This window comes from Paenibacillus sp. W4I10 (assembly GCF_030816325.1).
In the GTDB taxonomy this organism is placed as follows: Bacteria; Bacillota; Bacilli; order Paenibacillales; family Paenibacillaceae; genus Paenibacillus; species Paenibacillus amylolyticus_B.
The window spans coordinates 2,422,204-2,537,546 of the sequence record NZ_JAUSXX010000001.1 but is presented as its reverse complement, the minus strand read 5'-3'; the positions used below and the strand labels follow the sequence as shown (position 1 = coordinate 2,537,546).

At 46.5% G+C, this 115,343-nt stretch carries 100 protein-coding genes and 2 pseudogenes (1 of these 102 running past the window's edge); 77 read left to right on the top strand and 25 right to left on the bottom strand.

From position 1 onward, the window contains the following. The first annotated feature begins 244 nt into the window (after nucleotides 1-244). The 5 genes from QF049_RS11075 to QF049_RS11055 all read left to right on the top strand — a co-directional run bounded on the left by QF049_RS11075 (nucleotide 245) and on the right by QF049_RS11055 (nucleotide 3,581). A complete protein-coding gene (locus QF049_RS11075; protein WP_091017009.1) occupies nucleotides 245-598 on the top strand; it encodes a DUF3243 domain-containing protein in 354 nt (117 codons plus the stop codon). A 293-nt stretch (nucleotides 599-891) separates the two neighbouring features. Continuing rightward, nucleotides 892-1,458 (top strand): hypothetical protein, encoded by a 567-nt coding sequence (locus QF049_RS11070; protein WP_036609022.1) that lies wholly within the window; start codon nucleotides 892-894, stop codon nucleotides 1,456-1,458. Between the two features lie 157 nt (nucleotides 1,459-1,615). Next, nucleotides 1,616-2,473, top strand: coding sequence for a heme o synthase (gene cyoE, locus QF049_RS11065; protein WP_307537378.1), 858 nt, complete (start codon nucleotides 1,616-1,618; stop codon nucleotides 2,471-2,473). A 388-nt stretch (nucleotides 2,474-2,861) separates the two neighbouring features. Continuing rightward, nucleotides 2,862-3,344 (top strand): tetratricopeptide repeat protein, encoded by a 483-nt coding sequence (locus tag QF049_RS11060; RefSeq protein WP_307537376.1) that lies wholly within the window; start codon nucleotides 2,862-2,864, stop codon nucleotides 3,342-3,344. Nucleotides 3,345-3,374: 30 nt separating this feature from the next. Further along, the gene (locus QF049_RS11055; protein ID WP_307537374.1) at nucleotides 3,375-3,581 is read left to right on the top strand and encodes a hypothetical protein; all 207 of its coding nucleotides are present in this window, start codon (nucleotides 3,375-3,377) and stop codon (nucleotides 3,579-3,581) included. A 40-nt stretch (nucleotides 3,582-3,621) separates the two neighbouring features. Here QF049_RS11055 and QF049_RS11050 read toward each other — a convergent pair whose 3' ends face one another. Then, nucleotides 3,622-4,497: a LysR family transcriptional regulator gene (locus QF049_RS11050; protein WP_307543201.1), complete on the bottom strand. Its 876-nt coding sequence runs from the start codon at nucleotides 4,495-4,497 to the stop codon at nucleotides 3,622-3,624. A gap of 165 nt (nucleotides 4,498-4,662) precedes the next feature. Here QF049_RS11050 and QF049_RS11045 point away from each other — a divergent pair, with 165 nt between their 5' ends. The 10 genes from QF049_RS11045 (at nucleotide 4,663) to QF049_RS11000 (ending at nucleotide 16,778) form a co-directional block, all read left to right on the top strand. Beyond that, nucleotides 4,663-5,610, top strand: a complete 948-nt coding sequence (locus tag QF049_RS11045) for a DMT family transporter (RefSeq protein WP_307537371.1) — start codon at nucleotides 4,663-4,665, stop codon at nucleotides 5,608-5,610. Nucleotides 5,611-5,799: 189 nt separating this feature from the next. Next, a complete protein-coding gene (locus tag QF049_RS11040) occupies nucleotides 5,800-6,831 on the top strand; it encodes a LacI family DNA-binding transcriptional regulator (protein WP_307537369.1) in 1,032 nt (343 codons plus the stop codon). A 247-nt stretch (nucleotides 6,832-7,078) separates the two neighbouring features. Further along, complete coding sequence (locus QF049_RS11035; protein WP_307537367.1) at nucleotides 7,079-9,628, top strand: beta-mannosidase; 2,550 nt, start codon at nucleotides 7,079-7,081, stop codon at nucleotides 9,626-9,628. Between the two features lie 164 nt (nucleotides 9,629-9,792). Continuing rightward, the gene (locus QF049_RS11030) at nucleotides 9,793-10,308 is read left to right on the top strand and encodes a hypothetical protein (RefSeq protein WP_307537364.1); all 516 of its coding nucleotides are present in this window, start codon (nucleotides 9,793-9,795) and stop codon (nucleotides 10,306-10,308) included. Nucleotides 10,309-10,385: 77 nt separating this feature from the next. Next, on the top strand, nucleotides 10,386-11,090 hold the full coding sequence (locus tag QF049_RS11025; RefSeq protein WP_017688950.1) for a response regulator transcription factor: 705 nt from the start codon (nucleotides 10,386-10,388) through the stop codon (nucleotides 11,088-11,090). Next, a complete protein-coding gene (locus QF049_RS11020) occupies nucleotides 11,087-12,127 on the top strand; it encodes a sensor histidine kinase (protein WP_307537361.1) in 1,041 nt (346 codons plus the stop codon). Before QF049_RS11025 ends, QF049_RS11020 begins: the two co-directional genes overlap by 4 nt. A 34-nt stretch (nucleotides 12,128-12,161) precedes the next feature. Next, complete coding sequence (locus QF049_RS11015) at nucleotides 12,162-12,878, top strand: cytochrome c biogenesis CcdA family protein (RefSeq protein ID WP_373428341.1); 717 nt, start codon at nucleotides 12,162-12,164, stop codon at nucleotides 12,876-12,878. Between the two features lie 18 nt (nucleotides 12,879-12,896). Further along, entirely contained in the window at nucleotides 12,897-13,478 is a 582-nt protein-coding gene (locus QF049_RS11010) for a redoxin family protein (RefSeq protein WP_307537356.1), read from the top strand. 16 nt (nucleotides 13,479-13,494) lie between these two features. Continuing rightward, nucleotides 13,495-14,583: a peptide-methionine (R)-S-oxide reductase MsrB gene (gene msrB / locus QF049_RS11005; RefSeq protein ID WP_307537354.1), complete on the top strand. Its 1,089-nt coding sequence runs from the start codon at nucleotides 13,495-13,497 to the stop codon at nucleotides 14,581-14,583. Nucleotides 14,584-14,867: 284 nt separating this feature from the next. After that, entirely contained in the window at nucleotides 14,868-16,778 is a 1,911-nt protein-coding gene (locus tag QF049_RS11000; protein ID WP_307537352.1) for an AraC family transcriptional regulator, read from the top strand. A 134-nt stretch (nucleotides 16,779-16,912) separates the two neighbouring features. On the opposite strand, the gene QF049_RS10995 is transcribed toward QF049_RS11000, so the two are convergent. Together QF049_RS10995 and QF049_RS10990 are read right to left on the bottom strand one after the other, a co-directional pair. Next, nucleotides 16,913-17,584 carry a hypothetical protein gene (locus QF049_RS10995; protein WP_307537350.1) on the bottom strand — a complete coding sequence of 224 codons (672 nt, stop codon included), beginning with the start codon at nucleotides 17,582-17,584 and terminating at the stop codon, nucleotides 16,913-16,915. A gap of 44 nt (nucleotides 17,585-17,628) precedes the next feature. Then, complete coding sequence (locus QF049_RS10990) at nucleotides 17,629-18,150, bottom strand: zinc metalloprotease (RefSeq protein WP_105598328.1); 522 nt, start codon at nucleotides 18,148-18,150, stop codon at nucleotides 17,629-17,631. 227 nt (nucleotides 18,151-18,377) lie between these two features. Here QF049_RS10990 and QF049_RS10985 point away from each other — a divergent pair, with 227 nt between their 5' ends. From QF049_RS10985 to QF049_RS10965, 5 genes are all read left to right on the top strand, one after another. Next, nucleotides 18,378-19,055: an SOS response-associated peptidase gene (locus tag QF049_RS10985; RefSeq protein WP_091016984.1), complete on the top strand. Its 678-nt coding sequence runs from the start codon at nucleotides 18,378-18,380 to the stop codon at nucleotides 19,053-19,055. Between the two features lie 205 nt (nucleotides 19,056-19,260). Continuing rightward, entirely contained in the window at nucleotides 19,261-20,391 is a 1,131-nt protein-coding gene (locus tag QF049_RS10980) for an NADH-dependent flavin oxidoreductase (protein ID WP_307537348.1), read from the top strand. Between the two features lie 137 nt (nucleotides 20,392-20,528). Further along, complete coding sequence (locus QF049_RS10975) at nucleotides 20,529-21,296, top strand: DeoR/GlpR family DNA-binding transcription regulator (RefSeq protein ID WP_105598331.1); 768 nt, start codon at nucleotides 20,529-20,531, stop codon at nucleotides 21,294-21,296. A 20-nt stretch (nucleotides 21,297-21,316) separates the two neighbouring features. After that, a complete protein-coding gene (locus tag QF049_RS10970) occupies nucleotides 21,317-21,775 on the top strand; it encodes an OsmC family protein (RefSeq protein ID WP_150367565.1) in 459 nt (152 codons plus the stop codon). A gap of 58 nt (nucleotides 21,776-21,833) precedes the next feature. Next, on the top strand, nucleotides 21,834-22,424 hold the full coding sequence (locus QF049_RS10965; protein ID WP_036670565.1) for a DUF2062 domain-containing protein: 591 nt from the start codon (nucleotides 21,834-21,836) through the stop codon (nucleotides 22,422-22,424). On the opposite strand, the gene QF049_RS10960 is transcribed toward QF049_RS10965, so the two are convergent. Next, a complete protein-coding gene (locus tag QF049_RS10960) occupies nucleotides 22,402-23,331 on the bottom strand; it encodes an AEC family transporter (protein ID WP_047842630.1) in 930 nt (309 codons plus the stop codon). The genes QF049_RS10965 and QF049_RS10960 overlap by 23 nt on opposite strands. Before the next feature lie 214 nt (nucleotides 23,332-23,545). Between QF049_RS10960 and QF049_RS10955 the strand changes: the two genes are divergently transcribed. The 13 genes from QF049_RS10955 (at nucleotide 23,546) to QF049_RS10895 (ending at nucleotide 39,557) form a co-directional block, all read left to right on the top strand. Further along, nucleotides 23,546-24,628 (top strand): lactonase family protein, encoded by a 1,083-nt coding sequence (locus QF049_RS10955; RefSeq protein WP_307537343.1) that lies wholly within the window; start codon nucleotides 23,546-23,548, stop codon nucleotides 24,626-24,628. Between the two features lie 382 nt (nucleotides 24,629-25,010). Then, nucleotides 25,011-25,643 carry a 3-hexulose-6-phosphate synthase gene (hxlA, locus tag QF049_RS10950; RefSeq protein ID WP_307543198.1) on the top strand — a complete coding sequence of 211 codons (633 nt, stop codon included), beginning with the start codon at nucleotides 25,011-25,013 and terminating at the stop codon, nucleotides 25,641-25,643. Nucleotides 25,644-25,647: 4 nt separating this feature from the next. Next, nucleotides 25,648-26,211 (top strand): 6-phospho-3-hexuloisomerase, encoded by a 564-nt coding sequence (gene hxlB / locus QF049_RS10945; protein WP_091016976.1) that lies wholly within the window; start codon nucleotides 25,648-25,650, stop codon nucleotides 26,209-26,211. Nucleotides 26,212-26,478: 267 nt separating this feature from the next. After that, nucleotides 26,479-26,838 (top strand): winged helix-turn-helix transcriptional regulator, encoded by a 360-nt coding sequence (locus tag QF049_RS10940; RefSeq protein ID WP_062833989.1) that lies wholly within the window; start codon nucleotides 26,479-26,481, stop codon nucleotides 26,836-26,838. Nucleotides 26,839-27,339: 501 nt separating this feature from the next. Next, complete coding sequence (gene pepF, locus QF049_RS10935; RefSeq protein ID WP_307537340.1) at nucleotides 27,340-29,142, top strand: oligoendopeptidase F; 1,803 nt, start codon at nucleotides 27,340-27,342, stop codon at nucleotides 29,140-29,142. A gap of 111 nt (nucleotides 29,143-29,253) precedes the next feature. Further along, the gene (locus tag QF049_RS10930) at nucleotides 29,254-29,769 is read left to right on the top strand and encodes a DUF2500 domain-containing protein (protein WP_307537338.1); all 516 of its coding nucleotides are present in this window, start codon (nucleotides 29,254-29,256) and stop codon (nucleotides 29,767-29,769) included. Between the two features lie 235 nt (nucleotides 29,770-30,004). Beyond that, nucleotides 30,005-31,498 (top strand): rhamnulokinase, encoded by a 1,494-nt coding sequence (locus QF049_RS10925; RefSeq protein WP_307537336.1) that lies wholly within the window; start codon nucleotides 30,005-30,007, stop codon nucleotides 31,496-31,498. A gap of 1 nt (nucleotide 31,499) precedes the next feature. Then, the gene (locus QF049_RS10920) at nucleotides 31,500-32,261 is read left to right on the top strand and encodes a DeoR/GlpR family DNA-binding transcription regulator (protein ID WP_307537334.1); all 762 of its coding nucleotides are present in this window, start codon (nucleotides 31,500-31,502) and stop codon (nucleotides 32,259-32,261) included. Between the two features lie 93 nt (nucleotides 32,262-32,354). Continuing rightward, a complete protein-coding gene (locus tag QF049_RS10915; protein WP_017688927.1) occupies nucleotides 32,355-33,083 on the top strand; it encodes a (Fe-S)-binding protein in 729 nt (242 codons plus the stop codon). Then, on the top strand, nucleotides 33,080-34,600 hold the full coding sequence (locus QF049_RS10910; protein ID WP_307537332.1) for a LutB/LldF family L-lactate oxidation iron-sulfur protein: 1,521 nt from the start codon (nucleotides 33,080-33,082) through the stop codon (nucleotides 34,598-34,600). The genes QF049_RS10915 and QF049_RS10910 overlap by 4 nt, the downstream gene beginning before the upstream one ends. Then, the gene (locus tag QF049_RS10905; protein WP_307537330.1) at nucleotides 34,590-35,315 is read left to right on the top strand and encodes a LutC/YkgG family protein; all 726 of its coding nucleotides are present in this window, start codon (nucleotides 34,590-34,592) and stop codon (nucleotides 35,313-35,315) included. The genes QF049_RS10910 and QF049_RS10905 overlap by 11 nt, the downstream gene beginning before the upstream one ends. A 216-nt stretch (nucleotides 35,316-35,531) precedes the next feature. After that, on the top strand, nucleotides 35,532-36,086 hold the full coding sequence (locus QF049_RS10900; protein ID WP_307537329.1) for a glutathione peroxidase: 555 nt from the start codon (nucleotides 35,532-35,534) through the stop codon (nucleotides 36,084-36,086). 297 nt (nucleotides 36,087-36,383) lie between these two features. Further along, on the top strand, nucleotides 36,384-39,557 hold the full coding sequence (locus tag QF049_RS10895; protein ID WP_091016963.1) for a bifunctional cytochrome P450/NADPH--P450 reductase: 3,174 nt from the start codon (nucleotides 36,384-36,386) through the stop codon (nucleotides 39,555-39,557). Nucleotides 39,558-39,756: 199 nt separating this feature from the next. Here QF049_RS10895 and QF049_RS10890 read toward each other — a convergent pair whose 3' ends face one another. Beyond that, a complete protein-coding gene (locus QF049_RS10890) occupies nucleotides 39,757-40,179 on the bottom strand; it encodes a hypothetical protein (RefSeq protein ID WP_307537327.1) in 423 nt (140 codons plus the stop codon). Between the two features lie 124 nt (nucleotides 40,180-40,303). Between QF049_RS10890 and QF049_RS10885 the strand changes: the two genes are divergently transcribed. Beyond that, on the top strand, nucleotides 40,304-40,648 hold the full coding sequence (locus tag QF049_RS10885) for a hypothetical protein (RefSeq protein ID WP_307537325.1): 345 nt from the start codon (nucleotides 40,304-40,306) through the stop codon (nucleotides 40,646-40,648). Between the two features lie 173 nt (nucleotides 40,649-40,821). Here the strand turns inward: QF049_RS10885 and QF049_RS10880 are convergent, their stop codons facing one another. From QF049_RS10880 to QF049_RS10850, 7 genes are all read right to left on the bottom strand, one after another. Then, nucleotides 40,822-42,477, bottom strand: coding sequence for an MGH1-like glycoside hydrolase domain-containing protein (locus QF049_RS10880; RefSeq protein ID WP_307537323.1), 1,656 nt, complete (start codon nucleotides 42,475-42,477; stop codon nucleotides 40,822-40,824). 29 nt (nucleotides 42,478-42,506) lie between these two features. After that, entirely contained in the window at nucleotides 42,507-43,835 is a 1,329-nt protein-coding gene (locus QF049_RS10875) for an ABC transporter substrate-binding protein (RefSeq protein ID WP_307537321.1), read from the bottom strand. Nucleotides 43,836-43,873: 38 nt separating this feature from the next. Then, complete coding sequence (locus tag QF049_RS10870; protein ID WP_307543195.1) at nucleotides 43,874-44,713, bottom strand: carbohydrate ABC transporter permease; 840 nt, start codon at nucleotides 44,711-44,713, stop codon at nucleotides 43,874-43,876. A 5-nt stretch (nucleotides 44,714-44,718) separates the two neighbouring features. After that, a complete protein-coding gene (locus QF049_RS10865) occupies nucleotides 44,719-45,633 on the bottom strand; it encodes a carbohydrate ABC transporter permease (protein ID WP_307543193.1) in 915 nt (304 codons plus the stop codon). Between the two features lie 116 nt (nucleotides 45,634-45,749). After that, entirely contained in the window at nucleotides 45,750-47,306 is a 1,557-nt protein-coding gene (locus tag QF049_RS10860) for a response regulator (RefSeq protein WP_307537319.1), read from the bottom strand. Beyond that, nucleotides 47,281-49,098, bottom strand: a complete 1,818-nt coding sequence (locus QF049_RS10855) for a cache domain-containing sensor histidine kinase (RefSeq protein WP_307537317.1) — start codon at nucleotides 49,096-49,098, stop codon at nucleotides 47,281-47,283. The genes QF049_RS10860 and QF049_RS10855 overlap by 26 nt, the downstream gene beginning before the upstream one ends. A 118-nt stretch (nucleotides 49,099-49,216) precedes the next feature. Further along, on the bottom strand, nucleotides 49,217-50,506 hold the full coding sequence (locus QF049_RS10850; protein WP_307537314.1) for a Gfo/Idh/MocA family oxidoreductase: 1,290 nt from the start codon (nucleotides 50,504-50,506) through the stop codon (nucleotides 49,217-49,219). A 127-nt stretch (nucleotides 50,507-50,633) separates the two neighbouring features. Here QF049_RS10850 and QF049_RS10845 point away from each other — a divergent pair, with 127 nt between their 5' ends. The 18 genes and pseudogenes from QF049_RS10845 (at nucleotide 50,634) to infC (ending at nucleotide 69,569) form a co-directional block, all read left to right on the top strand. Next, on the top strand, nucleotides 50,634-51,536 hold the full coding sequence (locus QF049_RS10845) for an AraC family transcriptional regulator (protein ID WP_307537312.1): 903 nt from the start codon (nucleotides 50,634-50,636) through the stop codon (nucleotides 51,534-51,536). Beyond that, complete coding sequence (locus QF049_RS10840) at nucleotides 51,533-51,979, top strand: RidA family protein (RefSeq protein ID WP_017688917.1); 447 nt, start codon at nucleotides 51,533-51,535, stop codon at nucleotides 51,977-51,979. The genes QF049_RS10845 and QF049_RS10840 overlap by 4 nt, the downstream gene beginning before the upstream one ends. Nucleotides 51,980-51,987: 8 nt before the next feature. Further along, on the top strand, nucleotides 51,988-52,578 hold the full coding sequence (locus QF049_RS10835; protein WP_307537310.1) for a GNAT family N-acetyltransferase: 591 nt from the start codon (nucleotides 51,988-51,990) through the stop codon (nucleotides 52,576-52,578). Between the two features lie 13 nt (nucleotides 52,579-52,591). Beyond that, nucleotides 52,592-53,425, top strand: a complete 834-nt coding sequence (locus tag QF049_RS10830) for an aminoglycoside phosphotransferase family protein (protein WP_307537308.1) — start codon at nucleotides 52,592-52,594, stop codon at nucleotides 53,423-53,425. Nucleotides 53,426-53,455: 30 nt separating this feature from the next. Beyond that, complete coding sequence (locus QF049_RS10825) at nucleotides 53,456-55,678, top strand: class I SAM-dependent methyltransferase (protein WP_307537306.1); 2,223 nt, start codon at nucleotides 53,456-53,458, stop codon at nucleotides 55,676-55,678. Then, nucleotides 55,675-56,253 carry a histidine phosphatase family protein gene (locus QF049_RS10820; RefSeq protein WP_307537303.1) on the top strand — a complete coding sequence of 193 codons (579 nt, stop codon included), beginning with the start codon at nucleotides 55,675-55,677 and terminating at the stop codon, nucleotides 56,251-56,253. Before QF049_RS10825 ends, QF049_RS10820 begins: the two co-directional genes overlap by 4 nt. Before the next feature lie 60 nt (nucleotides 56,254-56,313). Further along, nucleotides 56,314-56,976 carry a 3'-5' exonuclease gene (locus QF049_RS10815; protein ID WP_307537301.1) on the top strand — a complete coding sequence of 221 codons (663 nt, stop codon included), beginning with the start codon at nucleotides 56,314-56,316 and terminating at the stop codon, nucleotides 56,974-56,976. A 22-nt stretch (nucleotides 56,977-56,998) separates the two neighbouring features. Further along, nucleotides 56,999-57,373, top strand: coding sequence for a hypothetical protein (locus QF049_RS10810; RefSeq protein WP_091016937.1), 375 nt, complete (start codon nucleotides 56,999-57,001; stop codon nucleotides 57,371-57,373). Nucleotides 57,374-57,552: 179 nt separating this feature from the next. Then, nucleotides 57,553-58,557, top strand: coding sequence for an ABC transporter substrate-binding protein (locus QF049_RS10805; protein ID WP_307537299.1), 1,005 nt, complete (start codon nucleotides 57,553-57,555; stop codon nucleotides 58,555-58,557). Between the two features lie 294 nt (nucleotides 58,558-58,851). Further along, the gene (locus tag QF049_RS10800) at nucleotides 58,852-60,330 is read left to right on the top strand and encodes an AraC family transcriptional regulator (RefSeq protein ID WP_307537296.1); all 1,479 of its coding nucleotides are present in this window, start codon (nucleotides 58,852-58,854) and stop codon (nucleotides 60,328-60,330) included. Between the two features lie 70 nt (nucleotides 60,331-60,400). Further along, on the top strand, nucleotides 60,401-60,718 hold the full coding sequence (locus QF049_RS10795) for a hypothetical protein (RefSeq protein ID WP_307537294.1): 318 nt from the start codon (nucleotides 60,401-60,403) through the stop codon (nucleotides 60,716-60,718). A gap of 89 nt (nucleotides 60,719-60,807) precedes the next feature. Continuing rightward, a pseudogene (locus QF049_RS10790) lies at nucleotides 60,808-60,987 on the top strand (Kelch repeat-containing protein); the annotation flags it as partial. A gap of 262 nt (nucleotides 60,988-61,249) precedes the next feature. Beyond that, nucleotides 61,250-63,622 carry a putative PEP-binding protein gene (locus QF049_RS10785; RefSeq protein ID WP_307537292.1) on the top strand — a complete coding sequence of 791 codons (2,373 nt, stop codon included), beginning with the start codon at nucleotides 61,250-61,252 and terminating at the stop codon, nucleotides 63,620-63,622. Nucleotides 63,623-63,737: 115 nt separating this feature from the next. Next, nucleotides 63,738-65,675, top strand: a complete 1,938-nt coding sequence (locus QF049_RS10780; protein WP_307537289.1) for an LTA synthase family protein — start codon at nucleotides 63,738-63,740, stop codon at nucleotides 65,673-65,675. A 234-nt stretch (nucleotides 65,676-65,909) separates the two neighbouring features. After that, nucleotides 65,910-66,917 (top strand): LLM class flavin-dependent oxidoreductase, encoded by a 1,008-nt coding sequence (locus QF049_RS10775; protein ID WP_307537286.1) that lies wholly within the window; start codon nucleotides 65,910-65,912, stop codon nucleotides 66,915-66,917. A 99-nt stretch (nucleotides 66,918-67,016) separates the two neighbouring features. Then, nucleotides 67,017-67,769 (top strand): metallophosphoesterase family protein, encoded by a 753-nt coding sequence (locus tag QF049_RS10770; protein WP_307537284.1) that lies wholly within the window; start codon nucleotides 67,017-67,019, stop codon nucleotides 67,767-67,769. 255 nt (nucleotides 67,770-68,024) lie between these two features. Continuing rightward, nucleotides 68,025-68,957 (top strand): manganese-dependent inorganic pyrophosphatase, encoded by a 933-nt coding sequence (locus QF049_RS10765; protein ID WP_076330830.1) that lies wholly within the window; start codon nucleotides 68,025-68,027, stop codon nucleotides 68,955-68,957. 120 nt (nucleotides 68,958-69,077) lie between these two features. Further along, entirely contained in the window at nucleotides 69,078-69,569 is a 492-nt protein-coding gene (gene infC, locus QF049_RS10760; protein WP_091031425.1) for a translation initiation factor IF-3, read from the top strand. Between the two features lie 183 nt (nucleotides 69,570-69,752). Here the strand turns inward: infC and QF049_RS10755 are convergent, their stop codons facing one another. Next, the gene (locus QF049_RS10755) at nucleotides 69,753-70,577 is read right to left on the bottom strand and encodes a protein-glutamine gamma-glutamyltransferase (RefSeq protein ID WP_307537280.1); all 825 of its coding nucleotides are present in this window, start codon (nucleotides 70,575-70,577) and stop codon (nucleotides 69,753-69,755) included. 272 nt (nucleotides 70,578-70,849) lie between these two features. Here QF049_RS10755 and QF049_RS10750 point away from each other — a divergent pair, with 272 nt between their 5' ends. Further along, nucleotides 70,850-73,597, top strand: a complete 2,748-nt coding sequence (locus QF049_RS10750) for a PAS domain-containing hybrid sensor histidine kinase/response regulator (RefSeq protein WP_307537278.1) — start codon at nucleotides 70,850-70,852, stop codon at nucleotides 73,595-73,597. A gap of 50 nt (nucleotides 73,598-73,647) precedes the next feature. On the opposite strand, the gene QF049_RS10745 is transcribed toward QF049_RS10750, so the two are convergent. Both QF049_RS10745 and QF049_RS10740 read right to left on the bottom strand, forming a co-directional pair. After that, entirely contained in the window at nucleotides 73,648-73,860 is a 213-nt protein-coding gene (locus tag QF049_RS10745; protein ID WP_017688899.1) for a cation:proton antiporter regulatory subunit, read from the bottom strand. A gap of 118 nt (nucleotides 73,861-73,978) precedes the next feature. Then, nucleotides 73,979-74,734 carry a hypothetical protein gene (locus tag QF049_RS10740; RefSeq protein ID WP_307537277.1) on the bottom strand — a complete coding sequence of 252 codons (756 nt, stop codon included), beginning with the start codon at nucleotides 74,732-74,734 and terminating at the stop codon, nucleotides 73,979-73,981. Between the two features lie 605 nt (nucleotides 74,735-75,339). Here QF049_RS10740 and QF049_RS10735 point away from each other — a divergent pair. The 15 genes and pseudogenes from QF049_RS10735 to QF049_RS10665 all read left to right on the top strand — a co-directional run bounded on the left by QF049_RS10735 (nucleotide 75,340) and on the right by QF049_RS10665 (nucleotide 95,970). Beyond that, a complete protein-coding gene (locus QF049_RS10735; RefSeq protein WP_076217123.1) occupies nucleotides 75,340-77,034 on the top strand; it encodes a M3 family oligoendopeptidase in 1,695 nt (564 codons plus the stop codon). A gap of 246 nt (nucleotides 77,035-77,280) precedes the next feature. Beyond that, nucleotides 77,281-78,432, top strand: coding sequence for an iron-containing alcohol dehydrogenase (locus QF049_RS10730; RefSeq protein ID WP_307537275.1), 1,152 nt, complete (start codon nucleotides 77,281-77,283; stop codon nucleotides 78,430-78,432). Nucleotides 78,433-78,998: 566 nt separating this feature from the next. Further along, nucleotides 78,999-80,168 carry a glucose-1-phosphate adenylyltransferase gene (locus QF049_RS10725; RefSeq protein ID WP_274599260.1) on the top strand — a complete coding sequence of 390 codons (1,170 nt, stop codon included), beginning with the start codon at nucleotides 78,999-79,001 and terminating at the stop codon, nucleotides 80,166-80,168. A gap of 26 nt (nucleotides 80,169-80,194) precedes the next feature. Next, complete coding sequence (glgD, locus tag QF049_RS10720) at nucleotides 80,195-81,298, top strand: glucose-1-phosphate adenylyltransferase subunit GlgD (protein ID WP_307537273.1); 1,104 nt, start codon at nucleotides 80,195-80,197, stop codon at nucleotides 81,296-81,298. A 333-nt stretch (nucleotides 81,299-81,631) separates the two neighbouring features. Further along, complete coding sequence (locus QF049_RS10715) at nucleotides 81,632-84,064, top strand: glycogen/starch/alpha-glucan phosphorylase (protein ID WP_307537271.1); 2,433 nt, start codon at nucleotides 81,632-81,634, stop codon at nucleotides 84,062-84,064. Nucleotides 84,065-84,328: 264 nt separating this feature from the next. Then, on the top strand, nucleotides 84,329-85,198 hold the full coding sequence (locus tag QF049_RS10710; RefSeq protein WP_307537269.1) for an effector binding domain-containing protein: 870 nt from the start codon (nucleotides 84,329-84,331) through the stop codon (nucleotides 85,196-85,198). A 42-nt stretch (nucleotides 85,199-85,240) separates the two neighbouring features. After that, entirely contained in the window at nucleotides 85,241-85,720 is a 480-nt protein-coding gene (locus tag QF049_RS10705; RefSeq protein ID WP_307537267.1) for a VanZ family protein, read from the top strand. Between the two features lie 287 nt (nucleotides 85,721-86,007). Further along, the gene (locus tag QF049_RS10700) at nucleotides 86,008-87,720 is read left to right on the top strand and encodes a glycoside hydrolase family 13 protein (protein WP_373428227.1); all 1,713 of its coding nucleotides are present in this window, start codon (nucleotides 86,008-86,010) and stop codon (nucleotides 87,718-87,720) included. A 97-nt stretch (nucleotides 87,721-87,817) separates the two neighbouring features. Beyond that, nucleotides 87,818-88,510 (top strand): metal-dependent hydrolase, encoded by a 693-nt coding sequence (locus QF049_RS10695; RefSeq protein WP_124114258.1) that lies wholly within the window; start codon nucleotides 87,818-87,820, stop codon nucleotides 88,508-88,510. A gap of 238 nt (nucleotides 88,511-88,748) precedes the next feature. After that, complete coding sequence (gene dctA, locus QF049_RS10690; protein WP_307537263.1) at nucleotides 88,749-90,104, top strand: C4-dicarboxylate transporter DctA; 1,356 nt, start codon at nucleotides 88,749-88,751, stop codon at nucleotides 90,102-90,104. Between the two features lie 374 nt (nucleotides 90,105-90,478). Further along, nucleotides 90,479-92,201 (top strand): annotated as a pseudogene (gene treC / locus QF049_RS10685) (alpha,alpha-phosphotrehalase). A gap of 28 nt (nucleotides 92,202-92,229) precedes the next feature. Further along, entirely contained in the window at nucleotides 92,230-94,248 is a 2,019-nt protein-coding gene (gene treP / locus QF049_RS10680; RefSeq protein WP_307537261.1) for a PTS system trehalose-specific EIIBC component, read from the top strand. Between the two features lie 226 nt (nucleotides 94,249-94,474). Next, on the top strand, nucleotides 94,475-95,323 hold the full coding sequence (locus QF049_RS10675; protein WP_091016899.1) for a chemotaxis protein: 849 nt from the start codon (nucleotides 94,475-94,477) through the stop codon (nucleotides 95,321-95,323). A gap of 103 nt (nucleotides 95,324-95,426) precedes the next feature. Continuing rightward, the gene (locus QF049_RS10670; protein ID WP_307537258.1) at nucleotides 95,427-95,693 is read left to right on the top strand and encodes a YkgJ family cysteine cluster protein; all 267 of its coding nucleotides are present in this window, start codon (nucleotides 95,427-95,429) and stop codon (nucleotides 95,691-95,693) included. A 73-nt stretch (nucleotides 95,694-95,766) separates the two neighbouring features. After that, nucleotides 95,767-95,970 (top strand): hypothetical protein, encoded by a 204-nt coding sequence (locus QF049_RS10665; protein ID WP_307537256.1) that lies wholly within the window; start codon nucleotides 95,767-95,769, stop codon nucleotides 95,968-95,970. Here the strand turns inward: QF049_RS10665 and QF049_RS31370 are convergent. From QF049_RS31370 to QF049_RS10655, 3 genes are all read right to left on the bottom strand, one after another. Next, nucleotides 95,965-96,357, bottom strand: a complete 393-nt coding sequence (locus QF049_RS31370) for an AbrB family transcriptional regulator (protein WP_373428340.1) — start codon at nucleotides 96,355-96,357, stop codon at nucleotides 95,965-95,967. The genes QF049_RS10665 and QF049_RS31370 overlap by 6 nt on opposite strands. A 61-nt stretch (nucleotides 96,358-96,418) precedes the next feature. Further along, nucleotides 96,419-97,729: an MFS transporter gene (locus tag QF049_RS10660; RefSeq protein ID WP_307537254.1), complete on the bottom strand. Its 1,311-nt coding sequence runs from the start codon at nucleotides 97,727-97,729 to the stop codon at nucleotides 96,419-96,421. Nucleotides 97,730-97,806: 77 nt separating this feature from the next. Then, the gene (locus QF049_RS10655) at nucleotides 97,807-98,511 is read right to left on the bottom strand and encodes an O-methyltransferase (protein ID WP_307537253.1); all 705 of its coding nucleotides are present in this window, start codon (nucleotides 98,509-98,511) and stop codon (nucleotides 97,807-97,809) included. Nucleotides 98,512-98,649: 138 nt separating this feature from the next. On the opposite strand from QF049_RS10655, the gene QF049_RS10650 reads away from it, so the two are divergent. Further along, nucleotides 98,650-99,546 (top strand): LysR family transcriptional regulator, encoded by an 897-nt coding sequence (locus tag QF049_RS10650; RefSeq protein ID WP_307537250.1) that lies wholly within the window; start codon nucleotides 98,650-98,652, stop codon nucleotides 99,544-99,546. Between the two features lie 112 nt (nucleotides 99,547-99,658). Here the strand turns inward: QF049_RS10650 and QF049_RS10645 are convergent, their stop codons facing one another. Together QF049_RS10645 and QF049_RS10640 are read right to left on the bottom strand one after the other, a co-directional pair. Next, entirely contained in the window at nucleotides 99,659-100,375 is a 717-nt protein-coding gene (locus QF049_RS10645) for a YoaK family protein (RefSeq protein ID WP_307537248.1), read from the bottom strand. An 85-nt stretch (nucleotides 100,376-100,460) separates the two neighbouring features. Further along, nucleotides 100,461-101,339: an alpha/beta hydrolase family protein gene (locus QF049_RS10640; RefSeq protein WP_307537246.1), complete on the bottom strand. Its 879-nt coding sequence runs from the start codon at nucleotides 101,337-101,339 to the stop codon at nucleotides 100,461-100,463. A gap of 244 nt (nucleotides 101,340-101,583) precedes the next feature. Here QF049_RS10640 and QF049_RS10635 point away from each other — a divergent pair, with 244 nt between their 5' ends. Beyond that, nucleotides 101,584-102,327, top strand: a complete 744-nt coding sequence (locus QF049_RS10635; protein WP_124114270.1) for a GTP pyrophosphokinase — start codon at nucleotides 101,584-101,586, stop codon at nucleotides 102,325-102,327. A 6-nt stretch (nucleotides 102,328-102,333) separates the two neighbouring features. After that, a complete protein-coding gene (locus tag QF049_RS10630; RefSeq protein WP_307537243.1) occupies nucleotides 102,334-103,569 on the top strand; it encodes a multidrug effflux MFS transporter in 1,236 nt (411 codons plus the stop codon). A gap of 137 nt (nucleotides 103,570-103,706) precedes the next feature. Here QF049_RS10630 and QF049_RS10625 read toward each other — a convergent pair whose 3' ends face one another. Further along, a complete protein-coding gene (locus QF049_RS10625) occupies nucleotides 103,707-104,351 on the bottom strand; it encodes a hypothetical protein (protein ID WP_307537241.1) in 645 nt (214 codons plus the stop codon). Between the two features lie 451 nt (nucleotides 104,352-104,802). Here QF049_RS10625 and QF049_RS10620 point away from each other — a divergent pair, with 451 nt between their 5' ends. The 6 genes from QF049_RS10620 to QF049_RS10595 all read left to right on the top strand — a co-directional run bounded on the left by QF049_RS10620 (nucleotide 104,803) and on the right by QF049_RS10595 (nucleotide 112,756). Further along, on the top strand, nucleotides 104,803-105,795 hold the full coding sequence (locus QF049_RS10620) for an iron-hydroxamate ABC transporter substrate-binding protein (protein ID WP_307537239.1): 993 nt from the start codon (nucleotides 104,803-104,805) through the stop codon (nucleotides 105,793-105,795). 165 nt (nucleotides 105,796-105,960) lie between these two features. Continuing rightward, nucleotides 105,961-106,581 carry a flavin reductase family protein gene (locus QF049_RS10615; protein ID WP_307537237.1) on the top strand — a complete coding sequence of 207 codons (621 nt, stop codon included), beginning with the start codon at nucleotides 105,961-105,963 and terminating at the stop codon, nucleotides 106,579-106,581. Between the two features lie 241 nt (nucleotides 106,582-106,822). Next, a complete protein-coding gene (locus tag QF049_RS10610) occupies nucleotides 106,823-107,941 on the top strand; it encodes a type III polyketide synthase (RefSeq protein ID WP_307537235.1) in 1,119 nt (372 codons plus the stop codon). A gap of 149 nt (nucleotides 107,942-108,090) precedes the next feature. Continuing rightward, on the top strand, nucleotides 108,091-110,322 hold the full coding sequence (locus tag QF049_RS10605; RefSeq protein WP_307537232.1) for an MMPL family transporter: 2,232 nt from the start codon (nucleotides 108,091-108,093) through the stop codon (nucleotides 110,320-110,322). A gap of 191 nt (nucleotides 110,323-110,513) precedes the next feature. Continuing rightward, nucleotides 110,514-111,533 (top strand): dienelactone hydrolase family protein, encoded by a 1,020-nt coding sequence (locus QF049_RS10600; protein ID WP_307537231.1) that lies wholly within the window; start codon nucleotides 110,514-110,516, stop codon nucleotides 111,531-111,533. A 107-nt stretch (nucleotides 111,534-111,640) separates the two neighbouring features. Beyond that, nucleotides 111,641-112,756, top strand: a complete 1,116-nt coding sequence (locus QF049_RS10595; RefSeq protein WP_307543187.1) for a rhamnogalacturonan acetylesterase — start codon at nucleotides 111,641-111,643, stop codon at nucleotides 112,754-112,756. A 128-nt stretch (nucleotides 112,757-112,884) separates the two neighbouring features. Here the strand turns inward: QF049_RS10595 and mnhG are convergent, their stop codons facing one another. The 4 genes in view from mnhG to QF049_RS10575 are tightly spaced (at most 6 nt apart) and all read right to left on the bottom strand, a layout consistent with a single transcriptional unit that may run on beyond the window. Next, nucleotides 112,885-113,277 carry a monovalent cation/H(+) antiporter subunit G gene (gene mnhG / locus QF049_RS10590; RefSeq protein ID WP_076249568.1) on the bottom strand — a complete coding sequence of 131 codons (393 nt, stop codon included), beginning with the start codon at nucleotides 113,275-113,277 and terminating at the stop codon, nucleotides 112,885-112,887. Next, entirely contained in the window at nucleotides 113,261-113,545 is a 285-nt protein-coding gene (locus QF049_RS10585) for a Na(+)/H(+) antiporter subunit F1 (RefSeq protein ID WP_017688855.1), read from the bottom strand. Before QF049_RS10585 ends, mnhG begins: the two co-directional genes overlap by 17 nt. Beyond that, the gene (locus tag QF049_RS10580; RefSeq protein WP_105598383.1) at nucleotides 113,545-114,021 is read right to left on the bottom strand and encodes a Na+/H+ antiporter subunit E; all 477 of its coding nucleotides are present in this window, start codon (nucleotides 114,019-114,021) and stop codon (nucleotides 113,545-113,547) included. Before QF049_RS10580 ends, QF049_RS10585 begins: the two co-directional genes overlap by 1 nt. A gap of 6 nt (nucleotides 114,022-114,027) precedes the next feature. Further along, nucleotides 114,028-115,343, bottom strand: partial view of a Na+/H+ antiporter subunit D gene (locus QF049_RS10575; protein ID WP_307537225.1) — the 3' portion only. Its footprint extends 163 nt past the window's final position; the window shows 1,316 of its 1,479 coding nt (coding positions 164-1,479); its start codon lies off the right edge, out of view — the gene reads right to left on this strand; its stop codon occupies nucleotides 114,028-114,030.

Genomic DNA, 115,343 nt, shown 5'->3' with positions numbered 1-115,343 from the left:
TATCCCTCCTGGTTCAATATTGTATAAGGTGTTCATTAACATATCCAAACACCGTTACGTATATGTAAACGATTAACCGCTGTAGTTCTTTTGAAACGCGTATTTGCTCATATCATAGAAGATATATACAGAAGTGAACGTGCTGATTAAACTTCTGCAATACGTTTATATTATAGATAACCAATGAGTATTAAGTTTAAAGCTTAATATCAATAAACAAACTATTATACAGGAGGTTATTCAAATGAATGAAGAAAATCATGTAATCCATAAAGATGGCCAAGTTTCAACGGACAAGGTGGACAATGCAATTGAGAAGATTGCGCCGGAAGAAAGAGAACAGATTTTACAGAACTTTGATGCATTCAAAGAATACCTAGGTAAACGAATTGCGATGGGCGAGTCTATCGGATTAAGTGAAGAACAGATGGCTAAAATTGCCCAGAAAGTAGCTGACCATCTGGCTGCGAACGAAGAGCCTCGTAACCGTGAAGAAAAGTTGCTTCAGGAGCTGTGGAATGTCGGCAAGGAAGATGAACGCCACATGCTGGCTCATATGCTCGTTCGTTTGGCACAAGACTCCACAACCAATCATTAAAATTAACATGTATGCATAAGCATAATATTCATGAACAAACATAAGAATCTTATGCTAGTCAATAACCTCTGAATGGCGATGCCTTCAGGGGTTATTGCCGTTTACGGAGACTACAGACACGAGTGATGACGCACATTGTAACTATTTTTAATCTGGCTGATACTTTTATAATCCCTGTTCCAAGTATGATAGGAAAAGAAAGAACGTTGGAATCGATAGTTCACATGAGCGTTTGAGAAGGAAGACTTCCGGTTAAGGAATAGTAACGTTCATATTAAGGAGAGATGTTACCTATGAAGAACGCGACAAAACAATGGAAACTAGGAATGATCGGTGCAGTTGTTGCTTTACTTGGCATGATTGTGCTGACTACATATTTACTTACCCCTGCGAATGCTCAAGGTAGTACGGACGCTCAACAACCTTCTGCGAAAGAAGCTCAGGTTGCAAACTCCGAGATGTTTACAGCCTATGTTGAAGGTATGCATATAGAAGACGGCAAATTGTTTATGACAGTGGACAAGATTGGCTGGTATCAGGGTGAAGAAGCCGATGCGATTTTTGCACAGCGCAATCCGGAAGCAGGTATAGACGGTGCTCCAGATGGTTACTATATTGTCAATGACAGCAAAGAGCAGGAGCAGGTTGAGGTTAGTGCCAATGCTGAAGTATTGATGCAGTTGTATGATCGGGATGGTACGATGCAGGGCGCAGACATTCAGTGGAATGAACCCGTGACATTATCCAAGTTCGAATCGTTGTATGAGAATACCCGTATTCTTGATCTGTCCGTATTCCCGTATCATCTGACGGTGCAGGACGGAAAAGTTACTAAAATTGTACAACAATACATCCCATAAAATAAGATGAAATTCATCATTCAAGCATTCCTCCTGTTCATTGGAACGGTGAGGGATGCTTTTTGGTTATGACAAATTCATGAAAGCGATTGTAATTAATGGTAGGTACATGTATCATTATTGGAATGGCGTTTTTACATAGTTCAGGAGGAGCCTCATGCTTAAAGACATGATTGCATTAACTAAGCCCGGACTTCTAAGGTTAAATGTGTTTGCGGTGGCGGTAGGATTCTGGGTAGCTTCAAAATGGGATATTGCATGGTTATCTCTGCTCATGGTCGTGATTGGATCAACCTTGGTTATTGCTTCAGCTTGTGTAATCAACAATTATTGGGATCGTGAATTGGACCAAAAGATGGAGCGCACCAAAAAAAGGATGGATTACATTAACCATCTGAAGCCAGGGTTTGTACTTGGCTATGGCATTATCCTTGGTGTTGTGGGACTAGCAGTACTATATCTCCTGGTGAATCCGTTATCAGGCTGGATGGCACTGCTTGGGTGGTTCGCTTACATCGTGATTTACACGATGTGGTTGAAACGCAGTTCAACGTGGAGCACGTCGCTGGGTGGAATTGCGGGAGCGATGCCTCCTGTCATCGGTTATACTTCTGTAACCAATGAGATTGATGCAGGTGCCTGGTTGCTGTTCGCGCTTTTGTTCTTGTGGCAACCACCACACTTCTGGTCATTGGGTATTCGCCGGGTAGAGGAGTATCGTGCTGCGGGCTTCCCGTTATTGCCAGTGGTTAAAGGGGTGAAACGCACCAAGTTTCAGATGATTCCTTATGTTTTTCTGCTGCTTCCTGCTGTATTTCTGTTGTATTATTACGACTACGTAGGTCTGGTATTTCTGATTGTATCTCTGGTCGGTGGATTGATCTGGTTCGTGCATACACTTAGCGGACTGAAGACACAGGATGATGAGAAGTGGGCAAAAGTGAACTTTCTGATCTCGGTTAATTATCTCATGCTCGTATTTATTGTCATGGTAGCGAATACGGTATGGTCTTAATTAGACGATGAACAGATCATTTTTCAGAGAGATTTCAGCTTAAGCTATATAAATTGAACTAAACATTTACACAAAACGGAGAGGACAGAAAGAACCTGAAGAAGCGAAAGCGTTCGCCTTTATCCCCGGCTTTTCACCTTTGTTAAAATGATTCGAAAAATCCGGGGATAACAGCGATCGGAAGGTTGTTCTGTCATCGAAGTGTCCAGTGGAAATATGCTTTAGTCCATTTTTTATAACAGGCTGCATCGAATGAAAAAGCACACTATGGAATAGCGTTTGGACAACCTTGAGTTGTTACAACATATTCTCTGGGGTGCTTTTTTGGTATAATAAAACAATTGAATCATATATGTGGAAATTATAATGCAAGATGGGAAGTGACAGCATGAGTAATTTGGAACAGGCCGTAAGATGGAGACAAGAAGGTAAGGTGCAGGAAGCGATTGAACTACTGCAAGAGATTACAGTCCAGGAACCCGAGAATGCGAATGTCTGGTATCAGCTCGCTTGGGCGCATGATTCGCTTGGGTTAGAGCGAGAAGCTGTTCCGCATTATGAGAAGGCACTGAGTCTTGGACTTTCTGGCGAGGACAGGGTAGGTGCAATACTCGGACTAGGCAGTACATATCGAACGCTTGGACAGTATGAGCAGGCAAAGGTTTGGTTTGAAAAAGGCATGAAAGAATTCCCGGCGTACCGGGAATTTGAGGTTTTCTATGCCATGGTGCTCTATAATCTGGGTGAACATGCAGAAGCGATGCAACGATTGCTCGTGCAACTTGCGGACACATCAAGTGACAAGAGAATCAATGACTATAACCGAGCCATCCGTTACTACGCAGATCAGCTGGATCGGGTGTGGGAATAGATCGAATACGCAGAAAAGGGAGATGGATGAATGAGCTCCAATCAAGATCTGAAACAGGTGAATGAAAGGTTGGATCAAATTGAGAAAAAGCTGGATAACCTGGGAGGTAGCCAGCAGAACAAACACTCACCTGGCGTGCGCTTCCTAATTGGTTTTGGCATCACGATTGCGGTTATATTTATACTGCTGCTGACTCTTGGTGTTATACAATTTGTGAGTAACGTGAGTAACGGATAGAAAAAGTCGATCATGACGACAGGTAGTGAGTTCTCCAAAGTTACATAGCCGGGCCGAGCCACTGTTGCACCTCTTCAATAAACCGCCGCGTAGCGGGCGATAGATTAACCAAAGACGGGCAGGCCATGCCAATCGTACGATAAGGATCTCCAGTTAGTGGCACGAGCGCGAGCGAATCAGTATGATTTTGAAGAACCATTTCCGGAAGCAAACTGATACCGAGGCCATTACGGACCATCGCCATGATGGCTTGATCTTCTGCGACTTCATAGACGACATTAAGCTTGGCTGCATGCTGCCGGATCAGTCGTTCAATCTCGTTATCTCCGCCCCATTTGGGCAGAATAAAGGGTTGCTCCAACAGAATATCAAATGAAACAGACTCCTCTGAGGCGAGAGGATGATCCAGAGGCAGGATGCACATCATCCTGTCTTTTTGCAATGGGATCGTCTCAAAAGGTGATGAATCGCCGAGGGACAGAAATCCGAGATCGATGGCGCCTCCAGCCAGCCAGCCCTCAATCTCAGCATAATCGCCTTCCCACAGCTTGATCTCAATTCCCGGGTGACGCAGGCGAAATTGTTTCAGGATGCCCGGCAACCATTGTGTGGAGACACTGGCGAAAGTACCAATACGCACGGTACCAATCTCTGCACCGCGAATGAGGGAGATTTCCTGGTTCATCAGTTCCGTCCAGCGCAGAATCTCACGGGTGTATCCCAGAATGCGTTCGCCTTCAGCGGTAACACGCACACCGGAGCGGCCGCGATGGAGCAGTGAAAAACCACATTCTGTCTCCAGACTGGCAATGGCATGGCTGACTGCGGATTGGGTGATATTCAGCGCTTCAGCTGCTTTGGTGAGACTGCCATATTCCACAACGGTATTCAATATTTCGTATTTGATCAGCGACATAAATGGTCCCGTTCCTTCCCATTTTCGATGCATGAGTTTATTTCATATAATCTATTATAAATATTCATTTTTATAATGCAAAGAGATCGTTTATACTTGCCAAGGCGAGTTAGTTCGACGCACGATCACACAGATCAGAATACATAGAATGAAGGTTGAAGCAAGATGAATGGTGTACAGGTTAATCAAGGTCAGGCAACGAGAAGAGCGGACATCCAGATGCTGCTCGCAACGGTCATCTGGGGATCATCCTATCTGTTTATGAAGTCGGGCCTAGAGTCCATGCAAGAACTGAATCTGGTCGCATTTCGTTTTGGAATTGCCTTTATTGCGGCAGGACTTATTTTTCATCGGCGGTTGTTTCAGATGGATCGCAGAACACTTGTGGCCGGAGCGATTATGGGGACAGCTTTATTTGCTGCCTTTGTATTTATCACCTATGGTGTGCAACGAACAACGACATCCCAAGCGGGATTCTTGATAAGTTTGGCCGTTATTTTTGTACCGATCCTGACGACCATCCAGCATCGTCGTATGCCGGACAAACGATTGACGCTCAGTATCCTGGTTGCAGTTACCGGGCTTGGCTTGTTGACGCTTCAACATGAGCTTAGTCTGCACACGGGAGATATTCTGTGCATACTAGCAGCACTTGTGTATGCCATCTATATAATGATTGCTGGCAAGTTCACACCGAAGCATGATCCACTAACATTGGGAACAGTTCAATTAGGTGTTGCAGCGATGTGGGGAATTGCAGCTACATTCATGCTGGAAACGCCACGTATGCCCGATACGGCTGAATCCTGGGCAGCCATTCTCGGGTTAGGTGTTTTGTGTAGTGGCTTGGGGTATATTCTGCAGACACTCGCGCAGCGTCATGCTTCTCCTACAAGAACAAGTCTGATTTTTTCACTCGAACCACTGTTTGCAGCAGCATTTGCATTTACCTTTCAAGGGGAATCGCTAACGTTGCAAGGGTATGCGGGAGCAGCTTTGATGTTGGTTGGTGTTCTCATCACAGAGATCAAACTTCCACAGCCTATCTTCTGGCGTAGAAAACGCCCGGTTTTACAGTCGGAACTCAGCGATCAGGGAGCACCAGGCGTATAATTGGGGGACAAAGGGTCCTTTCGTCATCTTCTATGGAAGGTGAGGAAAGGGTCTTTTTTTGGTTATGTCGCTCACCTTGTGTAACAGCTAATCAACTACCTAACAAAAACAAAATAACATAACTTGTTTTGTTGATTTTTGTTTTTTATGCTACACTGAATGGAAAATTAGGAAAAACGGGTGAGTAGGATGGCCAAAAGAGTAACGATGCAGCAAATTGCGGATGCTGCGGGAGTGTCCAAATTCGCAGTCTCCCGTGCGCTGACAGGCAAGCCTGGTGTGAGTGAGCATACACGCGAGATGATTGTCAGAACGGCGGGGCAGCTTGGGTATTTCAGAACCGAACCGAAGCGTTATCCGGGTGAGACACAGATATCAGCGGAGATGAAGCCAGAAGCGGAGCGACAAGGCACGATATTGATTTTATTTCCCAACATTCGTTCTCAGAATCGGTCCTCCTTATACTGGGGTCCTGTGTTTGACGGAATTTCTGAGAGGTTGAATGAGAAGGGAATGGATATTTTAACGTTAACAGAACCCTCTTCAGATCGGATGTTTTCGGTCCTTAATCCCGAAGCAATCAGCGGAGTCATTACCGTGGGCACCATCTCGACATCGGTATTGCTGGAGATTTACAGGCTGCGTATTCCGCTTGTTATGGTGGATCATGAAGACCCTGCCATATACGCAGACTCAGTTTTTACGGACAATATAAAGTGTATGAAAGAACTGGTTAACATGCTCGTTGGAAAAGGATACAGAAGGTTCCAGTTTGCCGGGCAACTGCCCGATGCTGCAAGTTTCAGAGAACGCTGGCTTGGATATCGTACTGTGCTGGAAGAGAAGCAGTTGGAGGGGGAACAGCAAGAAGGCTTACTGGGACCAGAGTATGATCAGATCCGGAGATCCATTGCTGAAATGGAGCTGGAGGATATCCCTGAAGTTATCGTGTGTGCGAATGATCATACAGCTGTCATTGTCATTCAGGCACTCCAAAGTCGAGGCATTCAGGTGCCTGAACGCTGTGCTGTAACCGGATTTGACAATACGCAGACGGATGAACCCATTCTGGCTTCGGTACATATTAACAAAGAGAATCTGGGCACGAGAGCAGTAGACCAGCTGTTGTGGCGGATCAAACATCTAGATGAACCTTATGAACGCAAGCTGATCTATTCGGAATTAATTATTCGTGATGAATATAACGCCAGTATACAGTAATGGGATATGAACTTACGGGCTCATTTTAACAATGATCATACGGGTAAATGAAATGAGGTGAAAGACATGGAGAGGTTAGAGCTTCATGTCTTTTTGTTATGCAGAAACTATTTAACAAATTAAATTACAAAACAGATTGACTATAAGAAGCATATCGTGTTAATTTTGTTTTGTAAGTTATTTGTTTTTATACTAACAAAACCTAACAAAATATTGGTTAACAACTCTAACAACAATGGAGGCTGTCATGAGCACAATACAATCACAGGTTTTTCAGAATTGGACGTTCAAGGCTTGCGAAGATCAAGAGTGGATGCCGGCTCAGGTGCCCGGCTGTGTGCATACAGATTTGCTGAAGCTGGGCAAGATTCCAGATCCTTTTTATGGAACAAACGAGAAGGAAGTACAGTGGATTGATAAGATAGATTGGGAATATCAGACGGAATTTGACGTTGCCGAAGCGTTGTTCTCCCAGGAACATCTGGAACTGGTGTTTGATGGTCTTGATACATATGCGGATGTGTATGTGAATGATGTGCATGTGTTATCAGCAGATAATATGTTCCGAGTATGGAAGGCAGATGTAAAGGCTGTATTGAAGGGAAACGGTAACATTCTCCGAATACGTTTTCGGTCACCGATTCAGGAAGATCTGCCTAAGCTGGAGAAGCTCGGATATGCTTTACCGGCATCCAATGATCAGTCCGATGTTGGCGGACTTGGCGACAAGAGAGTAAGTATTTTTGCACGTAAAGCCCCGTATCACTATGGTTGGGACTGGGGTCCGCGTTTTGTAACCAGTGGGATCTGGCGTGAAGCACGTCTTGAAGGTTGGACACAGGTACGAATCAATGATGTGTATATCCAGCAAAATGAAGTAAGCGCTACCTCAGCTTCATTAACTGCTGTTGTGGAAGTCGAGACATCACAAGCGGTAGATACGATTATTCGTATCGGCGCAGATGGACAGAGATGGGAAAGATCCGTATCGCTACAACCCGGAACTCAGACTGTGGAGATTCCAATCTCCATTGATAAACCGAAATTGTGGTGGAGCCGTGGGCTTGGTGATCCGCATATGTACACCTTCCTTACCGAAGTGCTTCAAGGTGAGCGAGCTGTGGCTGAATCTACAGTGAAGACTGGGCTTCGTTCCATTCGGCTGGTACGTGACAAAGATGAAGCAGGAGCATCCTTTTATTTTGAAATAAATGGTGTTGCGGTCTTTGCCAAAGGGGCCAACCACATTCCGAATGATAGCTTCATCACTGAAATTACTCATGAACGTTATCGTCATGAGATCGTATCCGCAGCCGAGTCCAATATGAATATGCTGCGCGTGTGGGGTGGCGGAATCTATGAGCAGGATGTGTTCTACGAACTGTGTGATGAATACGGAATCCTGGTATGGCAAGACTTCATGTTTGCATGCAGCATGTATCCAGGAGATGAAGCGTTTCTGAACAGTGTAAGACATGAAGCCATTGATAATGTGAAACGTCTGCGCAACCATCCAAGTATTGCACTCTGGTGTGGGAACAACGAGATTGATTCGGCTTGGGCTCACTATGTTGAGAATGGTGGCTGGGGTTGGAAAAAGGAATTTACTACCGAGCAGCGTGAGAGCATCTGGGCCGATTACGAAGCCATCTTCCATGATCTGCTGCCAGAAGTCGTTGAAGCGTATGCTCCAGGTGTGGATTACTGGCCTTCTTCACCACTTGTATCCCTGACAGAGGATGAGAAGCAACATGCGCACCCGTCCACAGCCGAAGGGGATATCCATTACTGGGGCGTGTGGCACAATGTAGAACCGTTCGAAAACTATAATGTGCATGTGGGTCGTTTCATGAGTGAATACGGATTCCAGTCTTTCCCGGAGTACAAGTCAGTACGCACTTACGCGGAAGAAGAAGATCTTGCTCTGGAATCGGAAGTCATGCTTGCACATCAAAAGAATGGGGCAGGCAATCGTCTGATCAAACAGTACATGGATATGTACATGCATGAATCGAAGGACTTCCCATCGTTCCTGTATATGAGCCAGGTGCTTCAAGCGGAAGCGATGAAGACAGCCATTGAAGCGCACCGTCGCCGCAAACCATTCTGCATGGGCACACTTTACTGGCAAATGAATGATTGCTGGCCGGTGGCTTCATGGGCAGGTATGGACTACCTTGGTCGTTGGAAAGCATTGCAATATTATGCGAAACGCAGCTTCAGCGATGTGTTGGTATCCGTAGATGGAACAAAAGAAGATACAACAGATATATATATCATCTCGGATCAATTACAACCTGTAAAAGGGCAGTTACAGATTCGTTTACTCGGGTTCGATGGAACGGTGCATCGTGATGAAACACATGACGTGATCTTGGCACCTAATACAGGTGATCGAGTGCTGTCATTACGTAACACGGAATGGCTTGAAGGTCATGATACAGCTAACACGCTGCTGCGCCTGGATCTGAAACAGGAAGGTGCGGCGAATATCGTACAGGAACACTATTTTGTACCGTCCAAAGACCTTGCTCTGCAGCCTGCAAACATCAATGTAAGCGGAGGAGCGGATGAGAACGGCGTTCATCTGGTACTGGAAAGTGATGTGCTTGCTAAACAGGTATGGCTATCTTCGGATGTGGAGGGTGTCTTCTCGGATAACTTCTTCGACTTGATTCCTGGCATTCCGGTGAAGGTGCAGTTCACTTCCAGAGAGGGTTTGCAGTCTAATGATGTGATATCAAATCCGGGACCGATCGAGGTTCGATCCATGATTGATTTTATTCGTTTGACCTAGAAGAAACGGTTGGAGTCTCTCGTAAGAGAGATTTCAACCTTTTTTATTGAAACCTGACTCCATTTATATATCGTAATGGTTTCGTAATACTTCGCTTAGAGAATCGTAAGCTGTCTTGCTTATTGTAATCCATGTAAGTAATAAACGAATGGAGAGTGATAAGAATGATGAAAACGAATAAGAGCAAAAAAGTGATGGTAGCAGCGGTATTGATGATGTCTATGGCCTTTTCTGGATTGGCAAGTGCTGCAGATATGAAAACGATTAAAAAGGATGGCATGGAGCTTGTTCAATTGAGACAGGCGGCGAAAATGTATGATTACAGCATTATGTGGGACAGCAAGGACAGATCTGTAACTTTGATGTATATGGGCAAAATGGACGGCAAGATGATGAAAGACGACAACATGATGGAAGACGAAAAGATGATGAAAGACGACATGATGATGAAAGACGAAAAGATGATGAAAGACGACATGATGATGAAAGACGACATGATGATGGAAGAAACGATGATGCCTGCGGGAAAAACGATTAAATTGTGGATTGGATCGAAAAAAATCATGGTAGACGGTATGCAAGTTAACTTGAAATCGATGCCTGTCATCCATGAAGGGAATTCGTATGCGGCTGAGTCTGTAATTAAACAGTACATGATGCCAGTCATGGGAATGAAGTAATTTAAGGGCTAAGCAGCGCCATCACCATATGATATGATTGGCTCAAATGTATTTTCTGGAATATGGGGTGGGTTTGTTTGAATGAATGTGTACTGGTTGCTGATGATGATACGAATATTACCGACGTTTGTCGCAGGTATTTGGAACGGGAAGGTTATCTTGTTGTGACGGCCAAGGACGGTTTGGAGGCTATTGAGCTGTGGCACAGCCAAACGCCAAGCTTGATTGTGCTCGACCTGATGATGCCACATAAGAATGGTTGGGAAGTATGCAACGAGATTCGGCAAACTGAGGATGTGCCCATTGTAATGCTGACGGCCCGGGGTGAGGAACAGGACCGTCTGATGGGACTGACGATGGGGGCGGATGATTATCTGACCAAACCTTTTAGTCCGAGAGAACTTGTTTTACGTGTGAAGGCAATCCTGCGGAGAATGCGAATTGCGCAGGCATCACCTGTTACAACATCTGAATATACGATCAATTATGAAGGGCTTACCATTGATTTTACCAAGCGTGAAGTGCATATCAGCGGGCAGGCCATTGAATTGACCGTTACAGAGTTTGAGATGTTGTATTTGCTGGCAAGTCACCCGGGCCAGGTGTTCTCCCGTAACCAGATGTTAAGCAAGATTTGGGATTTTAGCTATGAGGGAGATACAACAACGGTGACTGTACATGTTCGGAGATTACGAGAGAAGATCGAACAGAATCCTTCTGATCCAAAATATATTAAAACAGTTTGGGGTATAGGCTACAAGTTTGCGGGTGGCAGTTCATGAAACTTCGCACATACTTGGTGTTGTCCAGTCTCACAGGCATTGGCGTATTATTAATTTGTTTGTTCATCAGTTATTCCAAAATGCTGCTTACGATCGAACAATTGTATTGGTTATCGGCTATAACGGCAGGGGTAGGCTTACTTTCGTTTATTCTTCAATATTTGCTGACTAAGCCATTAGAGAAATCAATTGCGCGAATTACACAACAGACGATACGAATTGCCGAAGGGGATTTCCATACGGAAGTCCCTCTCATCGGTACGCAGGAATTTAAGCTCCTGGCACAGCAATTTAATGAAATGAGTTCCAAGCTGAAGGAAAGCTTTGATCATCTGCATCACTCAGAAACCGCGAGACGAGAGTTGATCGCTAATGTTTCCCATGATTTACGGACTCCCTTGGCATCCATTCAGTCATTCGTCGAAGCGTTGGAGGATGATGTCATTAAGGATAAAGAAACCTTTCAGCGTTACCTGAACACGATACGACTTGAAACGAAGCGTTTGGGAGGGCTTATTCAAGACTTGTTCGAATTATCCAGCCTGGAAGCGCAAGGGGAGGTATTTGACCCTCAGCCTTGTCACGTAGATGAGTTGCTGCTCAGTACGTTGGAGAGTTTTTCGTTTCATCTCGCTGAGAAAACGCTGAACGTTGAAATCGATTTGCCCGATAAATTACCAGCCGCGGTTATGATGCCTGCACAAATGAAGCGGGTCCTTTCCAATTTGCTGCAAAATGCCATTCAATACTCTCCTACTGAAGGAAAAATCATTCTGTCTGCCAAAGAAAAGGGGCTGTTTATACGGATTTCAGTTACGGATGAAGGGGAAGGCATTGAAGCGGAGGAAACTTCGCGTATATTTGAACGTTTTTATCGAATTGACAAATCACGTAGCAAGAGCAATGGGGGGGCCGGGCTTGGCCTTGCCATCGCTCAATCGATTGTGGAACTCCATGGTGGCGAGATCGGGGTTCAGAGTACAAAAGGAGAAGGAAGCTGCTTCTGGTTCACGCTTCCGATCTATGTCAGTCGTTAACCTTGGTTAATCAAACGCAGTATTTATTCAGGTGGTGAATGACTTGACCAGTGATTTAGTATTCCTTTTCGGCGTTTTTGGTGCAGGATTGTTATCGTTTTTTGCGCCATGTATTCTGCCGCTGATCCCGGTATATGTGTCTTATCTGTCGGGAAGTATGGTCAACGGTACGAATCAGCAGCAGCCTGACAATCGGTTGCGGTCCACACTTGTTTTGCGGACTTTTTTATTTGTTCTTGGGCTGTCCCTGGTATTTGTTTTACTTGGTTTCGGTTCCGGCATCGTTGGTAATTTGATCTCAAGTCCTGTGTTTATTGCCATCTGCGGAGCCATTGTGGTGCTTTTTGGGATTTATCAAACCGGGTTGATCCGACTATCCTGGCTGGAACAGGAGAGAAAGCTGTCAAACGATCAAGCCAAACGGGGAGGGTATGTCGGAGCGTTCCTGTTGGGTCTGACGTTTAGTTTTGGCTGGACGCCTTGTATCGGGCCTGTTCTGGCTGCCATTCTTGGTATCGCCGCAGGAGAAGGCTCTCCGCTGTATGGCGGGTTTCTCATGTTCCTGTATACCCTTGGATTAGCGATTCCTTTCTTGATCCTGTCCGTTTTTTCGGAATATGTTATGAAGCGGATACGTCGTTTATACAGGTACATGGGTGTCATAAAAATAACTTCCGGCTGTATTCTTATTGTCATGGGACTATTGTTAATGACAGACCGACTAAACAGCTTGGTGACCTGGTTTCAATAATCATTGGAGGAATTTGGTATGAAGACGGCACGGAAATGGATGTTATCTGTAATCGTATTTGCTGGAGTCCTGTTGATCTTGAGCGCATGTGGATCCCAGCAAACTGAATCAAAACAAACGGGGGCATCATCAACCCCAGCATCAACATCCGATATGAGTTCGTCAACCATGATGAACAAGGGAGAGACGGCTCCTGAATTTTCATTGCGTGATCTGGAAGGAAACACGGTTGGACTTTCTGATGTTCAAGGCAAGAAAGTGTATGTGAAATACTGGGCTTCCTGGTGTTCCATCTGCCTTGCGGGTTTGGAAGACCTGAACAATCTGGCTGGTCAAAACAATGATTTTCAAGTCATTACCATTGTGACGCCAGACTACAAAGGAGAGAAATCCTCCCAAGCGTTTACCGAATGGTTTGACCAACAGCCATATGATAACATAACTGTTCTTTTGGATGAGAAAGGTGTATGGGCCAAGAAATTTGGCGTAAGAGCATATCCTAGTTCCTTTTATATTGGCTCTGATGGTATTTTAGCGAAATCGCAGCCAGGGCATGCATCCAATGAACAGATCATGGAATCATTACAAGAGATTTTGTGAGAAGGGAGAAAGTGTCATGAAAAGGACGCTGCTCGGCTTGTGCCTCCTTGTTATAGCGATAGCTGTGTCTGCTTGTGGAAACAGGGCTGAGAGCCATTCATCTTCATCTTCGATATCCACTCAACCTGTCAAGGCATCGAGTGTCTCCGAGGATAACCTGAGTAACCTGTACTTGGCAGGAGGCTGTTTCTGGGGTGTGGAGGCATATATGGCTCGTATTCCAGGGGTTCAGTATGTGACTTCCGGTTATGCCAACGGTGAAGGAGAGAATCCAACCTATGAGGATGTTATTCGCGGGGACCAGGGGTTTGCGGAGACCGTTCATGTAAAATATGATCCGCAGCAAGTATCTTTGCAGAAATTGCTGGAATCTTATTTTCGAGTTATTGATCCTACCAGCTTGAATAAACAGGGCAATGATCGTGGCATTCAGTATCGGACAGGAATATATTATACGTTGCCTGAAGATGCCAAAATCATCGAGCAGGCTGTAGAGGCAGAGCAAGCAAAATATGACCAACCCATTGTAACGGAGGTAATGCCTCTGCAGAATTATTATTTGGCGGAGGAGTACCATCAGGATTATTTGGAAAAAAATCCGAATGGATATTGTCACATTGATATGACTGTCCTGGATGACCTGGAGATTGGGATTGATCCCGCTCAATATCCACGTCCAACAGATGAACAATTAAAGGAACGATTAACAGACGAACAGTATGCGGTCACGGTAAACAATGATACGGAGCATGCATTCAGTAACGAATACTGGGATAATGAGGAGCCCGGTCTGTATGTGGATATTGCAACGGGAGAGCCGTTATTCACCAGCCGGGATAAGTATAATTCCGGTTGCGGGTGGCCGAGTTTTACAAAACCGATTGTACCTGAGGTTGTTACCTATACAACGGATACGAGCTTTGGGATGGAACGCACGGAGGTACGAAGCCGGGCAGGTGACATCCACCTCGGTCATGTGTTCGATGATGGTCCCGAAGATCGCGGCGGCAAACGTTACTGTATTAATAGTTCATCGATCCGGTTTATTCCCTTAGACAAGATGGAGGAAGAACGATACGGATATTTATTGTCATTTGTCGAGTAGAGAAATACGTATCTGCCGATGCAGTTTCCAATACAGGACGCATTCAGGTTTGTTCCATGGCTGACTTTATCAAAAGAATAAGGCCATAATTTTAGAACGGTTGAGATCTCTCTATGAGGGGGTTCGACCGTTTTTTATTTTGCGGCATCTAACAAAAACGGAGGTAGGCTTCTAAGATGGTTCCATCATTGTTATAATTGATAATCATTATCAATTATAGGCCGGTTTTTAGTCACAATGTCAAGGTATTGTGCATGTTTGATTGCTTAGGAGAGGGAGTTTATATGGGAATTCAGAATGACATCAAGCTGTGGGATCAGGTACAGGTTCGCGTGCTTGATGTGCGTCTTATATCACTCGCAACACACGAGTTCATACGCAATTATGTGTTACCGACCAGTGCATTTGTGTATGTTCAAGGCAGGGGGCAGGTCGGGCTGGACGAGGAGGTATGGACTACAGGCCAGTTCTTGCTGCTGCATGCGGGAAAAGGAAGACGTCTGACACTTGAAGCGACAGGGGTTATGGAGGTACATCTGATTTTGTACAAATCAACCTTGCCCTCCAACGTGCTTGTGGAGTACCGAATGATGTTGAACCAGCGTAATCCGTTTGAAGAGTCCTGGGCGACAGTGCCGGATCAAACACTTGAGCTACGTGAGCTTGTGCGGAATATACATGAATGCTGGTCAGGGCAGGAGCGAGTGAGCAAATTTCAGGTCAAAGTGTATTTCTTTCAACTGGTACAGCTTGTCTTGTTACAGCGGAGTCGCATGTTTAACGAAGTTCAACAGCCTTCGCTTACCGATCAGGTTTTGCGATATATCAAAGCTCATTACCGGGAATCGATCTCACTTGATTTGCTTGCCCAGTCCTTGAGTTACAGTCCGCAATATTTATCACGCAAATTCAAGGAACAGACGGGATGTACACCGACAGAATATGTGATTCGGTTACGAATGGCTGAGGCAAGGAGTCTGCTTGCGTCCACAGAAGCTTCATTACAGGAGATTGCTGCGTATGTGGGTTATATGGACCCGTTTTATTTCAATCGTATATTCAAAAAAGAGACCGGTATCACACCCGGGCAATATCGGTTGAAGCAGCAGGAAAACTCGAAAGCAGTTTCAAAAAGTACATTAAATGCAACAAATGAATCCATTGTAACAGGAGGGGATGAACGTTATCCTTTAATTGATGATGATAATCATTATCAATATGAGGGAGATGAGGAAATCAACATGTTTAACCATTTTAAATCAGCGATCATGTCGCTTGCGCTTGTACTCACATTGAGTGCTTGTGGAACAGCCCAGCAGGGGGCAGAAACATCCGAAGTTGCGGCTGAACCCGAACAACCGGCAGTAGTGGAAACGCAAATGGTAAATACGACCTTTGGTGAGGTAGAAATTCCTGCACATCCGGAGCGAGTTGCTGCTATTGATTATCTGGGAACGGTGCTTGCTCTTGGTGTCAAACCGATTGGTGGAGGCCAATTTCTGATGAACAGCCCTTATCTGGAAGGCCACTTGGATGGTCTTGAGACCATAGGGGATTCCGTTGAACAATTGATGGAGCTGGAACCTGATCTTATTATTACATTGAATCCGGACAAGGCGGCTTATGAGAAATATAGCAAGATTGCTCCAACCGTTTCGATCGCATCCATCACTTTCCCGACACTCAAGGACGAAGTAAACTATTTCGGTAAAGTCCTTGGCAAAGAAGCGGAAGCAGAGAAGTGGCTGGCTGATTTTGATGAGGAGATTGCCAAAATCAAGCAGGAGGTGCAGAGTGTTGTTCCAGCTGATGCTACATTCTCCGTTATGCAGGAATATGATCGCCAAGTCTTCATTTTTGGCAATCAGTCGGGCCGGGGAGGGCGTAACATCTATGAATTGCTTGGATTGCAAGCACCAAAGAACATTCCATCCGAGTTGATGCAGGGCGCCTATCATGAATTCTCTATAGAAATGCTCTCCAAATATGCCGGAGATTACATTGTGCTGACCAGCAAGTCTCAGTTGAAAGATCTTCAGGCAGATCCGATCTGGGGTTCATTACCTGCTATCAAAAATGGAAAAGTATACATATGGACGGAAGAACAATCCTGGTTCCGTGACCCTATCGCCTTGTTGAAACAGACACAGGATCTGGCTGAATGGATTATTGGACTTAATACACCGTCTAAGTAAGGAACTTCAAAAAAACCGTGCTTCCCAGTTTGCTGAGCAGCACGGTTTTCATATTTCTATGTAGGACTGAACAGTAGAAGGGGATTAGCTGCCTGTAGGCAGATGAAGTAACAGTGTGATTACCGTATAAGAGTTTATTCGCTCTTTTGTTCGTTTTGAATTTCTTGCAGATCCTCCAGCTGGAGTGTAAGGTCATTCTCGGGGTTTGCACTCACAATGACTTCTGACTGTGATTGTTGCTGACCTGGCTGATTCGACTTGGCGGCAGGTTTGATCACGTAGAGACTTTGAACGGAGTTGAGCAGGCTGGCAGGGGTGTCATCATACGTTTCTAGGAAGAGTACATAGTCTTTGGTAGGAATCAGCTTGAGGTTGTCATCATTAATAATCTCGGTGTTGCCAAGTTGTCCGCCAAGTTGCTTCACTTCAAGTTTTTCCCCGGCAGTGTAACCGCCTTTATAGGATTCAGCGACTTGAATCGTGTGGATCGTATAGATTTTCTCAAATGAAGATGGCTCTCCGCCCGAGTCGGACGCGGGGGTTAACTCGTTTTCATTTGCAGCATCAGTAACTTGTACGATATCGTTTAAAGCTTCCACACGAGTCTCAACAACACTGCCTTTCACAATGGTATTTGCTCTCTCGGACAGGTCGCCAATGCTGGCATAACTCGGGTAATCTTCAGAAGCAATAATGGTCATGGGTGCATCGGATGGGGACGCGGTAGGTGTAACAGAAGAACATCCAACAGCAGATAAAATGAAAATGGAAGAGAGAAGCAGCGTTAATACTCGATTTTTGTTCATGGATAGGAATCCTCCTTGGATTTTTGGGATAAGTTTGTAACGGATTAGTACTTGGATTTTACGTTATTGATATCAAAAGTTTGGGGTTGGGTCATGGAATTGCGGTTGCGGGAGTAAGACATAATGGAAGGACTGCTTGTTGTTGGGTTGTCACCGAGCCAGATGGAGTGTCCGAGTTCGTGGACAAATACGCTTTGAATGAAGTTGGATAAGTTGGTTGCGTCAGGGGTAATTGTGGATGCATTGAGTTCGATGCGGAAGCTTACGACTTGACTGCCGGATACGGAGGCGTAGTTGACACCATATGCTGTATTATTGAAGTTTCCTGCGGTGATGGTGTTTGGGGAGTTACTTGTTTTGGTGAATTTAACTTTGGCACCTGCATTGTTCCAGTTGGTAAGGGAAGCGTCCATGGGAGTCTGCCATGCGGAGGCGTAATTATACGTACGAATGGGGATGGTGGTGCTGGGATAACCGTAGGTGAGAAAGGTTGCCGCATAGATGGTACTGCCAAACATCGCAATCGCTGAGAACAACATGATGCTCATCAAAAATTTCCTTTTCATACTTAAAACCTCCAATAAATGTATTTTATTCTCTATTATAGTAACAAGTAATAGTTGAGTTGAAATGAGTCCGAGGTCGTTGTTTTTGTCGTGAAAAACATGAAATATATCATGATCAGAGCATAATGGTGTCAAAATAAGTCATTTTCTGTTCGATATGCATGCATAATTTCCCTAAAGTTACAAACAATACATCCAACTTACACAGGGAAAGGTCGTGCTTGAGCATGTGCAACCGTTTTTCATTGGCAGCCGATTTGGACGAAGTCAGAGATCATTTCAAGATTCAGCGAGTGATGTATTATTACAAGAACCGATACAATATCAGCCCAACACAGCATACGCCGATTATTTTGCATCAGGATGGCGAGCGTGTATTGGATGAGTTTCGGTGGGGGTTCATTCCATTCTGGGGTCGTGATGCCGTTAACGCGAATCTCATGACGGTGCATGAGAATCCTTCCTATTACAAACTGGTAGAGACCAAGCGCTGCGTCATTCCCTGCAATGGATTATATTACTGGCGGCAAGAGGGCAAGAAAAGTTATGCAGTTCGTGTTGTCATGCCAGATCGCGGTCTGTTCGGCATTGCTGGGTTATACGAGGTGTGGAGAGATACACGGAAAGAGCCGCTTCGTACCTGCACGATGCTTATGACAGGCGCAAACATGGTTACACGCGAGTTTGGCAGTAAAATGCCAGCGATCCTCTCTGAAGAAGAGATCAACACCTGGCTTGATCCGGCTAATACACGGGTGACTCAGTTGTTACCGCTATTGAAATCGTATAACAGTACAGAGATGAATCTGTATCCAGTCACCCCAATGGTTGCCAACGATGAACACGATTGTTACGAATGCGTGGAAGAGATGGATCAGAAGCTGGCTTACGTTCGGAGTTTCTGAATATCCTTTGGATAGAGTGAAGGACTTTGGATAGAATGAAGAAGATTAAGGGGCTGAGAGTCTGGAGACACTCTGCTCTTTTTTTCCTTTCTGAAAATGAAAAGTTGCAATTGCAAAGAAACGTAACTATAATCATTACAGTAAGTGAACGCATATATTCATATATCTATTAAAAGAGATATTTATAATCAGGAGGGAACCACGAATGAATCCAAAGTTTAACCAGATGTTTGAACAAGTTTCACTACCGACTGGTATTACACTGAAAAACCGTATCGTGCTCGCTCCCATGACTCATATGTCCTCGAATGCGGATGGTACGATATCCGACGCTGAACTTGCTTATTATGCACGTCGCACCGGTGGTGCTGGCATGTCGATTACGGCTGTAGGGCATGTAACCGAGCATGGCATTGGTTTTCCGGCTCAGTTTGGCGTCTATGATGACCGCTTCATTCCTGGTCTGAAGAAACTGGCTGACACCATGAAACAACAAGGCTCCGTAGCTGTATTGCAAATTTTCCATGCGGGCCGTTTGACTCCTGAACAAGCTGTACCTGCGGGTCAAGTAGTTGCTCCTAGTCCGGTTGCAAGTGAGCGTCCGGGATCTCCTGAACCAAGAGAATTGACGGATGCCGAGATTACTTCCATTATCAAAGACTTTGGTGAAGCGACACGTCGTGCAATTGAAGCTGGTTTTGATGGTGTTGAGATTCACGGTGCTAACGGTTATCTGATCCAGCAATTCTTCTCCCCTCATTCCAACCGACGTGAAGATCGTTGGGGCGGAAGTGTAGAGAAACGTCTGACATTCCCGCTTGCTGTCGTGGATGAGATTCAGAAAGTGGTTGCCGAACATACGAAACTGCCGTTCATCATTGGTTACCGTTTCTCCCCGGAAGAGCCGGAAACACCGGGACTCACGATGGAAGATACGTATGCACTGGTGGATGCGCTTAAAGATAAAAACCTGGATTACCTGCACGTTTCCTTGAACGAATTCTGGTCCAAGCCAAGACGTGGCGAAGCAGATACACGTTCAAGAATGGAATTCATCCTGGATCGTGTGAACGGTAAATTGCCTGTGATTGGCGTAGGTTCAATTCATACAGCTGATGAGGCCGCTGAGGCGCTCCAAACGGGAGTACCACTACTTGCCATTGGACGTGAGCTGATTATTGAACCGGATTGGGTTGAGAAAATCGAGAGCGGACGGGAAGAAGATATTGAAACGATTCTGACCAAATCGGATCAGGAACGTCTGGTTATCCCTGACGGATTGTGGAATGCAATCATCCACACGCCGGGCTGGTTCCCTATGGCAGAAGATAAATAATATACACTTCAGAACTGGAATGGAGGGGGCGAAAGCTCCCTCTTTTTGCACATGGTCCAGATTCTTCTTGTCATCGCTCTGTGGTATGATGGATGAACAGGATCAACTGGATAATCAACGGTTTGGAGTGAAGGAATATGCTCGTAGCTGAACGGTATGAGAAAATAGTGGAATGGGTGGATACGCAAGGCAGCATGCGTGTGACCGAACTTAGTGAGCGCTGCGGGGTGACGGAAGAGACGATACGTCGTGATCTGGACAAGCTCGAACAGGCGGGCAGGCTCAGAAGGTCCCATGGCGGGGCGGTCAGCGTAAAATACAAGGAAGAGTTACAGTCGGAGATTCCGTATCCGGAACGTGCTGTAGCCCATGCAGAAGAGAAGCGCAGAATTGCAAGCGAAGCGGTGAAAATGGTGGAACCCGGCGACCGGATTGCTCTGGATGCAAGTACAACCGCGTGGTATATGGCGGCAGGATTGCCGAACATTCCACTGACCGTATTAACCAATTCGATAAAAGTGGCCGCAGAGCTGAGTAACAAGGAGCAGATTCGTGTGATTGCCACAGGTGGGCAATTGGCTTCGAAGTCACTGTCTTTTGTAGGTCCTCTCGCGGAACGTTCGTTGGATGCGTATCATGTCGATAAAGTGTTTTTGTCTTGCAAAGGGGTGCATCTGACCAAAGGCATCAGTGAGTCAAATGAATTACAGGCCTTGGTGAAGCAGAAAATGATCCAGATTGCGGATGAAGTCATATTACTTGCAGATTCCAGCAAATTTAATATACAGGCATTTACCAGAGTCGCTGAGATGAGCAGTGTGGCAAAAGTGATTACAGATCAGGGTGTAGATGAAGAGCAAGTTAGCGCATTGATTGAGCAGAATATTACGTGTATACGTGTGTAAATAAGAAAGGAATGAATGTCATGAAACATCCTTTTCATCTGAAAGCGGTATGGAATGGTGGGCGTAACAGTGAGGGAACAATCGATGCAGGTGGATTAAAAACGGTCATATCGATTCCGAAGGAGATGGGCGGACCCGGTACGGGAACTAACCCGGACGAGATGCTGCTGGGTGCAGCCTCCACCTGTTACCTGATCACACTGGCAGCGATGCTGGAGCGTTCGGATATTACGCCGGATGAATTGACGCTTGAATCGGAAGCAACGGTAGATGTTACGAATAACGTATTTACGTACGAACGGATCGTACATAGACCCCGGATTGTACTCAGCCAAGATGCTTCAGAGGCGGATCTGACCAAGGCTGAGCGCCTGGCGCATAAGGCTGAATCATCCTGTATGATCTCCCGAGCGGTGGCAGGTAATGTCCAGATGGAGACACAACCGGTCATTGTTACTACAGGAGCTAACGCGGTGTGATATACTGAAGAATAGACGATTCAAGTTGTCATTTGTGTAAAATAAGGAGTAATTCGGTATGAACACACAGAAGCGCAAGACTAACCGCTGGGTACGTTTAACACGTGCTATGAAGCTGAATTTTCTCAAATTGTTACGTGCTCCCGGAGGTGCCCATAAAGTATCTACCGGATTTGCCATAGGGTTCGGACTGGAACTGATCGTGATCTCGACCGCTTCCCTGATATATCTCGTATTTTATCCAATTGTGCGATTGTCTGGGGGTTCGGTGCCAGCAGCGATTGTTGGTAATGTGATCGGGAAACTTACGTTTTTACCTATTATCCTGATGCCACTCGCGAAACAAATTGGCTCATGGATATTGCCTGCTCACAGCATGGGACAGGGACCGGTACATGAGAGTGCATTCATGGAGCTGTTTCGCGGAAACTGGTCGGCCGTGAGTGAATTGTTGCTTGGTGGACTGGATATTCTGGCAGGCATGTCCGTGTTTGGTGTCATTCTGGGTGTGATTTCGTACTTTGTCGTGAAATTCTTCTACGTCAGAGCGCTCAACCGGCGTTATGAACGCCGGCTGGAGAAACGCCGACAAGCGGATATCGCTTCGGTATCACCTCCGGTATTAATCAGGAAGCCATCACAATCATAATGGGCAGCATCAACATGGATGCGGCGGTGGTCCACAGAATGCAGCGGGATACAAACTGCGGAGAAGCATTGAACTGTTCAGCCAAAATAACGGCGTTCACTGCGGTCGGCATCGATGCGAGGATCAGCAGCACACTGAACAACGTGCCTTCGACCTGAAGCGCGGTCAGTATCAGCCAGGACAGGATTGGCGCAGCTGCGAGACGGACCACAAGCCCGGTCCAGAAAGCTCGGCGTACATTGGGCAACCAAGGCACCGTTGCCCCTTTTGGTCTGAGCATCTGTGCTCCCAGAATGGCGAGAACGACAGGAGAGTAGCCCGCAGCCAGCATGGAGATCCCCCCATCCAGCGCTTCAGGCAGGCTCAGATTGGACGCACGCAGCGCAATGGCGATGCCAGCAGCATAAATGGATGGCATGCGGAAAACGGACAGGATCGCATCTTTTACCGTGAATTCGGATCTCGCGGCAAAAAAGATACCTACCGTATTAACAATAATCATCTGTCCAATAACGTAGACAGAAGCCTTGTCCAGTCCAAGCTGACCAAAGGCAAGCAGTACAAGCGGGAGCCCGTAATTCACGCAGTTCGTAAACGTGGAGACGAGGGTGAGACCCGCTTTTTCGCTTGCACCCAGACGGAAAATCCGGCTTAACAGCTCGGCGAGTGCCCACAAGGCAATCAGATTAATAATAGAGAACCAGAACGTGCTGGTGACGTCCGTCCAGGTAATCTCTGCATGCAGCAATGTATTGAAGATGAGCGCAGGGCTCAAAATATAAAGGGAAAAGGTCGAGAGCGACCGGGTATCCCAATTTTTGAAGCGTTTTAACAGAATACCTCCAATCACGGGAAGTGAGATCGGCAGGAACACATGGTATAACGTGAGTAAAAATGAGTGAAGCAATGCAATTCAGTCCCTTCTGGATGAAAAACCTATCTTATCATAGCAGAAGATGCATCTCATATGAATGGATATCAGTATGATGATGTGTAGTAATCGCCTTGTTTAACTAAGGATTTCCCTGCTGGGCAACGACAGCGGATTGCTATTTTGATATGGCAGATTTATTATAGAAGAGGTGCAACAAGATTACATACACATAGAGGAGGAAACTGTAATGAGTGAATCAAAACGCTTGCTCGTACTTGCTGGCTCTTACGCTGAAGCGGAAAATGAGGGCATTTATGCATATGAATTGAATGAGGATACAGGCAGCTTGTCCAAGCTTGACGGCATTGCGGGCGTGAAAAACCCAACGTTTGTCAACGTGGATGCTGAGGGTAACAAACTGTATGCGATTGGTGAAACAGCGTCAGCTGAAGGCAACAAAATGTCTGAAGCGGTAGCTCTGAGCATTGATCCTTCTACAGGAAAATTAACGTTGCTGAACCGGAGTAACTCCATTTCAGCTCCGCCATGTCACATCCAGCGTGACCCTTCCGGCAAATACTTGATTCTCTCCAGCTACCACGGTGGTCTGGTAGGTCTGCAAGCCTTGACGGATAACGGTGAAGTTGGAGCGCTTCTGGACGAGAAGAAACATGAAGGACAAGGTGCGCATCCTGAGCGTCAGGACAAGCCACATGTGCACTCCGCCTTCTTCAGCCCGGATGGTAAATACATGATGGTACAGGATCTGGGCGCGGATAACATTGCGATCTATTCCATTGATGCAGACAAAAATGAACTTGTGCTGCACAGTGAAACTAAAACGCATCCGGGAGCTGGCCCACGTCACTTGGCGTTCCACCCGAATGGTCAATTCGCTTATGTGATCAACGAAGTGGATTCTTCCATTACTTCGTTCCAATATGATGCAGCAGCGGGTACGTTGACTGAATTGTCTACCGTATCTACATTGCCTGATGGATATGATGGCAAAGAAAATACAACAGCGGAAATCACAGTTTCCAATGATGGACGTTATGTATATGGTTCTAACCGTGGACATGACAGCATCGTTGTATTTGCAGTAGATGCAGACAAAGGTCACCTGACACTGGTTGAGCATGTATCTGCTGAAGGTGAGCACCCGCGTCATTTTGCTCTGACACCTAACGGCAAATTGCTGATCGCAGCTAACCGCGATACGAACAACCTCGTGACATTCACGGTAGATCAGGAGAGCGGCCGTCTGAAATACACAGGTCACAGCACAGGTGTATCCAAGCCGGTATGCGTGAAACCAGTATATCTGTAAAATGATAAATTTCTAAACCAGCCCTGGCTGGATTGAAAATGATAAAGATAAATATAAAGACCCTGCCTTGTGGCGGGGTCTTTATATTGAATATCTAATTGGATGATTAGGCTGCTGTTCAGCTGTAAGCGGGTGGATTTGAATAGAGGATTAATTCTATATTTAATTCACCTAACAACGAAAGATTATCAATAGTATCGCCCGAGTAACTACCCCACTTCAAAGTGCGTACTTCCTGAATGGATAGTCAGGGTCTACAATGAGTGAGTAGCCAAAAACAAACACTGCATGCATCTGAACAGACCAATTGGTGCAGGCTAAATATCTGATTATTATTTTTACAGGAACGAATCATACTTGAACAACAAAGGAGAAATAAATGATGAAATTGCAATTGGCGCTTGACTTGGTAAATATCCCTGAAGGTATCGCACTGGTTAAAGAGGTTGAACAATATATTGATATCGTTGAGATTGGTACACCAATCGTTATTAATGAAGGTTTGCACGCGGTTAAAGCGATGAAAGAAGCATTCCCTAATCTGCAAGTTCTTGCAGACCTTAAAATTATGGATGCTGGTGGTTATGAAATCATGAAAGCAGCTGAGGCTGGTGCGGATCTGATCACTGTGCTTGGGGCAACCAATGACAGTACGATCAAAGGTGCAGTAGCAGAAGCGAAGAAACAAAACAAACAAGTTCTTGTGGACATGATCAACGTGCCTAACCTTGAACAACGTGCTCGTGAAATTGATGCGCTTGGCGTAGATTACATCTGTGTACACACAGGTTATGACCTGCAAGCTGAAGGACAAAGCCCGTTCGTAGATCTGCAAACGATCAAAGCTGCTGTGAAAAATGCTAAAACGGCTGTCGCTGGTGGAATCAAGCTGGAAACATTGCCAGAAGTAATCAAAGCACAACCGGATCTGGTTATTGTAGGCGGCGGTATCACAGGACAAGCGGACAAAGCGGCAGTTGCAGCTGAAATGCAACGTCTTGTTAAACAAGGGTAAGCGAATGAGCAAAACACAGTACGCAGCTGACATCTTGAAGGAGCTGGAACGTACGTTAAGCCAGATCGACGATGCTGAAATGCAAGCGATGGCTGAACATATTCTGGCTGCAGAACAGATTTTTGTAGCAGGAGCAGGCCGGTCAGGACTTATGGGAAAGGCTTTTGCCATGAGACTGATGCAGATGGGGCTTCGTGTATATGTGGTGGGCGAGACCGTAACACCTGGGATCAGCTCGAAGGATTTCCTCTTGCTGTGCTCTGGCTCAGGAGAGACAGGCAGTCTCGCAGCTATGGCTAAGAAGGCTAGTCAAGCAGGAGCACCTGTCGGCCTGATTACGATCAAGCCAGAGTCCACGATCGGTCAATTGGCAACTACGGTAGTGCGCCTTCCGGCTTCAGCCAAAGAGGACACAGCGACTTCCGGAGCGGAAGTAACCATCCAGCCAATGGGCTCGCTGTTTGAACAGGGACTGTTAATCGGCATGGATGCTCTCATCCTTACGATGATGGAAATGAAGGGTATGACCGGAGCGGATATGTTTGGCCGCCACGCGAACCTGGAATAGTGAATAGATGAAAGACCGGAATCCTTTGATTATGAAGGGTTCTGGTCTTTTCTGCGATACATAGTCATTCATCTGTATAGATTTTATCCGTGATTTTCAGTTAAACTTTGCATCCCGACCAGGCTGTAGTAGAATTAATAGATAGCTGTATCGAATGAATGTACTTATTACATCATGCATGGAGCGGAAAGCTTACCTCGTGTGAAGTGTCCCCGTGATATGTGTAATATACGCGATATAAGATTGAAGATGAGGGGGCTCGGAGCCATGGCAGCCGAAGTCAAGGAACGGATTAATCTGAAAGAAATCAACTGTGAGAAGGAATTGACCCTTGCGGTGATTGGTGGCAAATGGAAACTGATTATTTTGTGGCATTTGGGTCTGGAAGGCACCAAACGTTTCAGTGAGCTGAAACGCCTAATCCCTCATATTACCCAGAAGATGCTGACCAACCAGCTTCGTGAGCTGGAGGAAGACAAACTGATTGAGCGCAAGGTGTATGCAGAGGTACCTCCTCGGGTGGAATATACGTTGACAGATCACGGTCAGAGCCTGATGCCCGTCCTGCACGCGATGTATAACTGGGGTAAAAATTACGGCGAAAATGTAATCTGGAAAGAAAGCTAAATAAGTAAGTTCTATAATGAACCGCCGGGTAAATGGATTCTTCCATTACCTGGCGGTTTTTTAGTTACTTTCAGACCATGGTCACATGAGCAAAAGTTTATACGAAACGTGGAGAACAGAAATAGCTTGAAGAAGCGTAGCTAAAAGCTTTCTGAAAGAAAGCTACATCGCAAGCATATAATGGCTTTTATCCTAGATACCCCTTTTATATAGATGGAACTAAACATTCACACGAGAACGTAGAGGACAGAAGAACCTGAAGAAGCGGAGCGTTCGCCTTTATCACCGGATTTTCACCTTTGAAAAAGGGAATCAAAAAAATCTGGGGATAACAGCGATCGGAAGGTTGTTCTGTCATCGGAGTGGTAAGTGTGAATATTCTTTAGTCCAATCTATAGTCCCCTGAACCAAAAGTCTCATTATTTGCAAATGTCATGTATACATAAACCGATTATGATACGATGAGAGATATTGGAAATGCAAGGAGGATGACAACTAAAGATGGAAAAAATACGTACACGTGCTGAGGTAAATCCGGAAACTACTTGGGATCTGAAAGACTTGTTTGTAACCGATGTAGAGTGGGAGCAGGAGCTTCGATCACTTCCACTGGCTGCTGCCCAGATCGAAACGTTCAAAGGACGTCTGGGCGAAGGCGCTGAACAATTGCTGGCTTGTCTGGATGCGCGTGAAGCTTTGCAGGAGCGGATCGGAAAGACGGCTTCTTATGCCCGCTTGAAGCAGTCAGAGGACAGCACCAATCCGGTCAATATTGAGAATTCAGCTAAAGCAGGAGATATCCTATCAAATCTGTCGTCGTCCTTGTCTTTTGTCAATTCGGAGATCGTTGATCTGCCGGAGGGAACCGTTGAACGTTACCTTGAAGAACTTCCGGGATTGCAGCCGTATGCGCGCAGTTTGGACCGTTTAATTCGAGAAAAAGCACATCGACTCACGCCAGAGACCGAGAAGGTACTTGCCTCACTCGGAGAGGTACTGGATTCGCCATACCGTATCTATCTGCGCGGTAAACTGGCAGACATGACGTTTGACGATGCTCTCGATGGAGAAGACAATAATCGGCCACTGTCTTGGTCATTCTATGAAAATAATTATGAGATGTCATCTGATACCAAGCTGCGCCGTTCTGCTTATGCTGCGTTCAGCTCGACATTAAATGATTACAAAAATACGTTCGCAGAAGGTTATGCAACCGAAGTGAAGAAACAGGTTGTCCTATCCAGACTGCGTGGTTACGACGATGTTACAGATATGCTTATCAGCCCACAGCAAGTGAGCAAAGAGATGTACAATAATATTCTGGATATTATCCAGCAGGAACTCGCACCTCATATGCGCAGACTGGCCGCTCTTAAGAAACGTGAGCTGGGTCTGGACAAACTGCTGTTTTGTGATCTGAAGGCTCCGCTTGATCCTGAATTTAGCCCTGCCATTACATATGATGAGGCGTGCACACTCATTCGAGAAGCACTTGATGTGCTTGGGCGGGAGTACGGCGAGATCGTAGAGCGCGCATTCAGTGATCGCTGGGTGGATTACGCAGATAATGCAGGCAAATCCACAGGGGCATTTTGCTCCTCTATATATGGTTCACACTCCTATATCTTAATTTCATGGGCAAATAATATGCGTGGAGCATTTACACTTGCCCATGAAGTGGGGCATGCAGGCCACTTCATGCTTGCGGGACGTTACCAACGGCTCACGAATACACGGCCATCTCTTTATTTCATTGAGGCACCATCGACCATGAATGAAATGCTGCTGGCAGACCATCTATTGAAGCGTTCCGATAATCCAAGAATGCGTCGCTGGGTCATATTGCAACTGTTAAACACATATTACCATAACTTCGTTACACATCTGCTGGAAGGTGAATTACAGCGCAGGGTGTATGCACGCGCAACCAAAGATGAGCCCATTACGGCGAAGACGTTAAGTCAGCTCAAAGGAGACATCCTTTCCGAATTCTGGGGACCTGATCTTGTAATTGATGAAGGGGCCAAACTCACGTGGATGAGACAACCTCATTATTATATGGGACTATATCCATATACCTATGCGGCAGGTTTGACGGCTTCCACCGCGGCAGCACAGAAGATTCGGGAAGAAGGACAGCCTGCGGTAGATCGCTGGCTTGATGCACTCAAAGCTGGTGGAAGTCTCACTCCACAGGAGTTAATGAAGCTTGCGGGTGTGGATATGTCCGGACCTGAGCCAATTCGTTCTGCGGTTGCTTATGTCGGTAGTCTGGTCGACGAACTTGAACGTCTGTATTCCTGATCTGGTTCATATAGTATACGGACAAGGCAGAACGGGTTGTCTGCATGCACCGCCTTCCTTGCGTGGGGGGCGGTGCATCTTATTTTTGCAAGGGGAAAGGAACGATGATGAATGGCGTTAACGAGCGTGTCCTCATCGATGGGCCGATTAAGCGTAGACGGCTTTGGTGTGTTTGACGACATGAGTGGAGTACCGGGTTTTGAAGGCAATCAGGGTGGTTTTTTTTCGGGATTGAATGAGTTTGGTGCCATGGGTGCGTTTGTTTCCATTTTTATTGGTGCCGTATTTCTTATTGTTGCGGGAGTTCTCGTTTTTGTTATTATTTCAGGGGTACGCACGTGGTCATCGAATAACGCAGCGGCTTTGTTAACCCTGCACTCAACGGTGGTGGCCAAACGAACGGAAGTGTCAGGTGGCAGCGGGGATAGCCGTGCGACTACCCGGTATTATGTTACATTTGAATTCGACAATGGGGAGCGCACTGAACTAATTGTTGGCGGAAACCATTATGGCATGATGGTGGAAAATGATCGAGGGATGCTGACGTATCAGGGGACACGTTTCAAGCATTTTGAGAGAGATGTACAGCCCCAGTCGGGAGTAAACAAAGGTCAATTTTATACGTAAAAAAAGAACTGCGGCTCCTCCCAAGTGGGAGAGAGTCGTTTTTGGTATACCCAAAAGAAAGAAAAACCGAAGGGTATTCAAACGCTTACAATGGTGATATACTCGTAAAATAAAGTAAAACAGTATTAAACAAAAGCAAACAAACAATAAATACAGAATAAAGTACAGGGTTACGGACTGAATCAAGTGATGCCGTTTGGAAAATAGGATTGGTTCGAAAGGTTGGTGAAGCGCGGTGAGTGTGCTGGCTTATGATTTGGGCGCTGGGAGCGGGAGAGGGCTACTAGGACATCTGAATGATCGTGGGATCGAAACGAGCGAAATTCATCGGTTCAAGAATGAACCGGTGAAGGTTGGCGAGCGGATGCACTGGGATATTCTGCGATTACATCATGAATTGTTGCAAGGACTTACTCTTGTGAAACAGCAGGGAGAACAGCCGGAGAGCCTGGGGATTGATTCCTGGGGCGTTGATTTTGGTCTGCTTGGCAGTAATGGTGAGCTTCTGGGTAACCCGTATCATTACCGTGATACACAGTTTAACGGCATGATGGATCAGGTACGTCAAGAACTGAGCTCCCAGCGAATCTTCGAACGTACAGGGATTCAGTTTCTTAGCTTTAATACCCTGTATCAGTTGGCAACCCTTCAACGTAGCGGTTCTCCGCTTCTTCATGAAGCAGAGCGGTTTCTCATGATTCCGGATTTGCTTCGATATTTTCTGACGGGAGAAGCCGTGAATGAGTTCACCAATGCAACGACAACACAAATATATAATCCATCGGAGGGTCAATGGGACGGAGAGTTGCTGAAGCATATTCGCATTTCGGAGAAACTCTTTGGTGAAGTGGTGATGCCAGGCACCCGTGTTGGACAGTTGCGCAGCAGCATCTGTAACGACCTTGGTCTTTCTCCTATACCTGTGATCGCAGTAGCGGAGCATGATACGGGTTCAGCCGTTGTGGCTGTTCCTGCAACGGAACGTTCATTTGCTTACCTGAGCTGTGGAACCTGGTCCCTGATGGGGACGGAGATAGATCATCCTGCGATTAGTGCCGAGAGTCTGGCTTTGAACTTCACGAATGAAGGCGGGGCGGGCGGAACATTCCGTCTGCTGAAGAACATTATGGGCTTATGGATTTTGCAGGAAAGCATGCGGGAGTGGGACCGCCAAGGGCAGGGAATTAGCTATGATGCGTTATTAGCAAAGGCTGAACAGGCACCTCCATTTGCCAGTTTGTTTGATCCGGATGATGAACTGTTTATGCCAGCAGGAGATATGACGACGCGTATACGTCAGTATTGCCGTGATACAGGGCAGGTGATACCAGAGAATCAGGGGGCTATTGCCCGGGCAATTCTGGAGAGTCTGGCATTGAAGTATAGGAGAGTCCTGGAATGGACGGAACAATTATCGGGACAGACGTTCAACGGATTGCATATGGTCGGAGGAGGTATCCAGAACCGCCTGTTATGTCAGTGGACTGCAAATTCCATTGGCAAGCCGGTATGGGCAGGTCCGGCAGAGGGAAGTGCCATCGGGAATATGGCCGTGCAATGGATGGCGAGTGGAGCTTTTAAAGATATCTGGGAGGCCCGTAAGGCCATTCGAGATTCATTTCCGGTAACTACGTATGAGCCGCAAGACAGGTCAATCTGGGAAGATGTTTACGGCAGATTTCTGCGTGTGACGGCTTCATCTAATTCACAAGCGGGGAGTGAGGTGTAACATGCTGGCAGCCGAGCGGTATGACCGAATTGTGGAGATGGTGAATGTAAAGGGCAGTATGCGTGTATCCGAGCTTAGTGAGCGCTGCCGGGTGACGGAGGAAACCATCCGGCGTGACCTGGATCGGCTGGAACAGGCAGGACGACTACGCCGATCTCACGGTGGTGCAGTGAGTGTGAAGGAAGATCAACCGGAGATCCCTTACCGGATCAGGGAGACAACACATGCGGAAGAGAAAAAGCGGATTGCACAAGCGGCTCTGGCGATGATTAATCCGGGTGATCGCATTCTGTTGGATGCGAGCACAACGGCAGGTTATATGGCAGCGAACATGCCGGATTTCCCGCTGACGGTTTTAACCAACTCGATTCAAATCGCCACTGAACTCAGCGGCCGTGACAAGGTTGAGGTCATCTCAACAGGGGGCCAGTTGGCATCTCGCTCGTTGTCTTTTGTTGGGCCGCTCGCGGAGCGTTCTCTGGAAACGTATCACGTGGATAAAATGTTCATGTCGTGCAAAGGTGTACATCTCGAAGGTGGCGGAATCAGTGAATCCAATGAACTCCAGGCAAGGCTGAAGCAGAAGATGGTTGGCATATCCGATCAAGTCATCTTACTTGCAGATGCCAGTAAATTTGGTGTCCGTGCTTTTGCCCGGGTATCCGGGTTAAATGCAGTCCATACGATCGTTACCGATCAGCCATTGGAGGCTGAACAGACAGAACGTTTGAGCGGATACGACATCGAGATTATCACAGTTTAAACAGCGATCGGAAGGTTATTCTGTCATCGGAGTGTTCAGTGTAAATATTCTTTAGTTATTCATCTACTAATCAGTTAATAGGAGCGTGTAATTATGAAGGTCTCCTTATTCATTACCTGCCTCAGCGATGCCATCTATCCCCGAGTGGGGGAAGCCATGGTCAGATTGCTCGCCGCTCATGGCGTTCGGCTGGATTTTCCACCGGTTCAGACCTGCTGCGGTCAGCCTTCCTACAATAGCGGGTACTGGGATGAGACTCGGGTAGCGGCCAAAACGATTCTTGAAGCATTTGACGACAGTGATTTTGTGGTATGTCCTTCCGGATCGTGTACGTATATGATTCATCATTATCCCGAACTGTTCGCGGATGAACCGGTGTGGCTGGAGAAGGCAAAACGATTGGAAGCGAAAGCCTATGAGTTTACTCAATTCCTCGTTCAGGTACTCGGGATAACCGATCTGGGCGCACATTTTCCACACAAAGTAACCTATCATCCATCCTGCCACGGCAGTCGTCTGCTGGGTGTAAAGGATGAGCCGATGGCATTACTATCCCAAGTAAAGGGACTGGAATTGGTCCCCCTGCCGTTTGCTGAGGATTGCTGCGGGTTTGGGGGTACCTTTGCCATTAAAATGTCCGATATTTCGGGAGCGATGGTGACGGAGAAGGTTGATCATGTCAAAGAGACACAAGCTGAAGTGCTGGTTGGTCTGGACATGGCCTGTCTGATGAATATTGCAGGTAATCTGCGTTATCGGAATGAACCGGTGCGTGTGATGCATCTGGCGGAACTACTGTATGAGGGGGTGCGAACAGGATGAGCCAACCGGGAGTTATGGATACTACGGTCAAAGAACGTGCCGGACTGGCCTTGAATGATGATTTTCTGCGTAAAGCGGTCAAATTCACGACAGAACGATTGCGTAACGGAAAGAAGTCTGCCTCAGAAGAACATGGAAATTGGGATGAATGGCGGGAGCGTGGCCGTCAGATTCGTCTGCATACGATTGCGTATCTTGATTATTATCTGAATGAATTTGTGAATAACGCCCGTGCGAACGGGGTTCATATTCATTTTGCAGATACATCGGTGGAAGCAGCGGCCATTGCGCTGGATATTGCGGCGCACAAGCAGGCTTCTACGGTGGTGAAGTCCAAATCGATGGTGTCGGAGGAAGTACATCTGAATCATGTGCTGGAGTCGGCGGGCATTGAAGCCATCGAGACCGACCTGGGTGAATACATCATACAGTTGGCAGGCGAGGCCCCATCTCATATTGTCATTCCAGCCATCCATAAGAACCGCTATCAGATTGCAGAGTTGTTATCGAAGGAAGCGGGTGAAATTCTGGAGCCGGACACAACGGTACTTGCCGGATTTGTTCGCAAAAAGCTGCGCGAGAAGTTCCTCGAAGCAGATATAGGCATGACCGGCTGTAATTTTGCGATTGCAGAGACAGGTTCCATGGTTTTGTTCGAAAATGAAGGCAATGCCCGTATGGTATCCACTGTTCCAAAAACGCAGATTACACTGATGGGCATGGAGCGAATCATCCCCTCGTGGACAGATCTGGAGGTTATGGCAACCTTGTTGCCACGTTCTGCAACAGGTCAGAAATTAACGATGTACATGTCAGGTATCACAGGTCCTCGCCGTACAGCTGATGCGGATGGGCCGGATGAAATGCACATTATTATCGTGGATAACGGTCGATCCCTTCAGCTCGGTGATCCCGAATTCCAAGAACTGCTGAATTGTATTCGCTGCGGCGCGTGTCTGAATGCTTGCCCGGTATATCGCCATATTGGGGGCCATGCCTATGGTGGCACCTATAGTGGTCCGATTGGTGCGGTACTGACACCTGCACTCAATGGCAATATTGATGAATGGAATGATATTGCGGGTGCTTCGAGTCTGTGTGGAGCCTGTTACGAAGCATGTCCAGTTAAAATACCGCTACATGATATGCTTGTTTATCTACGCAGGCGTAAAGTGGAAGACGGTCATGGAAACAAAATGGAGAGCATGGGCATGAAGGGTTTTGCTGCCGTTGTATCCAATTCCAAACGCTTCAGTGCGGCCATACGTCTGGGACAGATTGGGCAGAAGGCAGTTGTACGCAACAACGGCATTTCTCTCAAGCTGGGTCCACTCAAAGGCTGGAACAATTATCGGGTTGCGCCAAGTCTCGCCAAGAAATCTTTCCGGCAACAATGGAACAAGCTGGATCAGGAACTGAACGAGGAGCAACAAGCCATGGATTCTTCCGTTCGCAGCCGTATGGAGCAGATTATTCGTGAACGAGAAGAAGGGGAGGGGAAGAAGCATGGTCACTGAACATCAGCAATGGCTTGTACAATTGGAGAAGAAGTCCATTGAGAAACAGGAGCAGTTCATGAATGACATTGCTTCGAAATTGAGAAGACCAAGGCAACGTCAAGCGCCGACCCAACCCTTTCGGGGAGCACCCGACTTTTGGACTGAATTGGAATGGGATGAAGAGAAGCGTATTCAAGCATTTACGGATAACTTTGTAAGTGTAGGCGCCCACATTGCCCGGGTTCAGAACATGGAAGAAGTATCTCAATTTATAGCCAACAAATCTCATGAGCTGAGTGCCAAATATATCATTCGTCAAAATGAACAGGCGCTAAAGGATCTCGGATTGGAAGAGCAGTTAACGGATGTGCAGATCTCAGTCTGGAATAGTCAGGCGGATGAGAACTGGAGGGCTCGTGCAGCTGAGGCTGATATCGGTGTGGTCATGGCAGATTATGCGACAGCATACACAGGCTCGGTTACTGTACTTTCTTCACCGGAAAAAGGTCGCTCGGTTAGTCTGTTGCCTACGGTACTCATCATCATTATTCCAGTGGATCGACTGTACACCAGACTGGGTGAGACGCTGGATCGATTTGACGAAGCGGGAAGAGAGAATCTTCCGGCAGGTATCCACTTTATTTCAGGGCCAAGCCGCTCTTCCGATATTGAAAATGATTTAACCATTGGCGTACACGGACCAGGGATTGTATATGGTTTAATCATGGGTTAACGGTGTGCTAAGCGTGATGTCAAATCATGATTTTAATAACTGTCCAAGATGCAGTATTTGAATGCTGAGGGCAGTTTTTTATTTGGTCTACTATAGTTAAAAACTATTAAAATTATATTAATTATATATTTCACCTATTAATATGGTGGGTGTATAATTCTTCTCAAAGAGAGAATTGATGTGAGATACAAAAGTGAAAGAGGAGGATGAATACAGATGAGTATATTTTCTTACCAAGTTCCGTTTATGGAGGGACACAAGGGTGATTTTTCTGCTTATAAAGGGAAGGTTCTGCTTATTGTGAATACAGCAAGTCGGTGCAGCTACTCCCGGCAATTCAGTGAACTTCAGCAGATGTATGAGAGATATGGTGATCAGGGGCTGGAGATTCTGGCGTTCCCTTGTAATCAGTTTAACGACAAAGAACCTGGCAGTAGCTTTGAGATTGCCGAGTATTGCAGGAGTCAGTTTCAGATCTCCTTTCCGATCCTCGAGAAGGTTGAGGTCGTTGGGCAATTCATGCATCCTTTGTTCCGTTATCTGATTGAAGAAGCGCCATTTCAAGGTTATGATCTGGACACGAAGGAAGGACAGTGGATGGACACCTTTGTGAAGGAGAAGCATCCAGAATTGTATCAAGGGGACGGGATCAAATGGAATTTCACCAAATTCCTGATTGACCGCAGTGGGAACGTCCATGGCCGTTATGAAACGACAGTTGCTCCATTAGAGATGGAGTCGGCTATTCAGTTTCTGTTAAAGAAATCATAAGTATACCTTAATCCCTGTCCTGAGGTCCTATGACTTTGGGACTGTTGAAGATTGGAACTGGAAATGTTAGGGTAAAAGAAGATAACGAAGTCCTCCATTTTTTTTAATCAAAAATGACCAATATACCATTTCAGTCAGTTAGTTCTTTGTTGGTTTTATCGTTATCTGGATGAAATATGAAAATGTGCAAAAAATAACTTGAATCTGTTGATCTGAAGAGCAAGTGTATCGCGTCTGTAAATCAAGTCATTATTTTGTAGTTGTAGAACTCTTAACATGGAAAGAAGGAGTGAGTGTATGCCACCAATTTCAGTGCCTCAACCGAAAACATTTGGCCCACTGGGCAATTTGCCGCAATTAAACTTTGAAGAGCCGGTGCAGTCCCTGGTGAAACTGGCTGAAGAATATGGACCGATCTTTCGTATGGAGTACCCCGGGCGAAGTGAATTGTATATTTCCGGTCACAAACTGGTCGCCGAGGTAACGGATGAATCCAAATTCGACAAACGTGTATGGGCACCCCTTGCGAAGGTTCGTGCTTTTGCAGGAGATGGGCTATTTACGAGTTGGACCGAGGAGCCGAATTGGAAAAAAGCCCATAACGTACTGCTGCCAAGTTTCAGTCAACGCGCCATGCAGGGATACCACAACAAAATGATTGATCTGGCTGTGCAGCTGGTTCAGAAATGGTCACGATTGAACCCGGATGAGACGGTTAACGTTCCGGATGATATGACACGTCTTACGCTCGACACGATTGGACTCTGTGGGTTCAACTATCGGTTTAACAGCTTCTACCGGGAAGAACCACATCCATTCATTACGAGCATGGTTCGTGCGTTGGATGAATCCATGAGTTCATTGCAGCGACTGCGTCTGCAAGACAAGCTGATGATCACCAAAAAGAAACAGTTTGAACAGGATATCCGTTCCATGTTCTCTTTGGTGGATCACATTATTGCCGAGCGTAAAGAGAAACCGCAGGAAGGCGCAGATGATCTGTTGTCCCACATGCTCAGCGGCAAGGACCCGGAGACAGGAGAAACGCTGGATGATGAGAACATCCGTTATCAGATTATTACATTCCTGATTGCTGGACATGAGACCACAAGTGGACTGTTATCCTTCGCCGTTTATTATCTGATGAAGAATCCGGATACGCTGGCTAAAGCCCAAGCTGAGGTGGATCAGATTCTGAAAGATCCGGTTCCCACGTACAACCAGGTTCGCAATCTGAAGTACGTCCGCATGGTTTTGAACGAAGCATTGCGGTTATGGCCAACGGCCCCGGCATTTTCCCTGTATGCAAAAGAGGACACGGTACTTGCGGGTCAATATCCTTTACAAAAAGGAGACAGCGTCAGTGTACTTATTCCCAAGCTGCATCGTGACCGCGAAGCATGGGGAGACGACGTAGAGGAATTCCGCCCGGAACGGTTCGAAGATCCGAGCAAAGTGCCGCATGATGCCTATAAACCTTTTGGTAACGGCCAACGGGCCTGCATTGGTCAGCAGTTTGCACTTCAGGAAGCAACGCTGGTACTGGGCATGGTGCTGAAGCATTTTGACTTCATCGATCATTCTGATTATCAGTTAAAGGTGAAAGAAACGCTGACGCTCAAACCGGATAACTTCACAATTCGTGTACGTGCGCGTGGGGGGCAGCCAGTCATGGCCGTTCCGGGTGTAGCGGTCGAAGAACCAAAGCCGGTTGCCAAAAGAACAGAGCCGGATGCGGCCAATGCCCATCATACACCAATGCTTGTTCTGTACGGTTCCAATCTGGGTACAGCTGAAGGCATTGCTCGTGAAATTGCGGATACCGCCAGATATCAGGGTTTCCGGAGTGAGGTCGCTGCGCTGGATGATCGTGTTGGCAAACTGCCAAAGGAGGGTGCCGTCATTATTGTCAGTGCATCCTATAACGGTCAGCCGCCAAGTAATGCCAAGATGTTTGTCGAGTGGATTGAACACGCCGATGCCAATGAATTCAAAGGGGTGCGTTTCGCCGTTCTTGGATGCGGTGACCACAACTGGGCCAGCACCTATCAGCGTATTCCGCGTCTAATCGATGAACAGTTATCTTCCAGAGGAGCAGAGCGGTTATCACCGCTGGGTGAGTCAGATGCTAGCGGAGATTTCGAGAAACAGGTGGGGGATTGGACAGAGCAATTATGGCCTGATCTCGCACGAACAATGGGACTGAAGCTAAACACAAGCTCCAATAGCGAACGCAGTTCACTATCTGTACAGTTTGTCAGTGGGCTCGCCGTAACACCGCTTGCGGATACGTATGATGCTCATGTGGCAGAAGTGCTCGAGAACAGGGAGCTTCACGACGCGGGCAGTGAACGCAGCACACGTCACCTGGAGATCAAATTGCCTGAAGGCATAACCTACAAGGAAGGGGATCACCTGGGCATTCTGCCGCAGAATCCACCGGAACTTGTGGAACGTGTACTTCGTCGATACGGGTTTACCGGAACGGAGCATCTCGTTCTGGATGCATCCGGTCGGAGTGCCGCACATCTACCATTGCATCAACCGGTTAACCTGTATGATCTGCTCAGTCATAGCGTCGAGCTTCAGGAGGCGGCAACTCGTGCGCAGTTGAGAGAAATGGCAGCATACACCGTATGTCCACCGCATAAGAAGGAACTTGAAGCGCTGCTTGATGAATCTGTGTATATGGATGAAGTGCGGAATAAACGGATCTCCATGCTGGATTATCTGGTGAAATATGAGGCATGTGAACTGCCGTTTGAGCGTTTCCTTGAATTACTGCCTTCATTAAAAGCCAGATATTATTCGATCTCCAGTTCACCGCGTGTGCAACCCGATCAAGCGAGTATTACGGTCAGTGTAGTGCGTGCCCCGGCATGGAGTGGACAGGGAGAATACAGAGGTATTGCGTCCAACTATCTGGCTAACCTGAAGTCGGGTGACGAGATCGTGATGTTCACGCGGACACCGGAATCCGGGTTCCAACTGCCGGAGGATACACAGGTTCCCGTCATCATGGTAGGCCCGGGTACAGGTGTTGCTCCATTCCGAGGTTTCTTGCAGGCAAGGCATGTATTGAAGGAACAAGGTCAAGAGGTTGGCGAAGCCCACCTGTACTTTGGGTGCCGGAATCCCGAGCATGATTATCTGTACAAAAATGAATTGGAAGCAGCCCAGCAAGAAGGGCTTGTGAAGCTTCATACGGCCTTCTCCCGTGTAGACGGGGAGGAGAAATGTTATGTACAGCATCTGATGAGAGACGATGCTCAGCATCTGATTCCTTTGTTTGAAGAGGGAGCGCATCTGTATATCTGCGGTGATGGTAGCAAGATGGCACCTGATGTGGAAGCTACACTCCAGCAGGCATACGCTGATATTCATGGCAAGTCCGCGAAGGAAGCAGAAGATTGGCTCAATCAGCTTCAGCAGGAAGGTCGTTATGCCAAGGATGTATGGACAGGAATCTGATGTACACATGTGAAGGGTCAGCTTGATCCGTAACTGGCTGAGCGGTGAGATACAGAAGCAGTTCTGTTCTCACCGCTTTTTGACATAAAATGATTCTTCAGCAGATGAGTGGTTGCATGGGTTATAATTATATATTGGAAGGGAGCACCCGTATGCAGACATTTGGGAACCATTGTATGGCTTGCGAAAAGAACCAGCTTTACTTCCGGGTACACGGCCGTTTCAGTTTTTTTCTTCCGGCGGTTGGCCGATAGATGGACTCGATGCTGGAAAGAGGAAATAAAATACGGGAAGGGACTCTGCCTTTTCCCTGAAGTTCAAGATAATCCAGTCCCACGCCCACAAGTCTGATATTGTTAAATGCATTCCTGGAAGGGAAAGTCGTGCGGATTCCCACTCTGACGCCTCGCCGCGTTCGAGGAATATCAAATACCCGAATGGAGTTCAGACTGAGAGGAATGAATAACTGACGGTTTACTTTGATAAACTGCCTTGGATAGACACGACGAATACGTCCCGGTTCCAACCCGGAGAGTGGAGTATTCAATTCTGCAAGGTGCCCCTGGAGTTCTGCCAGGCGCTGCTGAAGTGTTTTTCCAGTATGGAGATGCTGCCAGCTCATAAGTATTCCTCCGTTCGCCATTTGTACCTAGTATATGAAGGAACGGGGTAGGAAGGTGTACGTTTGATAGCCCATGTTCGTTACGGCTAACGGGGTTTCATTTTATAATAGAGGAGTGATTCAAATGATCGTAGAGATGTATAAAGACCTCATTCAGGATGATCGTGGCAATTATTATCTGGCAGTACAGATGGATGGCAATGAGCTTACGCTCGTTAATGCATTCGTTGAAGCGGCATTCACACCTGAACTGATCTACAATGAAGAGTTCCGTGCCAAGCATAAGGAGATGGAAGGCGGGTTTGTAGGCAAAATTGCGATGGACCTGCTAAGGCACGATGTGGTCATGGGGATGAAGCAAATCGACCGCAAACTGTTGAACTTGTCGGATGTGGAACAGCAGTTCACTGTAAATTATATTGATACGATTGAATTTTATCGTCACCCGGCGTGGAACCGGAAGGTGTAAGGCGAAACTCATCTCCTCTGTAACCAGAGAGAGAATGATTTCCGCAGTGGCAGTCAATTTCTATCTTGTGTCCTTATGAATAAGAAATAAAGAGATGTAAACGCGCAAAAGGGAAAAGCGCAAGTGCAGGGGAAGTAAACCTCTGCAACTTGCGCTTTTTTGCATACAAACAATTATCGATAGGTAGGATGGATGATGCCAATATCGCGTTCAGTTTTCAAACTTCCATCAGCGTAACGCTGCATTTCATTTCCTTTGATTCGAATTGGGATGCACTCTCCTTGATAGAAGATCTCCCCCTCGACGGTGCGAACGGTCATTCCGATGACTGCCTCCAGATGTCCACTATGATCCGTTACAAGCCGAATCCCTGATGGGCCGTCCATATGAACATTGCCCTCCATATATACCGTCATTCGATCCGGGGTGTTCACCAATTCATATCCTATTCCGTTGACTTTTCGGCTATAAGCCGTGTTGCCAGATACGACCTCGCCATGATCCATATCGATAGGGAGCAGACCGGTAAACCAGAGCTGATTCGATCCAACAGGCATAATTCCACATAATCGCTCCACATAATCGAGCAGACAAAGGATAGTAGGGGAGTAAGTCTCGGTAAAACCTTGTTCTCCGGTCCATGGGCTTAGTACCTGACCAAATCGCTTATCTTTGGATAGAGCGGACAAGATTGGCTGCATTACCCAGGTTAGCTCCACATATCGATGATGATACTCGAATGCGTGTGGTGCCCGGATTAAACTCAGGAAATTGGATGCCCCTCCCCAGCTGTTATAGGAGGAAAAGGGATCAAATCTGGGATCATCCATTGAAATCGATGTAAACGGGTATTTAGCGAAAAACTTGCTTGTATTCAACAGGTACCGCCGTAGTAGGTTATCGAAAAATTCACGGTCGCCCACCTCGCAGGCCATCACGCGAAGCAGCACATCGGATTGGACTCTGACGAATTCGTCATTGCGATCCCGATCATAGAAGAACATATCCTGTTCGTTGTAACAATAACGGAAGAGACTTTCCAGGCTGGACTGGGCTTTTGATTTCCAATCCGTTCCCGATTCTCCCAGCTCCTCAGCCATGCGGGACAGATACATGCGCTGACAATAGATATTGGCAGTCAGATCTGGTGCCAGAAAAGGCAGAATCGGAGAATCCGGGTGATAGGCAGAAGCATCATTCATATAAGGTGTATCCGGAACATGCCAGAAACGGGGAGATAAGTCATGTCCGGTGTCAAACGTACTGAAGGCCTCTACACAGCCAGTTCCTCGGGTATTACGGTTGTGGGTAATCCACTCATCGTAACGAACCATAGCCTTATACATGGTGTTCAGGAAAGGCGACTGCTTGCCATGATTGCTATGAAGCTGATAGTGGTTCCACACACTGCGTGCCAGCGGAGTTACCAACTGGATTTGCCGGAAAGAGGGTCCGTTTGCCGTGAGTTTATACGGGAGCAATCCATCTTCTCTTTGCTGCTTGGCAAATGCGAGGTACGTTGTTTCGGACACAGAAGGAAGCAGGCGAGACAGCAGCTCCGCATTGATGGTACCTGTACTCTCTAACCAACATCCCAGATAGATGCCACCTTCTTGTAAAATAGGATCGCTGTCTCCCATGGGCAGGATACAAGCAAGCAATTTCTCTACTGCTGCATAATACGTAGCTTCCATTTGTCCGCCCGATGCCGCAAACCGGATACCCGACGCATGCCATTCCTGTAATAACTGCTGATCTTCCAGTTTAACTGGCTGAACTTGATCCATAATCGAAATGCTGCGCAGCCGATTTAATATCTCTTCTGTCATATGTTCCTCCTCACAGTGTCTGTTTCTGGTTATTGATTCGATTCAAAAATACGAACGGTCCCGTTATAGAAGTCGGAGACAGCTTGCTCTACACTTTTTCGTCCAAATCCGATCTCTTGATTTGTCGTCTGAGCTAACTTGGAGAACTCTGCAAATCCCGGAGGATTGTAACTCACCTCAAAAGGTTCAGTCTTCGTAGCTTCAGAGACAAGATTTGTATAGTTATAGACAATCTCCTCCACAGGACCAGCGTCTTCCTGAAGAAGATTTCGGTTGGCTTCCGTAACGGGCACGCCACGGTCATTACCGAGGATTTTGGCAGCTTCAGGATCATGAATCCAGAAATTCATTAACGTTGCCACTTCCTTCGGATGTTTGGTATTTGCGTAACCTGATAATCCCTGACTGGATTCAAATACAACACCCGTTCCTTTAGGACCCCGTGGTACAGGGAGTAACACCAGAGGATCTTCCGTCAAGCTCTGGAATGCAGCAAGTTGGTTGGATGGTAGTAGAGTCATGGCTGCTTTGCCTGTGATCAACAGGGATTTACTGGTATCATCATGCGGGTTGGATACCTGCAATTCCGGTGTGACTACACCGCCGGATGCCGAAGTCTTTTCCCAATACTGGAACCATTCCAGAATGTCTTCCTTGGCGAATCCGAGTGTGCCATTTTTCATGTCATACAGTTGTTTACCCCGTTGTTTTAGATAAATATCCATCCCGTCGACGGTAAAATTGTACGTTCCATAGAAGCCGTCTCCGAGCTTGTCGGACAACTCTTTGCTGATGGTGGCATAGTCCGCCCAGTCCCAATCGGAAGCTGGCAAAGGCACGCCGGCTTTCTCAAAGAGTGCCTTGTTAACAATAATTCCTCGTGCGTTTGCACCGGCAGAAATATGTTGCAGCTTCCCGTCGAGACGTCCGTATTCGATCATGGTTTCATCCATACCATCCAGATTCAGTTCGTTTCCGACATACGGGTCCAGGTTAAGGAGGACATCTTTTTTGGCATAATCAACGACATTTCCACCGAGGAAAAAGATATCCGGTGCTGTACCTGATGCCAGCTGGGTATTCAGCTTGTCGAAATATCCGGAGGAAGGTGCAAATTCTCCTGAAATTTTAATATCCGGATGTTTCGCCTGAAAGATCTTCAGGGCTTCATTCGTAATATCTGCCCGTTTCTGGTCACCCCACCACATGATGCGAAGTTCGACCTGTCCGCCCTCGGTAGTTCCATTATCATTACCATTGCCTGCATTATCATTAGCCCCTGTATGGTCTGTTCCAGAGCAAGCTGTTACGAATAACAAAAGTGAAGTAATCATACCAATCAAGAAACGTTTGAACATGATAAATCCCCCTGTCTATTGATATGAGAAGCGTGTTGTTACTTCAGACCTGTTGTTGCAATGCCCTCAAGGAAATATCGCTGAAACAATAAAAAGATGATGGTCACGGGAAGCAGTGACAGGGTGGACATGGCGAGTAGTGCGCCCCAATCGGATTGTCCTGACGGATCGAAGAGAGAGCGAATGCCCAGTTGCACGGTGAATAGATCAATTTTGCTCAGATAGATCATCTGGCTGAAAAAGTCATCCCAGCTCCACAGGAAGGTGAAGATCGCTGTTGTAATCAGTGCTGGAACGAGCAGAGGCACTACGATTCGGAAAAAGATCTGTGATTGCCCGCAACCGTCAATGGTTGCACTCTCGTCCAGCTCCCGCGGTATACCGCGTATGAATTGAACCATAAGCAAGATGAAGAAGGAATCCTGCGCAAGCCACTTGGGCAGAATCAATGGGAAATACGTATTAATCCATTGAAGCTCATTATAGAGAATGTACTGGGGCACCAGGGTAACATGGTAAGGCAACATAATCGTAATCAACATCATGCTGAACCACAGGCCTTTGAATCTGAACTTTAATCTGGAGAAAGCAAAGGCTGCAAGGGAACAGGAGATCACATTACCCAGCACACTCATGCCCGAGATCAGAACGGAGTTGCCGAAGAAACGGCCAAAGGAGATGCCCTGTAGACCTTTCCAGCCATTAATATAGTGCTCCAGCGTGAAGCTGGTTGGGAATAGACTGCCGCTGGTGAAAATGAGATGGTTCGGTTTAAACGAACTGAGAATTAACCATAGTACTGGATATAACATCAGCAGACCGAAGAGTATAATGGCGGCATGCCTCCCGGCCTGAACCAGTTGTCGTTTGATTGGCATATGCATTACCTACCCTCCTGATTGTCCCCGTAGAACACCCAAAATCGGGATGTAACAAAGACGATTGCGGTGAATACCCCGATAATGACCAACATGATCCAAGCCAGAGCCGAAGCATAACCCATATCAAAGAACGAGAAACCTTTCAGATACAGATACAAGGTATAGAACATTGTTGCGTCGAGTGGACCCCCGCGGCCATCTCCGATCACGTAAGCGGGTGTAAAAGCCTGGAATGAATTGATCATGCTCATGATCAGGTTAAAAAAGATAACGGGGGAGAGCATGGGCAGTGTAATTCCGAAAAATTGACGTATCTTTCCCGCTCCATCGACATCGGACGCTTCATATAAGTCTGCCGGGATCTGTTTTAGGCCAGCAAGAAAGATGACCATGGCAGACCCGAATTGCCACACGGATAGTGTGATGATGGTATAGACCACATAATCCGGATGCGCAATCCAGGATGGACCCGAGATACCAAACCAGCTTAGAAACTGGTTGACCAGTCCGTTTCCCTCAAAAAGTTGACGCCAGACGATTGCAATCGCGACGCTGCCGCCCAAGAGGGAAGGGATGTAATATACAGTCCGGTAGATGCCGAGGGCTCGAATACCTTTGTTCAGCGCCATCGCTACCAGTAGAGCAAAGGCAAGCCTTAGTGGGACAGATAAAAAAACATAATAAAATGTCAGCCCCAAGGACCTGCGAAAAGTATCGTCCTCGGTAAAAATGTGAACATAGTTGCTAAGTCCGGTCCAAGTCGGTGATGACAGCAGGTTAAATTTGGTCATGGATAAGTATAAGGACGCAACCATCGGTCCCAGTGTCAGACAGAAGAGTCCGATTAGCCAGGGCATAAGAAACAAGTAAGCTGTGGTATTCTGCTGACCGTATAAGGGTTTGGTCTGTTTTCTCATCATGTGCCTCCCTTCTGAATGGGTAAGAATAATGGTTACCAGATATGAATCCGCTTACAACATGCGGCGTTCTCTTGGTAACCACATCATACCGGGGAAGGGGAGCAGCTTGAATCTTATTTCTTCGGATCATGGCTATCGATTTTTTCGGAATGCTGCAAGCGGTAGTCTGAAGGACTCATGTTGAACATTCTTTTGAATTTCGAGCTGAAATAACTTGGTGAACTGAAACCGGTCAGTTCTGTAATATCCCATACGGTTAATTGGGTTTCCTTCAGCAGTTGCAAGGCGTGTTTCATCCGAACGCCCGTCACATATTGAATAAAAGAGGTACCGGCACCTTCCTTAAACAATTCGGAGAAATAGGTAGGATAATAGTTAAATCGTTCAGCGAGTAACGTCAACGTTAGCTCCTGCATGTAGTTCTCTTCGATATATCGCTTGGCTAACTCTATAACCGTCCCATCCCTATTTTCCGAAGGAAGTTGTCGACCCAGGAAGTCTTGAGCCCATTGCATTAATAAGCGTTCTGCTTGATCTGGCGTCTTAAGCCACAGTATCCATTCTGGGGCTATAGGAAAATCCATCAACAGTGAAATTTGAAAAATACTTCGCGTCATTCGGGAGGGGGAAAGCTGGAATGCCTCGTGAAGTTCCTTGTGGATGATGCTGCGGAAGGAGTCCAATTCCCCTCGAATGAGGCAACGATGCAGCTTGCGTGTCGTTTCTTCAGGTAGTAGTGGACTATAGTCCGTTCCTGGCTGAGTGTTAGGCCCGCTGACAGCCCTTTCAGCTGAATTCCATGCCAGAAGGGAATGGATATACCCTTCTTTCCAGTGCTCAAGTTCGGATACAGAAAGCCCCATCCCAATCTTGAGTTCCATTGAAAAAACGGATGCCGTATGTTCCGTGAGCTGTTGGATGAATTCATGCTGCATACCATCTTGTACTATGAAATGCATGATCCCTGCGTGTGCCGAATCATGAAAAACCTGGACATTGTCTGAATCAGACTGGGCGATTTCATAACATACCATCTCGAAAGGAAGATGCATCTGCTCGGGTAATCGATCTTTTCGAATATCCGGCTTGTCCGAGTGACTTATACTGGCGGTGATGAAACAGACCTTCTGATCCTGCCATGATTCGAGATGGAACAATCGGAGTCGTTCTGGCATGGAGGAAGGCGGTAGGCGATTGCCTTTGACGAGATCAAGAAGGAAACGTTCCTTCATTTCCCGGTAATACTGAGAGAGTCGCCATTGCAGCAATTCGGAGTCGCCTCGAACTTTACGTTGTTCATCCAGATCCGCTTTGATTTTGCCTAATGTGGCTTTCAATTCATCCCGGGTTACAGGTTTCAGTAAATAATCCATCACCTGGCTGCGGACCCCCGCTCTGGCATATTGAAAATCCTCATAACCCGTGATAATGATAATCTGAATGGAAGGGTTATAACTGCGGCAGACATCCAATAGTCTGATGCCATCCATGACAGGCATATTCATATCGGTAATCAGCAAGTCAAAATGTTCAGATTGTAAAAGTTCATCCGCTTCGATCCCGTTAGACGCTTCTCCTGTTATGGCAAAGCCCATGCCATGCCAATCGACTTTCAATTTTAATCCTTCGCGAACTTCGATCTCGTCATCTGCGATTAATACGTTGTACATCATATTCCTCCTGTACGGGTAGAATCAGTTCAATACATGCGCCTCCGTTTTCAACGTTCTCCATGTGGACCGTGAACAAGCCACCATAATGCAGACGGCAACGAGCAATAACATTGCCCAGTCCAATATGCCAGCCTTCATTATGCAATATGGATTCCAATGAGGAGGGAGCAACCGGATGTTGCAACTTTTGGATGATTTCTGCTGGAATACCCGGTCCGTTGTCTGAAACGCTGATGTGCAGACGATCATACATCCGGTTGATCCGTATTTGTACCTGAGCTGTCGTCTGATGCTGGAAGCTGTATTTCACTGCATTTTCAATAAGTGGTTGAAGAATAAACTTGATGATGACCACGGAGTTCAGTGTGCCTTCTAACGTTACCGAAATGTCGAGCTTATGACCGAAACGAGTCTGTAAAATGGAGATATAACGCTGCACATAATCCAGCTCTTCGGTTAGGGGAACACGGTCGTCATTGGTGTTGATAGAAAAGCGCATCATTTTACCCAAATCCTCAATGACCTGAACCGTATCATCCGTTCTACGCTGAATGGCAAGACTGCTTACCAGCTCCAAGGTATTAAACATAAAATGTGGATTAATCTGTATGAGAAGTGCCTTGTACTCTGCTTGCTGGCGAAGCAGTTTCAGTTCAAATTCATTCTGGATATGCTGCCGCAGCTGACTGATCATGTAACGGAAAGTGAAGATGACATAACTGATCTCGCTCTTTACATTTTTATCTGGAGGCAAAAGTGAATCCGCTTGGTCAAAAGCCCCTCGTTGAACCTGTCTCATCGCCAGTACCAGTCTGGTCAAAGGTTTGGTTACGCCGTGGGATAACCATGCAGCAGCCAAGAGGGAGACGAGAATCAGGGCAATCGTTACCACAAGAATTGTGCTTTGGAGCTTATGGAGAGAGAGGTACATTTCCTTTTCCGGTGCCAGACCCGCCAACATCCAGCCGGTACGTCCCAGTTTCTTGAATACAAGGATGTCTCGCTGCCCTTCATGGTTTGTGAGATATGTGACTCCGGCTTTGAGCGGGCTGTTACGAAACCGATCGATCTCTGCGGTAGCTACAGCACCCAACGTGTCTACCTGCTGTGAGAGAATAGGATTTCCTTGCTCTCCCAGCAGAAAAATAGTGCTATTCTCCGCAAGATGTATGCGACGGAGCGGTTCTAGAAAATAGGATTCACTGACATTCACCTTCATGACACTCTGCGCTGTAGCATGATGAAAGGTGCCAATGGGCATCAGCAGACTGACCACCGGGTTACCATGATCTCTGACACGTTCATGTTGATCGGTGTGTGCAGGTAACCAGCGTTCCCCCAACGTGTAGAAATTTGTATACCAGGATTCTTGTACAAAGGCAGGGTCATATGTTACCTGATTCTCGCTGCCAATTCGCAGTCCATTCCGTCGATAGATGGATACATCCGAGATACTGGTGTAACTGTTGGTTGCCTGAGTGAGAAAACGGCTCATCGCGAGGTTGGCCAACATCTTTTCTCCTTCCGGCAGGTTCGGATCACCGATCGCGTTATCCCAGTTTTTGCCCATATCACTATTGAAAACAAGAGAGGCGGCATCATAGATCTGCATCTGCACCATATCTACGTATGAACCGTACTCCTCCATTTTCTCAAGAGCAGAGGATTCGATGTAAGAGCGAATGACCGTGCGTGATTCCTTGAAGAGCAGGTAGGAGAGTGTGCCAAAAGCGAGGACAAACAGGACAACGATAAAGGCAATCAGGCGGTTTTTTAAAGAGAAGAACATGGATTTCCTCCTTCTACCGAGTCAACTTGCGTGCAGGTTAATTATAAAAATATAAAAAAGACTGCGTGATATGCGCAGCCTTTAAAAAAATTAATAATGTAGTGAAGACCTGGGAGACTTAGAAACGAACCAGATTATTGACATTGACAGGCAAGCCTGTGGCAATGGCACGATTGGCCGCAATCCCAGTCAGAATGGATCTGGCACCGTCCACGTGGTTAGCAGCACGATGGAACGGATCTTCTACAGGCTCGCCAAACAGATCATTCAGCAGAACCGGGTCACCTCCGCCATGTCCACCTGCTTTCTCTTCCACTTCAACCTCATATGGCGCATCGAACATCGGGAGAACCCGCAATGTTTTACCGATCAATGCACCTTCTTTACTTTTGTCACCCAATGAATTGACATAGGATTGCTCCACAATGTTCATTTCAATCCGGCCTTTGGTGCCATTAATGGCAATGCGGTAACCTTCCCATGGCTGGTAGGCAACGAGAGAGTAGGTCAGAATCGCTTTGTTCCGATACTTCACAAGCACACCCATCGTATCCTCAATGTTGATGCCATCCCCAAATACGCTCTGATCCCGCTGATAACCATCTTCTGATTCGGCATCCAGATACATGGACTTCATATGAGCATCCGAATCCAAATGCAGTGCAAAAGGATCTTCCTTCGCGATCGGGTTACCGGTTGCTCGATTGTAGAACTGCGTTACACCGCGTTCTTCTGCGTTTTCTCTGCCGTAATACATCAGATCACCAAATGCAAACACGGTATCCGGTTGCGAACCAATCCAGAAATTCACCAAATCGAAGTGATGGGTGGATTTGTGAACGAGCAGTCCGCCGCTATTACGCTTGTCCCGATGCCAACGGCGGAAATAATCTGCCCCGTGGCGGGTATTCAGCAGCCATTCAAAGTGAACGGAAGTGACTTTCCCGATGGTATCATTCAGAATAAGTTCCCGAATCTTAGTATGGTGCGGTGCATAACGGTAGTTAAAGGTGACCCTTACATTCTGGCCAGTTCGCTTGACAGCATCCAGAATCTCCTGACATTTCTCCTCATCGATGGTCATCGGTTTTTCGGTGACAACGTCACAACCCAGTTCCATCGCACGAATGATATACTTGTGATGGGTACGGTCAACGCTCGTTACGATGACATAGTCAGGCTTCTCCTTCTCAATCATCTGATCAAACTGATCTGCAGGATAAGTAGGTACCTCGGGATAATTGTACTTTTCTTTCAACAGTTGATTTGCGTAATTCATACGGACTTGATTTATATCACAAAAGCCGACAAGCTCGGAAGTATCCCTGTAATCCCGGGTTAAAGCACCATAAAAAAATTCGGCGCGGCCGCCGGTTCCAACTAATACATAACGTTTCTTGTTACTCATGTCTATCGCCTCCTTGAATATAGCTTTAGACTATAACAAGGGAGTACTTCTTTCGCCGCATTTTATGCGTAACCGCTTTCAAATGCCGCATATTTTGCTATAATTTATGGAAAGGAGAGAGGGCGCCATGACAGAACCTTTCAGTGCGGATTTTCATGATCCCACGGATTTACTGCACATCGAATATGATCGTCGCATTGGATATTTCTCGATGACGGATGACCATCTGCATGATCATTATGAGTTGTATTACCTGTTGTCTGGCGAGCGTATCTATTTTATCAAGGACCGGACTTATCGGGTAAAGGCTGGCGATCTGGTGTTTGTTGACCGGAATACGGTTCATAAGACCTTGGAGAGTGGCATGCCCGACCATGAACGAATGGTGCTGTATTTGAAGCCTGAGCTTTTTGCAATCATGGCTATTTCAACGGAGTTAGTTGAAGCCTTGAAGGAGCCCTTCTGCTGGGAGATCCCTATTATAAGGTTTCCTTCACAGGTCACGGAGGTTTTGGAGCGAATGGTAAGCGAAATGCTCGATGAAATGCTTCGTCCCCAACCTGGAAGCAACCTGTTGCTTCGTCACCGGGCTATTGAATTGTTGCTGCAAGCCTATCGTAATCAGCACCTGGGCAGGTTATGCTCCGATGATCGTGAGCCGGTTTTTCATCCCAAGACACAGGCCGTCGTGCGTTACCTGAATGAGAACTATCAGAAGCCACTGACATTACCGGAAGTGGCGAGTATGTTTCGTATTAGTCCGCATTATCTGAGTCGATTGTTCAAACAAACGACGGGGTTTACCTTCAGTGATTATCTGAATCTGTTACGGGTGAAGGAAGCACAGCGTTTGCTGCGAGAAAGTGAGGAATCCATTACGGATATTGCATGGCTTGCCGGATTCAGTAACTTCTCTCATTTTGGCAAAATGTTCAAGCGTACTGTTCAGGTAGCACCAAGAGTCTACAGGCAGGAATATAAGGAATCAGGTTCCGTTAGAACCCTAAAAGAAGGAGAGAATATACGATGATTGAAGCGAGATTAAATGAACTGGGGATCATTTTACCACAGGCCAGTGCGCCCGCAGCGAAGTATGCTAATGCCGTTATTGTGAATGGAATCATGTATGTATCCGGGAAAGGACCGGATACCTCTGAACGCGGCAAACTGGGATCAGACTTCACAACAGAACAGGGATATGATTTTGCCCGGAATGCCGGACTGGAGGTGCTCGCTGTCGTTCGAGATGTGCTGGGTTCACTGGATCGGGTGAAGAGAGTGGTTAAAGTGCAAGGCTTCATCAATGCGTCCGCTTCGTATCAGGAACATCATAAAGTGCTAAATGGATTCTCGGATCTGATGATGGAGGTATTTGGGGATCAGGGGGCACATGCACGTTCAGTATTCGGTGCAGTGTCCGTAAGGGATAATTTGCCGCTGATCATTGATTCTATATTTCAGGTAGAGGAGTAGGTATAACGATGACAGAATCGTCTTCATTTAATCCGATCATGTTAATGATACCCGAGAGCTTCCATACGGAACGCCTCACAATTCGAGCACCGCAGTGGGGGGATGGCGCAGCCGTTAATGAAGCCGTCCGTGAGAGTGCGGAGCAGCTGCGGTTGTGGTTACCTTTTGCTGAGAAAATCCCTTCATTGGAAGAGTCTGAAGTGACTGTTCGCAAAGCAAGGCTGAAATATCTGGAGCGTACCGACATGATGTTACATTTGCGTGATAGACATACCGATGAATTCGTAGGCAGCAGCGGGTTACATCGTATTGACTGGAATGCACGCTGTTTTGAGATCGGTTACTGGATTCGAACATCACGAGCTGGCGAGGGTTTGATGACAGAAGCGGTGAGAGGGATAGAGCAATTTGCCATTACTCATCTGGAGGCGAACCGGCTGGAGATCCGCTGTGACGCCCGCAATGTGCGAAGTGCCAAAGTAGCCGAACGAGCGGGTTATACGCTGGAAGGTGTACTGCGCAAGATGCGGCGGGACAGTACAGGTACGCTGGTTGATTGTATGGTTTTCTCCAAAGTCAGAGGCAGTGAGTTCGAGTAAAGGGAGGGTAGATATGGAGCGAATTGGTCAGGGAAGAACTGCGGAAATCTATGCCTATTCGAACGAGCACATTATGAAGTTATATCGAATGGATTTTCCTCTCGAAGCAGTTCAAAATGAATTTAGAATAAGTGAGTTGGCATACAAAAAAGGACTCCCCGTCCCACAGGCAGTATCCTTGATAGGACATACTACGTCGCGTGCTGGCATTGTTTTTGAGCGGATCCAGGGGAATACCCTGTTATCACTTATCATTCAGCAACCGGAGTTACTAGAGCAGCTGGCGTTTAAAATGGCTGACTGCCATTACAGACTTCATTGCGAGCGAGATGATGAAGGGACACTCCCCTTACAGAAGCAGATTTTATCGGGAGCGATTCGTAATGTTCGATTATTGTCCGAGGACGATCAAGCGCGAGTCCTTTCTTACTTAACAACATTGCCTGATCAACAGCAGATCTGTCATGGCGATTTTCACCCCGATAATGTTATGCTCAGTGAGGTCGGCGACCAATACTGGGTCATCGATTGGATGACTGGTATGTCGGGGGATCCTGCGGGTGATGTGGCTCGAAGCTGGGTAATATTAATGAGCGGCACTTTGCCGGAGGATACAGAGCCTGTTATACGAATGGGTTTTGAAACGGCTCGTGAATCACTGGTCGAATATTACATCCATCATTATATGCAACTTTCCGGGATTACACGCGAATCAATTGAATCCTGGATGCTGCCAGTTGCCGCCGCGCGTCTTGACGAGGAATTGCCTGCTCAAGAGGTGGAACAGCTGCTTAAGTTTGTTCAGGAACGTATTCATCGGTTAGACGAATCTAACTATATTATATAAAAAGGGTAGAGAAAGAGAGGGGACTTATTCATGCTGCATTCATTAAAGGCCATACAATCATACAAGTCAGGTAACACGCCGGAAGCCCAGCAGCTATGGCTGCAACTGCTGGCAGCAGCGGAGAAGCCCCATATTAACCTCGAGCGCATTCATTCCATTGCCGAACTTGAGGGAACAAATCCAGTACTGGACTACACCGAGCGTACACTTCACGTACTGGAAAAGCTTCAGGTTTCTTTTTGGGTGCGAGAAATTCTGGAGGACGTATTAATCTGGTCAGAGACGGCGAAGGCCGGATCATTAGAGCAGCGGCGGGTATGGCAAAAGAAGGGCGTTAACCTGTTTGTGCACAATGTGGGGTCGGCTCAGTTATATGATCTATACGCAGGCGCAGAGCACCTGGATAATGACATCGGTAAGACCAAGGAGACGAGTATAAATCAACCTGGTTCTCCGGGCGATTCCTTAAGTAAGAATGCGGATATAAGCGAGCATGATACGCTGAATACACACACTCCAAGGCATGAGATTATACGCACTCTAATTGCTACGCATGGACTTATTGGTCAATACATACGCGGCGAGATTCCATTTGCCGAGAATGCTCCGCTTCACGGCTTGATCTTCAAAGGATGGCTTACTACAGATGAACTTCACACCATACTGATGGCATTAAATGAGTGCATTATCGCAGGTGTTGATCCAGCGTTATGGAATCAGGTTCAGGCTGAGGTACAGCGAATTGTAGGCTGGATTATCGCTGGACCTGTTCATGAAGACTGGAGCGTGAAAGAACGGTTATCCCGCTTAAGAAGTTCATCCATCCGGCAGGGAGAAGCTATGGATACGGCGTACGCCAAGCTCCAAACCGAACTGGATGTAGAACAGGCGCTGGCTCCGCTGGCTCATCGCACATTATGGTATGTGGAGTCGGCCATGCAGGATTTTTCGTTGCAGGAGATGGTGAAAGTGTTCCTGTTGACGCTTCGCAGCGAGAGTATGAATCCCACATCCATGGGGAGTCGATCTGAAATCGTTCGTCATATCAGCTTTGAACCATTGATGAATACGATGTATTACGACTACAAGGGCGTCAAGAAGCTCAATATTTACAAGAAACGAATGATTGAAAAATATTTGGAACAGTATTCGTGGGAACAGATTGCGTCAGGGGAGCAGATCGTCTATCCCCATCTAACACATCGCATTGAGCGTCATGCGGATCTGCCGGATACACTGTTTGTGACCTTTGAATTTTCTCCAGCGGCGGAGAAGCTGATTGCATTCTGTATTGAAGCGGAAAAGTCGCCGTTATACGAGAAGGCTGTACTGCTGTTATTTGACCTGTTCGGATTGCGCCGGGATGCCTATGACCGCTTCCACAACGAAGAAACGTATTTGTCCGATATGAACAGCTCCGGTGATTACAAAAAAGTACTGCTCGACTATATCGTTGGTAAACGGGTACTTGATATCGGTCCAGGTGGAGGGATTCTACTGGATCTAATTGAGCAGGAAAAACCGGAAATGGAGCCGATTGGTATCGATATCTCAGCCAATGTTATTGAAGCGTTGGAGCGCAAAAAGCAGCGCGAGGGACATCGCTGGCAAGTCATGAAGGGCGATGCCCTGCAACTGGAGCAATATGTGCAGCGAGGCACCGTTGATACAGTTATTTTCTCATCCATTCTGCATGAATTATATTCATATATTGAACTGGACGGTCGAAGATTTAATTCCGATACAGTTGTGGCAGCGCTGAGAAGTTCGTTCCGTGTACTGTCACCTGGAGGAAGAATTCTGATTCGGGATGGCATCATGAGTGAACCGGAGGCACAGAAGCGCCGGATTCGTTTCCTGGAAGCGGATGGGATGCGCTGGCTGGAGCGGTATGCAGAGGATTTTCAGGGACGTGCAATTCAATATGAACGGATCTCAGACAACGAAGTAGAGATGCCGATCAACGATGCGATGGAATTTCTCTATACCTATACGTGGGGGGAAGAGGCATACGTGCATGAAATTCAGGAGCAGTTCGGTATATTCACGCCGACAGCCTATGAGAACTGTATTCGAGAAGCGCTGGGTGAACAAGCTGAGATTATTACTTTCCGACATTTTCTTCAGGAGGGTTATACGGAAGCACTTGGAGAACGAATTATCTTTATGAAGGAAAATGGTGAACCTGCGCCTTTGCCAGACAGTACCTGCCTGATTGTCATTGAAAAGAAAAAAGGATTGGCGGATGGATGATGAGTGAGGCCAGTACGTTTTTGTATTTTGTCAGACATGCGGAGTCTCGATATGTTGAAGGACAGGAACGCGAGCGTGGACTGACAGAGCAAGGTCATCAAGATGCAGGAACGGTTGCCAGTCTGCTCCACGGGGAGCAGATTCAGCTGTTCTATTCTAGCCCTTACAGGCGAGCGGTAGATACGATTCAGATTCTGGCAGATCGGTCAGGTGGAATTGTGGTGACAGAGGAAGATCTGCGCGAACGCCAGTTATCGAGTTCGGATGTGAAGCATGATAATTTTCGTGAAGCCAAGCAGCAGTTGTACCGTGATCCTACGTATGCGTATTCAGGTGGGGAGTCTGGTGAACAGGCTCGCTCAAGGGCAGTAGCGGTAATCGAGAAAATTTTGGATAAACATGTGGGTCACAAGGTAGTCATCGGAACCCATGGAGATGTAATGACGCTTATTTTACAACATTATGATTCTTCCTACGGTTATGATTTCTGGGAGAAGACTACGATGCCGGATATCTATAAGTTGCAGTTTGATGGAACGCACAAGTTGGTCCAGGTCACCCGATTATGGGAGTGACAGAGTTATATATGAGAAATGCATTAGCAGAATGATAGTGGAGAGGAGTGAGTTGGACGGATGAGAATTACGCTTTTGCCTGATACATACTTTATTGAAAATCTAAGCGTATCTTCATTACAGGATAGAATGTACTGCATATTTGATCTCGAAGGGACGGGCATTAATCCTGTGGTGGAGAGTGTGACACAATTTGGTGCGATGCATTACCAAAGAGGTCAACAAAGCAATACAACATTTTCTTCACTTACACGTGCGAACAAACCTATACCAGAACCTGTGGCGAAATTAACAGGAATTTCGAATGAGGATATGGTAGAGGCTCCGTCGTTCGTAGAAGCATTTCAGGAATTTCAGAAATTTATTGGTGATAACGTTCTTGTGACACAAGCCGGATATGAATATGACCTGCCCATCTTGAAGCGGCATTGTGATGAGTATGGTCTCCCGATGTTGACTAACCCGGTATTGGATACAAAAGCGATGTTCACTTACATTCATCCTGAGATTAACGAGGTCGTCTCTACGGATTTTCTGATTCGGTATTACGATCTGAATACAGATGGAATTCACAGGCACAATGCTTTGGCAGATTGTGGTGTGATTGCTCGTATCTTTGAAAGTATCCTTAGCGAATATGAGGAACTTCAATTGGATCATTTTACAGCCGATCCTAATCGAATGATGAAGCGTTTTGTTATACCTGAGATGTATCTGACATGATGATGAACTGGAGGGGAGATCAATGAGCAGAACGGATGTGGAGAAGCTACTGTTGGATCTTAACGAGGGACGGATTCTGACCCAGCAGACATTCGAAGGATTGGATGTGGAAGTTTACCTGGATGAAAGGGATGCCTCTGCATTTGCTGACGAGTGGATGCAAGCTTTTGAACGGTGGGCTCAAGATACTGCGGTGGCTGAAGAAGAGGTGCTGCGCGCATGCAGGGAACAGGCGTTCAAACAGACCTTGGCTCTCACCGGCGAACCTGAGTTAGCGGGGTATGTGAGTGATGATATTGGTTTAATTGGTGCTGCATTGTTACAGGGTACGGCGAATGATTCCTTTGTGGATCAACTGTTGGAAAGTTATCGACAAGGTAGGTTGCCCCTGCGATAAGCGGGGGGAGGACCAACAAGGGTGTTTTCGTTTGTATAAAAAAACAGCATCAAATGTACATTGTGGGTCGGCTGAGGCATAAGGTACAATTCACCTAAGTAATCGATGAGAATGATAATCATTATATGTGAAATATTCTCACGGTTACATCAACAGATCACATAGGGGTGAAGGGTAACATGGTAGGTTTAATTAAAGGTTTCAAAGGGTGGACGATTACATTACTGCTCATGGGTCTGGTTATTTCAGGATGTAGTACAAATACCGCTACGAATGCGGAACAGACTCCTGCAACTGAAACTGAAAGTGCAGCTTCTGGAGAAAATACTTCTGGAAACGAGACAGAGCCTGCGACACGGGTTGTACAGGATGAATTTGGAGATGTGACGATTCCGGTTCAACCACAGCGGATTGCTGGAATATATGTGGAAGATTATCTGAAGGCGCTCGATATTACACCTGTAGTGCAGTGGTATAACCCGATGTGGGGTGTACAGGATTATTTAGGACTGGATGTTCCGAAATTTGATACTACGGGAAGTATTGAAGCTTTGTTGGAGTATGATCCGGATCTCATCATTGTAGATGGTGGGGTAGATATGGAGAAATATGAGATGTATTCCAAGGTGGCACCGACGTATCGCTTGCCTGAGAGCGTATTGCAGGATTCCAATCAAATTTTGAAAACCATTGCCGATGTTGTAGGTAAACCGGACAAGGGTGAAGAAGTTGCTGCGGCATTTGAGGCCAAGATTGCAGATGCTAAGGCGAAGTTGCAGGAAGCGGTTGGAGACGAGACTGTCGCAGTTGTCCGGCTGAATGTTAACGATGACACACTGGCGTTGTTCGGTGTGAAAAATCGATTTACCGGATTTATTTATTCCGAGCTTGGCCTAACACCTCATCCTCTGGTTAACAAGATGGAAGAATACCAGGAAATTCTGTCTGAAGAGGCCGTGCCGCAACTTGATGCAGATAATCTTATTGTGTTCCCTTCCAATGGAGAATGGTCATCTCCCGAGAACAAGGAAGCCTTGAAGGTACTTGACAGCAAATTGTGGAAATCTCTTCCGGCCGTTAAGAACAATCAAGTGTACATCATGGAAAGATCACAATGGCAATCAGGTGCGATTACAGCAAATTCCATGAAAATTGATGATCTCTTGGGAAAAATGACTCCATAAGAATAATCCCATAAGAAAGAAAGTTCTTCAGTCAGGGTTGAAGAGCTTTCTTTTTTCGTATACACTATTTTAAATGATAATAATTCTCAGTTAAGGACGATGAACATGTGCCACACCATAATACAACTAATCCCCAAGCCCTGGCTATGCTCACTTCAGCATATGGAATACGTAGATCACCATCAATCTCATATCGATAAACGTTTGTTATACAGGATGTCGTCCTCCCACTCTATATTTGTTATAACGTCTGGGAAAGGTTCAATAGTTTGCTTAGATCAGGAATCTCATCATTTGCAAAAAGGAATGATTATGTTTGTTCCTGCTGGAACATCCATTAAGATAGAAGGCTCTCCTTGGACAGAAAGTGAATTGCAGTATTATAAGCTTGATCTGATGGTGGCTGAGTTGAAAGAAGAGACTTCGAACGCTTTGTCTAGAAGAAACACGGAGGAGCAGCAGGAACTTTCCCAAAGTCCAGATTTTCCGACATTATTACCTCTTATGCAACTCAGTTACAGTCCGTGGAGTTCCTGTCTGGAAGCCTTGGAACAAATACTGCGTCAACAGGTCACTGGCGATTGGCTGGAGCAATGGGAGGTACAGCTTCGTTTCCAGGAGTGGTTCCGTGCCTTGCTTCGCCAGAGTGCCCCCGAAACAGAAGTACCCGATGACCGTGCCCGTCTTCAAAGTTCAATTCGTTATATTGGCGACCACTATGATCAGACCATAACCGTGGATGAGCTCGCAGCAGATATTGGTCTAACAAGAGCCAGCTACACTCGGCAATTCAAAAAAATTACGGGTAAGCTCCCGCTTGAATATGTAAATGCGGTTCGGCTTGAACGCTCAAAGCAACTATTGCAGCTGACGGATGATCGCATCCATGAAATTGCACAGAATGTGGGATTTAGCAGCGAGTATTATTTTGGCCGCCGATTTAAGCAATATGCTGGTATTTCACCTGGGTTATACCGCCGTCATCACCGTCAAGAGGTTCGTGTCTTTGCTCCGTATCTGGAGGACTTTGTGTTGGCTCTTGGCGTAAAACCTGTACTGCAATGCTCCCATCATTCTTGGGGGAGACAGCATTATTTGGGATTGGATGATGTACCCGAATTCGATGTAAGCGAACAGGATGCTCAATTTAATGTGGGCAATATACCGGACTTTATCATGCTGAACAAGGGATATGATCGATGGAATCTGGACCGTTTCGAGCAGGTAGCACCTACATTTTACGTAGATCATCTGGGAGAGGACTGGCGCTCCATTTTAAGATCGACAGCCGATGTGTTAGGGAAGGTGAATCGGGTTCAAGATGTAATTGGTGCGTATGAGGACAAGGCAATGGAAGCTAAGAGTCGGTTAGCACGTCATATGCGTGGTCAAACAGTAGCTTTTTTGCGTATATCTGCTTCTGATATTACTCTCTATGGGGACCAGCAGGGTTACGTTGGCCCTGTAATTTATCAGGATCTTGGATTGATTCCGCATTCCCGTGTGCAGCAATGGACAAGACACGAGCGGAGGATTTCCATTGGATTGGAGCAGTTAAGTCAACTTAATGCGGATCACTTGTTGATTACATTTGACACTGGAAATTCTGCCAAGCCTGGAGATGAGCGCGAACTGCTTGACAGGGACGAATGGAAACGCCTGCCTGCGGTGAAGAGTGGCAATGTGTACGAAGTGGATTTCATGTCGTGGATGAATTACGGTGTGATCTCTCATGGGAAGAAGATTGAGGATATTCTGCGGTTTATGGCTTGAGGGAAAATATTATAACAATCCATTTTAATGTATAATATAGGAAAAATAGAATTGAAGAAAGGAACTTCCTATGCGGAAAAAAATCTGGGCTTTACTTTTAGTAGTAGCTGTTATTGGGATGATTCCTGTTACAGCAATATCGACGACTGCGGTCGCCGAATCGCATGAAATTTCGGGTGAAGATCTTCCTGAGAGCTTACGATATGATTCTAACCATCCAGATGTAATTTATGTGAAGGATTGTGGGATCTTCGAAAAAGTTGATTCGAGTTTAGTAGATTACGGCGAAGAAGAAGTTGTGGTCGATGATGTACAAAAGGTAACAGATAAAACGAATGTAATTGTTGCTTATGATGCAACTTACATCAAAACAGGTGAATGGGAATAGGAAATTCATTAATTTACAATTTAGGAGCGCAAGGAGAGATTTATTCTTCTTGGGCTTTTTCAATATCCAATAAAAAAATAAAAATTCCAGAATTCGACCTAAGCATGAAAGAAGTAAATGATTTCATCGACTGGTATGAAGCCAAGCAAGCGGGAAGCGGAAAAGCTTCGTATGCGATCAATAAACACGACAATAACAAAGGACCTTTGAGTCGGAAGGATTATATCCTGTTTGATCGGGTGCTGACGTTTGAGGTAAGTGAATACTAAAAAATGTGAAGTTCCTTCAGCTTAGGCTAGAGGGGCTTCTTTTTGCTTCACAGTGATGAATGAGCCAATACAATTACCAGAAAGGCTTGTTTCATCTTATTTTAGTGTAGCGTTTACAAAAAAACAGGATAACGAGCACAAAATGCAAAAGCGGATGTCCTTGACTGAACGATTGTGACATACCATTAGAATGAAGGCTGATCTGTAACGCAGGGATTGAAGTCTTCAAGCATAGCCATGAATGGCGGATGGGAGAGCTGTAATGACAAAACGGGTAATTCTGTTGGAAGAAGGTACGGCAGAGATGAAAGGGCTAATGGGCAGTAAAGGGGCTGATCTTGCAGAACTAATCCTTGCAGGGTGGTCTGTCCCAGCCGGATTTGTAGTCACAACGGAATGCTGTCGCGAGTTCTGTACCCGTCTTGGACATCTTTCCGGTGAAGGAGAGGAAGAGATGATTAACGCGATCCGGCATCTGGAACAGCAAACCGGGAAGTTCTTCGGACATTCGGAGAACCCGCTACTACTCGCGGTACGTACGGACCAGGATCGAGCATCAGCAACTGCGACACGATCACTACTCAATGTTGGTCTGAATGATGTTACAGTGGAAGGACTCGCACGTCAAACCGGTGATCGGTTGTATGCACTCCAATGTTATTTAGATTACTTAGAGGAATATGGACAGCTGGTATATGCAATTCCGTCTGAATTTTTCACAGAAATATCGAGTCATGTCAAGGATCGGGATGAAACGGAACTTGAATTAACCATTACACAATTTAAATATTTAATTGAAGCGAAGGGGCGTAACCCTTTTCCTCAAGATGTTCAAATTCAATTCAAAGAAGCAGTACGTGCGGTATATCATTCACAGCGTATTAAAGCATCCAGTTCACAGGACGAGATCGTGCGTAAATCATATTACATCTCTTCGGAGCAAAGCGCTCCTGTTCTTATACAGACGATGATACATGGGAAATGTGGAGAATCAAGTGGTACCGGAACAATGTATACGCGCAGTCCACTTACAGGAGAAAGGGGGATCACTGGACAATACGTCCCAACCGGGAACGCGAGCCAAACAGATCATGGTCTGGAGCGTTTACGGAATGACGAACCTGAGCTGTACACAAGTTTGCAGGAGATTGGAGACCAGTTGGAGACGCGTAATGGAGAAGTGCAGGAAATCACCTTTGTGATTGTTGCCGGCGCGTTGTATGTTGTGCAGACCCAGCCCGCCCGATTATCCTTCACAGCCACACTGAGGAGTACCGTGGATTTTGTCTTTGAAGGATTCATCACCAAAGAGGATGCATTGTTACGCATTGAAACTGGGCATATCACGGAAGTGTTGAAGCAATACTACACAGATTCTAACAGAGAAGTGAGCAATGGACATCTACCCATACAGATCCAGCCAGTAACTAATGATGAATGTCCAGCTTATAACAACTCAAATCCACTTTTATCATCAGATCTGCAACTACTGCTCAATTGGGCTGATGAAGTGAAAGAGCTGAAGGTACTGGCCAATGTAGATCATCCACAGGATGCCATGACAGCACGGCTACAAGGGGCCGAGGGAATAGGTCTGTGCCGGACGGAGAACATGCTGTTATCACCTGCGCGGTTAGCATTTGTACAAAAAATGATCTTGGCAGACAGTGAATCTGAACGCAGGCGTGGTTTGGAGCGTCTGTTGCCGATGCAGCAGTCTGATTTTGAACAAATATTCGAAGCGATGGATGGATACCCGGTAACGATACGTTTGCTCGATTCACCGTTGCATGAACTGTTACCGGATCTGGGAGTGTTGGAGAAACGGCGCGAGTGGTTACAAGCAGAGGAGTGGCAGGAGCAAAAAGACCATCAGGTTGAACTGGAGGAACTGGAGCGCGTAATTCGCAGAGTCAGTGAATTGCATGAACATAATCCGACATTGGGGCAACATTCTTGTCGTCTGAGTACGGTGTTCCCGGAAATCGTTGATATGCAGCTGGAAGCGATTTTCCGCGCAGCGGTGAAAGGCATCCGGCAAGGCTGGTGGGTACGTCCCGAGATTATGATCCCACAGATCGGTCATGTGCATGAACTTCAGGTGATGAGAGATCTGGTGGATCATGTGGCTGACCAAGTGCTTGGTGAGGAGAAGCGGCATTGTCTCTATAGAGTGGGGGCGATGATCGAAGCTCCGAGAGAGGCGCTGACGGCGACTCACATTGCTCGCCAGGCTGACTTTTTCTCGTTTGGCACGGATGAGCTGACAGAGATGACATTTGGATATAGTCGTCATGAAGCTGAGAAGCGGCTCCTTCTCCTTCAACGTGATACGGATTCCCGTACAGTAACAAATAACCCATTTCATGTGCTGGACATTGAGGGAGTCGGACAACTGATCGAGATGGCGGTAGTCCAAGGTCGAATTCGAAAACCTCATCTGAAGACAGGGATCTGTGGAGAAAATGTTATAGATCTGGAGTCGATTACGTTCTGCCACCGCATTGGTCTGGATTACGTAAGCTGTTTGCCTGAACAGATCCCTTATGCACGAATTGCTGCTGCACAAGCAGCCATTAAGGCACAGAGAGAGGGAGCAGACACGCAGAACACGGATATATCTACAATTGCGTAACGCTCACCCTGTCCTACACGGAACTTCCATGGAATAGCAACCAGAAAACTGTTATACTGAAATATGCGTTTTGTAAAATGAACGTAAAATTTCAGGGTAAGGGTTGAAAGCGACCATGTATAATTCCAAAAATGACCGAACTACATCACGGACCTTATTCGCCGTGTTATTCATTCTTATGCTGCTGAAGTTGTCACTGCTGCGGTATTTCTTTTTCCAGGGTCTGTCCGGCATCGGTCTGTTAACTGACGCATTAGGCGCACTAACTGTGGTGTGCCTGCTGGATCTGATCGTGCCCAAAGGCTGGAAGCGAGCAGTATACGGAGGATTTAATGTTCTGTTTTCTCTGGTGCTGTTCGCGGCTACGCTGTATAACGTTCATTTCAGTTCGGTACCCACCTATACCGCGCTAAGTGAGCTGGGGCAAGTTGCCCAAGTAAGGGGAAGTATCGGACCACTGGTACGACCGGAGCACTTTCTGTTTTTTGCAGACATCGTACTGGCATTGCCAATATGGTTGATTATGCGCAGACGTGCTGGCGGGCGCAACCACACCAGTTACCGCGATAGCGGTTTGACGTTTGGTAGAATTCGCAGACGTTACTGGGGCAAACTCGGCGTTGCGCTTACCGCTGCATTCTGCATCGTGCTGTCTGGCAGTTTTATTGTCAAAGGTGAAACGATTGATAATGAGCTGGTTCGGGCGGAGAATCTCGGCTTCCTGAACTACCAGGTATCGTCTGCGATTCTGACGAGCAAAGAGAATGAGGCCATTGCGAATGGTAACATTAACGAAACGATTGCCAAGATCAATGAGCTGGTTAGCAAGTATCCGTATCAGGATAAACCAAGTGATGGTACAGCCGTGAAAGCCAAATATTTTGGTCAGGCCAAAGGTAGTAATCTGATTGTACTGCAACTGGAGTCCTTTCAGAATTTCCCGATTAATGCTTCATTAGACGGTCAGGAGTTAACACCGGTACTGAATGATCTGGCCAAAGAAAGCTATTATTTCTCTCATTTTTTCCAACAGATCGGACAGGGAAACACATCAGACGCGGAGTTCATGTCGAACACGTCTATCTATCCAACCGGAGTTGTTCCCATGTCAGCAGGGTATAGTGACCGTGAACTGCCGAGTCTTCCCAAGTTATTAGGAAAAGAGGGATATGAGTCCGAGACGTACCACGTCAATGACGTCACCTTCTGGAACCGGAACAAGATGTATCCGGCACTCGGATTCACTCGTTACTTCGACAAGCCCAGCTTCAAAAATGACAGATTCAATGACTTTGGGCCATCGGATGAAGAGTTGTACCGTGTAGGTATGGAAAAAATGACTGCGCATCAGGCTGCAAATCAGCCGTTCTACGCTCAGTTCATTACGGCATCGAGCCACTCGCCGTTTACGGTTCCCGCTGATCGTGCACGGATCACGATTCCAGCGACCATCACGAACAAACTGCTTCACGATTATCTGCAAGCGATCAACTATACGGACTATGCCATCGGTCAACTTATCAATGAATTGAAGGCGAACGGATTATGGGATAACACTACTTTAGTGCTCTACGGAGACCACTTTGGTCTGCCAGCTGACGAAGAGATTACACAGCAGATTCAGGCCAATCTGGGCGTCCCTTATGACGGTAAAGTAAGTCGATTCAACATTCCGTTAATGATTCATACGCCGAAACAGACCAAAGGGCAACTGATTGAGCAGCCAGGCGGTCAGTTGGATATGTTGCCAACGATTATGAATCTGATGGGTGTTTCCCTTCAAGATGAGAAGTTCACTGCCTTCGGACATGATCTGCTCAACATGGACCACAATGCCTTCGGTATCCGGTATTACTTGCCGACGGGTTCATTTGTCAACGATGACATTATGTTTATCCCGGGTGCGGGCTTTGACGATGGAACAGCCTATTCGCTGAAGACATACGAGCCGGTAACGGATTTGGAACCGTATCGTGCCGATTATGAACATGTGCTCAGCCTGATGAAACTGTCTGATGAGTATGTGAAGTTGTTACCGAAACGTGCACCATAAATCAATTTTTCTGCAATAGGTCAGATCAAAAACGTCACCAGTTCAAAAGCTGGTGGCGTTTTTTGCATGTTTCTTGCACAAGTGTGGTAATAAAGAGAATAACTAAAGTTTGAAACTGTAATAATTAATGTTACAATGGAATGAGCAAGAATGAAGTGAGCAAAAGCGCGTAATATTCGCAGATCTCATATTCACAGTTCTTATGAACCTAACAGACGAGAGGATTGAATATATATGAAACTGAGTGTACTCGAACACGGACATATCAATGAAGGACGAAGTGTACAGGATACGTTACAGGAAACGGTGAAACTCGCACAACATGCGGATCAATTGGGGTACTCCCGTTTCTGGATGTCGGAGCATCACGGTAGTGGTGCGCTGTCTTTCTCCAGTCCTGAAGTTATGATTGCACATGTAGCTGCACATACGGATCGAATTCGCGTAGGTTCCGGTGGCGTTATGTTACCTCATTATAGTGCTTATAAGGTTGCAGAGAATTTCCGTCTGTTGGAAGCTCTGCATCCGGGGCGGATTGACCTGGGGATTGGCAGAGCACCAGGCGGCATGCCGATTGCCAGCAGAGCTCTGAATGAAGGGAAATCATCGAATGTACAATTTTTTCCGCAACAGATCGCGGATCTGGGCGGATACTTCCACGAGCAGTTGCCTGAGGATCATCGGTTTGCATCTCTGGTAGCCGGACCATCGGTTCCCACGGTACCAGAAGTGTGGTTGCTGGGTTCCAGCTCTGAAGGTGCAAGAATTGCTGCGGCACAAGGGACGTCCTATGCGTTTGCCCAATTCTTCGGTACACCAGGCGGCGAAGAAGCAATGAAGCATTACCGCAAACATTTCAAGCCGTCCATCCTGAATGACAAACCACATTCAATGATTGCTGTCTCGGCATTCTGCGCGGAGACAGAGGAAGAAGCGGCTGAACTTGCGCGCAGCAATGAACTTTTCTTCTTACGCCTTGGACGAGGTCTTGAACAAAGTTCCTTCCCATCTCTGGAGACGGTAAACAACTATCCATACACAGCGATGGAGATGGAACAGATCCGTCAACGTCGTTCTTTTTCCATCGTGGGAACACCAGATCAGGTGAAAGACAAAATTACCGCAATGGCAGAACGCCATGAAGCAGATGAAGTCATTATTGCATCAGCGGTTCATTCGTTTGAAGCACGTCTGCGCTCATTTGGCTTGATTGCAGAAGCCTTTGGACTCAAGCAGGACTAATGGTGAGCAAGCGGGAATAACTACTCTGAACAGACTGGAATCTTGCTCTTGCAAGGTTCCGGTTATACTCTTGCGTGATCAGGGAGAGGAGAGATTCACATGCGCAGATGTGTCATTAGTGATATTCATGGCTGTTACGATGAATTTAATGCACTGCTTAAGCTTGCAGATTATAATCCGCAGCAGGATGAATTGATTTTACTCGGTGATTATGTGGATCGCGGTCCAAGCAGCAAACAGGTCATCGAACAGATCATGCAGCTTCAGCAACAGCACCATATTATGGTGATCAAAGGCAATCACGATGCCATGATGGTCAAGGCGTTAACCCAGGATGTTGAGCAATATGATCAACATTGGATTCGTAATGGCGGACTACAGACGATGGCAAGTTATCTGGATCTGGAGCTTACTTATAATGAGCAACAGATCGATTGGGAAGCTTATGCTGAAGCCAAAAAGTGGATACGTACACACTATGAACACCATCTTCGTTTTCTGGAACAGCTTCCGCTGGTGTACGAAATTCCGGGTTATATTTTTGTGCATGCCGGGATCAACCCGGATATCGAGGATTGGAGAAGCCAGTCCGAGCGGGACTTTATTTGGATTCGTGAATCATTCTATTCCAGACCAACGACGATTAGAGAGACGGTCGTATTTGGACACACCCCCGTGAAGCATTTGCATGATGAGACAGGCATTTGGTTTGACCCGAGCGGAGACAAAATTGGCATTGATGGTGGTTGTGCCTACGGAGCACAATTGAACCTGCTGGAGATTAGCGAAGACGGCAGTCTACAGACCTTTTTTGTACGGCAAGGGCAGAGCGCGGAAGAGCCTGAGATTTAATGTTTTCGTTGCGCATCAGATTTCCTATGCTAATTTATAAGGTTGTACGATGGAATAAATAGGATACATATCATATCGACTTGAGGGGAATGAACCAAGTTTAGCTATTTTCCAAAATGACTTGCCTGAGAATGATTTGCAATTAATTCGCTGTAAAGGGATTGGAATTAAGCCTTATAAGCGCTATAATCAGTAGGGTATGATTAAAATATGACATGTATTATTCTAAATCAGAATTGACGGAGGGCTATGAATATGGAAAAAGCGTTAATCTTCGGTCACAAAAATCCCGACACGGATACGATCTGTTCGGCAATCGCCTATGCGGATCTCAAAACAAAATTGGGTCAGGACGTTGAAGCAGTTCGTCTCGGCGAAGTCAATGGTGAAACCCAGTTTGCACTGGATCAATTCAAAATTGCAGCACCACGTCTGATTAAAACCGCTGCAAATGAAGTAAACAAAGTTATTCTGGTTGACCACAACGAGCGTCAGCAAAGTGTAAGCGATATTGAGGAAGTAACTGTTGTTGAAGTTATCGACCATCACCGTATTGCTAACTTTGAGACAAGCGGACCTCTGTATTTCCGTGCAGAGCCTGTAGGTTGTACAGCAACCATTTTGAATAAAATGTACAAAGAAAATGGCATCGAAGTGAGTGCGCCGATTGCTGGCTTGATGTTGTCTGCCATTATCTCCGATTCACTGTTGTTCAAATCCCCGACTTGCACAGAGCAGGACGTAGCCGCTGCACGTGAACTGGCTGCCATTGCTGGTGTAGATGCAGACAGCTATGGTCTGGACATGCTGAAAGCCGGAGCCGATCTGAGCCAAAAAACAATTGCTGAACTAATTTCCCTGGATGCCAAAGAATTCGTAATGGGTCAATCCAAAGTGGAAATTGCACAGGTTAATGCCGTTGACGTGAATGATGTTCTCGTGAAGCAACCTGAGCTTGAAGCAGCCATTGAAGCAATCATTTCCAGCAAAGGTCTCGACCTGTTTGTATTTGTCGTAACAGACATTCTGAACAACGATTCCGTAGCTCTGGCATATGGTACATCCACTAAAGCTGTGGAGAAAGCCTACAATGTGACGCTGTCTGATAGCAGAGCGCTCTTGAAAGGCGTAGTATCACGCAAATCACAAATTGTACCGGTTCTGACGGAAGCATTCAACACGCTGTAAATCAAACCGATTGGCGTATTTGTTCGCTGATAAGTATTACAAATAACCAGCAACACCATCCTAGCCTGCTCTGATCCGTAAATGGTCAGGACAGGCTTTTGATGTAGAGGAGGAAGAATCATGATCAAAAATGAAAAGATCAAAGCAGCCGAAGTGCAGCTGACCGGCCTGAATGGTGAAGATCTGGGTGTCATGTCCACGCAGGAAGCACTTCTACTTGCGAAGCAGCATAAAGTAGATCTGGTGTGCTTGTCCTTGATGACAAGTCCACCGCCATGCAAGCTGATTGGAGCTGGAGCGGCCAAAGCGGAAGCGCAGCAGGCGAAGAAAAAAGCGAGTAAATCCCCCGATAAACGTAAAGTAAAGGAAATTCGCTTGAACCTTGCGATGGAGGATCATGACCGGGATACGAAGCAGTCTCAAGCGGAGCGCATTCTGAAGAAGGGTGATTCGGTAAAACTCGTCATCCAGGTGCATGGAGCCAAAGAAGGAGTTGCAGGCAAGGAGTGGGCTGAGCAACTGAGCAAATCGCTAGCTGAATTCGGTAGCAAAACGACAGGTGTTCAGGTAAGTGGTAAACAGGTTGTTGTGCAACTGGACCCTAATGCGTAAACCACCAGGAGCGATCCTCGATGTAGCACAAAGGTAAGGAATGTCGATACAGTAATGATCTTTTGGATGTAAAGAAAGCCCAATGAGGTGGCAGGCTAACTGCTGCTGTATTGGGCTTGTTTGTCATCACTTGGATTGAGGTGTCGTGCAATTTAATGCAAAAGCCGTTTCTGTTCCAGTAGTTCAGCTGCGTAAATAACGGCTGCCACCAAGACGTACATATAACTGCCCAGGTAATACAGGCGTGGAACCAGCGGCCATATTATTCTGGCTGTTTTTGGCGAATCGGGATAAATAAAAGAAGTCCGGATAGATCACCATATCCATTAAGTAGGCGGAGACCCGGCTACCTGGAACGCGGAACTGATTCAGGGTACGTATAATTTCTTCGCCGCGTGCAATACCAATGCCATGACCATAATACCAGTTCTCACGCAGCATGAACGTATTCTCTCCCTGCCACTCGGGGGTTTCCGGAGAAACATCCGGATTTTTGAAATACAGCACATCTCCTGGCAGGGCGGTTTCGCTACCGTTTTTTTCGGTTAATCGCAGGTCACTGTCATAATGCCAGTCAAAGAGTAACAGATTTCGAAACAGGGAATTAAAGGCGTCTTCGCGAATGCTTCCCAGCACGCCACCATACAGCACAATGACTGTGGCTGTTGCACATTCAAAGGCATATAAGTGCCCATTCCTCCAGATATCCCGGATGCCGTCGGCGGGTGTCACGTTCGATTTTAGCTCAAACCCACCCTCTGCATTACGATTCCAGTAGGCAGGATTACATCTGGATTTTTCAAAGGATGCAAAACTCACCCCGCTTCGATCCAATCCTTCCGCTGCATCCACGAGAGAGCCCCTCAAGTCCCATTCAAATCGAAGATGATCCATGGATTGGTATACATACCTTGTAGGACGATCCTGTAGTTGCTGTAACCAATACCATTCAAAATCAGACCATTCCGAGCGGTTCAGCAGGGCGGGTTGATTTGCGACAATGATCATGATCCATAACCTCCGTTCCTATTCGAATATTCAACATTGTATAATCGGGAGAGCACGGGTATTGTGTAGTATATGACGTGATGTGTTCGAATTGGTATGTACATAATGAAAGTTGTCAGCATCCAAAATTAAAAATGTCGATTCATGCAGCAATTTTATCCGATCTCGTTTATCAATCATGACATTTGGGGTAGTACTCTATAGATGAAGTTATGTTCAGGTCGATCTATTCATACGGAATACATTCAGATTCTTATAAAGGAGGACATGTAATGTCGAAATCCATTACAGAGAGCCGATCTCTGTTCGAACAATTGTATACGCACGCACCAATCGGCATTGCTGTCGCATCGCATGTAAATGGACGGTGGTTGCAGCTTAATCCTGCATTTTGCGAGATGCTTGCATACAGTGAAGATGAACTGATCGATACTTCGGTCATACATATGATCTACGAAGAAGATCTGCATATGGAGGAATTCCGCAGCAAGTTCTGGGAAATGACTCATGAAACAAGTCCGATGTACGAGACGGAGGTTCGTCTGAAACGAAAGGACGGTTCGTTATTATGGGCAACCATTAGAGCATGCATTGTTAGGGATGAAACGAATGGTGAGCCCTTGTATTTGCTGGTACAAGCTGCTGATATTACGAAACAAAAAGATGCAGAGCAAATACTCATCGTGCAACATATGCAATTGGAAGAGAGCAGTCGCATCTCTCGCCTGCTGGCGGAGTCTTCACTAGACCTGATTGCAATACATGATGCCGATTCTAGTCGTACATTTAAATATGTATCCAATGCATGTAAAAGCATGTTGGGCTATGAGCCAGAAGAAATTATAGGTAAGCCAGGAACATTCGTTATTTATCCGGAGGATGTGACTTTGGTTGAAGCGTACGTAGAAGAGCAGAGAAAGGGTCTGGCTCCCAAACGGATCAATTATCGCCTGTTACATAAGGATGGATCTACGGTATGGGCAGATACGATTACGCACTATGTATATGACGATTCAGGTGAATTAATGGAGATGGTCGCTGTAACCCGGGATATCACAGCCAGCCAGCAACAACAGTTAAGCATGCAGGAGTACAGATCGTTATTTGACTGTAATCCCCTAGGTGTGGCTTCTCTTGATCTGGAAGGCAATCTGCTGAAAGCCAATATGGGTCAGGAACAGTTGACAGGACACACGAAGGAGGAGCTGCTGAGTCGGCCTTTTGATCACCTCATTGATCCTGTGGATCTGGAGAAGACTCGCTATCATTTTGAGGAAACGGTGAAGGGCAATGCACAGAGCTACGAGATAGGTTTAATTCACAAAAATGGGCAGCGAATTGAAACAAATGTGATTAATGTTCCTATTATACTTGAGGACAAAGTTGTTGGGGTCTACGGGATTACGAGTGACATTACAGAGTCCAAACGTTACGTCGAGGAAATCGAGAATCTTAGTTATGAACGGGCATTGATTTTAAATGGCATGTCTGAGGGTGTTATTGGACTGGACCTGGAAGGGAATCTGAACTTTGCCAATCCGGCCGCTGCGGAGATTATGAACTTCTGTCCAAGTGAATTGAATGGCAAACCATTAGAGCAGATGATGATCCAAATGCAGAGCGAAGGCATTCCCTATCCATCCAAGGATACACCAATTCTACAGGCTGTTCGTGAGGGGCGAGGTCTGCCGCGTACCGAATCCGTATTCTGGAGACAGGATGGATCTAGTTTCCTGGCGGAGTTCCAATTGAAGCCGATTATGGATCAGGGTAGAACCCGCGGAGCAGTGTTGGTTTTCCGTGATATGACATCTGTTAAGGACATCATACGTGCCAAGGAAGCAGCAGAGCATGCAGACCGAGCAAAGTCCGAGTTTCTCGCCATCATGAGTCATGAGCTTCGTACGCCATTAAACGGCATTATGGGCATGGCCCATCTGTTAATGGAAACCGAGCTGGATGATGAACAGAAAGGTTTTGCGGAAATCATGATTGATAGCGGCGAATCCCTTTTGTACATTTTGAACGAAATCCTGGATTTCAGCAAAATCGAAGCAGGCAAAATGGATCTTGAGCGCGCACCTGTAGATATTAAGGCGATGTTGGGTGGGGTGATCGAGCTGTTTGCACTGAAGGCCTCAGAGAAAAATATTGAACTCTATTGTGAAATGTCGGATCACATTCCTGAACGCATTCGAGGGGATGAGACACGAATCCGGCAGATTTTGATTAATTTGGTGGGTAATGCCGTTAAATTCACAGAGCAGGGCCGTATTATGGTAAGCGTAGGTGCTGATTTCTCAGATGAGCATGGTCAGGATAACCTGATGTTGACCTTTAAGGTGAGAGATACAGGGATTGGCATTCCAATAGAAAAGCAGCATCAATTGTTCCAATCCTTCTCACAGCTTGATCCGGCCATCAATCGTAAGTTTGGCGGGACAGGTCTGGGCCTTGCGATCAGCAAAAAACTGGTGGAATTAATGGGCGGAGCGATTGGCGTACAGAGTGAGATCGGTGAGGGAGCAGAATTCCAGTTTACCCTCGTAGTGGAGCGGTGGTTAGAGGAAAGTAATGACCCGATTGAAATTACCACGAATGAGGAATTGCAATTGGATCGAGCTAGTCTTGCCCATGACATCAAAATTTTGATTGCTGAGGATCAAGCGGTCAACAGTCATCTGTTGGAGGAGATGCTGCGCAAGTTTGGCGGAGTCTGTGATATCGTTGAGAATGGTGCACAGGCCGTCGATTCATTGAACAAGGTTCAATATGACCTGGTGTTTATGGATATTCAAATGCCAGTTATGGATGGGATTGAAGCGACCTGCCACATCAGACAGAGCCACCCAGACATACCGGTTATTGCAGCGATTACAGCTTTTGCAGGCGCCGGTGACCGTGAGGAGTGTCTGAAATGCGGGATGCAGGACTTTATCAGCAAACCGTTTCATTCCACGGAGATTAGCCGCGTATTAAATACATGGGTTCCGTATATTCGCTCTCAAAGGGTAACGTAACAGAAAAATAACCTGCGCCTTGAAATTCAAGGTACAGGTTATTCTGTAATTTACGACCAGCCTCCGATTAACCCGGAGAGGGTTACGCATTCGTCATCTTCCAAATCTGCAATCAGAGTGAGTTCTTCGTTGTCTTGTGGATCAACGGAGAATAATTCACGGCGTCCGTCCTCATGCACAATAATGACTAACTGATGGCCGCCCTTTGTATCAAACTGGTACTTAACTCCGATACCAGGTAGTGGGCATTCGCGGATATTCATGAAACCTGTCACCTCTTTAGCTTTGCTTAATAAAAAATTAACCGTTCACACAGTACGGATGTATTCTACTATCCATAACACTGTTTGGCAAGTCACAAATAAAATTGGTGTGAAGGAATTAATTTTTTCCGTGATGTGATCTTGCACTATGGCGCTGTCTGGCCCGTCTGCGACGAACAAAAAACCAAATGAGCAGAGCAACGATTAATAATAGGCCAATGACTGCAATTATGATGATGTTCCGGATATTGGGAACCTGTACAGTCAGATCCAGTTTATTCATCTGGAGGGGTGAAACGTGCCAAATGAGCGTTTTTCCGCCATCCTCCACCTGATCTGCATTGGAATCGGCTGCCTTGATGGGCAAAGACAACTTAAAGTCAAAGTTAACATCTTTTAACAAGAGGTTTTTAAGAAAGCTAGGCACCTTGTTAATTTGATTTTTGATGTCACCATCGGGCATGGACTCCATGAGATCGGCTTCTGCTGTAATGTGCATCTTGGAAGTGAAGAAGCCGGGTGAAGTTGATTGTTCAACCTTGATCCCTTGTGGTAACTTGGACGTATCAAAGCTGGTTTTATTGCTTTTTTCATAATGGGTGGTCGCTGTGAGTTTCTTCTGATCGCCCTGTTCCGAAACCTCTGCCTGGAAGTTATTTCGATTCAATGCATCTGCGATCAGAGGCATGAGATTGTCTTGTCCAATTTTTCCAAGAGCGGAGTTCTTTACGTTGAGATTGAGATCCAGATCCGTTGATCCATCCATATTCACCGTTAGATGGGCTTCTCCATCAGCACAGGCGGATAAAATACATAACATAAGGGCTAATAAAACAGTAAGAAATAACTGACGTAAGGGGATGCGAGTTGACATGTCTTTCAACCTTTCTGCGTAAAATCCAAATTCCATTTCATAGAAGTATAGTATACACCGTAAGCATGGCGGATGAAACTTTGAACCCGTGCAGCGAGGTACGTATGATTTAGTGTGATCGGGGAAATAATCCATTTATTAAAATTAAAGATTTCGTATTTTTGTCAATGTTCGGTCAATTCAAACGGCGCTTCACCGTGTACACTAGTAGTAGTGTGATGAATATACGGAAGCAGGGAGGTTACATTCATGACATATATCATTATTATGGCTGTTATTATGGTCGTAGGCATGGTCGGAATGGGCTGGTTCTATCAGATTATGGATAAAGACCAAAGCTAGTATTGTTTAAATGTGAAAAGAAGAGAGACAACCTATAAGCTGGCTTCGCTAACGCGAGGCGGGCTTATTTGTGTGGGGAAAATTGTGAGGCACTGACTTTACATAAGTACGTAATATATGTAATCGTTCATGTTGTACAATTTGACCGATGGACAAATATTTTTCGTAAAGATGGGATTTTTTAGCTGCTCTTTTGTATAATAGGGGGTAGTTTAACTCGGGATACTCCCGAGATTCTGCCAAACAGGAAAGGGTGTACATAAATGAAATTTAGTGAGTATACGTATACACGTCCGAATCTGGAACACATCAAGACATCTTTCCGTGAGCTGTTAAGCGGTTTTGAAGCTGCGGCAACGGTTGAAGAACAGAGTGGGTTCATGGATCAGATTAACGCGCTGCGCAGTGATTTTGAGACACAAGCCCAATTGGTCTACATCCGTCATTCCATTGATACCAATGATGAGTTTTACAAGGCGGAGAACGAATTTCTGGACGAGAATGCACCCATTGTGCAGGAATATATTACGGATTTTTACCGTGCACTGGTTAACTCCAAATTCCGCAATGAATTGGAACAAAAATGGGGTTCACAGCTGTTCCAGCTGGCGGATCTTTCACTGAAAACATTCAGCCCGGAGATTATTGAAGAACTCCAGAAGGAGAACAAACTTTCCACAGAATACAATCAGTTGATTGCATCGGCCAAAATTCCGTTCGAAGGTGAAGAGCGTACGTTGCCACAGCTTCATCCATTTGAACTGTCCACGGATCGCTCCATGCGGGAGCGTGCTTCGGAAGCCAGATACACTTTCATGGCTGAACATGAAGCTGAATTCGATCGCATTTACGATGAACTGGTTAAAGTGCGTACACAAATCGCGAAGAAACTGGGTTACCCAAGCTATGTGGAACTCGGCTATGATCGCATGAACCGCACGGATTACAACGCAGAGATGGTTGCCAACTTCCGGGCACAAGTTCGTGATTATATCGTACCTGTGGCGACCAAGCTCAGAGAGCGTCAGCGTAATCGGATCGATGTGGATACGTTGTATTATTACGATCAGGGCTTCAGCTTCAAGACGGGTAACCCGACACCTAAGGGTGACGCGGACTGGATTATCGATAATGGTAAAAAAATGTACGCTGAATTATCACCAGAGACAGATGCATTTTTCCAGATGATGACCGAAAACGAGCTTATGGATCTGGTAAGCAAAAAAGGTAAACAGGGCGGCGGATATTGTACGTTCCTGAACGATTACAAAGTGCCGTTTATCTTCTCCAACTTCAACGGTACATCCGGTGATATCGATGTATTGACACATGAAGCAGGTCATGCTTTCCAAGTGTATGAGAGCCGTGATTTTGCAGTGCCTGAATACAACTGGCCGACATATGAATCGGCTGAGATTCATTCCATGAGTATGGAGTTCTTCACATGGCCGTGGATGCAGTTGTTCTTCAAGGAAGATACAGACAAGTACAAGTTTGATCACCTGTCTTCCGGTCTGTTGTTTATTCCGTATGGCGTAGCCGTGGATGAATTCCAGCATTTTGTGTATGCGAACCCGGATGCAACACCAACGGAGCGTAAGCAGGCTTGGCGCAACATTGAGAAGACCTATCTGCCACACATCAATTACAAAGATAATGCGTATCTGGAGCAGGGTGGTTTCTGGCATAAGCAGGGTCACATTTTCTCATCGCCGTTCTACTACATTGACTACACGTTGGCACAAATCTGTGCATTCCAGTTCTGGAAACGCAGCAATGAGGACATGAAGTCCGCATGGGCCGACTATCTGACATTGTGTAAAGCGGGAGGAAGCCTGTCCTTCACCGGATTGGTTGAACTGGCTGGATTGAACTCTCCATTCGAGGATGGCTGTGTATCCTCCGTAATTGGCGATATTGAGGCATGGCTTGACGGCGTGAACGATAAGGCGCTGTAAGCCTTCGTAAGGATGCTTTTAGTGTAAGTACCTGCGGTAAGGTATAAGTAGTGGATAAAGCTTTAAGATAGATCAGTAAGACGGCTTGGAGACCTTGGGGTGTCTGGGTCGTCTTTTTCATTACGGGTAAAAATCAACCTCCAGTGTAACATTTATCGGATTCATTGTGATTTATTTCACTATACCTGAAAACGGATTCAGTTACAATGGAGATAGTAAATCAGGGGTTACAGGAGGCTGGTACAAATGGCAACACATGCATATTATGTTCCGCCCGTGAACTTGATGGGTAGAGGCTGTTTACAGGAAGCGGGTCAGATGATTGAACAGATGGGTATCCGCAAGGCGCTGGTTGTAAGTGATCGTCAATTGATTACTTCAGGTGTTGCTGAACAGGTACTGTCTATACTAAGAAAATCAGGGTTAGACTGTGTAGTATATGATGAGGTTCAGCCTAATCCAACATGTCAGAATGTACATGATGGACTACGATTATTTCAGGATCATGGCTGTGACGCCATTATATCGATAGGCGGAGGTTCACCGCAGGATGCTGCCAAAGGCATTGGCATTGTAGCTACGAACGGTGGGCATATCCGTGAATATGAAGGATTTCATCAATCGAAACATAAGTCCGTGCCACTTGTGGCTGTAAACACAACGGCTGGCACATCGAGCGAGGTGACAATAAACTACGTGATTACAGATGAGGAACGTAAAGTGAAGATGGTAATGGTGGACCGCAATAGTCTGGTCTCCCTGTCGGTTAATGATCCGGAGCTGATGCTCAGCAAACCTGCAAGTCTCACAGCGGCCACAGGAATGGATGCGTTGACACATGCCGTAGAAGCGATGGTTACACCGGGTGGATTTACAGTGACAAGTGCGACAGCTGCAGCAGCTGTTGAACTGATCTTTGAATATTTGCCAAGAGCCGTGAGAGACGGCAGTGATCTGGAAGCGCGGGAACATATGACGTATGCGTGTTTCCTTGGCGGGATTGCTTTTAATAATGCGGGTCTGGGTTATGTTCATGCGATGGCGCATCAACTGGGTGGCGTATATGATCTGCCGCACGGTGTGTGTAACGCAATGTTACTCCCCTATGTGGAAGAGTTGAACGCCAAGCATGTACCCGGCAAATTCCGTCATATTGCTAAGGCAATTGGTATGGATGTGAAAGGCAGAAGCGATGAGGAGTGTTCAGATTACGTCATTGAGGCCATACGTCAGCTATCAAAGGAAGTCGGGATCCCTGAGAAACTGTCTGAACTGGGTGTAAAAGATCCCGATGTGGAACTGCTTGCCGATAACGCGATGAAAGATGCCTGTGCACCAGGCAATCCCTATCAACCGTCCAAGGATGAAGTGATGGAGCTGTTCCGCAAAATTATATAAAAGTTTCAGAAACGGATTCACCAGAGTACGATCCTGTTGAACATAGAGGATCACGGACCAAGCAGGGTCAGAAAATAACAGACAAAATGAGCCGGGATCGAAAGTCGGCTTTTTTGTCATGTGAACTCATGTTGTTTACTTATTTTTCCACTTAATGATTGCACAAAAACTAAAGGATTTTGCTTCTCTATTATCGAATACAATATGAATAACAGCGGCACGAGAAAGGGTAATCTTACCCGCAACTTGATGTCGATGTTTTCCAGCAAGATTCCCCAGTCCGTTTCGTGTTTAATGTTAAATAGGAGTAGTCTATTACATTGTTCACGAGCTACACCTTAAGTTTTGCATCTAACATTCACCTCTGTAAGACAGTCAAGCAATTCTACACCAGCATCATCTCTATTTCAGGCTTTACAATCCAAAAAGTTTAACTGCAACAAGATTCACCGGTTACACATCTGTACAGCATGCTCCTAATCAAGACAACAGTGTCCACACAACAGAATATCGATTATGGGCTCTGAAATGAATCAGAACGAATGCACGTGGAGGAGGCTGTAATGATGGCGAAAAAAGAAGTTGTAGCGATGCTACTTGCCGGAGGGCAAGGTAAGAGGTTAAAAGGATTAACGAAATCACTGGCTAAGCCAGCAGTATATTTTGGCGGTACGTACCGAATTATTGATTTTCCGCTAAGTAACTGCTCTAACTCGGGTATTGATACAGTGGGCGTATTAACTCAATATGAACCACTTGTCCTGCACTCCTATATTGGTATCGGCAGTGACTGGGATCTGGACCGTAAAAATGGCGGAGTATACGTACTTCCTCCCCATGAACGTGAAGACGGAAGCAGTTGGTACCGTGGAACAGCAGATGCCATCTTCCGTAACCTGAACTTTATTGAACAATTCGATCCTGAGCATGTGCTCATTCTGTCAGGGGATCATATCTATAAGATGGACTACGAAAAAATGCTCCAGTATCACAAAGATAAAGATGCGGATTGCACCATATCGGTCATTGATGTCTCATTGGAAGAAGCCAGCCGATTCGGGGTGCTGAACACCAACGATGACTATAGCATCTATGAATTTGAAGAAAAACCTCCTGAGCCCAAGAGCACACTGGCTTCCATGGGTATCTATCTCTTCAAGTGGGATGTACTGAAACGTTTCCTGATCCAGGATGAACAACAGGCATCCACCTCCTATGATTTTGGTAAAGATATTATTCCTTTGTTGCTTGAAAACGAAAAATCCTTATATGCATATCCATTCGAAGGTTATTGGAAAGACGTAGGTACCATTCGCAGTCTGTGGGAATCCAATATGGACCTGTTGGACGAAGACACACCATTTAATCTGAATGATCCGGACTGGCGTATTTTCACACGTAATCCGAACCAACCTGCACAATATATCTCACCTTCGGGCAAGGTACGGAATTGTATTATTAGTGAAGGCACAGTAGTGCATGGTGAGGTCAACCATTCTGTTCTGTTCTACGGAATTGAAGTTGGTGAGAACAGTGCTGTCATCGATTCGGTGATCATGCCAAGAGTGAAAATCGGGCAAAATGTACGCATTTATCGAGCTATTATCGCAGAGGGATTGGTTATTCCCGATGGAACACAGATATCGCCTGCACCGGAAGATGAGAGTGATATATTGCTCGTGGATCAGGAAGAACTGGAACGTCAGCTTCGCCAAGGAATAACCAGCAAGGCCTAATTGAAGTCAAAAGGACGGTGCATGCGATGAAACCATTGATCGGAGTTATTAACCTTGACCATGAACTTGAAGAATTGAAGGAATTGACATATTTTCGCTGCGGAGCCGCGGTGCCATATGCCGGGCGTTACCGTCTGATCGATTTTGTTCTATCCAATATGATGAATGCCGGAATTGAGAGTATAGGTGTGTTTGTCCGTCGCAAGTATCGCTCTCTGATGGACCATCTCGGTGACGGTAAGCCGTGGGATCTGGATCGCAAGCATGGAGGTATGTTTATTTTGCCACCAGACTGGAACGATCCAACAGATACATCACAAGGGGATTTGCAGCATTTCCATAACAATTTGGACTTTTTCCACAGAGGAGCAGGGCAATATGTTGTGCATGCGGGCAGTCGCCATGTGACCAAAGCAGACCTCCAGGATGTCTACAGGTATCACATCAACAAAGGAGCGGACGTTACACTGGTCTGCAAAAAGGTAGATCAGCTGCTGCCTGAGCATGACGCCTGTGTCAAAGTTGATCATGACGGTGACGGTAACGTGGTGGACATTCACCAAAGCGCTAATCACCCGAATATATATACAGAAATTTTTATCATGGAAAAGGAATTGTTCTTGCGCCAGGTGCAACGCTGCATTGATCATGGCGAGAGCCATTTCTTCCGGGATGTGATTCAAAAAAATCCGGATGGATTGAATATCGCTGCGTATGCATATGATGGCTATCACGCAGTCATCAATTCCATTGACAGTTATTATCGCAACAGTATGGATCTGCTGAACACAGGGCAATATGAACAACTGTTCAAGGAAGATCCGATCCAGACCAAAATTAAATACGAAGCGCCTGCCAAATACCTGGATACCGCCGATGTTAAACATTCACTTCTCGCGAATGGCTGCATTGTGGGTGGCGAGGTGGAGGACAGCATTCTGTTCCGTGGTGTACAGGTGGCCAAGGGTGCCAAAATAAAAGGTTCCATTATCATGCAGAAATGTTACATTGGTGAGGGGACGGTACTTGAGAATGTCATTCTCGATAAAGACGTGAGGCTGACCGGAGGACAGACGCTGATCGGCGACCCGTCGAATCCATACATTTTAGCGAAAAGTACTATTATCTAATGCCCACACGTAACCGATATCTTCTATAAATATATAAAATAAAAATCCTGTAGGATGGATTTAAGGTTCATACACTTTCGACGCATGAATTGCATTACAAAAGTTCTCAGCAACATGCAAACGTAGTGGAGGGGACGAAATCGATTCTGAAGAAGCGTAGCGCTCGCCTTTATCACTGTATTTTCACATCTAATTAATAAATTCAAGAAAATACAGGGGTAACAGCGATCATAAGAACGATTCGTAACCGGAACGGCCACTTTGCAGAGTGCTGAGCAACTGAGTGTTTGAACCGCCACCATCCTGCAGGATTTCCCCGGGAGGAACCTACTTTTGTTTGACAACAAGGAAACGTTCAAGAGTATATTTACACGGAATCTGGTCAGCAAATTGGGCAAACCGATTGAAGAAGCAACACAGGAAGACGTGTACCACGTACTGGGAAGCATGATTCGTGAATATGCAGGCCAGGATTGGGCAGCGTCGAATCAGGGGTTCAAGCAGCGCCAGGATAAACAGGTCTATTACTTCTCGCTGGAATTCCTGATTGGACGTCTGCTCGGCAACAATCTGCTGAATGTAAATGAATTGGAATTGGTCCGCGACAGTCTGGCTGATCTGGGTTTTTCCTTGGAAGAGGTGGAAGAACAGGAGGCGGATGCAGGACTCGGTAACGGAGGTCTGGGACGACTCGCTGCCTGTTTCCTGGATTCACTCGCATCCCTCCGATATGCAGGACATGGTTGTGGGATTCGATATAAATACGGTTTGTTTGAACAAAAAATCATCAATGGTAATCAGGTAGAGTTACCCGACAATTGGCTGGATAAGGGCAATGAATGGGAAGTTCGCCGTCCAGACAAAAAGGTGGAAGTACAGTTCTGGGGCCGGGTAGAAGCTCATGAGCAGGATGGAGAATATCAGTTTGTTACAAAAGATGCCGAATCGGTTGTCGCCATTCCCTATGACGTGCCTGTCATCGGTTATGGTCAAACCCATGTGAATACATTGCGTCTCTGGAGTGCCGAGCCAAAGCGCGAGACTTCACTCGACACCCCTTCGAACTATTACGGTTATCTGGATTATAGCCGATCGGTTGAATCGATCTCTGAGTTTCTATATCCGGACGACTCCCAGTATGAAGGAAAGCTGCTGCGATTGAAGCAGCAGTACTTCATGTGTTCAGCAGGTGTACAGAGCGCCTTGCGTACGTTCAACAAGCTGGAGCTACCATATGATCGTTTACCTGATAAAGTGGCCTTCCACATTAATGACACGCATCCAACCTTGGTTATTCCAGAACTGATGCGCATCCTGATTGATGTGAAGGGGTATGGCTGGGATGAAGCATGGGATATTACAACCCGTACTGTATCGTATACCAATCATACAACGCTTAGTGAGGCGCTTGAGAAGTGGCCTGTATCCATGATCAGCAGGCTGCTGCCACGAATCTACATGATTATTGAAGAGATCAACAAACGCTTCTGTGGCATGCTGTTGGAGCGGTATCCGGGAGATCAGGATCGCATAGGGCATCTGGCGATTGTTGCAAACGACCAGGTACGGATGGCGCATTTGGCGATTGTAGGCAGTCATAGCGTGAATGGTGTTGCTGCTTTGCATACCGAGATTTTGAAAGAGCGCGAGATGGCTCCGTTCTATGAACTTTATCCAGAGCGTTTCAATAATAAAACCAATGGTATCACCCATCGCCGCTGGTTGATGCATGCCAACCCAAAACTTTCGGATCTGATTACGGATACAATCGGTAACGATTGGATAACAGAGCCAGGCAAGCTGGACCTGTTGGCTGGCTTTGCGGATAATACATCATTCCAGGAGCAGTTCCGTTCAATTAAGCGGGATAACAAGGAGCGGCTTGCTGCGTATATTCTGGACCATACCGGGACAGCAGTGAATCCGGATTCCATCTTTGATGTACAGGTGAAGAGGCTGCACGGGTACAAACGTCAACTGTTGAACATTCTGCATGTTATGCATCTGTATAACCGGCTTAAGAATGATGCTTCGTTTGATATGGTGCCACGTACGTTCATCTTTGGTGCCAAGGCAGCGCCGAGTTATTATTTTGCCAAGAAAATTATTAAGCTGATCAACACCGTGGCTGACACAGTGAATCGGGATGCGGCCGTGAATGACCGCTTGAAGGTATTTTTCCTCGAAAATTATTCCGTCTCTCTCGCAGAGAAGATCATTCCCGCTGCGGATGTTAGTGAACAGATCTCAACCGCAGGTAAGGAAGCTTCCGGTACGGGCAACATGAAGTTTATGATGAACGGTGCTTTAACGATTGGCACGATGGATGGAGCCAACGTGGAGATGGCGGAGCAGGTTGGGGAAGAAAATATGTTCATCTACGGTCTGCGTGCAGACGAAGTGCTTGAGTATTATCGTTCGGGCAGCTATCGTCCGAATGAGATTGTGCATCACGATGAACGCATTCGCGAGGTTGTGGAGCAATTAGTGCATCCAGGTGCATTCTGTTATCGTGACGGGGAGTTCTGGGATATTTATGACTCCTTGCTGGCCCATGGTGACGAATACTTTGTATTGCGTGATTTTGCTGCTTATGCTGACGCGCATGCTGCGATTGACCAGGCGTATCGGGATATTCCGGGCTGGACCCGGAAAGCGATATTAAACACGGCTCATTCCGGCATATTCTCCAGTGATCGTACCATTAGTGAGTATGCGACAGATATCTGGGGTATTCACCCCGTGTCCGGGAACTGGAAAGGTTAAGAATAGATTGTTAAACAAACAAGTCCCCTTGTTCACAAGAGCCATCTCTACTGGTAAATTAACCAGCGTAGAGAGTATCTCCTTGTAGAACAAGGGGATTTTGGCATAGAGTGTATCATAGTGTCATTCAGGATGAAGAGAACCGCAACTCGCGTATCTTTCATCATACAAGTTCGCACACAAAATCAAAAAAAAGATCGGGATCTCAGTCATACTACATAAGAAATCGTTTGATATTTTGAATTAGATAGGGGAGCCGTCACTATGGATCATTACACACGAATTCAGCTTGCTATTGAGTATTTGGAGCAGCATTTGCAAGATGATTTTAATATCAGAGAGACGTCCGCTGCTGCGAACTTTTCGGCGTTTCATTTTCAGCGTTTATTCCAGGCGATCACCGGATTTACGGTACTTGAATATGTGCGCAGACGAAGATTAACGGAAGCTGCAGGGATGCTGCGGGGCACATCGGAAGGCATATTGGACATTGCGATGAGCTTTGGCTATCAATCCCAGGAGGCCTTCACCCGTGCATTTTCAACCTACTTTGGAATGACACCCGCGAAGCTGCGTAAGCTGGAAGCGGAGCAGTTGTCTCTTTTGAAGATGCAACAGAGCATTGATTTTAATGATTATCGAACTTCACTTGGTGGAACATTCCACATGAACACACCCCGTCTGGTCACATTGGCACCGAACTGGATCATCGGCTATGAATATAAGACCAACCTGAATGACAATCAGCATTATGCTGAAATACCCGGATTTTATCACGATTTTGGCATGGAACAGAGATTCATGGCGATCCCGGAGAGGACACGCCCTGATATGGCTTACGGTGTGGCCTGTCATTTTGAAGAGGATGGAGCATTTTCTTTTATTGTGGGTGAAGAAAGCAGTGGAGCATCACAAGTAATTGAACCCGGTTTTACTTCGATTGAAATTCCTGGCGGCTTGTATGCAGAGTTCACCGTGGAAGGCTCCGGGCAGGATATTCGTAAAATGATCTATGGCAGCTGGCTGCCGCAGTCCAACTATGAACGGAGGGAAGGACCAGACTTTGAAGTGACGGATGTCTGGAAATCGACCCCTGAACAACTGGACATGAAGATCTATATCCCGTTAAAATAGACCTTACCGCATCGCGGAAATCAAGGTCGGAGGACAGGATGAATGAGCGAAAAGTCGTGGCTCCACTCCAAGTGGATGCTGACCATTGTTGCTTGCATGGCAGTGCTGTACCTACTGATTATGGGCATTTTACTGTTTGTCAGTGGACGAACACCTAGCATGTATTATCAATATAATCTCGTACCCTTCGAGACGATTCGTCCACTTCTTATGGAGAGGGAGAGGTACAATACAGATACCTGGGTCAAAAACCTGTTTGGCAATATCGTATTGTTCATTCCGCTAGGTATCTGGATTCCATGGTTGTTTCGGAGGTGTCGTTTGTTCCTGACATTTACATCTACAGTTGTTTTGCTTCTGCTGGGTGTTGAGGTCACACAATTGATTACACGTGTAGGTTCGTTTGATGTGGATGACATTATTCTGAACACGATCGGTGCCTGGATTGGATACGCCGGATTTAAGTTAGTCTTATGTTCACAAAAAAGGACTCGGAATCGAACCGCAGATCGCGGTCCATGACCGGGTCTTTTTGCATAAGAACCCTTTCAAATGTTTACAAGGGAATCATTTCGGATAAAACATATTAACGGCTTAATATAGTGAACAGAGATTATATATAAATTGAACTAAACATTTACACGAAACGGAGAGGACAGAAATAACCTGAAGAAGCAATCAGCGTTCGCCTTTATACCCGGATTTTCCCCTTATAAGGGGAATTCATAAAATCTGGGGATAACAGCGGTCGGAAGGTTATTCTGTCATCGGAGTATCCAGTGTAAATATGCTTTAGTTCAATTTATATATTGGATAAAGATGAGAGCGAGGTGGGCGACATCGTTTGGTGGAAAGAGAGTGTGGTATACCAGATTTACCCGAGCAGCTTTAAAGATTCGGACGGAGATGGATATGGCGACTTGCAGGGAATCTATGAGAAGCTCGATTATTTGGAGAATTTAGGCGTAGATGTGATCTGGATCTGTCCCATTTATGATTCACCAGGACATGATAACGGATATGATATCCGGGATTACTACGGCATTTTACGCAAGTATGGCACGATGGAGGATTTTGATCGATTATTGGCAGAGGCCCACAAGCGTGGTCTCAAGATCATGATGGACCTGGTGCTGAATCATACGTCAGATGAACATGCTTGGTTTGCTGAATCACGTTCATCAAAGATGAATCCGAAACGGGATTATTATATTTGGCGTTCAGGTAAGAATGGGCAGGTGCCGAATAATTGGGAGTCCTATTTTGGGGGTTCGGTGTGGAAGCATGATCCCGAGACAAATGAATATTATCTGCATCTGTATTCGGAACAGCAACCCGATCTCAACTGGAACAATGCACAGATGGCAGAAGAGATGTATGAAATGGTGCATTGGTGGCTGGAAAAAGGGGTCGACGGATTCCGTTTCGATGCAGTAGCGCATATCGCCAAGGCAGAGGGTCTGCCAAGTGCCCACAATCCGGATAATCTGCCGGTGGTTCCAGCGTATCAGCTCTTTTCCAACTTGGAACAGGTACATTCCATCCTGAAGAAACTGAATAACATGATCCTCAAACCTTATGGACCCATGACAGTTGGCGAGACTTCAGGACTTGGGCCTGAGCAGGCCTTGGCTTATGTGGGGACGGATCGTGATGAGCTTAATATGGTATTCCAGTTCGAGCATATGTTCATTGATGCCAAATCTTCCGGAATTGGTAAATGGAACTATAAGGAATGGAAATTGACAGATCTCAAAGAAATCATGAGCCGGTGGCAAACGGTTTTGCATGGTAGAGGCTGGAACGCCAATTATATGGGCAACCATGATCAGCCACGTCCGGTTTCCCGTTTTGGTGATGATGGTAAATATCGGGTGCGTTCTGCTCAGATGCTGGCAACATGGATGCTTACACTCGAAGGGACCCCCTACATCTATCAGGGAGAAGAGATCGGCATGACCAATGTCGCTTTCCCGGATATCGAACAATACCGGGACATCGAGACGAAAAATTATTACAATCATTACATTGGTCAAGGTAAGTCGAAGCATGAAGTCATGCAGGCGATCTGGCTGAAGAGTCGCGATAATGCCCGCACGCCGATGCAATGGGATGAGACGGAACACGCAGGGTTTACCCAGGGGCAGCCGTGGATTCAGGTGAATGATAATTATCCTGAGATTAATGTGGCTGATGCCGAGAGTGATCCGCAATCCATTTTGCATTATTACCGTAAGCTAATTGCGCTTCGCAAACAGCATAAAGTGCTCATCTATGGTGCGTATGAACTGCTGCTGCCGGATGATCCGGAGATCTATGCCTATACCCGAACGCTGGAAGATGAACAGATGCTGGTCATTCTGAATTTCCGTGGGCATGAACCTGAGATGCACTGGCCGGAAGGCTGGACTTCCGAGCATGCCAAGCTGATCATCAGCAATGTAAGCAGACGTTATTCTACCGATGAAGGTGCGATTCAGCTTCAGCCGTATGAAGCAAGGGTATATCGTAAACAGCGGTGAGACGGGGGCTAGCGTAATTTTGCGTTGGTGAAGAGCTATGATTTATAATAAATAGTGGTTTCAAAATAATCAAAACATATGTCGGGAGGAATCCAAGTTGTTGAATATTACGTTCCACGGTCACTCCAGTGTACAGCTGGGCACAGAAGAAAAGTCTCTGATCATTGATCCCTTCCTGCGTGGCAACGAGCTTGCCGTCACGAAGCCTGAAGATATTAAGACCGATGTTGTGTTGCTGACACATGCACATATGGATCACATCCTCGATGCTGAGCCTATTGCCAAAGCGAATAACGCCAAAGTTGTGGCTATTGTGGAATTGGCTACATATATGTCCTGGAAAGGTCTGGATACACTCGGCATGAACATGGGCGGAACGGTAGATCTTGATTTTGCTCAAGCCAAAATGATTCAGGCGTTCCATACTTCCGGGATTGTGCTCGAAGAAGAACAACGGATCATGTATGCAGGGTTGCCTGCTGGATATATCATTAATATTGGTGGTAAAACGATTTTGCATGCCGGAGACACAAGTCTCTTCGGGGATATGAAAATGATCGGTGATCGTCATGATATCGATGTTGCCTTCTTGCCGATTGGTGGACATTTCACCATGGGACCTGAGGATGCACTGCAAGCGGCCGAATGGTTTAATGCCAAACTGACGATTCCGGTTCATTATGATACGTTCCCGGTGATTCGTCAGGATGCGGAACACTTCGTGCAACAACTGGCTGCAAGAGGGTTGGAAGGACGTGTGCTGGCCCCGGGAGAATCTATTACCCTGTGATGCACATTTAACCCCTGTTCAATAAAAAATGGATTTATGGATAAAGACGAATATCACGTCAAGATAACTGACGTGGTATTCGTTTTTTTTCAGTTCCAGGTTCAATTTTCACCGATAGAGTTGGTACAAATGACAAAAACATTGAAATTCCATTGTTGAACTCCCTTTTAGAATGATATAAAAAGTTACACGGAAACCAAACGGAAATCCGAATTGACCGCAAACAGGGGGAGCGTTCATGTCATTTATGAAATCATTATTTTTTCAAATTATTGTAGCGGTAATCATCGGGATTGGCGTTGGCATTCTGTGGCCGGATCTGGGTAGCTTGCTGCAACCGCTCGGAACAGGTTTCATCAAATTGATCAAGATGATCATCGCACCACTGATTTTCATGGTGATTGTAACAGGCATTGCCAAAATCGGTGATCTGAAGTCGGTAGGTCGCATCGGGCTGAAAGCCATCGTGTGGTTCGAGATTGCAACTACAGTGGCGCTGGTACTTGGATTGGGAACAGCCAATCTGCTTCGCCCCGGTGCCGGAATGAACGTGGACCCTTCAACCATAGACGCAAGCGGCATTGAAGCGAAAACCAATGGTTCCGAGTTACCGCATACGGTAGACTTTATCATGAATATTATTCCGACAAGTGTTGTAGATGCCTTTGCACAAAATGCACTTCTGCAAGTATTGCTCGTGGCATGCCTGTTCGGGGTTGCACTGGCAGCAACCGAGAGTAAGGCAAAAGAGAATGTACTGACGCTGATTGAGAACTTGCTCGGCATTGTGTTCCGTATCATCGGTTATATCATGAAACTCGCGCCGATTGGTGCATTTGGGGCCATGGCCTACACAGTAGGTGCCTATGGGGCTTCCACATTGTCGTCCTTTGGTCTGTTGATTCTGGCCTGTTACGGCGCAGCACTGTTGTTTCTCATCATGTTGGCACTCGCTGCCTGGTGGATCACCGGGCTGAATTTCCTGCAATTTGTGAAGTATACCCGTGCTGAAGTTATGTTGGCGATTGGAACAGGATCATCGGAAGTGGTGATGCCACGCATGATGGACAAACTAACCAAGGCGGGATGTGATCGTGCGGTTGTGGGTCTTGTGGTGCCGACGGGGTACTCGTTCAATCTGGATGGCGCTTCAATCTATTTATCATTGGCAACGGTATTTGTTGCTCAAGCCGTAGGGATTGAATTGACCTTGATGCAGCAGATTACGATTCTGCTGGTGCTAATGTTAAGCTCCAAAGGCATGGCAGGAGTACCTGGCTCCGCATTCTTGGCCCTGTCTGCAACGGCAGTGGCTGTCAATGCTTTTCCGGTAGCAGCGGTTGCTCTGCTGCTTGGTGCAGATCGATTCATGGATACAATGCGTGTATTCACCAACCTGATGGGCAACTGTGTCGCAGCATTTGTGGTGGCAAAATGGGAAGGTCTGCTGGATCAGAAGCGAATGCGTGCCGTACTCTCTGGTGAGATCAGTGTTGCTGAACTGGAAAGGGAAGAGCAAGCTGCACTATCTTTATTGAAGTTGAATATGCAGGGAAAACAAGAGAAAGCCGTAGTTTCACCGGAGATGTCGTAGGAGGCGTGGCTCCGCTGTGGTGATTAAGTCAAGACAACAACTTTATAATAACAATTCATTACAACAGTGAAAAACAGTAGAATACATTTAAAAAGTTCAACCAAGTTCAACCAAATTAGACCGTCTGTTGCCCGCACCAATGGTGGGAAGAACAGACGGTTTCTTGTTGTCTCAATACAGATATCATTGGGTTCACGAACGCTGATTCCAAAATAAATGTTACAGAGGAAAGGTTTATGGGGAATGTGTAGAAGAGGCGAAGAATATACATATTATAGTTTCAACTTGTATATACATGTTTACTTATGTAATATAGATATGAAGTTAGCCGAGAACATCACATAAGAGCATTACAATTTATTGGAGGCGTTAACATGAGTTCTAACAATACAACTCCGTCATCTTGGTGGAAGACATCAACGGTGTATCAGGTATATCCGAAGAGTTTTAATGACACAACCGGATCGGGTACCGGAGATATTCGTGGATTAACCGAGAAGCTTGATTATTTACAGCATCTGGGTATCGATATTGTGTGGTTGCAGCCGGTATATGTATCCCCGCAACATGATAATGGATATGACGTAGCAGACTATTACCGGATTAACCCGGATTATGGGACGATGGAGGATTTTGACGAACTGTTGAAAGGTCTGAAGGCTCGTGATATGAAACTGATGATTGATATCGTGGTGAATCACTCCTCGACCGATCATGAGTGGTTCCAGCAATCCCGCTCTTCCAAGGATAATCCGTATCGGGATTATTATATTTGGAAAGATCCTGCCCCGGATGGCGGTGTGCCGAACAACTGGCAATCCAAGTTCGGTGGACCTGCTTGGCAGTTCGATGAACAGACGGGACAATATTTCCTGACTTTATTTGATAAAACGCAGGCAGATCTGAATTGGGAGAATGAAGAAGTACGCAAAGCTGTACGGGATATGATCAAGTTCTGGGCCGAAAAAGGTGTGGATGGTTTCCGTATGGACGTGATTAACCTGATCTCCAAAGATCAGCGTTTCCCTGATGATGATGGCAGCGTGTCACCGGGTGATGGACGCAAATACTACACGGATGGACCGCGTGTGCATGAGTACATCACCGAGATGTACGATGAAGTATTCGGGCCTTACAACATGGTGACTGTAGGGGAAATGTCTTCCACAACACTGGAACATTGTATCCAATATTCGAACCCGGCTTCCCGGGAGTTTTCAATGACGTTTAACTTCCATCACCTGAAAGTGGATTATCCGAATGGTCAGAAGTGGGAACTGATGCCGTATGATTTTGAAGCGATGAAACAGCTCTTCAGTGAGTGGCAGACAGGCATGCAGGCCGGTGGAGGTTGGAACGCGCTGTTCCTTAATAACCATGATCAGCCGCGGGCACTATCCCGATTCGCCGATGATGATGACTATCGTACCGAGAGTGCCAAGATGCTCGCGACAACGATACACGGAATGCAAGGTACGCCTTATGTGTACCAGGGTGAAGAGATCGGCATGCCGAATCCGGTCTGGAATGACGTTAGCGAGTTCCGCGATATCGAATCGACGAACATGTACCGCTTGCTTCAGGAAGAACGAGGGAAATCAGCGGAGGAAGCGTTCGAAATCGTGAAGGAGCGTTCCCGGGACAACTCCCGCACACCGATGCAGTGGAATGGAAGTAAGAACGCCGGATTTACTACCGGAACACCTTGGCTGAAGGTGGATGAGCGGTATCCTTCGATTCACGTGGAACAGCAGCTGGCTGATCCAGATTCGATCTACTACCACTACCGCAAATTGATTGCCCTGCGTAAACAGGTAAACGTGCTGATCGACGGTCTGTATGAACGATTGGACGATGCACACCCGGATGTATTCGCGTATGCACGGACCAATGGAAGTGAAACCCTGATTGTTGTATCCAACTTCAGTAAACGGGACGTCACGTTCTCGCTGCCGGAAAGCGGTCTGGAATGATCACATTGCAGGCAAATCAGCAGAGTTACTCATAGGAAATACGGAGGCAGCCCCTGCGCTGACGCAGGAAATCTCTCTCAGTCCGTATGCATCCTATATGTGGCTTGTGCCACAACAGGACTAATCACATTTTATAAATAGGAAGTGACACTATGGCAATTGATAAAAAACAGGTTGAGGAGATCGTCCGGGCAGTCGGTGGCAAAGAGAATATTGAAGCTGCTACACACTGTGTTACACGACTCCGCTTTGCCTTGTACGATGAGAGTAAAGTGGATACTGAAAGTCTGGATCAGAATGATCTGGTTAAAGGACAGTTCTCTTCCCAGGGACAATTCCAGGTCGTTATTGGGCCTGGTCTGGTGGATAAGGTCTATGATGAGATGATTCAGATTACCGGGGGAGATCGTTCTTCCAAGGATGATGTGAAGGCGGTCGCTGGTAAAAAGCAAAATCCAATTCAGCGAGCGATTAAAACACTCTCGGATATTTTCATTCCAATCTTGCCAGCGATCATCACGGCAGGTCTTTTGCTCGGGATTAACAACATTCTGACAGGTCCAGGCATTTTCTTTGATGGAAAATCACTGGTGGATGTTTATCCAGCCTGGAAGGATCTTGCGTCCATTATTAATACGATCGCAAGTACAGCCTTCACATTCCTGCCGGCTCTAATTGGTTGGGCAGCTGTAAAAAGGTTCGGCGGCAGTCCGCTGCTCGGGATCGTGCTTGGTCTCATTCTGGTACATCCCGATCTGCTGAGTGCATATGGTTACGCTGATGCCGTGAATAATGGCACGGTGCCAACATGGAATTTGTTTGGTTGGGAGATTGAGAAGATCGGTTATCAAGGGCAGGTTCTGCCGGTACTGGTATCGGCCTATCTGCTTGCGAAGATGGAAATTTTCCTGAATAAAAGGGTACATGATTCGATCAAACTGCTGGTCGTTGCACCAGTTACATTGCTGATTACCGGATTCCTGGCATTTACGATTATTGGACCGGTCACATTTGCTATTGCAAATGCAATCACATCCGGCTTGATCTATGTATACGATTCATACGCGGCGCTGGGTGGTCTGATCTACGGTGGTCTGTACGCTTTGCTCGTTATCACCGGTATGCATCACACGTTCCTAGCGGTGGATGTTCAGCTCATTGGTAGTCAGGGCGGTACGTTCCTGTGGCCGATGCTGGCATTGTCCAATATCGCACAGGGTTCGGCGGCACTTGCGATGATGCTTGTCCTGCGTGAGAAGAAAATGAGAGGACTTGCAGCGACGTCCTCGGTGTCGGCCTTCCTCGGGGTAACTGAGCCGGCGATCTTCGGAGTGAATATCCGTTACCGTTATCCGTTTATCTTTGGTATGGTCGGTTCCGCGATTGGTGGTGTGTTGCTGACGATGAATAATGTTCAGGCAACCTCCATCGGTGTAGGTGGCGTACCGGGATTCCTGTCGATTTTCCCTAACAAATGGGGCGTCTTCTTCATCGGTATGGCGATTGTTCTGGTTGTACCATTTGTACTGACCGTCCTTTTTGGCAGAGCCAAACTGAGAAAAGAAGATCGTAATGAAAGTAATGAAACCGTTGCTGAGCCTAAAGCGGCTACATCGCAGTCTGCTTCGGGTGTTACCTCTTCAACTGCAAAAACAGATCCAAACCAGCGCACACGTAGTGCAGCTCAAGTAGGGGACGAAGCAGTGAATACACTGGAAATCATGGCGCCATTAACCGGCCAGGCCGTGTCACTGGAGCAAGTACCTGATCCGGCTTTTGCCGAGAAACAGATGGGTGAAGGTGTAGCGATTGAACCTTCCGGCAACCTGGTTGTTGCCCCGTTTGATGCTCAGGTAGCTCATGTGATCAAAAGTAAACATGCGGTGATTCTTGAACACGCAAGTGGATTACAAGTTCTGATTCATGTCGGGATTAATACAGTATCCCTCAAGGGTGAAGGCTTCAACATGCATGTGGAAGCTGGCGAGCATGTAAAGGCTGGACAAAAACTGTTGGAGTTTGATCGTAAGGTCATTGAAGATGCGGGTTACCCGCTGATTACACCGATTATCATTCCAGATGGTCAAGATATGGTTGAACGGGTGGAAGTCACCACAGGTGATGTTACATCTAATCAAAATGGTGTGTTGAAGGTTCATCTGAAAGGTTAATTGAATACAACAACAAGAAGGGGCTGCATGATACGCAGCTCCTTTTTTGCTGTATGATCGTTATTTTCATGACGATCATGGTAAACTGTATATAAAATGGAAGAATCACATTTTTAAAATAATGGTCACTGGAAGGTATCGTTTGACAAAGCAAGCTTCAGGCATGTTCGAGTCGTGGCGTTCATATGGTGGAGAAAGAGATCCTAGATCGATGAGGAGGAGAGCCATGACACGTATTGCGGTGATGGTCATTCATGGGCTGGGTATGCGGAAGGATGGGTACGCGGACAAGCTGATTGCTTGTTTGCATAAGGAATTGGACAAGGTGATGGTCTTGCCTGGAGCCTCCAAACAGATGGTGGATATCGAACCTGTATATTGGGCGGATGTATTTGAGGAGCGGGAAGAGGCACTCTTTCAACAGCTCGTCAGCTCTCCGGGATTGAACTTTCAGGCGTTGCGCCGATTTGTCATCCATTACCTGGCTGATGCGGTTGCTTATCAACCTGTGGAAAATCAAGGCCATAATTATGATGCCGTACATCGAACGTTGAATCAGGCGATGCATACCCTTGCACAGCGTAATGGACCGGAAGCTCCGCTCTGCGTGGTTGCCCATAGTTTGGGTGCCGTAATCGCCAGTAACTTCTTCTACGATCTGCAATATCCGTCCAGTCGTGTTCCTGAAGTTGTGGATGTGAACTCGGCTTTGGAGCGGGGTGACACCCTGACCAATTTTTACTCGTTTGGTACAACCCTGCCCTTATGGAGTTTGCGTTACCATGACTTTAGTTGCCCAATTCAGGTGCCCTCTTCCCATGTGAATCACTATTATGCCGGGCTGGAAGGGGAATGGGTGAACTTCTACGATCGGGATGATATTCTGGGTTATCCATTACGCCCCATTGATCCCGCTTATGAGAAAGCGGTCAAAGAAGATATTGAAGTGAACTCTGGCGGCGTGGCGATGAGTTGGAATCCGCTAAGTCATGGGGGGTATTTTTCCAATCGAAGTATGAATCGGAGAATGGCTCAGGGGCTCGCTCGAACCTGGACCTGGATAAATCGTTCATAATATAAGAGGTTCTAGCTTCATCCCATCTTCTTGGTACTGAAAACCGGTCTTTTTGAACATGTATTGTAAGTACTATAAGTATTAAAATTAGGAGGGAATATGTATGGAATGCAGGACAGGCTGTGCCGCATGTTGTATCGCGATTTCCATATCATCACCGATACCGGGCATGGCTCATGGCAAGCCGGCAGGTGTACGTTGTGTGCAGCTTACGGATGATAATCGCTGCGGAATTTTTGGCCAAAAGGATCGTCCTGCGGTATGCAGTGGATTGCAAGCTGAGGAAGAGATGTGTGGTAGCACCGATCAGGAAGCATTTGATATTCTAACCTGGTTGGAGCAAGAAACTGCACCGAAGGAATATGAGTAGGTTGTTTTCATGAATTGGGATAATTATACTTAATATGGAAGAAGGTTGATCAGAGAGAGGAGACGCGAATACAATGGGGCTTGTTAAACGTTTTGTATTGGTTGTTGTGAATATGATCGGAGAGTTATGGATGGGATTTTATCGACGTAACTCGGATTATTATGACCATCAGACTTCGGAGTCCAAAAGTAAGATTGGCTATTATGCATTCATTATTGGGGCAACAGTGGTTACGGTGGTCATTGTAGGCTGGATGTACAACCGAATTTATTCATAAGTAGTTATTATGCTTAAAATTGAATGAGGCCAAATGCTGAAGATGAGTGTGTACAAATAAAAGAGAGTATCCGCAGGATGTGACATCAAATGGATACTCTCTTTGGCATGGGATCAGACTGAATATGATCATACTCATCACGTTTAAGAGGGAGGTTGGCAGATTGGGCGTGTGCATTGCTGTACTTAATTGAACAACACACATGACAATCATGGGATCCAGCATAAAGGCCGTCGGAAATCGGAGTTTGCGTCTAACCCATGTACCCGTTACACAGAGCGGAGCATAGAGAAGAATCTTGGGGAAAAGGGCACCCCACGTTGCTACTTCAAGAGATTCAGGTATGCATTCAGGTTTAATGAAGGATTCATGTTCATGCGTGATCACTCCTGATGATGGGATACGTTGCGTTATCTGCGGAATAACCAGGCTGCTACTGTTCAACTCATTAAGATCCTGCAAGAGCCGTAGCGGAAGGTTTGGGTTCTCTGAACATTACAAAGTACATCAGTGATGAAATAACGTATAGACAGCCTGTGATGCTGAAAGTGATCGCATAACCCCAATACGTTCCGTACGTGGTGACCAGATAGGATTGAACGGGTCCCATGGTCGCCCATCCAATCATGAACGAGGTCTGCATAAGTGAATTGGCAATGCCGCGGCGTTTGTCCGAGATCCGATCCACCAGTATCGCTGAATGAATGGGATTGGCTGCGTTCATCAATGCTTGTCTGAATAAGAAACTGAGCGAAGCGATGAACAACAGATTGGTGAAGCCTGTTAATAGAAGGAAGGGCAGCGACATGACCTGGAAAATGACAACGGCTCTTACGCTTCCGACCTTTGCCGCCAGGGTAGGACCAATCAGCATGGATACAATTGTCATAATCTGACCAAGTGCAATCAGTAAGCTCATGCCGCTCAGAGAAACCGAGAACCGATTGGTGAAATACAGATTCAGATACGGTACAACCAGTCCGGAACCTAATCCAATTAACAACTGAGTCACTATAAACTGACCAATCAGTCGGGAATCTTTTTTCTTCGTGATCGAATCGTCCGTGCTTGACGTATTCGTTGAACTTTCTTTTAGATCCGCATTGGATTGAAGAACGGGTTGCCCCGGAATTGTTGTCTGCGGAGCGGCCTTGCCTTCGGTTACAAATAACAGTGGAATAAATGCAGCCAGTGTTGCTGCACCCCCGACAAATAAAACCGTCTGCAATCCGGTCACTTTGGCGAGTCCTGCCGTATGTAACAAATCTGCGAATACACCGCCGCCCAGGCTACCAAGCACCTGGGAAGCGAGCACAAGGGATGAATAATAACTGAACATCTTCAGCCGCTGGCTTTTCTTGACGTTTTCCGCCAGATAAGGAATGGCCAGTACTTGGAATACCCCAGCGAAAAGGCCAGAAAATACCGCGAACCAAATCAGTCCTGTAGCCGAATAATCGAAGGAGCGTCCGATTAGAAAGATTCCGCTGAATAACGCCCCGGTAATGAGTAATCGCTTGCGGCTGAACAGATCACCGCATAGACCGATAGGAACAAACATAATGGCTGTTGCGAGTGATTGAATACTTACAATCTGGCCGTTCATTGTATCATTATAGCCCAGCCCCTGAATATACAGATTGTACAAGACAGAGAACATGCCATTTCCGATCTGATACAGAATGCTAGCTAGGAAAAACAGTTGAATATTGCGGGACCAGCCGCGAATTTCATCATGAATATGTTGTAAAACTCTCAAGTGGTTCCCCCCAGTCTGCCTGTGCAGTGATTCCAGTTTAACAGGAAAGGGGAATTTGCGGAAGAATTGACCACTGTTTATTTTGGTTCAGAGGCATCAATCACACGAGCAATGACGAATCCATCGTAACCTTTGCTACCGACGGTTTGCAGTGCTGTAGCTTCAAGCCGAGGGTGATCCGCGATCAACTGCAGGAATAATCGAACGCCTTGAACTCTAGGGTCTGTGCTGTCTGTGCGGATCACTTCACCGTCCCTGACGATATTATCACCAATAATAAGACTCCCCGGCCGAGTCAGTCGCAGGGCCCATCTCAGATAATCGGGATTACTCGGTTTGTCAGCATCGATGAAGATCATATCAAACGGTTCCCTGTATTCTTCCTGAACATCGGGAAGGGTGGTTAGGGCAGGACCAACTCTCAGGTCTACCTTGTGCATCAGTCCTGCTCGTGTGAGATTGGCTCGGGCCAAGTCTGCATGGTGTGATTCCGATTCCAGTGAGACGATACGTCCGTGTTCAGGCAGCGCTCTTGCCATCCAGATGGTACTGTATCCACCTAATGTGCCGATTTCAAGTACACGGGATGCGCCTTGGATTTGCAGCAGGAGCTGAAGCAGCTTTCCTTGATTCGGTGTTACGTCATGTGCAGGGAGTCCAGCTTCGGCATTGCTTTGCAGTGTATGTTCCAGCAGGGAATCTGATGGAATCAGCAGATCATTCATGTAGTCGTCGACTTGAATCCAGGTATGCTGTAGGTTGGTCGTATTTATATTTTTCATCTTCACATGTTCCTTTCCTTGTTTCATGTATTGGATTTCATATTTCAACTATAGATGGAGTAGATATATAAATAAAATATATATTATGTATGTTAATATAACTTTAGATTATGTAATTGACGTGGAAGGGGTGTAAACATGAATCTGCATGGATTACGATTATTTCATGCCATTGTGAGATATGGCGGGGTCACTCGTGCCGCAGAGGAACTGAATATTAGTCAGCCTGCGGTATCTTCCCAGGTGAAGAAATTTGAACGTGAATTGGGAATCCAGCTTTTTGTTTCGGAGGGAAGAAGACTGGTGCTTACGGATGCGGGGATACAGTTAACAGGGTATGCGGAACGTCTGTTCATGCTGGAGCAGGATGTCGAGAATTTTGTGCAGGATTTTCGGGAGGGCAAGAAAGGACTGATCCGTCTTACGGCAACCTACTTGCCTTCGAATTTTCTGTTGCCTGGCTGGATTGCGCGGTTTAAGCAAATGCACGAGGATGTGGAGATTGTTGTGAGCACAACCAACACCCGGATGGCCTTTGACCAGTTGCTTCGTTATGAGGCAGAGATTGCAGTGTATGGTGGAAGTGGCATTACACATGCGGGTGTCCAATGGGATGAATTGTTTGACGATGAGATGTGGTTTGTTGTGCACCCTGACCATCCGTATGCGGGAAAAGAAATCGAGCTGCATGAGATGATGGCAGAACCGTTCATCATGCGCGAAGAAGGCAGTGCCACGCGTGAGAGACTCGTTTCCCTTTGCACTACAAATAACCTGGCCGCTCCCCGCATTGCGCTTCAGTTCAACGGGCTGAACGAAACGATTAGTGCGGTGAAGGCAGGTTATGGGGCCAACTTTATATCTTCTTTGGTTGTGAACGAAGATGTGCAGCAAGGCAGGCTGGCACGTGTGTTTGTTCGAGGTGTGCAGCTGAGAAATACGGTTGCTGTATGTACACGAGCCGGGGAGGTATTATCACCTGCTGCACAGCATCTTGTCAAGCTTTTCCGCCAAGAGGCGTCTTTGATGAAATAAATAGCGTGATTGTACTTAACTTAAAATATGTGTTCAAAAAAGCCAGTTTTCAGTACCCTAAAGCGGATATTTGCACAGCCTCTTGAAAATGAATGGGTTGCTTCTTTAACTATTAACTTTCGCTTTGTTGTGGAGTTCCCCATGCATGTAATCGGGCGTATAGGGTTACGCCGCCAATGATCAGGACAGGAATCCAGACTGCAATCATGGGCACACGGTGGAATAACAATGCGGCTGCAATGACGCCGATCAAATAGATGACAACAGCACCTGCACGAAGGTAGGAGTCTGTGGACAAGGCTTTGGCTAACGATCGGATATTGGCATGTCGCATCTTTTTGAGAATGCTTACGGTATCCTCAACCACAGCGGCCAAATTATTGGTGAGCACAGTTGTTGAGATGCCAGCAATGCCAATGCGGCGTGCCGCAGTTGTTTGCATCCCCATTGCAACGGCTAGGATGACAATTAACAGATAAGACAGTTGTTCTGAAAATGGACTAATCATGGCGATTGCGAACAGCAGGAGCAATATGCTTTCAACAGTAAATACAGCTGTGACCTTGGAGGACCAGCCATTTTTGGTCTGCACATGTCCAACCATATGTGCTGCAATGGCATTGCCGGCAATAAAACCAATGAGAGCAAGCAATGACCGAATTACAACAAATTCCTGAGCACGGGCAATGGCAATACCCAACAAAACAATATTTCCCGTCATATTGGCTGTGAGCACATGCCCCAGTCCCAGATATCCGATCAGATCCACCATTCCGGCAGACATGCAGAGAAGCAGCATGGCGTATTTTTGGAGGGTGCTTTGATTCATCCTATCCGTCCTTTCAAAAAAACGTAGCCCCTCTAGTATACAGCCATAACCCATGCTTCTTCAAAATGAATTCATAGTGCAAGATTTAAGGTGCAGCGAGCCAATCAAACATATTGTTCACTGCTGACTCATGTATTTTCTCGTGAAAATGATGATCCTGCCCGCCATAAGCGTGAAATGTGACATCCGCACCTCGGCGCTTAAGCCAGTGATACATTCGGGTTCCATGGCTATAATTCACCTGTGTATCTGATGTACCATGCATGATCAGCACCGGACAAGATAGTTTGTTCGCTTTGGATAAGGGAGAACGGGCGAGATAAGCTTCCGGAGCTGTGCGAGGGGAACCACCTAATACCCGCTTCAATGTGCGCCTCAGGTCGGTTCGCTCATGGTAAGTGCGTTCCACATCGGCGACACCGCTCCAAAGAACTAACTTATGTACTTTGTCCGGTCCCTCATTATAGGCAGTTGCGGTATGTACAGCATTAATGGCTCCACGGGAGAACCCCATTAACGATATCCGAGTTGGGTCGACAAAAGGTAAACGCTGCATCAACCGATAAGCGGCATGCACATCTTCGGCATCTCTTCCGCCATACTCGTCACGCCCCTCACCGCCTTCGTTGCCACGATAGGATGGGGCGAACACGATATAACCTTTATGTACAAATTGCTCAAGCCAAACAGTATTTACCCCGCCATAGCTGCCAAGTCCGCCGCGACAATAGATCAGCACAGGCCACTGTTCCTGTGTGTGAGCGATATCATGTATTTTTGCAGCAGGGTAATGGCTGGCGAGTGGTTGCAAATGTAGAGATGTATGTATGGAAGCGAATTCCGGAAAGGCAGAAGAGACAGAGCCGGGATGAGAAGTTTCATATGTCGTGATATCAGGTAATGAACAACCTTGTGGCAGGTATAAATAAGCTTTAACCCGAAGTGTATCGGATGAATACGTCACTTGATAGAGCAGGAAAATCAACCTCTTTCATCGGTAATAACAGGCCAAATGACAGGGATGCATCTATATGATGCTCGTAAAATAAGTTCCCATACCTTCCAGGCAGAATAGCCAGCCCGAATGTGAGAAATTCGTTTATTGGCTCCATATGATTTATAATGGTTCAGGAGGCATATGCATTGACCGCTGTCCTCATTTTTATAAAACTAATTTTAGTGTGCAGAAAGAAAGGGAGAAAGCTATGATGAACGCTCCACATCCAATTGATCAATTCAAGAAATTCAAATATGAAATTACCAGATTTATGATGATCTATAAATTTGCTCTGGATCAAATGGAGACCAAGATTGAAGTCCTGAAGGAAGAATTCCAGTCTTTGCATGATTACAGTCCAATTGAGCATACAAAGTCCAGACTGAAATCACCTGAGAGCATTATGAACAAAATGTTCCGCAAGAATCATGAGTTAACGTTTGAGAGCATCAAGCAAAATATCAAGGATATCGCCGGGGTACGGATTACATGTTCCTTTATCTCGGATATCTATCGCATTAAGGATATGCTGTGCAACCAGAGTGATCTGCGTGTACTGGAGGTCAAAGACTACATCGAGAATCCGAAGCCAAACGGCTACCAAAGCCTTCACCTTCTGGTGGAAGTGCCTGTGTACATGTCCAATGGTGAGGAACGAGCATGTGTGGAGATCCAGATCCGTACAATCGCGATGGATTTCTGGGCAAGTCTGGAGCATAAGATTTTTTATAAATACAATAAGGATGTTCCCGAGCATTTGACCAAGGAACTGAAAAGTGCGGCAGACTCCGCAAATGCACTGGATCAACAGATGGAACGACTTCACCGTGAAATTCAGGAGATCAAAGATGCCGAGAACGAGCGGGATGAAGAAGAACTGCGCCGTATTATTATTAACAATCAACAGTTCACACTGCCTTCCAATCTGCTCAAGCTGCTGGGTAGCGGGGAGTAGTATTTGATGAAAAGTACAACAGCTTCATTGAACACAAACTCCACATCTCGTGTACGGATGGCTTTAATTCTGGGGACATTGTCGGCCTTCGGGCCGTTGTCCCTGGATATGTATTTACCCGCATTGCCCACGCTGGCTGATGAGTTTGGTTCATCTACTTCGTATGCTCAACTCAGTCTGACGGCGTGTATGATTGGACTTGCGGTTGGACAGTTGCTTGCCGGACCTCTAAGTGATGTACGTGGTCGGCGAACACCGCTCATTGCAGGGCTTGTGCTCTATACTATCGCCTCCATACTTTGCCTGGTCAGCCCTACGATGGGCTCTTTTGTTGTGCTGCGGTTTATTCAAGGTGTAGCTGGAGCGGCAGGGATTGTCATCTCGCGCGCTATCGTCAGAGACGTATATTCGGGCCCGGAACTGACACGGTTCTTCTCTCTGTTAATGCTGATTAACGGCGTAGCCCCGATTGCTGCACCAATCATTGGTGGACAATTGTTGACGTATACGTCGTGGCGCGGCGTATTTATTTTGCTCAGCCTCATCGGAATACTGACACTGTTGGCTGTTATTTTCGGCCTTGGAGAGACATTACCTTCCAATCGCAGATCAAGCGGGGGATTGAAGCAGACCCTGATTACGTTTCGTCAAATCGCTGGCGATCGTCAGTTTATGGGTTATGCGTTGACCCAAGGTTTCGTAGCGGCTGGCATGTTTGCCTACATATCCGGTTCACCGTTTGTACTTCAGAAAATATATGGGGTATCCCCGCAAATGTTTAGTATTTGCTTTGCCATAAACGGGCTTGGGATTATTCTGGCCAGTCAGTTTGCCGGCAGACTTGCAGGTAAGGTATCTGAAATCCGGCTGTTAATCGCGGGTCTACTAATCGCGGCGCTCGGAGGAAGTGCACTGCTCATCGCCATTCTGGCTGGAGGTAATCTAACATCTGTACTAATTCCGTTATTTCTGGTGGTATCCAGTGTTGGGTTGGTCAATACCGCATCCTTCGCCTTGGCGATGGCCAATCAGGAGAAGTCGGCAGGCAGTGCGTCTGCGCTTATTGGTGTGATAACGTTCCTGTTCGGTGGTATTGTCGCTCCCCTCGTAGGTCTCGGGGGAGAAGGAACAGCTGTGCCAATGGGAATCGTTATTGCGTGTGCTGATCTCGGTGCCTTGGTGATTTACTTCCTAATGGTCAGTAAAGGCAGGAAGCGCCAGAACGATCAAGTGTTGAGTTAAATGTACTGATTCTGCACACCTTGCGTTTATGGAGTCTTAATAGTATAAAGATACATCTGGATAAAAGAACGAACAAGAGCCTCACTTGGTAGGAATCATGCTTCCAAGTGGGGCTCTTGCTGTAGGTAAGGACAGGTTTAACAGAGCGCAAACAAAATCTGTGTATTGGACAGTATACCTGGCGTGAGGAATGGATAAAAGTACCCCACCACAAAACCAAACAGATTAATGGCAGGCCACATCAGGTAGACATCATTGTATGTGAAGACAAGGGACCATCGGTTGTAGCAAAAGTTGGGCAGCGCACGTTCTTCGTTATCTCGTGGTGCCGCTGAACCAGTCTGTGCAAATTGCACCGCTTGAGTGAGGCTTTGCGGTTGTTGCTGGAGGAAGAGCGGAAGCAGACCCGGGCTGCTTTTGATCAGGTTATACAGAAAAAGCATTTCTGCCGGAGGCTGACCTACCGGACGAGGATAGGCACTAAGCAGGGTGGGCAGATTGCCTTGAGTCAGCTGCGCAGGTACGCCCGGTGCTATACCCGGGATTGTACCTGGAATGCCTCCAGGGATATATGGACCGGGTCCTCCACCTGGAATGTATGGAGGATAGGAGCCCTGACCGCCAGGTATACCAGGAAACGTCGGACCACCCGGTGTACCGCCACCTCCTGGGAACAGTGGAGGCAATTGAAAGGAACGGTCTTCTCCATAACTTAGATAAGGGTTATATTCGTAATACATGTACAGAACATCCTTCCTGTCGTCGTATTCTGCATTCAGCATATGGCGGCATCCGCCTATATGTGAGTGCCGCCAAGAAGATTTTATATGATCTATATAGTTGAACTAATCATTTACACAAAACGGAGAGAATAGAAAAAACTGAAAAGCGAAGCTAAAAGCTTTCTGCAAGAAAGCTGCATCGGAAGCATACGCTTCGCCTTTATCCCCGGATTTTCCCTTAGAAAAAAGGGAATCGAAAAAAATCTGGGGATAACAGCGATTGGAAGGTTGTTCTATCAACGTAGTGTCAGTGTAAATAATTCTTAGTTCAACTTTATAGCGCAGAGCAAAATCGAATTGACAACTGGACTGATAACAATTATCATTGTCAATGGAATCGGACAAGTGTACATACGGATATTATATGTATCAATAATAGTATCATTTTTTGAACGTAGATATCTGTCACAATAACGAGGACTACGTTTCCATATTGAAAGGGGATAATAAATTGTTTAAGAAAAATAGAAAGATGATCATATTTCTGATTACGGTGATGGTCATGTCCATCTGGTTGGCAGCGTGTGGAGCGAAGCCGGCAGAGAACGGAGCAGCAGGAGAGAACGATACAGCAACGGAGACAGAGACGCAAACAGAAGCCCTGACAGAACGCACATTGACAGATGCAATGGGACACAAAGTAACCATCCCGGCTAATCCGGAGCGTGTCATCGCGTCTTATCTGGAAGACAATTTGGTAACACTAGGTGTTAAGCCAGTTGCCCAGTGGTCGGTAGCCAACGGAATCCAGGAATATCTGCAAAAAGATCTGAATGGTATCCCAACGATTGCTTTTGATCTGCCTTTTGAAGCGGTAACAAGTTTTAACCCGGATCTGATTATTATTGGTTCTGAAAGTGTGGTTGAAGGAGAAAAATACGAACAGTATAGTAAAATTGCACCTACTTATGTACTTGGCGATGAGATCAATAGCGACTGGCGTAAAACGTTACTGAAAATCGGTGAGATTTTGAATAAGAGTGATGAAGCGCAAAAAGCGCTGGATGATTACGAAGTTAAAGCTACAGAAATCAAGGAAAAGATCAACAACGTTACAGGTGGAACAAAATCAGCAGCGGCCATTTGGTTGGTTAGCGGCAAGTTCTTTATTGTAAGTGACAACGTATCAAGTGGAGAAGTAATGTACAAAGAACTTGGACTTCTAGAGCCTGAAGTTGTAAAAGAAATCTCTGCCAATGCAACAGGTAACTGGTCTTCCATCTCTATGGAGAAGCTGGCGGAAATGGATGTAGACTACTTGTTCTTTGTTAATAGTGATGCAGGTACTGGAGCAGAAGCACTGAAAGATCCAGTGTGGCAAAGTATCCCGGCTGTGAAAAATGGAAATTTGTTTGAATTCACCCGGTCCAGCAGCTGGTTGTACAGCGGAGTTCAAGCGAACCTTCAAATTATGGAAGACATTCAGAACAGCATTGTTAAATAAGAAATGTCGATATGAAAAAGCATGTTTCTACTTCTTGGTGCAATAGGCACCAGGGAGTTTTTTTGTTAATTCAGCATTTTACGTTATATAATAAATATGAGTGTGTGATCGTGTCTTGAAGTGAAATTGACACTTGTTACACGAGCAGGGAAGGGGATATTACATATGTATACATTGGATCCACGTGAAATAACGGGAAGAGATAACTATAAACTGATGAGTGGTTCGGTGGTGCCACGTCCAATTGCTTTTGTGACAACACGTTCAGATGAGAATGATGTAATCAATGCAGCGCCTTTCAGTTTCTTCAATGTGGTCAGTTCGGACCCACCGCTGTTATCCATATCCATTGCACGTAAAGACGGCATTATGAAAGATACTGCACGTAATGTACTTGCTCATAAAGAGTTGGTCGTGCATATATGTGATGAAGCAATCATAGCAGAAGTAAATGAGACAGCAGCTATCCTTGAACCCCATGAAAGTGAGCTTGAACGGACGAAACTGACTACAGTGCCAAGTACAAAGGTCACCGTGCCAGGAATAAAGGAAGCACTTATCCGGATGGAGTGTGAGTTGTATCAGCACATTCCCATTACCAACGATGATGGCAAACCGATGAGTGATCTGTTGCTGGTACGCATAGTGCAGTATCATTTCAGCGAACAAGTCTACAATCCGGACAAGGGCTATATCCTGATGGATCATTTGAAACCAGTCAGCCGACTGGCGGGTAATGATTATGCCAAGCTCGGAGAGAGATTCACCATAATTCGGCCTGAATAGTTATGAAAGATCCTATATGTAATTTGTGAAAGGATTTAACCCTGTTGATAAAGGCGGACAACACATGCGAAACTCGCATAGGTTGTCCGCCTTTTGTTGTGATATGAACATAAACGGGACAGGGAGTGAATAGACTTGTACTATATCCTGCACATTTCTATATGAACCTATTTGATATATAGGATGTTTAAAAAGCCCACTTTTGATTACGAAAGACAAGACTATATAGGGGGTTAAGCCGATGAACCAGCTTGAGGAAAGTACAGGGGCAAGTATTATGGGAATAGGAACGGCGTGGCCTGCCCACCGTATTGAGCAAAAGGATGTATCTGCCCGTCTCGCGCAAGCGCTGGAACATGAGCCAGATGCGAGAAGATGGGCCAAACGGATCTTTAATCAGTGCGGTGTGGAGACTCGGTATACGTGTGAACCGAATCTGCTTGAGCCTGTTGATTCTTGCCGATATTTACCCTTTACCAATGCGGAGGAGGTTCCGACTACATCCGAGCGTATGGGCAAATACAAGGCTGCTGCTGTTCCGCTTGGTCTGGAGGCGGCTGGACAGGCCCTTCAGGATGCAGACGTAACCTCCTCGGAAATTACACATCTCATTACGGTGAGTTGCACGGGGCAATTCCTGCCGGGACTTGATGTTCGGCTGATCCAGCAACTTGAACTTTCACGGCAGATCAACCGGATTCCACTGGTGTTTCAAGGATGTGCAGCCGGTCTGAAGGCGATCCAACTGGCGAATTCCATTGTAACGATAGATCAGAAGGCTACAGTTCTCATCGTGTGCGTGGAACTATGTACACTTCACTTTCAGCCATCTGCCAAACGGGACGACCTGTATGCCGCATCGTTCTTCGGAGATGGCGCCTCTGCCTGTGTTATTGGTGCGTCTGGAACAGACCGCAATGAATGTTTTCGACTGGGCCGAGGGCACTCAACGCTGCTCCCGGATTGTGCAGAAGAAATGATCTGGGAAGTGGGCAATACAGGCTTTGATCTCTACCTGTCACCACAGATTCCAAAGCTGCTTGGTTTGCATCTCGGTCCAGAGGTAGAGCGGTTGCTGGAGGGTAGCAGTTTACCGGAAATATGGGCGATCCATCCGGGAGGCAGAGGCATCGTGGATGCCGTTCAGAAGCTGTATCAGTTGACAGATGAGCAGGTCTCCTACAGCCGAAACATCCTGCGGGATTATGGCAACCTGTCGTCCGTGACGATTCTTTTTGTTCTTCAAGCCATCCGTGAGGATTACAGACAGAAGGAAGAACATTCCATTGGGATAGCGCTGGCTTTTGGCCCGGGACTGACAGCAGAGTTACTTCCTTTTACATACATCCCTGCCCCATAGCGAACAGAACACCTGTGAATCATGGTATCCAATAGTTCATGAACCCGAGTGAAGGAGATATGCACCGCAAGTGGTTGAATGTGCTTATGATCTTACCCTTACCGATGAATATAATCGAATGACTAATCTGATCGCAGAGGAGCTTAGGTATGGGTTATCGCAGACTTGCTGCCTTCATCAGCCGATATCCGCGGTTCATTATTCTCTGCTGGGTATTTATCATCGGGATGTCAGCGGTCTGGGCGTGGAAGTTACCTGACATTGTTCAAGATCACGGATTGAAACAAGTTCACGGGGATGCGCAAGCGGTTGAACTTGTTCTGGAGGACGAATTCGCTTCTCCTGCTGATCCGGTTATTCTGGTGTTTGAGAAAAAGGAAAATACCTCGCCGTTACAGTTCCGGCAGTGGATCAAGGATCGTTTGACACAGGTTCAAGTGTTGCCTGCGGTAACCTCTATCACGTCCCCTTTGGATGCTAGCGAAAGGGTGACGCTGCAAGACCATAGGGCATATGCCCTTGTGAAGATGGATGTGCCTGCACATCAGATGGGGCCCCCACTGGAGCAGTTGCGCGCCGTGCTGGCAACAGACGGTCCAGGTACGGTGCAATTGACGGGAAAGACAGTCGTCCAGCAGGATGTCAATCATCTGAGCTTTCGTGATCTGGAACGGGCAGAGATGGTGGGACTGCCGATTGCCCTGATCGTTTTGTGTTTTGCATTCAGGGGGCTATATGCCGCGTTGATTGCTGTCATGATGGGGATCAGTGCTGTGATTACCGCTATGGGAGTCACGTCACTCCTTGGTTACCATCTGGAATTGTCCAACTTTATCATTAATGTGATTCCCATGGTGGGCATGGCACTGAGTATAGACTTTGCTCTGATCATTCTGAGCAGGTACAGGGAAGAAGTTCAGCGGACCTATGAAGATGAAGGCAAAGCTAACGTTACGGGCAGAAGTCTGGATATGCAGAGCGAGATTCTTCAGCGAACATTGCGCACAGCAGGCAGAGCAGTGTTGTTCTCGGCAGCTTGCGTATTCCTTGGGCTGCTGGGTCTACTCTGGATCAGGCTGCCGATGTTTCTGAGTGTCTCCTTGGGGGCTGTCATTGTTCTGCTCCTATCGCTACTGTTAAATGTTACGCTCCTGCCAGCTCTGCTATCACTGTCTGCGGATCGGGTCTTCAGGCGAAAGTTAGTCCATTCGTTACCCAGAAGATCGGTCTGGCATAGATGGTCAGCAAGGGTCATGAAACGACCCGTCAGTATGGCCATTGGAGGCACGGTTGTGCTGCTCCTGTGTGTTTATCCAGTGACTCGGTTGGAACTGTCCGTCCCGGATGCCGCTTCACTGCCAGAGAGAATGGAGTCCCGCCAGGCAGCAGAGCAGTTGCAACATGATTTGGGGCAAAAGAATACCTCCGCCATCGAGATCGTGATTGGCGGACAGCAGGAACGGTTGACTGCCTCACACTGGCAGATGGCCCACCACAAAGCCCGTCAACTACTGCAGGACTCGGACGTATTGAGCATTGTTTCACCATGGGGCCTATTACAGCCGAATCAAACTGGCTCGCAAAGTCTTTTTCGGATCCCACCGTCGTCGCTCACTCCTTCCATAGAAGGCAAACAGTCAACAAGGACGGCATGGCTACGTTCAACGGTCTCTGATCATTCCATACGATTGATAGCCACCGTGCACGGGGAGCCTGGTTCGGAACAGTTTGCAGACTGGCTTGAACGAATGAGGAATAGCGATCATGCACCAGGTTCCAACAACGTAAAACTACGTTATGGTGGGGAGGCTGCCAAGCAGTATGAAATAATGCAGGAAGTTACAAGTCAACTGCCCAAAGTGCTGGTATTTGTAGTGGTCACCAATTATCTTGTGTTACTGGCGGCATTCCGATCGATGCTCATTCCAATCAAGGCAATTCTGATGAATCTGCTCAGCTTAGCCGCTTCATTTGGCATATTGGTATGGGTGTTCAATGAAGGACATCTTGGTATGGAGCCGTCAGCCATTGCCATTATGATTCCTGTATTCATTGCAGGATTGGTGTTTGGCATATCCATGGATTATGGTGTGTTTATGCTGAGCCGTATTCAGGAAGTGTATAGACGAAGCGGAGACAGTGATGTGGCTGTCCAACAGGGATTGGCTTCTACAGGCCGTCTGGTTACCTCAGCAGCGGCCATTCTGCTTGCGGTGACCGTGCCGTTTGCTTTTGCTGAAGTCGCAGGTGTGAGGCAGTTAGGGATCGGAATCACGGCAGCGGTGTTGATTGACGTTACGTTGATCCGGCTAATACTGGTACCTGCATTGATGAAATTAATGGGCAGGTGGAACTGGTGGCTGCCAGGGCAGATGAAATGAAGGGTATTTCCGTAACCTGTCTTCAGGTTGGAGATATCCTTTTTTTGGCTAGAAATCGTGTGATTCCATTCAAAACAGGCAAACATGTTCAATTCATGGGTGACATCAATGTTCTATAATGGATGGGATTAATTCCATATGATAGTCTTTTATCTACGTTATCCTACGAAAAACAGGAGGGACACAGGCCCATGTCTGATATTGAAGCCTATCTTCAACAACAAACGAATCTTCGTGGTCGTTCCGCGTATCATGCAGATCAACCCCTGGACTTATGGCGCAGTCAGTTACGTACTCGCGTGAAAGAACGGCTGGGCGGTTTTCCAACGATGGCGGCCGCACTGAATCCTGTCTTACTGGAGCGCATTACATGTGACGGATATATTCGGGAGCGGATTGAAATCACGACCTATGCAGGACTTCGCATGCCTGTGTATTTATTAATTCCGGGTGATGGAAGCATTATCGAAAACAAGAGACCTGCTATCGTAGCTTGTCATGGGCATGGCTACGGTAGCCGAGAGATATCGGGTATGGAACCGGATGGGTCACTACGGACAGGAGAGCCAGGATTACACAAGGACTTTGCAGTAGCGCTTGTGAAGCGTGGATATATGGTTGCGGCTCCAGAGTTGCTCGGATTTGGTGATCGAAGATTGGAAGAGGACCGCGATGCGCCACCAGGGGCAAGTTCCTGTACGAAGATTGCTGCGCATCTGCTCATGGTGGGGAAAACCCTCGCCGGTCATAGGGTGTATGAAACAACACGTGTACTGGATTATGTATCGACCCGGCCAGAAGTGGATTCGGAGCGAATTGGAAGCATGGGTATCTCGGGTGGTGGGCTGGTGACCGTATTTACAGCCGCGTTGGATGAACGGTTCAGGGCAACTGTGGTAAGTGGTTATGCAAGTACATTCCAGGGCAGCATACTGGATCGGAACCATTGTCTGGACAACTATGTGCCAGGTATCCTGAGTGAAGCGGAGTTGCCGGATCTCATCGGCCTGATTGTGCCTAGGCCACTTTTTATTGAAGCCGGAAGTGATGACCAGGTGTTCCCAATCCATGCAGCGAGAGAGGCGTATGCGCGTTTGACACACATATATGAGCAGGCGGGAGCATCAGAATCACTGGATGCGGATTTCTTTACAGGTGGACATGAGATTAGCGGAGCTAAGGCTTATGACTGGCTTGATCAAGTTCTGTGAAGTGTGGATCGTGCACTAATATAATTCTGATTCGAGAGGAGAATTCAGTGATGAAATGGTCAATATCGGTAAAGCTTCTGCTCTGTTTTGTTCTGTTTGCGAGTACAATGGGCATCCGTTTGGGAAGCAATGAAGGGCAAGTCGCCGAAGCGGCAACGGACAATTACAGATTTGATTTTGGTTCGGGTGCTGTTGAGAGCGGTTACACAGGCGTGTCCGCAGGAGATGCCTATACGCCTACGAAAGGTTATGGCTTCAACACACCTGCACAGATGAGAAATGTGTCTGCCTCAGGAAGCGGGGTTAAGAGTGACGCTGTGCAGTTTTTAACTTTTGGCACCAAGAGCACCAATACCTTCAATGTGAATCTGTCCAATGGCCTATATGAGGTCAAAGTGGTCCTGGGCAATACTGCCAGAGCCAGCGTGGCTGCAGAAGGTGTCTACCAGATCATCAATATGACGGGCAACGGGGCAACGGATCAGTTTCAAATTCCGGTGACTGACGGGCAATTAAACCTGCTGGTTACGGAAGGAAAGACAGGTACGGCCTTCACACTTAGTGCACTCGAAATCCGGAAGTTGTCCAATCAGACCGTTACCAACCGCACGATCTACATTGGTGGTGATTCAACAGTCTGCAATTACTATCCGCTGGGTAGCAGTGTACAAGGAGGTTGGGGACAGCTGTTTCCGTCCTATGTGAACAATTCTACCTTCCAGGTTCGAAATATGGCGTCAAGTGGCCAATTTGCGAGAGGTTTCCGCGATGATGGTCAGATGGAAGCGATTCTGAAGTATATCAAGCCGGGAGACTATTTTATTCTGCAATTCGGAATTAACGATACCAATGCCAAGAACAATACAACGGAGGCACAGTTCAAGGAGATCATGCGGGATATGGTGCGCCAGGCGAAGAACAAAGGAGCAACAGTTATCCTCTCCACGCCTCAGGGCCGGGCAACTGACTTTAATACAGCCAATGTACATCAAGCGGAGAACCGCTGGTACAATCAATCAACCCGTGCACTTGCTCAGGAAGAGGGAGTCATCCTGGTTGAACTGAATAAGTTAAGTTCTGCCTATTTCACTTCAATTGGTCCTGCGGCAACACTTGCTCTGTATATGACAGGGGATAGTCTGCATCCGAATCGTCAAGGGGCTGCGGAGCTTGCACGTATTGTGGCTACGGATCTAAGAAGACAGGGACTGAATGGATTCTGACTTTACTACTTAATCAGTCTGCATAATCAGTGTTGATCCGTGTATGAAAAATAAAAAAATACCCCCGGGAACATGCCGCGAAACGGGCGGCTGATCCTTGGGGGTATTTGTTATGCCCAGGCTGGGGATTACTCCATCATGTCCTTGGCTTCATGGTTCACCTTTTTCCCTTTTAACAAGGGTTCCAATTCATCTTGCACGCTCTGCTCCCAGAGTGGCACATCTGTGCGATAGGCGGCCCGTCCGTTCAGATGTCCGGCGACAGGAGCCGTAATGAATACAAACAGAATACCTAGCAACAAGCGGGCACTGATATAGTTATCGAAGTACCAGAAGTAGAAAAATGTAGCGCTTAGTACACAGAACACTCCAAGTGTCATACTTTTGGTTGCGGCATGGGCACGTAGATATACATCAGGCAGACGGATAAGTCCGAATGCACTGAGTGCACTGAGTAGTGCACCGAGCAGTACGAGTAGACCTATAGCGGTTTCAGCGGTTACCTTAACGATCTCCATCATTTTTGAATACCGCCCCCCGTTCAATATAACGTGCAAATGCCACTGTACTTAGAAAAGCCAGAATGCCAATCAGCAAGATGATATCCAGATAGGCCTGGGTTTGCAACATCATCGACAGTACGGCAACGATAGCAATCACATTGATACCAATGGTATCCAATGCTGTAATCCGATCAGCCATGGATGGTCCCCGAAGCACCCTGTACAAGCACCCTAGTATGGCTAAGGAGAGAATGAGCAATGAGATGAACAACAGTGAGGATAACATTAACGCGTCACCTCCATAATTGCTTTTTCGAATGTGTTTTGAATATTATCTCTCATTTTCTGTTCATCCTTGATATCCAGCGCGTGGATAAACAGTTTGCGTTGATTACCCGAGATCTCAAGTGGCAGAGAACCTGGTGTTAATGAAATAAGCAGACAGAGCAGGGTGACCTCCCAATCCGAGGACAATTGAGTTTTATACGTAAAAATACCGGGCCTTATGTCGAGCTTGGGCTTGATAATCTGGCGTATAACCTCAATGCTGGCTCGCACCAGTTCCTTGAACAGCAGTGCAATCAGTTTGAAGATGGCCCAGACTCGAACAATATAGAAGCGCTGGGGGAAGAATCTGCGCATCCCCCCGATGAGAAGCAGTCCGAGCAGGTAACCTATGAGAAAACCAACACCATTCCAGGCGTTGTTCAGAAACATCCATACAAAAGCAATGATAAGATTCAGTACAATCTGAAAGGCCATAGACATCTACTCCTTCAATACGGCATCAATATAAATATTGGGATGCAGTAGAATATCGCCTGCGCGGGAGGTCAATTGGAACATGCCTTCAGCCCCCACACCCATTACGATGATGAATACAAACAGAATTCCGGCAGGAATCAGCAGGCCGTTCACCGCGTAAGGGCGTCTTACAACCCCGGCAGGCGGTTCACCCCAGAACGCTTGTATGAAGATGCGCAGTACCGAATATAACATTAATAAGCTGGAGAGCACCGCAATGCCGGTCAGACCATACAAGCCTGCCTGCAAGCCACCTTCAAAGAGAAGCAACTTCCCCGGAAAACCACTGAATGGAGGCAAGCCCGCCAAGGCAAGTGAACTAATGAAAAACATCCAGCCGAGCAGCGGATAGCGATGGATCAGCCCGCCCATGTTGTCCAGTTTGGATGTTCCGGCAACCGCAATCAAGGCTCCGCCGAGAAGGAAGAGCAATGTTTTGATCAACATGTCATGCAGCATGTAGAAGAGCAGACCTTCCAGCGCAGGACGACTGGCCGAAGCCATACCAAAAGCGACAAAACCTACACCTGCGACCACGTTATAGATGAGAATTTTGTTCACATCACGGTATGAGATCGCACCGATGACACCCAGGACCATCGTTGCACCAGCCATCCATCCGATCAGTGCATGGAAGAAATCAGGATCATGATAGAAGATCAGTGTGAATGTTCGCACAATGGCGTACAAGCCAACCTTGGTGAGCAATCCTGCGAACAATGCAGTGACAACAGCAGGTGGTGCCTCATAAGAGCCAGACAGCCAGAAGAACAGGAACAGTCCGGCCTTGATGCTAAAAACGATCAGGAAGAGAACGGCAATTAAGGTAATGACCCCGCTCTGTCCCACTTCAGCAATTTTTACGGATAAATCTGCCATGTTCAGTGTGCCAGTAATGGAGTAGAGGAAGCCAATAGAAGCGACAAACAGTGCTGAAGAAACGATGTTAATCAAGACATATTTGATCGTTTCACGAAGCTGTCTTTCCGTACTTCCCAATACGATCAGTGCATAGGAAGAGATGAGCATCAGTTCAAAGCAAACAAATAGGTTGAACAAATCTCCGGTTAAGAATGAACCGTTAACTCCTGCAATCAGAAAATGAAAGAACGGATAGAAGTGATGTTCTTCTCGCTCCTTGTTCACACTGCGGAACGCATACAGCAGACACGCCAGTGCAATGATGGAAGCGGCGACGACAAGTAGCGCCGATACCATGTCAGCTACTAGCACAATGCCATAGGGAGGTGCCCATCCGCCCATATTAAGCGTTAGAACTC

Coding starts and splice junctions, on each gene's coding strand:
- QF049_RS11075 (WP_091017009.1), top strand. CDS start 245: ATGAATGAAGAAAATCATGTAATCCATAAAGATGGCCAAGTTTCAACG.
- QF049_RS11070 (WP_036609022.1), top strand. CDS start 892: ATGAAGAACGCGACAAAACAATGGAAACTAGGAATGATCGGTGCAGTT.
- cyoE (WP_307537378.1), top strand. CDS start 1,616: ATGCTTAAAGACATGATTGCATTAACTAAGCCCGGACTTCTAAGGTTA.
- QF049_RS11060 (WP_307537376.1), top strand. CDS start 2,862: ATGAGTAATTTGGAACAGGCCGTAAGATGGAGACAAGAAGGTAAGGTG.
- QF049_RS11055 (WP_307537374.1), top strand. CDS start 3,375: ATGAGCTCCAATCAAGATCTGAAACAGGTGAATGAAAGGTTGGATCAA.
- QF049_RS11050 (WP_307543201.1), bottom strand. CDS start 4,497: ATGTCGCTGATCAAATACGAAATATTGAATACCGTTGTGGAATATGGC.
- QF049_RS11045 (WP_307537371.1), top strand. CDS start 4,663: ATGAATGGTGTACAGGTTAATCAAGGTCAGGCAACGAGAAGAGCGGAC.
- QF049_RS11040 (WP_307537369.1), top strand. CDS start 5,800: ATGGCCAAAAGAGTAACGATGCAGCAAATTGCGGATGCTGCGGGAGTG.
- QF049_RS11035 (WP_307537367.1), top strand. CDS start 7,079: ATGAGCACAATACAATCACAGGTTTTTCAGAATTGGACGTTCAAGGCT.
- QF049_RS11030 (WP_307537364.1), top strand. CDS start 9,793: ATGATGAAAACGAATAAGAGCAAAAAAGTGATGGTAGCAGCGGTATTG.
- QF049_RS11020 (WP_307537361.1), top strand. CDS start 11,087: ATGAAACTTCGCACATACTTGGTGTTGTCCAGTCTCACAGGCATTGGC.
- QF049_RS11010 (WP_307537356.1), top strand. CDS start 12,897: ATGAAGACGGCACGGAAATGGATGTTATCTGTAATCGTATTTGCTGGA.
- msrB (WP_307537354.1), top strand. CDS start 13,495: ATGAAAAGGACGCTGCTCGGCTTGTGCCTCCTTGTTATAGCGATAGCT.
- QF049_RS11000 (WP_307537352.1), top strand. CDS start 14,868: ATGGGAATTCAGAATGACATCAAGCTGTGGGATCAGGTACAGGTTCGC.
- QF049_RS10995 (WP_307537350.1), bottom strand. CDS start 17,584: ATGAACAAAAATCGAGTATTAACGCTGCTTCTCTCTTCCATTTTCATT.
- QF049_RS10990 (WP_105598328.1), bottom strand. CDS start 18,150: ATGAAAAGGAAATTTTTGATGAGCATCATGTTGTTCTCAGCGATTGCG.
- QF049_RS10985 (WP_091016984.1), top strand. CDS start 18,378: ATGTGCAACCGTTTTTCATTGGCAGCCGATTTGGACGAAGTCAGAGAT.
- QF049_RS10980 (WP_307537348.1), top strand. CDS start 19,261: ATGAATCCAAAGTTTAACCAGATGTTTGAACAAGTTTCACTACCGACT.
- QF049_RS10975 (WP_105598331.1), top strand. CDS start 20,529: ATGCTCGTAGCTGAACGGTATGAGAAAATAGTGGAATGGGTGGATACG.
- QF049_RS10970 (WP_150367565.1), top strand. CDS start 21,317: ATGAAACATCCTTTTCATCTGAAAGCGGTATGGAATGGTGGGCGTAAC.
- QF049_RS10965 (WP_036670565.1), top strand. CDS start 21,834: ATGAACACACAGAAGCGCAAGACTAACCGCTGGGTACGTTTAACACGT.
- QF049_RS10955 (WP_307537343.1), top strand. CDS start 23,546: ATGAGTGAATCAAAACGCTTGCTCGTACTTGCTGGCTCTTACGCTGAA.
- hxlA (WP_307543198.1), top strand. CDS start 25,011: ATGAAATTGCAATTGGCGCTTGACTTGGTAAATATCCCTGAAGGTATC.
- hxlB (WP_091016976.1), top strand. CDS start 25,648: ATGAGCAAAACACAGTACGCAGCTGACATCTTGAAGGAGCTGGAACGT.
- QF049_RS10940 (WP_062833989.1), top strand. CDS start 26,479: ATGGCAGCCGAAGTCAAGGAACGGATTAATCTGAAAGAAATCAACTGT.
- pepF (WP_307537340.1), top strand. CDS start 27,340: ATGGAAAAAATACGTACACGTGCTGAGGTAAATCCGGAAACTACTTGG.
- QF049_RS10930 (WP_307537338.1), top strand. CDS start 29,254: ATGGCGTTAACGAGCGTGTCCTCATCGATGGGCCGATTAAGCGTAGAC.
- QF049_RS10920 (WP_307537334.1), top strand. CDS start 31,500: ATGCTGGCAGCCGAGCGGTATGACCGAATTGTGGAGATGGTGAATGTA.
- QF049_RS10915 (WP_017688927.1), top strand. CDS start 32,355: ATGAAGGTCTCCTTATTCATTACCTGCCTCAGCGATGCCATCTATCCC.
- QF049_RS10910 (WP_307537332.1), top strand. CDS start 33,080: ATGAGCCAACCGGGAGTTATGGATACTACGGTCAAAGAACGTGCCGGA.
- QF049_RS10905 (WP_307537330.1), top strand. CDS start 34,590: ATGGTCACTGAACATCAGCAATGGCTTGTACAATTGGAGAAGAAGTCC.
- QF049_RS10900 (WP_307537329.1), top strand. CDS start 35,532: ATGAGTATATTTTCTTACCAAGTTCCGTTTATGGAGGGACACAAGGGT.
- QF049_RS10895 (WP_091016963.1), top strand. CDS start 36,384: ATGCCACCAATTTCAGTGCCTCAACCGAAAACATTTGGCCCACTGGGC.
- QF049_RS10890 (WP_307537327.1), bottom strand. CDS start 40,179: ATGAGCTGGCAGCATCTCCATACTGGAAAAACACTTCAGCAGCGCCTG.
- QF049_RS10885 (WP_307537325.1), top strand. CDS start 40,304: ATGATCGTAGAGATGTATAAAGACCTCATTCAGGATGATCGTGGCAAT.
- QF049_RS10880 (WP_307537323.1), bottom strand. CDS start 42,477: ATGACAGAAGAGATATTAAATCGGCTGCGCAGCATTTCGATTATGGAT.
- QF049_RS10875 (WP_307537321.1), bottom strand. CDS start 43,835: ATGTTCAAACGTTTCTTGATTGGTATGATTACTTCACTTTTGTTATTC.
- QF049_RS10870 (WP_307543195.1), bottom strand. CDS start 44,713: ATGCCAATCAAACGACAACTGGTTCAGGCCGGGAGGCATGCCGCCATT.
- QF049_RS10865 (WP_307543193.1), bottom strand. CDS start 45,633: ATGAGAAAACAGACCAAACCCTTATACGGTCAGCAGAATACCACAGCT.
- QF049_RS10860 (WP_307537319.1), bottom strand. CDS start 47,306: ATGTACAACGTATTAATCGCAGATGACGAGATCGAAGTTCGCGAAGGA.
- QF049_RS10855 (WP_307537317.1), bottom strand. CDS start 49,098: ATGTTCTTCTCTTTAAAAAACCGCCTGATTGCCTTTATCGTTGTCCTG.
- QF049_RS10850 (WP_307537314.1), bottom strand. CDS start 50,506: ATGAGTAACAAGAAACGTTATGTATTAGTTGGAACCGGCGGCCGCGCC.
- QF049_RS10845 (WP_307537312.1), top strand. CDS start 50,634: ATGACAGAACCTTTCAGTGCGGATTTTCATGATCCCACGGATTTACTG.
- QF049_RS10840 (WP_017688917.1), top strand. CDS start 51,533: ATGATTGAAGCGAGATTAAATGAACTGGGGATCATTTTACCACAGGCC.
- QF049_RS10835 (WP_307537310.1), top strand. CDS start 51,988: ATGACAGAATCGTCTTCATTTAATCCGATCATGTTAATGATACCCGAG.
- QF049_RS10830 (WP_307537308.1), top strand. CDS start 52,592: ATGGAGCGAATTGGTCAGGGAAGAACTGCGGAAATCTATGCCTATTCG.
- QF049_RS10825 (WP_307537306.1), top strand. CDS start 53,456: ATGCTGCATTCATTAAAGGCCATACAATCATACAAGTCAGGTAACACG.
- QF049_RS10820 (WP_307537303.1), top strand. CDS start 55,675: ATGATGAGTGAGGCCAGTACGTTTTTGTATTTTGTCAGACATGCGGAG.
- QF049_RS10815 (WP_307537301.1), top strand. CDS start 56,314: ATGAGAATTACGCTTTTGCCTGATACATACTTTATTGAAAATCTAAGC.
- QF049_RS10810 (WP_091016937.1), top strand. CDS start 56,999: ATGAGCAGAACGGATGTGGAGAAGCTACTGTTGGATCTTAACGAGGGA.
- QF049_RS10805 (WP_307537299.1), top strand. CDS start 57,553: ATGGTAGGTTTAATTAAAGGTTTCAAAGGGTGGACGATTACATTACTG.
- QF049_RS10795 (WP_307537294.1), top strand. CDS start 60,401: ATGCGGAAAAAAATCTGGGCTTTACTTTTAGTAGTAGCTGTTATTGGG.
- QF049_RS10785 (WP_307537292.1), top strand. CDS start 61,250: ATGACAAAACGGGTAATTCTGTTGGAAGAAGGTACGGCAGAGATGAAA.
- QF049_RS10780 (WP_307537289.1), top strand. CDS start 63,738: ATGTATAATTCCAAAAATGACCGAACTACATCACGGACCTTATTCGCC.
- QF049_RS10775 (WP_307537286.1), top strand. CDS start 65,910: ATGAAACTGAGTGTACTCGAACACGGACATATCAATGAAGGACGAAGT.
- QF049_RS10770 (WP_307537284.1), top strand. CDS start 67,017: ATGCGCAGATGTGTCATTAGTGATATTCATGGCTGTTACGATGAATTT.
- QF049_RS10765 (WP_076330830.1), top strand. CDS start 68,025: ATGGAAAAAGCGTTAATCTTCGGTCACAAAAATCCCGACACGGATACG.
- infC (WP_091031425.1), top strand. CDS start 69,078: ATGATCAAAAATGAAAAGATCAAAGCAGCCGAAGTGCAGCTGACCGGC.
- QF049_RS10755 (WP_307537280.1), bottom strand. CDS start 70,577: ATGATCATTGTCGCAAATCAACCCGCCCTGCTGAACCGCTCGGAATGG.
- QF049_RS10750 (WP_307537278.1), top strand. CDS start 70,850: ATGTCGAAATCCATTACAGAGAGCCGATCTCTGTTCGAACAATTGTAT.
- QF049_RS10745 (WP_017688899.1), bottom strand. CDS start 73,860: ATGAATATCCGCGAATGCCCACTACCTGGTATCGGAGTTAAGTACCAG.
- QF049_RS10740 (WP_307537277.1), bottom strand. CDS start 74,734: ATGTCAACTCGCATCCCCTTACGTCAGTTATTTCTTACTGTTTTATTA.
- QF049_RS10735 (WP_076217123.1), top strand. CDS start 75,340: ATGAAATTTAGTGAGTATACGTATACACGTCCGAATCTGGAACACATC.
- QF049_RS10730 (WP_307537275.1), top strand. CDS start 77,281: ATGGCAACACATGCATATTATGTTCCGCCCGTGAACTTGATGGGTAGA.
- QF049_RS10725 (WP_274599260.1), top strand. CDS start 78,999: ATGGCGAAAAAAGAAGTTGTAGCGATGCTACTTGCCGGAGGGCAAGGT.
- glgD (WP_307537273.1), top strand. CDS start 80,195: ATGAAACCATTGATCGGAGTTATTAACCTTGACCATGAACTTGAAGAA.
- QF049_RS10710 (WP_307537269.1), top strand. CDS start 84,329: ATGGATCATTACACACGAATTCAGCTTGCTATTGAGTATTTGGAGCAG.
- QF049_RS10705 (WP_307537267.1), top strand. CDS start 85,241: ATGAGCGAAAAGTCGTGGCTCCACTCCAAGTGGATGCTGACCATTGTT.
- dctA (WP_307537263.1), top strand. CDS start 88,749: ATGTCATTTATGAAATCATTATTTTTTCAAATTATTGTAGCGGTAATC.
- treP (WP_307537261.1), top strand. CDS start 92,230: ATGGCAATTGATAAAAAACAGGTTGAGGAGATCGTCCGGGCAGTCGGT.
- QF049_RS10675 (WP_091016899.1), top strand. CDS start 94,475: ATGACACGTATTGCGGTGATGGTCATTCATGGGCTGGGTATGCGGAAG.
- QF049_RS10670 (WP_307537258.1), top strand. CDS start 95,427: ATGGAATGCAGGACAGGCTGTGCCGCATGTTGTATCGCGATTTCCATA.
- QF049_RS10665 (WP_307537256.1), top strand. CDS start 95,767: ATGGGGCTTGTTAAACGTTTTGTATTGGTTGTTGTGAATATGATCGGA.
- QF049_RS10655 (WP_307537253.1), bottom strand. CDS start 98,511: ATGAAAAATATAAATACGACCAACCTACAGCATACCTGGATTCAAGTC.
- QF049_RS10650 (WP_307537250.1), top strand. CDS start 98,650: ATGAATCTGCATGGATTACGATTATTTCATGCCATTGTGAGATATGGC.
- QF049_RS10645 (WP_307537248.1), bottom strand. CDS start 100,375: ATGAATCAAAGCACCCTCCAAAAATACGCCATGCTGCTTCTCTGCATG.
- QF049_RS10635 (WP_124114270.1), top strand. CDS start 101,584: ATGAACGCTCCACATCCAATTGATCAATTCAAGAAATTCAAATATGAA.
- QF049_RS10630 (WP_307537243.1), top strand. CDS start 102,334: ATGAAAAGTACAACAGCTTCATTGAACACAAACTCCACATCTCGTGTA.
- QF049_RS10625 (WP_307537241.1), bottom strand. CDS start 104,351: ATGCTGAATGCAGAATACGACGACAGGAAGGATGTTCTGTACATGTAT.
- QF049_RS10615 (WP_307537237.1), top strand. CDS start 105,961: ATGTATACATTGGATCCACGTGAAATAACGGGAAGAGATAACTATAAA.
- QF049_RS10610 (WP_307537235.1), top strand. CDS start 106,823: ATGAACCAGCTTGAGGAAAGTACAGGGGCAAGTATTATGGGAATAGGA.
- QF049_RS10605 (WP_307537232.1), top strand. CDS start 108,091: ATGGGTTATCGCAGACTTGCTGCCTTCATCAGCCGATATCCGCGGTTC.
- QF049_RS10600 (WP_307537231.1), top strand. CDS start 110,514: ATGTCTGATATTGAAGCCTATCTTCAACAACAAACGAATCTTCGTGGT.
- QF049_RS10595 (WP_307543187.1), top strand. CDS start 111,641: ATGGGCATCCGTTTGGGAAGCAATGAAGGGCAAGTCGCCGAAGCGGCA.
- mnhG (WP_076249568.1), bottom strand. CDS start 113,277: ATGATGGAGATCGTTAAGGTAACCGCTGAAACCGCTATAGGTCTACTC.
- QF049_RS10585 (WP_017688855.1), bottom strand. CDS start 113,545: ATGTTATCCTCACTGTTGTTCATCTCATTGCTCATTCTCTCCTTAGCC.
- QF049_RS10580 (WP_105598383.1), bottom strand. CDS start 114,021: ATGGCCTTTCAGATTGTACTGAATCTTATCATTGCTTTTGTATGGATG.